An 89,482-nucleotide genomic window follows, 5' to 3' on the forward strand; every position below is an offset into this window, starting at 1 on the left:
AAATGCTGCAGTTCCTGAAAAAGGAACGCGCGGACCTGGGCGACGGCTTCCAGTCGACCTACATCGACAACCTTCAGGTTCAACTGGACGGCGTGGACGATCGTGCCGACAAGACCATCGCCACCCTGACCTTCTCGGGCGTGTCCAAGACATCGCGTTTCGACCAGGGCGAAGTGTTCAGCGAAAGCTGGAACATGGAACGTCCGCAAGGCGATAACCAGCCTTGGCTGGTAGCAGGAATTCGCCAGAACGGTTGAACCAGATTCCTTTCTCGCGTTCAGAACCCCGGACATGTCCGGGGTTTTTTGTTTATCCGTTCGGATAGTTATTTTGAGAAAGGCTTTACGCTACTGTATAACCCGCGCCATCAAGTGAGAGGATCTGTGTCGTGGAAGAAGTCATCGAACAACTGCGTGAAGCGAACGAACCGGTCCCGGTTCCGCTTGAGCTGCCAGACGAAGACCAACTGGTCGAAATCGAAGAACAACTGTTCATCAATATTCCATTCGTCTTCAAAGAGTTTCTCCTGACAGTCAGCGATGTGGTGTACGGCAGCCTTGAGCCCGTCACCGTCACCGATCCGCAGTCGCACACCTATTTGCCGGACGTGGCTGCCACGGCCTGGGATCTGGGCGTGCCACGCGAGCTGATTCCGATCTGCCAGGACGGCGACGATTACTACTGCGTCGAAGAAGACGGCACGGTAGTGCTGTGGTCCGCCGAAGAAGAACTGGTCACTGAAGAAAGCTGGGAGTCGGTCTGGCACTGGGCCAGGGATGTCTGGCTGGAAAGCTGAGACGCCCTTGTGCCGCAGGCCGTGAGGATCTCCGGGCTCAGTGCCCGGATGATTCCTGATTGTTACCCAGCGTCTCCAGCAGCGCGATCTGCATCCGCGTATGTACACGGATCAACCAGCGCCAGAGCAATGCCGCAACCAGCGCGGCAATCAGGGCAATGACCAGCAGCAGTTCGTTGGCCGGTAGAATGCTTGCAGACAACGCCGCCAGCATCACGAAGATCACCACCAATGACAACAGCGGAATCACCTCCGCCACCACCTTGCGGACACGTACGGTATGGCGACCCGCCATCTCGGGTTTCACGCCCATCTCCGCCAGTAACATCGACAACGCCTTGAGCTTGCGATACGCAGCAATCAAAAACGGCAGTGACAGCAGCAGCGCCGCACCGCAGATCCAGGCCTTCTGATGGCTGACATCCACCACCCACTCGTCCATGTACCCGCCAAGATGCTCGGCGAAGTAGGCCCCGCTGAAGAAAATGGCCATCACCAGCGCCAGATTGACGCCGACCTGCAAAAGAATCCGCCGGATCATTCCGGCAAGCACCGCGCTCTGTCCTTGCGGCTGGATGCTGCGCAGCCACTCGCCGTACATGCCGAACACCCGCGCAATTCGCCGGGGCATTATCGACGCCAGCTTGAGTGACAACGGATCGGCACCGCGAATAAGGTACGGTGTCAGCAAAGTCGTAATGGCTGATACCGCTACAGCCACTGGATAGAGAAAATCGCTGGTCACCTGCAGGGTCATGCCCAGTGCCGCGATGATGAAGGAAAACTCGCCAATCTGTGACAGCCCCATCCCCACGCGCAGTGAAGTACGACCATCATTGCCCGCGATAAAAGCCCCCAGGCCACAGGACAACATCTTGCCCAGCACAACGGCCACAGTGATCACAGCAATCGGCCAGGCATATTCGAGCAGGATTTTCGGGTCGATCATCAAGCCGATGGCGACGAAAAAGATAGCGCTGAACATGTCGCGAACCGGCTCGATCAATCGTTCGATCTTCAGCAGTTCACGCGACTCGGCCATGATTGCGCCGATCAGGAAGGCCCCCAGCACCATGCTGTATTCCAGCTTGACCACCAGCAAACAGAAACCGAAACACAGGCCCAGCACGGTAATCAGCAACATTTCATTGCTTTCGAACCTGGCGACGTAGGACAGCAATCGAGGTACCAGCAGAATACCGACCACCAACGCAACGATCATGAACAGCGACAGTTTGCCGACCGTGGAAAACACTTCCCCCGAACTGACCGAGCCGCTGACTGCGATGCCCGACAACAACGCAATAATGCCGATACCGAGAATGTCTTCCACGATCAGCACACCGAAAATAAGCTGTGCGAAGTGCTGGTTCTTCATCTTCAGGTCGTTGAGCGCCTTGACGATGATGGTGGTGGAAGAAATCGCCAGAATAGCGCCGAGGAACAGCGAATCCATGGTTTTCCAGCCGAAGAACTGCCCGATCTCATAGCCAATCCAGATCATCAGGGCAATTTCCAGAAAGGCCGCGATGAACGCCGTTGCGCCGACCTTGAACAATTTGCGCAGGCTGAACTCCAGCCCGAGGCAGAACATCAGGAAGATGACCCCCAGTTCGGCCAGGATCTTGATGGTTTCCTCGTCGTGAATCAGGCTGACCGGTGGCGTATGCGGACCGATGATGAAACCGGCCACGATATAACCCAGCACTACCGGCTGCCTGAGACGATGAAAGAGAATGGTCACCACGCCAGCCACCAGCATGATCACTGCCAGGTCCTGAATGAAATTGATGGCATGCATGGGGGTACGGCTCCTTGTGGGTGATGACTCCTCGAACTGCTGGCGCTGTTCATGAAACGGCGTCGGCTGGCAGTCGCGCCATCAAATTCTGATGAAAGCGTGGGAAAATTCCCGATCCACGGGTTTTTGCAGGTTAACACCGCCCCCTTCGACATAAAGCCGGTGCAATATATGGAAACAGATAGTTATGACGCGTGACGGCCGCTTGCAGGCCAGCGTCCCGATAACTGTCGCAAGCCCCTTGAACGCCAGCATAGGCGTCCCTTGAACACCTTGACCGTGTGAGTACGCTATGGAACCCGGAAACGCCCAGCTGTCGATGACTGTATTGATGACCCCGGACATGGCCAACTTCTCTGGCAATGTCCACGGCGGTACGTTGCTCAAGTATCTGGACGAAGTGGCCTACGCGTGTGCCAGCCGCTACGCCGGGCGCTATGTGGTGACGCTGTCGGTGGACCAGGTGATTTTTCGCGAGCCGGTGCATGTCGGCGAACTGGTGACCTTCCTTGCGTCGGTCAATTACACCGGCAATACCTCCATGGAGGTGGGCATAAAGGTGGTCACCGAAAACATCCGCGAACGCTCGGTACGCCATTCCAACAGCTGCTTCTTCACCATGGTCGCCGTGGACGATAACCGCAAACCCGCCAGCGTTCCGCCTCTTGAACCGGAAACCCCGGAAGGCAAACGTCGTTTTATCCAGGCGCAACAACGTCGCCAGATTCGTCAGGAACTGGAAAAACGTTATCAGGACATCAAGGAAGAGGCGCTGTAATGAGCGGGCTCAGGCACCAATGCCTGAGCCCGTTCAGGTTAAAGACGCACAGCGTCGAACTTCACCCGCGGGTGCGCGATACGATCCTGGGCGCGCACCAGTTCCAGCTCATAGCTGCCGCAGGCCTGGGTCTCCAGCAGCACTTCGTGGACGGCTGCCGCGGCGAACTCGAATGCTGCGACCAGGTCGTCGCCCAATAGCACCCGTGACAGAAACAACCCGGACGTCAGATCACCCACACCGACTGGCTGACGCGGAAAAGCCAGTAACGGGCGACGCAGGTGCCAGCTTGCCTGCGCCGTCACCAGCAGCATTTCAAACACGTCGGCAGCCTTGCCGGGGTAATCGAGGTGTTTGACGACCACCGCTTTGGGCCCACGTGCCAGCAAGGCCCGCGCCATCGCCACGCAGTCGGAGAGTGATTCGGGCTTGCGGCCCGAGAAGCTGTCCAGCTCCAGCTGGTTGGGGCACATGAAGTCCGCCATGGCCGCGGCCTCTTCCAGCAGGAAGTCGCTGACTTCTGGCGCAACGATGCAGCCTTTTTCAGGGTGGCCCATCACCGGATCGCACAGGTACAGCGCCTTCGGGTTGGCCGTCTTGATGCGCGCCACACCGGTCAGGATCGCCCTGCCCTGCGCCGCACTGCCCAGATACCCGGAAAGCACGGCGTCGCAGTTGCCCAGCTCGCCGATGGCGGCAATCCCGTCGATCAGTGCCGGAATCTGCTGCGGGGCCAGCACTTCGCCTGTCCACTGCTTGTATTGCGTGTGGTTGGAGAACTGCACGGTATTGAGCGGCCAGACATTGACCCCGATACGCTGCATCGGGAACACCGCTGCGCTGTTGCCGGCGTGGCCGAACACCACATGGGACTGGATAGCGAGCAAGTGAGGCGTACGTTTCATGGGGGGCGGAATCCTGAACACGATGCAAATGCAATAATGAGAAATATAAGTTGCACAGTATGGCTGTAAATCACTCAGGACAGTTAAGCTGGTGACTCCTACGCTGGAGCACTCTGTCATGCTGACCCTGGGAAACATTTTCGTGCTGATGCTGTTCGCGAGCGCTGCGGCCTGGTGGTGGCATGCCCATGGTCTGCGAGAAAAAGCGCTGGCCAGGGTCAAGCAGCATTGCGCACGCCTTGAACTGCAACTGCTGGACGACGCGGTTGCCCTGCGCCGTCTGACCTTTGCTCTGGACGCTCAGGGCCGCAAGCGTCTGGCACGCGTCTATGGTTTCGAGTTCACGGTAACCGGCGAGCAACGTCATCCCGGCACAATCACCATGTTTGGCGCACACACTGCGCAAATCGAACTGGCACCCTACCCGTTTGAAATCAAAACGCCACCACCTAGCGCCGAGATTATTCAAATGAGCGAGTGGCGGCAATCTCATCAGAAGTGGAAGCAGTAAGCGCGCACGATGCTCGTTGCCGCGATTCAGCGCTGATGTCCACGCGTAAACCCGACTGACTATCGTGCCAATGCTCCGCGTTGGCATGCCGTTCCGCACGCTCCGCGTCCTGCCCTCAGCAAGCCACTAACACCCGTCACACCAGACACTCCGCCATCTGCGCCTGTAACTCATCCACATCCTGCGCCACGGAAAAGATCAATTCCAGACGTGAATCCTGACGCCACTCGCTGCTCTGCCACGCCAGCGGAGCACCCTCCACGACGTTGCCGGAATACCAACCGCCCTCGCTGTGGATGACCATCTTGGCTCGTCGCCACTCAAGGCCTTCCAGCCAGTGCAACACGCGCTGCAGGTCGAAGCGCTGCGAAGGATGCCAACGCCAACCGATGCTCCAGCCGTCGTTGCTGACCTGACTCAGACAGATCGGCACCTTTGGATCAGCCCATAGCGCCGGCAATTGGCCGACGCCGCCAGGCAGCGTCAGTTTATCCACAGCCTGGTTATCCACAGCCGACACACTGCCGAAGCCAGGCAGGCGGTCCAGCGGCAATTCTCCATGGCGGGTCCAGATCAAGGCATGCGGCGTCATTTGCTCAGTCAATGTCTGGCGAGAGATTTCATCCAGTTGCTCGGACTTGTTCATGACCAGCAGGCCTGCACCGGCCAGCGCTTCCTGCTGAGTGATCGGCAGTGGCTGCCCGGCAAGCATTGCCTTTGCGTCCAGCACCATCACGCCGGGCTGAACCTCCAGTACGCCGCGCCAGGGTGCCTCGCGCAGTTGTTTCATCAGTTGCGCAGGATGGCCGAGCCCCGAGGGTTCGATCAGCAGGCGATCAGGCCGGGCTTTGCGCAACAAACGTCCCAGGCCGATCTGGAAAGGCACGCCGTTGACGCAACACAGGCAGCCGCCAGCCACTTCGCCAAGTGCGATACCATCGGCATCCGTGGTCAGCAACGCAGCATCCAGGCCAATCTGGCCGAACTCATTGATCAACACGGCCCAGCGTTCATGAGCGGGTTTCTGCGCCAGCAGGCGCTTGATCAGGCTGGTCTTGCCGGCGCCCAGAGGGCCACCGATGACATGCGTCGGTATGTTTTGCAGCATGGGATCACTTTTGACGAATGCGTGGGTCATTGAAGAGCAAGGAAGGGTAACGATGCAAGTGATGTGGCAGTCTGCCCGCCTGGCACTGATGCTGCTGGCAGTGTGTTCAGGTACGGCGTGGGCCGAGGCCTGTCTGGTTCACAGCCAGGCCGAAAGGCTTGATGTAAAAGTCTGCCAGGAAAATATCAATATTCCGGCAAACCTGTTCCACGACAGTTTCTGCAAGCCACAGCTGGCCGGGCAGAAGACCGAAACAACCTACTCGCAACAGTGCCCGGCAGGCGCTTTCGGCGTCTGCCGCAATGCGCAGGTCGCCAATCTGCCGTATCGCGAGCACATTCACTACTACGGCGTCGCTGGCGACGCGCTGTACCTCAAGCCTTTCTGTGAAGGCCAGAGCAAGGGGCAATGGATAACACCTGAATAAATTCAGGCAAGCCAGTCCAAAGTCAGAATCAACCTGCGCTCGTTACGCAGCAGTTGCGGCGAGCGGTGGATCAAACCGAAGCCTTCATTGCCATGCCAGCGTTCGCCCTTGAGCAGTGCCACTTCTCCGCTGTTGATTTGCCGGATGTCGGCAGCGCTGGTGGGCTCGGCGTCCAGTTGACCGAGGTGTTTGCGGTCCATCACTCCTTCGTGCAGCCATTGGCTGCCAACGCCGCCATATGTGGTGATAAGGCGCACCGGCACATGATCGACATGAAAGCGCGGGCACATGGCCTTGTCGAGTACCCGCAGGCGCAGGCCAACGCACTCTGCGCCCAACAGACAGGCGTAGGCACTGACCAGCCAGGAAACATCGGCAATGAAGCCCTGATAACCCTGCAGATCGGAATATCCTCGCGCCAGCGCACTCAGGTCAGGCTCGACTTCGCCCCCTTTCACTTCCAGAGTCATGGACTCGGCAAGAGGCTCGCCCATCGACAGCAGCAAGGCACCGAAATCTTCTATGTGCGCTGGTAGTTGACGCTGCCAGACCGCGAGGTTGACGCCATCCTGCAGAATCTCGCTCAATACTTCAGGCGCGCTGCCCTGCGCCTGACGAACGGCTGCTCTCGGCTCCAAACGATAGGCCAGCATCAGGCAGCCACCTCTTCTTCGTACCAGTCGCCGAAAGGATCGGCCAGCGTGCGCCAGCGCTCGACACCCTCCGCCAGCTCGGCATCCGTGAGCAGACACTGGTCAAGCTCGGCCGTCAGCAAGGCAAAGTCGATGTTCTGGCCGATGAACACCAGTTCCTGGCGACAGTCGCCGGTTTCAGTTGACCAGTTCTCCAGGATGGACCTGACACTTTCCCTGTCCTCGGGCCAGCCGTCGCGCGTCACGAAACGCCACCAGCGTCCGGCAAAGCCGTGGCGCATCAAGCCGCCCGCCTGTGACCAGCTGCCCGCATCCTTGTACTTGTTGGCCAGCCAGAAGAAGCCCTTGGAGCGCAGCAACTTGCCATTGGTCCACGGACGATTGATGAAATTGAAAAAGCGCTCCGGGTGGAACGGGCGACGAGCGCGATAGGCCGTTGATGCGATGCCGTACTCTTCGGTTTCCGGAACATGTTCGCCGCGCATTTCCTTGAGCCAGCCGGGTGCCCGGGAAGCGCGTTCAAAGTCGAAGCGTCCGGTGTTGAGAATCCTCGCCAGTGGAACCTGGCCCATCACCATCGGCACGATTTCAGCTTCGGGGTTCAGGCGTTTCAAAATGGCCATCAGCTCCTCGCGCTCGCTGGAACTGATCAGGTCAATCTTACTGAGCAGAATGACGTCGGCAAATTCGATCTGCTCGATCAGCAGGTCGGTGATCGAACGGTCATCGTCGTCACCCAGGCTTTCCCCACGCGTGGATAAACCGTCTGCCGCCTCGTAATCAAGCATGAAGTTCACGCCATCCACGACGGTGACCATCGTGTCCAGGCGGGCCAGATCCATCAGGCTTTTGCCAGCCTCATCACGGAAGGTGAAGGTCTCGGCCACTGGCAACGGTTCGGAGATCCCAGTGGACTCAATCAACAGGTAGTCAAAACGGCCATCCTGCGCGAGGCGGCTGACCTCTTCGAGCAAGTCTTCACGCAAGGTGCAGCAGATGCAGCCATTGCTCATCTCGATCAGCTTTTCTTCGGCGCGATTCAGGCTGACATCGCGCTGAACTTCACTGCCATCGATATTGATCTCACTCATGTCGTTGACGATCACGGCAACCCGCAGGTTTTCACGATTGCGCAGCACGTAATTGAGTAAAGTGCTTTTACCGGCGCCAAGAAAACCGGACAGGACGGTAACGGGTAGAAGATTGGCCATCAGGATTCTCCAGGCAGCTGCAAGGCTTTGGCCTTGTTCATGTCGACTGCAACGAATCCCTCAGGCAGCCGACGCTAATCACATCGAGATGTTATAGTATAACAAGTCAAAATAGCTACGGCTTTGGTGAAGGGATCTTCATGAAACGGGTTTCAACAGGCTTGATCGCGCTGCTCATCAGCACGCATTTGATGGCGTCACCACCCAGACCTTCTGCCGATCTCGCCACCTGTACCCGCAGCGCAACGGTGCTTGCCTGCAAAGATGCATCAGGCAACAGCTACAGCGTGGCCACTGCAGGATCAACGACCTGGCTAAAGGGTTACGAGAAGCTCGATAAGCGTCGCTGGGCGCAAACCAACAGTCGCTACGGTCAACTGACGTTTTTTACCGGGCTGGCGTCCAATGGCGAAACCTGGATAGGCACCGTCCAGCGCGTAGGCTGGACGACCATTACGCGGGTATCCAGCTCAAGCGGCACACGCAGCAAGATCATCTGCAGCCGACTGAACGGCTGCCGCTGATTTGGTCAGACTTGCTGCTCTTGTTTCTGCGCCTGTAACCAGGCCATGTGCGAGTCCACCGGCGGGTTACGCTGGAAGTAGCGCTGCAAGCCATCGAACAAACCATCTGCAACCGCCTGCTGGTGGCGCGCGGTGACCAGACGCTGACTGTCGCGACTGTTGGAGATAAATCCGGTTTCGACCAGAATCGACGGCACATCCGGAGATTTGAGAACGGCGAACCCGGCCTGCTCCACGCGCTTCTGATGCAGCGTGGTGATCCCTTCCAGACTGCCTAGCACGGTGTGGCCCAGTTGCAGACTGGCGGCAATGGTGGCGTTCATCGACATGTCGAGAATCACCCCGGCGAGCATCGGATCCTTGTCCTTCAGGTTGAGCAGCGACGTCGCACCCAACAAGTCTGCACCGTTTTCCCGTTGAGCCATGAAGCGTGCCGTTGCCGAGGTTGCTCCGCCTTCTGAAAGGGCAAATACCGAAGCACCAGACGCCGTCAGACGAGGCGCAGCATCAGCGTGAACAGAGATGAACATGTCGGCGTTGGACTTGTGCGCGAACTCGACGCGCTTGCGCAGCGGTACGAAGAAGTCATCGTTGCGCACCAGTCGTACGTCGAAGCCCTTCTCGCGCTTCAAGCGCCTGGCCAGCAACTGGGCGATGGAAAGCACCACATCTTTCTCGCGCTCGCCCCGTGAACCCACGGCACCCGGGTCCTTGCCGCCGTGACCGGCATCGACCACCACCATGATGTCGCGTCCGGTGTGGGCCTTGCTCTGGATAGGTACAGGCACCGGCGGCGGTAGCTCAGCCATCTGCACCGGGGCACGAGCCGTAGAACTCATGTCCAGTACCAGCCGATGCCCCTGCCCGCCTTCCGGCCCGAGCAGGAAACTGTTGAGTTGTACCGGCGCGGTAAGGTCCAGCACGATACGTGTATCGTCACCCTGGCCGTAGTGCCCGGAGCGAATTGATTTGATAACCGTACGGTCCAGTGCCAGCTGGCTGAAGTCACCGGTCAGACGTGATCCGCTGACATCAATGATCAGACGGTCAGGTGCAGTAAGCGTGAAGGTTTTGTATTGAACCGGGCCGCTCAGATCAAGGACCAGCCGAAGTTTGTCGTTGGTACGCCACAGCCGGGCGTTACGAATCTGTGTGGCGTACGCACCCAACGGCAACGTCAGAGCCGCGCTGGCCAGCAGCATGTTGAGCAACACTTGGCGTCGGTGCATGGAACGTCTCAAAGAGCAAATTGAGCATCCCGGCTCACGAAGGGTTCATCCACATCATTAGTAACAATATAACATGCAGTTACGGACGAAAGATGAAGCCCTTCATGAAGATTCCGTCATCTGGCACCGCTGCAGCAGCGACAAAAAGTCATCACCTCAAGACAGCGTGTTCCACGTGGAACATAAGTCTCTGAATTTGATCAGGTACGCGGAGCCACATTGCCACACTGCGGGCCCAGCCACACGGCACGAGTATCCATGCTTCCGTTCTGTTGCTGACCAGTGGCGTTGAAAGTACCCACCACGTTCGTGGTGAATTCACGATCACTCAGGAATTTCGCCTGCCCGGTACCTTGAGCTTTCGGGCAACTGAACTGGAAGTTCCAGGTCTTGCCGTTTCTTGCAGTAATCTTTTGCGTGCATCCGGAAGCCGGATCAGTGAGCGGGATATCGTCCGACTGTACTTGGGCCTGTGTCAGGCAGGCTCTCACGCCTTTGCCGCCGAGCGTGACGCCTTGCTTCTTCATCATCTGTTCCATCATGGCGCGCTGCTCAGGCGGCAGGTTCTGCAATTGCCCCAGCATCAACTGCATGTCCGGCAGTTGTTGTCCGTCCACCTTCATATTGCTCGACGTCAGCTCCCACAACCCCGGCTGCAGCATTTGAGCTTGAGCCAGAGGGGTAGCCAGGCAAAACATCCAGGCCAACATACGTTTGTTCATTTCAAGATTCCTGATGGACGATTGCAGATGTAAACGCGGCCAGAGTGATCCAGCCGAAAGATAAGCCTTAGACGGCACAGGGACCGCCCAGTTGCACCGGGAATAAAATAGCGACATTCGGGTCCAGCTGTGGTCTGTTAGGCAGCAAAGGCGAGGAGCATTGTTCCACATGGATTATCACGACCCGTACTTTTTCGGTTATGTCCTCGGTTTCATTCATTTGCTCGGCACAGGTGCAGCCATTCACGCATTGCTGACCGTGCGCACCTCTCAAGGGGCGATTGCCTGGGCGATGCCGCTGCTGTTCATCCCCTACTTCACCCTGCTGCCTTATCTGGTGTTCGGCAGAAGCTCGTTCGACGCCTATATCAAGGCACGTCGCCAAGCCAACCAGGAAATGCGAATTGCGATTGGCAGCCTGAACTGGCGGCCCTGGATCGAGGAGGCTGTAGCAGCACGCCGCTCGGATGCCTATGCGGCACTGCGTGCAATGCCCAAACTGGGGAACATGCCTGCACTGGCCAACAATAAGGTCAGGCTGTTGATTAACGGCGAAGAAACTTTCGGGGCAATTTTTAAAGCCATCGGCGAGGCTAAAAAAACCATTCTGATTCAGTTCTTCATCATTCATGACGACAAGCTGGGTCGTCAGTTGCAAACCCTGCTGCTGGAAAAAGCTGCCGAGGGCGTAGCGATTTTCGTGCTTTACGACCGGATCGGCAGTCACGCCTTGCCAGGCAGCTATATCGACACCTTACGCGACGGTGGCGTGCAGATAAAAGCCTTTGCCACGCGTGGCGGCTGGCTCAATCGCTTTCAGATCAACTTCCGCAACCACCGCAAGATCGTCGTTGTCGATGGCCTGAAGGGCTATATGGGCGGGCATAACGTCGGTGATGAATACATGGGGCTGAAGCCACCGCTGGCACCGTGGCGCGATACCCATGTAGAAGTCATCGGCCCGGTAGTCGCCTGTCTGCAGGAGTCGTTCGCCGAAGACTGGTTCTGGGCCACTCGCGAACTGCCACCGCTGAGTCTGCCTGACGAATTTCCCGAAGACGGTGTGCTCTGTCAGTTGCTGACCAGTGGTCCGGCCGATGCACAGGAAACCTGCTCGCTGTTCTTCGTCGAAGCCATCCATGCTGCCGAAGAGCGAGTGTGGATCACCAGTCCTTATTTCATCCCGGACGAAGCTGTGAGCGCCGCTCTGACCCTGGCTGTGTTACGCGGGGTGGATGTGCGCCTGCTGCTGCCCTCGCGCCCCGATCATTACGTGGTGTACGCAGCCTCCAGCCTGTACGCCTTCGATGCGGTGCGTGCCGGCGTGCGGGTATTCCGATACGAACCGGGCTTTCTGCACCAGAAGGTCGTGCTGGTCGATAACGAAATCACCGCAATAGGCAGCGCAAACCTCGACAACCGCTCGTTCCGCCTCAACTTCGAACTGATGCTGCTAACCGTCGACAGCGACTTTTCCCGTCAGGTCGAAGCCATGCTCACTGCCGATTTTGCCCTCGCGCGAGAAATATCCATCCAGGAAAGCCACGAGACACGGCGCCTTCATCAGTTAGGCATGCGCGTTGCGAGGCTGATCTCGCCGATTTTGTGAGGACAGCCCATTGCGATAGTCAGTGCGCTGTGAACATTGGATAAACAGCTAATATTCTCTAAAATCTTGATCAACACCGGCATGGACATTGGCATTGATAGACTTACTGGACTCAGCATGAAGACGTCACTGCAGCAGGTATTACAGGCTGAGCAAATCGACGATCTGAAGAGGCTCGGTACATTCATCGACGTGAAAAAATGCATCGAGGCTCAGTTGATGTTGAAACTTGGCGTTAACGGCTGGATGGCATTGTGCTCAAAGCTTGAAGCCCTCCGCGCAGCGCTACGCGCGAATAACGCCTCTGTGCAATTGGCTGCCCGTGAGAAAACCTTCAAAGACGCCAGACGCAGACTCTCAGAAAGCCTTGGTTTTAAGATAACGGCAAAAAATCAGACAGAGCTCGACCGGGTCATTCAAACGTGCTCGATGTATAGGTTTAATCACGCCACTGATCCGCACAAACGCTTTGAACAAAATAAACGCAGAAATTTTATAAACAGTTCGAAACTGGAAGGCATTCATCTACACTTCACTGACGAAGAAACGTCGTTGGAGATGATACTGGCTAAACACAGAAGATGATCAATGGACCGATACGATGCCTCTCATGACCACTATTGCTATCCCGACTCGTCGGTATTAAAAAACAGGTTGAACATTCAAGGCATGGATGACCTTGAGGCGGCAGAAAGGGAAATTACCGCAATCACCGTTAATCGCATCAAATACGTGGCACCTCCTTACAGTCTCGACACCCTAAAACGTCTGCATCACCAACTGTTTTCTGACCTCTATGCGTGGGCAGGAAAAGTCAGGAGCGTAGACATATCAAAAGGTGGAACCCGCTTTTGTACATCCGCGCGAATTGAAGCCGAGGCGTTGAAAATCTTTGCCGGCCTCAAAAAGATCAATTGGTTAAAAGAATTGGAAAAAGACGCCTTCTGTGGACACTTGGCAGAGTATTACTGTGAGCTCAATATGATCCACCCCTTCCGCGAAGGCAACGGCAGGGTTCAGCGCATCCTCTTTGAACACCTTGCGTTGTCTGCCGATTATGAACTCGATTGGGAAAGCATCAGCCAGGACGAATGGGTTAAAGCCAATATCGATGGTGTCGACGTAAATTACGGCCCCATGAAAGACATCTTTAACCGCATCGTAACGCCCTGATGAGCCTGCCTTGCACGAAGACCGTCTTGCGTGAAGCCAGGCTCTGCAAACTCCCAGAGCCTCGGCATTGGTCACCACCGTTCACCGGTAAATATCCTCCCGCGTCAGCGGCAGCCCGGTCTTGCCGTCGGCAAAGGGTTTGACCGCAAGTATCTGGTGCAGATTGATCCAGCCCTTGGCAAATCCATAGGCACAGCCTGCCAGATACAGGCGCCATATCCGCAGGGTATGTTCGGGCACGATGCGGGCCGCTTCATCGAGCCGGGCTTCAAGCCGTGCGCTCCAGTGTTCGAGGGTTCTGGCGTAGTGCGGACGCAGGCTCTCCACGTCGACCACTTCCAGCCCGGCTTCGCTGATATGGGCGCTGATCATTGCCAGATGCGGCAGCTCGCCATTGGGAAATACATAGCGGTCGATGAACTCACCGGCACCGCGCCCGACAGGACGACCGTCTGTATGCCGCGCGGTAATACCGTGGTTCATCACCAGCCCGCCCTCCTTTACTGCCCCGAACAGACACTGTGCGTACAACGGCAGGTTGGCGTGCCCTACATGCTCGAACATACCGACACTGACCACCTTGTCGAAGCGTGCATCCTGCGGCAGGTCGCGGTAGTCGAGCAATTGCAGATCGACCTTGTCTTCCAGGCCTTCGGCTTTCACCCGCTCACGGGCCAGCGCCAATTGTTGCTGGCTCAGTGTGATGCCGAAGACCTTGACGCCGTATTCGCTAGCGGCAAACCGTGCCAGGCCGCCCCATCCACACCCTACGTCCAACAGGTATTCACCCGGTTTGAGCCGCAGCTTGCGACACAGGTGATGGAATTTATCCTGCTGCGCCTGTTCCAGCGATTCGTCACCGGTCCTGAAATATGCGCATGAGTAGACCATCTCTCTGTCGAGCCAGAGCTGGTAGAACTCGTTGGATACATCGTAGTGGTAGGCAATCGACGCCGCGTCGGTGTCCTTGTCATGCTGAACGCGGGCCGGGTTTTCGGCACTGTCATCATCGTCCAGCAGCGCATGAGTCAGTTCATCGCACACCCGGACAACTTCGCTGATCGAACCTTCCAGCTCCAGCCGCCCCTCAACGAACGCACTGCCGAGCAAGCCCAGGCTGGGATGGTTGAAGTCGGAGACCAGTTGCGGATCCTTGACGACTATCGTGACGCTGGGCGCAGGCCCAAGGTCCATCTGATGTCCGTCCCAGAGCTTGAGCCGTAGCGGCAGGTGCAGGTTCTGCAGGGTCGTTGGAAGTTGTGTAAGCATTCAAAATCACCCCCTTATCCAGAAACTCAAAAAGAGAAATCCAGCAAGGACCCCGCAACAGGGCCCGCAAAGGCTATTGGCGACGGCAAAACTGCAATGAATCAACTTCGGGGAACAGCCCTGTGCCCACTGATTCGAGCCGAAAGACAGCCTGAATTTGGATCACACACTGAAACACAGCGCTTAATCTGTAACAGAATTCGTCAAAGCTCAAGCCGTTTTAAAGCGCTGATTATCGCTGCCGGCTCGAGCCCTGATACGGTGTATGGAACGTCTGGAGCTTGAGCAATGGCTCCTGAAAGCGCAGCAAACGTCCGGCATTGCCCAGTACCAACAAGGTGCTCAGATTGTGCAGGATAGCCGCGACCATCGCACCGGCAGCGCCGAGCAGACCGAAGGCGGCCAGGGCCACAATGGCCAGCGTCCAGCCCAGACCGATGATCACGTTGACCTGCAACGTCTGACGACACTGACGGCTGAGCCTCACGCATGTACCCAGGCGGCGCAGATCGCTGCCGATCAGCACGATATCGGCGGAAGCCAGCGCGATGTCCGCGCCACCCGCACCCATGGCAACGCCGACCACTCCCGCCTTCAGAGCAAGCGAATCGTTGACGCCGTCGCCCACCACCATTGGCCGGAAACCATTGGCGATCTCGCCCATGACCCGGCTCAGCTTGTCCTCAGGCAAGGCCTGCGCCTGAACGTCTGTAATACCAATATCGTGCGCCAGGGTATCGGCCACACTTTGCCGGTCACCGGTCAACAACAACTGCCGCCCCATGCCCAGTTCACGCAATTCAAACAGCGCTGCCTGCGCTTCCGGCTTGACGCTGTCGGCCAGCAGCAGCCAGGCCAGAAAAACACCATCCAGCGACAGCCCGGCCAGCGGACCGTCGTGTACAGGAACGGCAGGCGTGACAATGCCCAACTGTTCGAACAGCTCCGGGCGACCCAACGCAGCCTCACCCTGCCCGGTCGACGCCACCACACCCAGCCCCTGACGCTCACGGGTGTCCAGCAACGGCAGCAAGCAGGCGTTATCCACAAGACCGGCCAAGGCCCGACTGACCGGGTGGCTGCTGGCCGACCCCAGACTGGCGGCCAGCTCCAGCAATTGCGGGTGCTGCGGCCCGTCAGCCTGCACCGACTGCAAGCGCAAGCGTCCGTAGGTCAGCGTGCCGGTTTTATCCACAACCAGTGAGTTGAGGTCCGCCAGCTCTTCAAGAAACGCCGAGCTGCGAATCAGAATCCCGTGCCGCGCCGCAACCGCGATACCTGCGATGGCGGTGGCCGGGGCCGAGAGCACCAGCGCGCAGGGGCAGGCAGCCACCAGCACTGCCAGCATCGCCTGGGCATCCTGAGTGATAAACCAGGTCAGCGCCGCAATCAGCAGCACCAAGACCATATAGCTGCCTGCGTAGCGTTCCAGCAGGCGGGTAATCGGCGGCTTGGAACGTTCGGCGCTCTGCATCAGCGCGATGACCTTGCCCAGCGTGGACTGGTCGCCGATGCGGGTCACTTCAATACGCAGCAGTCCGTCCAGGTTGATCGCCCCGCCAAACACTTCGATCCCGACCGTGGCTTCCTGCGGCACCGACTCACCGGTGATCGACGAGGTGTCCAGACTGGCCTGGCCGGAAAGCACCCGACCATCCGCCGGGACACGGTCACCCGCACGCACTTCGACCCGATCGCCGGCTTTGAGCGTCGCGTTGTCGACCTCGCGAATACTGCCATCGGTCCCCAGCAAACGAGCCTGGCTGCGGGTCAGGCGACCCAGCGCTTCAATAGCCTCCTGCGAACCGATCACGCTGCGCTCTTCCAGCACATGACCAAAGATCATGATGATCGGCAGCAAGGCCGCGGTCATCAAATCACCAGTGGCCCAGGCACCGAGCATCGCCAGCGCGATCAACTGGTCAGTGATGCCGTGCAGGCTCGGATGCCTCAGGCTGTGCCAGCCGGCGCTGATCACCGGTATTGCCACCAACAGTGACGCAGCGCCCAACAACAACTGACTGACACCTTCCTGCTGCGGGGCGAAAAATCGCCAGACCAGCCCCAGTAGCAACACGCCGAGCGCCAGCATCGCAAGGGTCAGTTGCCGGGCTGCACTGCGCTGTTCTGCATTGCTCAGCAGGCTGCCAACCGCGTCGGGTGTGGCGGCGTCATGGGTGTGAACGGCTTCGCCACTCATTGTGGTGCTCCCTGGATGATCAGGCGGGAATCGTCTTTAGGGTCGACGGTGGTCACCGAACCGGCCTGATGCAGGATGGCCGGCACGCGTTCACGGTAGAGACGCTGCATCAGGCCGGGATCGCTGTGGTTGTCAGCAGACTGCGTCAGGCTGGTGACCGTTGCGGTGGCCGCTTGTGCCTTGGCCAGTCGCTCGGACGCCTGTGCGTGCGCCACTTGCAGGGTTCGGTCAGCCTGTTGATTGGCTGTCTGGGTCAGCTTTTCGGCATCGGTGCGCGCATTGGCCACCGCCTGATCGGCCTGCTGACTGGCCGTCAGCACGGCGTTGAATGCGTTGACTGCCGACGTCGGCAGACTCGACTGCACATCCACCCGAGCCACTTCGACACCGATGCCCATCCCGGTGGCGTCGAGCTCCGCCAGACGCTGATTGATGCCGCGCACCAGATCGCCGCGCAGCCGTTCACGGCGCTCTGCGGCCTGGCTGTCAGGGCCGATCAGCTCGGGACGGGCAACCAGAATGGTGTCCAGGTCCCGCGCTGCGGTGAGCGCCACGGCACTGCGATTGACCAGGCGGTCAAGCGCGGGTAACACATGATCGCCCTGTAACACGAAGGCGTCGGGATCAGTCACTTTGTAGAACACGGTCACGTCCAGTTGCACAACCCCGGCATCGCCGGTCAGCAGAAAGCCGGAACCTGCCAGGGCGTCGCTCATGGGGGCCGACAGGGTCGCAATTTCGTCCGCTTTCAGTGCAGCGGGCGAACGCAGCAAGGTTTCCACACGTCGCTCGATTACCCGATCAGCCGAGGGCAACAGCACCACCTGCTCGAACGGCTGCGGCCAGGCGGTCAGCAGTCCTGCGTTCTGAACCCGCTCGATGGCGCCGAAACGCATGACCACTGCACGGTTCTGCGGATCAATCTGGCGAACGTTGGAGGTGGCCCAGGCGAGCGCTGCCAGCAGAGTGACGCCATACAACCCAAGGAACGCCAGACGGCTCGCCTGCAACCAGGGACTGTTGGCAGGCGGCCGTTGCGTCACAGGCTCGTCGACCGGCTGGCTCATGGTTGCGTTCCGCTTTTGCCGTCCAGCGTCGGCGGGCCATCTACCAGCACACGGAAGGGTGCGGCATCGGTGCGCAGTATCAGACGAGTGCCTGGCGTCACGATGGTGCCCAGAGTGTCCAGCGAGCGCAGCAGGTTATACAACTGCGGCGACCCGGCGTAGGCGCGGCCATAGATCTGCGCGGCTTCAACGCGGGACTGCGCTTTGATATCGGCAGCCTTGACCGTGGCATCGGCCTCGACGATGCGCGCATCGCGCTCGGCGGCCGAACGAATCTGCGCGGCTTCGCGTTTGCCCACTGCGGTGCGTTCGGTGGCGATGGTCTCGCGTTCGGCTCGCATGCGGTCCACGGTGGCGTTGAGGGTTACCGACGGCAGAGTCAGTCGTTCGACACCGACCTGCAGAACGCGAACGCCATAGGTTGCCAGCAATTGCTGATCGATCTGCTGGCGCAATTGATTTTCGAACGCGGTGATATTCACCTTGCTGGCGTCGGTATTCACCAGGCTGGACAGGTCGAAACTGCTCGCTGTGGTCTCCAGCGCAGAGCCGACAAAGGTCCGAATCTGCCGGGCCGCCTCGTCAGGCTGGTTCTGTACCGCGCGCATGAAGCGCTGCACGTTGTCGGCATCGCCCTGCACCTGCCACGCCACATAGGCCTGAACGATGATACGCAAGCCGTCGCGGGTGCCGACATCCTGCAAACCGCTGGAGGTGGTACGCAGGCGCAGATCCACCGGAATGGTCGCCTCGAACGGTGCGGGCCAGCGCCAGTTGAGGCCAGGCTCCAGCAAAACGCGGGAGGGATTGCCGAAGCGGGTGACGACTGTCGCTTCCCCGGAACGCACCTGCACCAGACTCGCCGCGGCAATCGCAAAGGCGATCAGCACGGCAGCCAGGCTTGCACGACGCCAGGGGAAAGCGGCAGGACCGGACGCGCCGTGATGGTGGTGATGATGGCCGTGACCTCCATGCCCGTGACTGTCATGGTTATGGTCGGCGTGATCGTGATGATGATGGAACAGACTCAAGGGACGACTCCTTACTGAACGGCTTTACGCGGCGCCGTTGGGTCTGCCGGTGGGATGAAGGTACGCAGGTCGATGGTCGGCGGGTTGTCGCCGCCCAGACGGTGGTCGAGAATCAGCAACTTCGCATTGCCCAGGCCCTCGGTCAGTTGGGCCAGGTATTGCTCCAGCAAAAACGCCTGCCCCGCCTTGGCGTAGGCTTGGCGCTCCGCACTGAAGCGCAGGTCCGCGCCTTGCGCCGTGGCCAATACCTCGCGCGCAGCGGCGCTGGCCTGATCGCGAGCAACGCTGGCATTGAGCCAGGCCTGATTGGCCTTGTCACTGGCCGCGCCGCGCTCGCGGGAGATCAATGCCTGCGCGCCGATCTGCGCCGCCTGCACGGCATGATAGGCATTGGCGGCACCAGCGGGCGGGTGGATGGCTTCGACCACCGTGGCGAGCAGTTCGACGCCGCTGTCCAGGCGCTGCAAGTCAGCCTGTACGGCCTTGCCGATGTCATTGGCCAGCCCGCTGCGCTGTTCGCCGAGCAGTTCATCCAGCGTACGCGAGGCGAAGTCATGCACCAGCACGCGGCTGGCCGTGCTGCGAATCAGGGCCGGAACATCGGCGCTGTTATAGGTCGACGCCATCGCTGCGGCATCTGTCAGGCCGATGCGGTAGACGAACCGCACATCCATATTGACGATCTGAAAGCTCTGCTTGTCGCCTGCACTGCTGGCAATAACCTGGGATTTCTCGTTGATATGGCTGGCATCCCACAGTCGGTTGGCGCTGCCCGGCGGTGGTCCTTCAGCCGGGTCAAGCGTCTGCTCGGCAGCATCGGCTGCAGAAACACTGGTCGCCAGCTCATGAACCACACCGTTTTCAACCGCCAGAACACGGCCAAACGGCCAAGGCAAGCCTGCATGCAGACCAGGCCCGAACACCTCGACGGGCTTGCCGAACCGCTCATAAATGCCTCGCCCCTGCATCGGAATTTCATGCACGCCGCTCAGCGCCCAGCCCAGCGCTGCCACCGCCGCCAGCACCGGCAAAAAGGCACGGCGCATGTAGGTAAAAGCCCAGATCTGGCGCAGATCAATGCCGAAGCGGTTGTGCAGTTCATGCTGTAAGGCGAGCAGAGGGCGTGGTGGCCAACGCAACAGGTCAGCCATGAAACTGGCAGCCAGCAGACGTGGCTCGATGCGCGGCGTGCGCGGGCTGAAGACCGATAACGCAGCCCTCGACAGAAATTCGAGCGCCACGCCCAGCGGCAGCAGGCCGATCAACACGGCCAGTCGTGCAGGCCAGGCGCGATCTGCACTGGAGAAGAACAGGCACAGCGCGCCGATCAGCATAACGATGAGCGTCATGCGCACCAGTTGCGCCAGCGCTCCGGCTTCCGGCGACTGGCCGTCGGGCTCACTGCTCAGTTGCCGTTCGATGACCAGAAGCCCGAACGCCAACAGCAACAGGATGCTGCCGGCCAGATTGCCTGCCGTCGAAAGGTCGGAGCCAGACAACGTCAGATTCCAGAAGGCTCGAACAATGATCAACGCCAGTAACGCCCACCCGGCAAGCCACAGGGTGGAGCTGCCGATGTGCCTGACCAGCGACTCGCCTGAATGACTCAGCCGGGAGAGAAAACGCTCGTACCAGCCGGTCTCATCGAGCATGTCTGCCGTTTCAGGAAACGCTTCTGCGACAGGTACTGCCAACGCGCGGGCGCGCCACATCGCCACGTGCCTGGCCGACTGCAAGCCTGCGGTGAGCAGCACCAGCGCCGCCGCGGCATTGCCCAGCACGGCCATCCACAATGAGCCGGGGGAAAACAGATCGATGGACAACGCCAGCAGCAGCCCTAACGCCGCTGCTCCACCGGTCACATACATCAATCGTCCGAGACGCCGAACCTGTTGCGCCGCCATTTGAAAACGCGGCAGGCCTTCGAGGCCTTCGTGCTCACCCAAATCAACCCGCATCGCTACCCCGGTACCCGCTGATCATTGCTGTAGAGAGCCCCGTATCGGCATCCATTAATGCAGTTGCATCATAGCGTTACGATATAACACGCAGAGTGAAACTTTCGTCAGGACTGTTAGCTGAACGAATGCGAGATAGCGGCGCTGCCTGACGGGCAAATCGACCTGAAGTCGGGCAGAGGGCGGGACCGCCCGCCAGCAAAATGATTGCTGAATATTGCCTGGCAAAAAATTTTTTTGTGTCGGTCGAAGGCCCCGGGTTGTTCAGCGCGTCTTGCCTCCATCGGCTGGAAGCCTTGCGCCAAGCGGCGATGCGCTTAATCGATTAGTCTGCAGCGGCGCAAAAATCAGCGTCACAGCGGTCAACACGCCGGGTTCATTACCCATGATCGGCGTTTTTTTTTGGCCGATTTCCGAACGGGATCTCGTCTTTGTTATCTGTTGTGGGTAGTTTGCGTTCGGCAAGGAGTCGTTGGCGCGCCATTTTTTGTGCAGGACGCACAGAATTACTCAGAGGCTTCACCTTTATGAATCGCAGAAATCTCCTGAAAGCGTCCATGGCGTTGGCCGCCTACGGCAGCGTATCGGCCTCGGGGCTTTTTGCTGCGCGGGCACTGGCCGCCGCAGCCGATGGCGAGATCGAACACTTCGATTTTGCAGAGTTGCAGGCGCATGCCAAGAAGCTTGCGAGCAAAGGTTATGTGAGCAACAAGCAGGTGCTGCCACCGGTACTTGCGAACATGACGCCGCAGCAATTCAATGCCATCCGCTACGATCCGAATCATTCGCTGTGGAAAGACGTCCACGGCCAGCTCGACGTGCATTTCTTCCACGTCGGCATGGGCTTCAAGACCCCCGTGCGCATGTACAGCGTCGACCCGCAGAGCAAGCAGGCGCGGGAAGTGCATTTCCGCCATGACCTGTTCAACTACGAGAACAGCGGGATCGACAAGAACCTGGTCAAGGGCGATCTGGGCTTTGCCGGTTTCAAACTGTTCAAGGCGCCTGAAATCGCCATCAACGACGTCGTTTCGTTCCTCGGTGCCAGCTACTTCCGGGCCGTGGACAGCAACAAGCAATATGGTTTGTCCGCCCGTGGCCTGGCCATCGACAGCTATGCCAAACGTCAGGAAGAATTCCCCGACTTCACCAAGTTCTGGTTTGAAACGCCGGACAAGAACGCAACGCGCTTTGTGGTGTACGCGCTGCTCGACTCGCCAAGTGCAACCGGCGCCTACCGCTTCGACATCGACTGTCAGGCCGGTCAGGTGGTCATGGAAATCGACGCGCACATCAATGCCCGTACCGATATCCAGCAACTGGGCATTTCACCGATGACCAGCATGTTCAGTTGCGGTACTCACGAACGGCGCATGTGCGACACCATCCATCCGCAAATTCACGACTCGGATCGCCTGTCCATGTGGCGCGGCAATGGTGAGTGGATCTGCCGTCCGCTGAACAACCCGGCCAAACCACAGTTCAGCGCCTTCGCCGACACCGATCCGAAAGGTTTCGGGCTGGTGCAGAGCGATCACGAGTTCTCCAGCTATCAGGACACTGTGGTCTGGTACAGCCGCCGCCCGAGCCTGTGGGTCGAGCCGATCACGGCGTGGGGCGAAGGCGAGGTCAGCCTGCTGGAGCTGCCCACCACTGGCGAGACAATGGACAACATCGTGGTGTTCTGGACACCGAAGACGCCGGTCAAGGCCGGAGACTCGATGAACTATGGCTACAAGCTGTTCTGGAGCCCGTTGCCACCGGTGAGCACGCCACTGGCGCAAGTCCACGCCACACGTTCAGGCATGGGCGGTTTTCTTGAAGGCTGGGCGCCGGGCGAGCACTACCCGAAAACCTGGGCACGCCGCTTTGCGGTGGACTTCAACGGCGGCGGCCTGGATCGCTTGCCGGAAGGTACCGGGATCGAACCCATCGTCACCGTCACTCATGGCAAGGTGCAGGACTTCAACATCCTCGTGCTGCCGGACATCAAGGGCTACCGTGTCACCTTCGACTGGGTGCCGGACAGCGACTCGGTCGAGCCGGTTGAAATGCGCATGTTCATCCGCACCGGCGACCGTACGCTGAGCGAAACGTGGATGTACCAGTACTTCCCGCCAGCACCGGACAAGCGCAAGTACCCTTGATACGCAGCTGTGTGACGCAGGGCATTTCCACGCGGAGTGAGGAACGATAGGTATCTGCAGGAACGCCAGCGCGAGGAGCGCAAGGTCTCTGCAGGACCACTATCGTGCCCATACTCCAGCGTGGGCATGTCGTTCCGGACGCTCCGCGTCCGGCTCTGACAAGCCGCGTTCCAGCTCCGCGTTGAAGCAGTGCAACCGATCTGAAGCTTAGACCGGTAAGCAGCCCGAATCGTATGCCTTCATTGAAGGCACATCTTCCTACGCATCGATATGAAGACATGAAGCCTCCCTCCACATAGCACCAGCTTGATGCTTTCCGAGGGAAATTTTCGGGGATTCCGGCGTACACCCCCTTATTCAGACATAATTGTTTACGATAGCGTCTCTAGCATTCAGGTAGCTTTCAAGGTAAGAAAGCGGCACGCTGTTGAAAGCCGACTCCCTCCCGGATGGATCCCGATAGACGGTGTGCAGGTTTTGCGTCCCTGCCACTTGATCGAACATGACCGGCTTGTTTTCTCGAATTACCGATTGTGCGTAAAAAGCGCCGCTGGAGCTTGAATACGACTTCGCTCTTATTTCAGCATCCACCCTGTCGTTGGAAACGGGCTTGAGGGCAAATGCAGCTTTAAGCTTGGCAGACCGTATAGGACCGCCTTCAGAAGCGGTCTCGGTGACAACAGGCGTCGTGGTAACGCTTCTCTCACCATATGTATGAACTTTTTTCAGCCCCTGCCAAGGATCCACTACTACCGCATGGTCGCCAGTGTTGCGGTCTCGCCAGTCGCCGACAATCACAAGGCTGTGCTGATATGACTCCAGCACTTTAAGCACAGGCACGTTCCTCTGATTGCGCTGGAGCTCGGCAAATACCGTTTTCGCGTACTCACCGCAATTGCCGCCACCGGTCTCCATTATGCCTTTGATCTGCTGGTCCTGGCTCGCTCGTTCGTCAACACGACTGCGGCACATTTCCTTGCGCATCCAGCTTCGTCCGCCACTCATCCACACGTTGGCTTCTTGATTCCCCGGGCCGTCCGGAAAAGTTTCATGGGCGGTCTTCAGCAAGATATTATGCGCCAGAGACATTGTGTCGAAGGTCGCCGCAGACACCTGGATTATCTGACCATTGCGCCTTCCCGCAGACAATGACTCAAGGCGCGAGTCATGAGCGTCTGATAAGGAAACATAGTGATTGGTCGAGTGGGTCGGGCTGCTACCGCTTGGTCCAGCAAAGCAACGAAACATTACAGCGCCTCACAATTTAATCGATGGATGCAGCCCGTGTGATGCAGGCGCTCTCGCAAATGATACAGACCGATTGCCGAGCGGAGATTTCAGCCACTCCCCCAGTGCCTGAGCATGTTCGATGACACTATCGACCAGCCTGAATATTCCGGCAGAGTCCAGTTCCGACAAGGGTTGCCGCGTAGAAAGTAGTACTTCTCTGGTTTCCGGAGCGACGCCCACGCTCAGCACTGGATGCTCAAGGCCGAAAAGATTTTCCGACAGTAAAGCCATATAAGCGTCATCACCAACCTCTTCTGAAAGTCTTCCCGCTTTACAGGCAATACTCAGATAACCTCGTAGATTGCCCATAAGATAAATGTCCAGGTTTTCAATGGACACAATAAAAACGTCCCGACCCTGAGTATCTGCTGGGGAAACATTGATTTGATATTTTTTCAGCAGATCAGCGATGACGCTCTGAAATACAGGATCTATCACAGTGGCTGAGTCTCGGCTAACCATTGCACACCCTCCCAAAAACCTCCGCACTTTCGGTTGCACCGAAAGGATCAGCACTCTATTTATGAAAAAAAGCTCACACTAAGTGGCGCTGACAAAAAATGAGTTCCGTGAAAGACCAAGTAATTGGCATCAATCCGCACCAGTACTGGCTTCCCGCCCATGACGGAAATTTCGGCGGTTCCGGCTTACAACCCCTATCAGCAGGAAACACTGAGCCAGGCCAACATGCTGCGCCGGGTGTATGAGGCGCTAAGCATGGAAAGGCGTGGCAAAGCGCAAACACTGTATTTTGCGCAGATGAGCAAAGCGTTCTTGCCTCGGGATCCGTTCAGCTGCGTGCTGTGCGGAGCGCGGATGGTGTACACCGCAGCCATCGCCGGCCTGACAGTGCAGGGCCTGGTCAACAATGCCCAAAGCATCGCGAAATTGAGGTATGTACGGGACTGATGCGGGGAAGGTGCGCCTGACATTCACGAAACACGGCAAAACGCGTTTCCCCAGAATCGACGCCACGTCGGCATCACGCCGAGAGAACCTTTTTCGGCGAATTACCTTGTATAGGAATTATTGAAATTCCTATACAAGAACTGTAGCGCGTCGCAGATTTGTGACGCAGAGCGTCACGCAAGGCATTCCCACGCGGAGCGTGAGGAACGATAGGTGTCTGGGCTGGAGCGTGTGGAGCGCAAGGTGTCCAGGCCGAAGCGTGAGGAACGACAGGTGTGTTTATGGGCATGTCGTTCCGGGCAGGATGTGCAGCACATAACCCTTAATCCCGATTAATTAATTGACAGTTGCCCAAACTGCGACTGATATACGTGTTGTCATGCCGTTGCGAGCATTCGCTCCAGACCCTTTATCTCCCAAAGCCTTCCTGTATCGACGCGAGCCTCGTGATCGTCGTGCGGTAGCTTTGTCCGCGCAATTCCCTCGACGCATATCAGAAGGCAGCCAGCATGGCGTTGACTACTGCGAACAGCGCCGACGCCAGGTCGTCGCTGATGTCCTTTGACAAGTCCACAGTGATGGTATGGGTCGCGATCAGCCTGATACTGGTCGAAACCTTTTCCGGAGCCTTGCGTTTCTACTTCGATCAGGCAGGCATCAGCCCCCTGCTCTACCTGCCCAAAGCCGCCTGCATCCTGCTGTTTACGCTTGAACTGCGCACGTTCAGAGCCGGAAGGTTGTTCTGGACGTTCATGATCCTCTGGCTGATTTCAGGGCTGCTGGCCATGTTGCATCGCGCCAGTGTCTACAACCTCGCGTTCAGTCTGTTTGCACTGAGCCCGTTGGTGTTTGGCCTGGTCTGTGGCAAGCACCTGCTGTATCGCCGCAAACTGTTGTACCGGGCCATCGGCTTTTGCCTGCTGGCCTCACTGCTGGGCATCGCTCTGGACAAGTTCACCTCGGTGCCCTGGAAGGGCTACAGCTACAGCGTGGGTGAAACCGAATTGAGCGCCAACACCACATGGAGCGCGGACGAGGTGGACCGCATTGCCGGCTTCGCCAGAGTGTCCAATGTGCTGTCGATCATGATCGCCTTCTACACGCTGTACCTGCTCATGTTCCTGCGCTCGCGCCTGATGATGCTGTTGCTGAGCGCCACGGCGCTTTACGCCATCGTGCTGACCACCAGCAAAGCACCGGCGGCCGCGTTTGCCTTAACCATCGTTCTGCTGTCGATGCGGCGGATGAACTGGACTTGCCGGGCGCTCTGTACCGTAGTGGTGGGCATCGGGTTGCTGCTGCCGACTCTGGGGCTGATTGCCAGTCCTGATGCCTACGTGGTCAGCAGCGGCGGCCCTCTGGCGTCGCTGTATGACCGGCTGATCAATACCTGGCCCGGCCTGATCAGTGCCATGAGCCGCGAAGGCTGGATGATCAGTGGCGCGGGCTTCGGCATGGTCGGTAGCACGATGGGGTTGTTTCCGGTGGCCGGTGGCGGAGTCTTTCTCGGCATGGACAGCTCGGCCCTGTATCTGTGGGCAATGCTGGGCGTGCTCGGGCTGTTGCTGTATGCGCTGCAGATACCGCTGCTGTTCAGGCTGATCGACGACCAGACCCGTGTCGGTCACATGCTGTTGGCCATCAGCTTCTGCTGGTGCCTGATCAGCTGGACCACTGACATGTTCGAGGTGGCTGTTGCCAACCTGTTTATAGGCCTGGCAATTGGTCATGTGATTGGCGCACGACATTCCGCTACGGGCCAGGCATTCGGCCTGACGTCGACTGCCCGCTAAATACCGACAATCCTGTTGGCAACGGTCGTTTTCGGCTGATCCGTAGCCCCTTTCGCACGATCATCCACTGGATGGCTTTCTCAAATGGACTTTAGAAAAGACATTAACGGACTGCGCGCCATCGCGGTGATCGCAGTGCTGCTCTTTCACTTCCAGCCTGCCTGGCTGCCTGGCGGTTTTGCCGGTGTGGACGTGTTTTTCGTGATTTCGGGGTATCTGATTACCGGGATCATTCTGCGGGGCCTGAGGAGCGGCAAATTCAGGCTGGCGGCGTTCTATGCGTCGCGGGCCAGACGCATTGTCCCGGCCCTTGCCACGCTGTGTCTTGCCTTGCTGGTGCTGGGCTGGGTTTCTCTGTTGCCGCTGGACTACAGCGCATTGGGCACGCAGGTGGCCAGCAGCCTGGGGTTCGTCTCCAATTTTGTCTATTGGCGCGAGGCCGGTTACTTCACCGCCGGTGCTCATGAAAAATGGCTGCTGCACACCTGGTCGCTGTCGGTGGAATGGCAGTTTTACCTGCTGTACCCGATTGCGCTGTTGTTACTCGCTCGCTTCGTCGCGCTGCACAACCTGCGCTGGTGGGTGCTGGGTGCATGCCTGGGGGGCTTTGTGCTGTGTGTGCTTGCCTCGTCCCAATGGCCGGAGGCTGCTTTCTACCTGCTGCCGACCCGCGCCTGGGAGCTGCTGGCGGGTGGCGTGGCATGCCTGTTCCCGCTGCAACTCAAGGCCATGCAGCAACGCGTTCTGGAGCAGGTCGGAATGGGGCTGATCGTGGCCGGTTTCTGCCTGTTGTCAGTGCAGGACACATGGCCAGGGCACTTGGTATTGATGCCGGTGCTGGGGACTTTCGCGGTGATCGCGGCGGCACGCAATGACTCGCTGCTGACCTGCAACCCGCTGTTTCAGTGGACAGGCAAACTGTCGTACTCGTTGTACCTGTGGCACTGGCCAGTGGTGGTGTGGATGAACTACGCCGGTTTGCTGAACGAGACTCGCACGGTGCTGCCGGGCATTGGTATCGCGGTGATACTGGGGCTGATTTCATCGCGGCTGATCGAGCAGTCCGCCAGTGCCCATCAGCCTGACCCGCGCCGCAGGTTTACCACGCTGGGTACGCTGGTCGTGTTGGTGTTCATGGGTGGCGCGCTGGTGAGTGCAACGCAAGGGGTGGTATCGCCACTTCGCCCGATCAGCGTTTCGGACAGGGCGCATTTCATTCAGGAATACGTTGATCGCCAGCACAACCTGTACGAGCCTTATTGGCTGAAATGTGATGCCTTTTCCGCCCTCACCCAGCGTGGCCAATCGGGCATCGACGAGGCCTGTACTCGCAAACAGGGGCCAGGGGGCGTGTTCTTGTGGGGTGACTCTCACGCACAGGCGCTGTCGCTCGGGCTACGAACCCTGCTGACTCGCAATACGCCCTTCTACCAGGTGGCATCGGCCAGCTGTCTGCCCGGCCTGAGCGACCATGCGGGCCGTACCTCGGCAACCAGCAAAGCCTGCGATTACTCCAACAGGACTGCCCTGCAAAGTATCGAAAGGCTACGTCCGGACATCGTGGTCATTGCGCAAAAAGATGGCCATGACAAAACCGACTGGCAGCGGATCGCGACCCGACTCAAAGGCTTTGGCGTGAAGCACATTGTGCTGATCGGCCCGGTACCGTCGTGGAATCCATCGCTGCCCAGCGTCATAGTCAACCGTCATTGGGGACTGAGCGAGTCGCATATCCGCGATCCGGCACTGGATCAGAGCGTCATGCTGGTGGACCAGGCAACCCGCAGGCTGGCCGCATCCGCAGGCATCCGGTTTGTGTCGCTGATCGACAAACTGTGCATCGCCGATGCCTGTCTGGTACGTGTGGAAGACAGCCGCTCATTGCTGCAGATCGACTCGGGGCATCTGAGCGTAGAAGGCTCGCTGTACGTCGTGCGCAACTACGTGCTGCCGCAGCTGGTGAATGAGTGAGCACGCCGTTTTGCGATGCAAGGCGGAACCCAGCGTATCCCCACAATCCGTACACGAGAGAACGCCACCGTACCTGAGCCCCCGCCGGTATTTGCGGACGTTCTGCGTCCGATCCTGACGCTTGATCAGTGAAGCTCTTTGAGCCGCTCGGCAAACTTGACGAGGTCGGCCAGAGAGTCGGCTTCCATCTTGCGCATGACCGAACCACGCCGGACCTTGACGGTGATTTCACTCACATTCAGGCGGGCTGCAATCTGCTTGTTGAGCAAGCCACTGACGACCAGTTCCATCACCTGCTGCTCGCCCGGATTGAGGCTGGCATGACGACGCTGTAACTCGGCTTCGATGGCGGCGTTGCGCCGACGGCCACGGTCGCGCTCAAGCCCAGCCTGAAGTGCGTCCAGCAGGTCCTGTTCACGAAAGGGCTTGGTCAGAAACTCTACCGCACCGGCCTTCATTGCCCGCACGGACATGGGAATGTCGCCATGCCCGGTGATGAAAATGACCGGCAGAAAAATCCCCGACCTGGCCATATGCTCCTGAAAGTCCAGGCCGCTCATGCCCGGCATGCGGATGTCCAGGATCAGGCAGCCCGGCGCGTCAGGACGAGGGGTGTCCATGAACTCGCGGGTCGAGCCGAACAGCATGCTGCGCAATCCGACCGATGCCAGCAGGTCTTCCAGAGACGAGCGCACCGAAAGGTCGTCATCAATGACAAAGATGATCGGCTCTTCGGCCTGCGGAGCGGTGGTGATTGTGTTCATCAGCTTTCCATCTTTCCAGTGGGCAGAGTGAAATGAAACATAGCCCCGGTTGACGGGTTGGGCGTCATCCAGATCCGGCCGCCATGAGCTTCGATGATAGACCGGCTGATCGCCAGGCCAATCCCCATACCCTCCTCCTTGGTGGTATAGAAAGCGTCGAAAAGCCGGTCGGCTTCTTCCGGCTGAACCCCTATGCCGCTGTCGCTGACAGTGAACTCGATTTCCATGCCCCCACGCCACTCGACCCGTACATTCAACTGCGCCTGTTCGGGTTCGACTTTCCTCATCGCGTCCATGCCATTGAGCATCAGGTTCAGCAACACCTGCTGGATCTGCACCCGGTCAGCCAGCAATGGTGGCATGCCCTCAGGTACGTCAACCGACAGTGTCACGCCCTGCCCGTCCAGCTCGCTGTGCGCCAGCGCGACGATCTCGGCCACCGTGTCTGCCACGCTGATCCACTCTTTGTGCGTCGACGAGCGCTTCGCCAGGGCGCGGACTCGCACGATGATATCCCCGGCGCGGTTGGCGTCACCGATCATGCGCTCGACGGCCTGGCGGGCCTTTTCCAGATTGGCAGGCTCGGTGGCCAGCCAGCGCTGGCAGGCGTTACCGCTGATGACAATCGCGGACAGCGGTTGATTCACCTCATGGGCAATGGACGCAGCAAGCTCGCCCAACTGGTTGACCCGGGCGATGTGCGCCAGCTGCGAACGCGCTTCATGGACCGTGCGGATGGCCCGCGCCATGCGCAACGCCAGCCAGGTAGTTATGGCGATGGCGGCCAGACTGATGACGCAGTTGATCAGCCCGGACGCCTCACTGCCTCTGGAGGTGGTCATCTCGTAACTGACCACCGTGAGCAACATGCACACCAATGCCACGACAATCACGCCCCTGGCCGGCAAAAACCAGACTGCCAGCAACACCACAGCGATCTGGAACACCCCCACGGCGATCTCCAGATCGGTAAGGGTATCGGCCACCGCGATCACCAGCGCCAGCGCCAGCAAAGCGACCCACCTGACTGCCATCGCAGCCCTGCTACAGGATTCTGGCTCGTGCATCGGCACCCTCTCGCTCTTCAAACGCCCGCAGAGTATGTCTTACACATCTCAGGACGGGTTATCCAGACTGAACTGATCGGCCAGTTCATCGTACGCGAACAGCTCGGCGTAGCGCCCCCATTGTGTGACGACATTCAGGGTCTGCATGGCATCGCTTTCGGACATGAAGTCTTCCAGTTGGTCGCGAAATCGCCGCGCCGGGGCTGTGTGCGTGGGGCGATCATCCAGCACCCGCCGAATGTGCGCCACCAGCGGCACGAAGCTCAACAGGTGTTGGGCAAACAGTTGCTTGCGTTCATCCACATCCGCCAGCGCATAGCGATTTGCGGCAGGCAGCAGGCGAATGTCACCGCCCTTCAGTTCAGCGAAGCGCAACAGTTGCAGAACCTCGGCAATCGGGAACAGCTCGTCCGCATTGTAGTGAAGTGCACTGGCCAGCTCCGGCAGGTCCGCTTTGAGGCTGTAGGGCGGCGCATGAATGGCTTCGATCAGCCCTGCCAGCGCATTGGTGGACACCTGTGGCAACACCATGCCCAGCCCGGTGCCAGGAAATACGCCCTGACGAATCTCGCCGGCATCGTTGTCCTGGGTCATCAGCACGTAGATTTCTTCCACCAGCGCGCGGAAAATCGGGTCCTGACGATTGCGCGGTTGGGGCAGATCGACCTTGATCTCACTGATCACCCGGCCCGGATTGGAGGAGAACAGCAGGATCCGATCGCACATCAGCACCGCCTCGGCAATGTTGTGCGTCACCATCAGGATCGACTTGATGGGCATGCGCCCTTCGCTCCACATGTCCAGCAGGTCGGTGCGCAGGGTTTCAGCCGTCAGCACATCGAGTGCGGAAAAGGGTTCGTCCATCAGCAGCACATCAGGGTCGATCACCAGCGCTCGCGCCATGCCCACGCGTTGGCGCATGCCGCCGGAAAGCTCCTTGGGATAGGCGCTTTCGAAACCGTCCAGGCCAATCAGGTCGATGGCCGCCAGCGCCCTCTTGCGGCGTACCGCTGCCGGCACGCGCTGCGCCTCGAGCCCGACTTCGACGTTTTCCAGCACCGTCAGCCACGGAAACAGGGCAAAGCTCTGAAACACCATGCCCACCGACATCGCTCGCCCCTGTGCACGACGAGGAAAGCTCACCTCGCCTTCGGTGGGCGCCACCAGGCCCGCGATGGAGCGCAACAACGTGGACTTGCCCGAGCCGGAGCGGCCCAGCAGGCCGACTATTTCGTTCTCGTTGAGCTTCAGTGTCACGTCATCCAGCACCAGGCGCTCTTTGCTGCCTTTGCCGTACACATGTCGGACTTTCTGAACATCTACCAGGCAACGCGTTTCGACAGCCATCATCATGGCGCCCTCCCTTACAAAAATTCACACAAGACTCAGGCGGCGCTCGGCAAACCCGTACAGCGGACGCCACAGCAACCGGTTGAACCCGATCACGAAGACCGACATGACGACAATGCCCAACGCGACGCGTGGAAAGTCTCCCGCCTGGGTCGCGTTGGCGATGTAAGCACCGAGCCCCGCCGCTTCCAGGTGCTGATCGCCCCAGGACACCGCTTCGGCGACAATGCTGGCGTTCCACGAACCACCCGATGCAGTCAGCGCTCCGGTGACGTAGTAAGGGAACACGCCCGGCAAGGCCACTCGCCGCCACCACTGCCAGCCGCGCATGTTGAACATGGTCGCCGCTTCGCGCAGATCGGTAGGCAAGGCGCTTGCCCCGGCGATCACGTTGAACAGGATGTACCACTGTGTGCCGAGCACCATCAACGGCGAGAGCCAGACGTCCGGGTTCAGGTGCAGACCGACAATCGCGATCACGGCAAAAGGGAACAGCACGTTGGCGGGAAAGGCTGCCATGAACTGCGCGATGGGCTGCAACCGCTCGGCCCAGACCGGACGCAAGCCGATCCATACACCGACAGGCACCCAGATCAGGCTTGCGATGACGATCAATACGATCACCCGTACCATCGTGGCCAGCCCCAGACCCAACGCAGTGGCCAGATCGCTCAGGCCCAGCGATGTCTCGATGAACCTGAACAGGTAGACACTCCCGGCCAGGCAGGCGGCCATGACCAGCCCCAGCCACAGACAGTCGAGCAACCGGACAACGCCAGGCGAGAGCTTTACGTTCCAGAGCCGGGATGCCACGCGCCAGTCGATCAGCATCAGGCATTTCCACGGCGCAGCCAGGATCGAACCGAGCATGGGCGCCACTCGGGAACGGCCCAGCAGGCTGTACATCCAGGAGCGCGGACGCTTGGACGAGGCGGTTTGCTCGAAGCGGAACTTGTCCGCCCACGCCACGATAGGCCTGAACAGCAGTTGGTCATAGGCCAGAATCACCAGCGCCATTGCGCCCACCGCCCAGGCAATCGCGCCAAGGTTTTTCTGCTCGATGGCCAGCGCCAGCCATGACCCGATGCCAGGCAGATTGACCGTGGTATCACCCACTGAAATAGCTTCGCAGGCGACCACGAAAAACCAGCCGCCGGACATCGACATCATCATGTTCCATACCAGCCCCGGTATGGCGAACGGCAACTCAAGGCGGGTAAAACGCAGCACTGGGGACAGCCCGAACTGGCGTGTGACTTCATTCAGGTCGCTTGGCACGGTGCGCATTGACTGATAGAAACTGAACGCGAGATTCCATGCCTGGCTGGTGAAGATGGCAAAAATAGCTGCGCATTCAACGCCCATCTGCCGACCGGGAAACAGCCCCATGAAGAACGTCACTGTGAACGTCAGAAACCCCAGTACCGGAACCGACTGAAGAATATCCAGCGCCGGGATAATCACGTGTTCGGCCTTGCGACTTTTTGCCGCCAGGGTGGCCACGACAAACGTGAAGATCAGGGAGGCCGCCAGTGCGATGAACATGCGCAGTGTGGTGCGCAATGCATACTCGGGCAGGCGCGCCGGGTCCAGGCTCATCGGGCTTGAGTTCAACGCGGCAAGTGGCTGCATCATCTGGCTTGTGCCATACAGCACCAGTGCAATAAACACGGCAATAATGACCAGGCAGAGGCCATCGGCCCAGTACGGAGTGCGCGCGCCGGGTTTTACAAAACGGGGCGTGCGCAGGCTTTTACCGAATTCAAATATAGAATGCATTGCTCACCTCGCATCGGCTGTGCAGGCGCAGACACGCCGGCTCTATGAGCAGACGGGCTGTCAGCGATTAGACATAAAAGGCATTAATGGCTGCCGGATAATGAGGTAAAGCTTATCGAGGTTTGAACAATAGATATAACCTGCAAAAGTAGGTCATGTTTATCTGTCAGTATGGGTTATATATACCAACGTATAGTGCGCTGACGCTCCTGCCCATCGTGTGATGAACGATCACCTCAACTGATTAAGTTATCGTGCGACTTTGAATGCGCGGCGCAGAGCGTCACGCAAGGCATTCCGACGCTGGCGCGTGCGCAACGATAATCTCAACTGCTTCAACTATCGTGCGGCGCTCCGCGTCGGCATGCAGCCCTCATTACACCCGAAAGTGGCTGACCATCATCTGCAACTGGCCTCCCAGACGTGCCAGCTCAACGCTGGAGGCTGCGGTTTCTTCGCTGGCTTCGGCGGTCTGTTCGGATACATCGCGAACGTTGACGATACTGCGGCTGATTTCGTCGGCCACCGAGCTTTGTTGCTCTGCAGCGGCGGCAATCTGCTGGTTCATCGCTTGAATGTTCGACACAGTCCGGGTGATGCTTTCCAGTGACGTCCCGGCCCTGCGCGTCAGCTCGACGCTGCTGTCAGTCAGCGTGCGACTGCCCAGCATGATGCCCGACACCTGACGAGTGCCGTTCTGCAATGCAGCGACCAGGCCCTCGATTTCTTCGGTGGACTGCTGGGTTCGTTGTGCCAGACCACGAACCTCGTCGGCCACCACGGCAAAACCGCGACCGGCTTCCCCGGCACGCGCAGCCTCAATGGCCGCGTTGAGTGCCAGCAGATTGGTCTGCTCGGCGACGGCCTTGATCACATCCATGACCTTGCCGATCTTGTCGCTTTCCTGCTCCAGCACGTTCATCGCGTCGGATGAGCGCACCACCTCGGCGGCCAGCCTCTCGATCTGCTGGATGGCTTTGCCTACGACCTTGTCGCCTTCACGGGCCTGGTTGTCGGCATCGGAAGCGGCAACCGAAGCCTGCTCGGCGTTGCGCGCTACCTCATGCACTGTGGCTGACATTTCATGCATGGCAGTCGCCACCTGATCAGTCTCGACCTTCTGACTGTTGACGCCCGCGCTGGTCTGCTCGGTGACCGCCGACAGTTCTTCGGCAGCGCTGGCAATCTGCGTAACGCCGTCGCGAATACCGGAAATCAGCTCGCGCAAGGTTGCGCCCATGCGCTGGATGCCCTGCTGCAATACGCCCAGTTCGTCACGCCGGGTGACTGCCTGCGTATGAGTCAGGTCGCCAGCGGCGATACGTTCCACAATGGCCAGCGTGTCGTGCAACGGTCGGGTGATCTGACGGGTAATGACGATGGCTGCAAGAATGCCCAGCAACATGACCAACAACACGCAACCGATCTGCAGATTACGCGCCTGAGCGGTATCTTCCTTGCCCATCTGCATCTGAATGCCGTACAGCTCTTCGCCCAGCTTGACGATGGCGGCGCCCTGGGAGGTCAGGTCCTTGCGCACGCTGGCAGCCGTCTGAGTGGTAGCCTTGAACGCGTCGACCGAACTGCGGTAATTGCGCAGAGCGGTTTCAAACTGGGTAATCTGATCGCGACTGGCAGCGCCAAACGTGGTTTTAAGTGCGTCCAGATGACTGATCGCTGCATCAAGCTGCTGGAAGGCGGCGGCCTCTGCCTTGTCATTCGGATTGCCGGTATAACCCCGTACCTCGTAGCGAACCAGAATAAGGTCTTGCCTGGCGGTAGCCGCCACTCGGGCTTGATCGAAACGCGCCGGGTCAGAAGGATCCATCTGCATGACAGCATCGTTCAATGAGTCGACAGCCCGCATGGCGAGCATGGCATTGGTGGTCATCTCGCTACGCACTCTGGCTCCGGCCTGGTACGCAGCACGCATGCTGTTCAAGGACATTTCATAGTTGCGAGTGACGTCGGCGAGCTCACGCAGAGGCTTCAGGTTGACCGGATTGTTGAAGCTGATGAGCAGTGATTGCTGCTGGGCTTTGAAGACATCCAGTTTGCTCTGCATATTTTGTGCGGCGGTTTCATCGCCGTCAGTCAGCATGTATTGCAGGCGCGCGATCCGCAGGTTGGTGAGATTGTCACTCAGCTCAGTGATATCGCCGATTCGGTCAGTGCGATTGATGAGTTTATCGAGGCTGGTCCAGCCGACGAGTGCGAGGATGGCAGTGAAGAAGAGAACGATCCCAAAGCCCAATGCCAACTTCATGTTGACGCTGATGTTCGCAAAACTGCTGTTCATAAAATCTCCTGAATATGCTTTTTGTGCGCAACGAAAGAGCTGAAGATTTGTTTTTATGGACAGCAAACCCGCGCGCCAGAGCTATCGGCCGCAGAAGAGCAAAACTTGATCAAAAAAAGGCAATCAGCGCCCGGGCGCTGACTGAAGAAGGGTGAACCGGGAGGCTGCAAGCCCCCCGATCCGGTCAGGCAACCAGCTTGAAACGCGCTACGACATTGCGCATGTCGGTAGCGACCCGTGCCAACTCTTCGGCAGTGACCGCGTTGTTGTCGATGCCCAGCATCAACGTCCCGGAGCTGTTGCGAATCTCCATGACATTACGGTTAATGTCCTCGGACACCGCATGCTGTTGCACCGCAGCGCTGGCAATCTGAGTATTCATCTCGACAATACGCTCGACGCCCTGGCTGATACTCGACAGGCTGCCGGAGGCGTCACTCGCGGCACTGATGCACGCTTGAGCCTTTTGCTGGCCAGCCTGCATTTGCTGCACGGCAGCATCGGTAGCACTTTGCAGTTGCTGAATGATGTTGCGGATTTCTTCGGTCGACGCTTGAGTGCGCGAAGCCAGCGTGCGCACTTCATCAGCGACCACGGCAAACCCGCGTCCCTGCTCGCCCGCCCGTGCCGCTTCGATCGCGGCGTTAAGAGCCAGCAGGTTGGTCTGATCGGCAATCGTACTGATGACCTGAATGACGCCACCAATCGACTGGCTGTGCAGGGCCAGCGCCTGGACTTTCTGGGCACTGACCTCCACTTCTTCCGCCAGGGCCTGAATGGTCGAGTGGGCCTGATGCATGATGCGCAGCCCGTTACGCGACGCCGTGTTCGCTTCATCGGCAGCCAGCGCGGCGCCCTCGGTGTTCTGCGCCACATCGGCCACGCTTGTGGTCATCTCGTTGATAGCGGTCGCCACTTGCTCGGTTTCAGCTTGCTGCGCGTTCATCGACTGCTTGGCCAGGCCGATGGATGTGCCCAGCCGGGCAGCCACATCAGAAAGCTCGTAGGAAGTGCGGTCCATGTGCGAGATGGAACTGGCAAATGCTTCCGCCATCAGGTTCAGGCCGTTGGCGATATCCGCCACTTCATCCTTGCTGCTGACCTGTACGCGGGCGCTCAGATCACCTTCTGCCAAGCGGCGAGTGACGCCCAGCAGGCCGTCGATGGTCAGGCGCAGAGCGCGGTAGATACTGAAGAACGCATAGAGCAGCAATAAACCCATGATTACGCACATGGCGATGACGACCTCGCGTTGCAGCAGAAGCGCGTCGTAACGCGCATCCAGTTCCTGCTGAAGCGCAGCCTGTATCTCGTCCTGAGCCTTGTAAAGACCCGCTACCACGACATTACCGCGAGCACTTAACGCCTGTCCCTGCTGTGCAGAGAACTCTGTACCCCTGACGTACGCATACATGTCGTTGCGAAAGCTGTCCATTGCCGAAGTTGCCGTAGCGATAGGGTCGCCAATGCGTGCAGCAAGCTCTGGAGCACGGCGCTTGAGCAGTCGAATGCTTTGCTCCAGCTCCGCGCGAAATTGCAGCTCGATCTTCAGCAGGCTTTCGAGCGAACCGCGCATGGGTACGCTAAGCCCCTGACCGGTACTCAAGCCCGCCGTGATACCGCGGATCTGGCCGGCCACGTTGATTTCTCTGGGCATGCGGATGGTGCTCAGGTCGATCAGAAACAGTGAGGCGTAATCCTCGTCCAGCACCATGCCCGAGGTAGCCGAGACGTAATAGATAAAGTTGAGTGTCTGGGCCAGCTGTTCATTCCACTGGGCAAACACCTCATCTTGCGAAAGGCCGGGCTTGACGCTTTCCATCAGAGAACGGGCGCCTTCACGAAGACGCTGCACACGATTCTCCGTTTCCAGCACACGTCCCTGGCGAGCATCCATGTCCGCGAGGTTATTGAGAGCAGTCTCAAGCTGAGTGCGATTGCTGGCCAGATCCTGAGCGGCAGACGCATCACCGGCGAGCAAACGGTTGGTTGTCGCACGTTGCAGCATGGAGAGTCGCAGAACCGGCGTCATGACATGCAGGTATTCACGACCGATACGTTCTTGCGCAACGGTGTCGATACTCGCATTCAGGCTGTTGAAGACGCGAAGGCCCAGAACGATCAGCGGGATGACAATAATGATGGCTAAAACGGCAAACTTGGCAGGGAACCGCAGGCGATTGGTAAGGTAAATACCAGGCGAAAGGATGTTCATAGTGTTCTCTTTTTAATTAGAGTGCCCGATCCGGCTGAAAAATCTCCTTTCTTTGCATCACGGCAGGTGCAAGGTCAGTTATGCGACGTTGAAGGACTTCATCCATCCAAGTGAAGGCATAGTGACATCATCTCAGAGCGATGCCCCATCGAGAAGTTCAATGGGGGCCATAGCCTGACACCGGACTATCGGCAAGGCCACGTGGAACGTGAGGTTGTGGGGTTGGCAAGTGACAGGCGGAAGCGACGCGGGGGGCTATGAAGCCAGTGGTGAGTAATGATCCAGATGAGGGGGTTTCAGACCAATTCGGGGGGAAAGACCTCTGTCCGGCCGATCTGCCGATCGCAGAATTTTCAGCGCATACACCGTCGCGCGTCATCGTGACGCACGACGGTGAGAGCCGTATTGAGGTGAACGAGGACTTTCAAGCCTGCGTCCACTCCACGTTCGACAACCCGAGCTTTTCAGCCTGAGGCTTGCTCAATTTGGGGACCGGGTCGGAGCGGTATTTGGGAATTGCACCGAATCCCGCATCCACCGACGCCCAATGCCAGGCTTCTTTATTGTCCATGACAACCGCTCTTATGTAGAACGTCTTGTAACTGCCATGCAGCAGGTAATCGATACGGTAGTGTTTTTCATCAGCCATTGTGTTGCTCCTGCTTTGTCGACTCGCAAAACAGATCGCAGCCATTTCAAAAAATTCAAAATATTAATGCCGTCATGTAAATGATATCATATAGCCATATCATGGCGCGCTTTTATACCTGAACCCCACGGTCTGCTTAATGATAGAGTTTGTTTATAACTGAACTTTTTCAGTGTTTTTCCGCTGTAATTACTGGCCAGCCTCTGGCCATTGATAATAGGCGCGCTAACTAATTTTAATCGATACACGGCGAGGTTAAGGGAATAATAAAATTCTATTGAACCGGACGTTTAACGCCGCCCGTCCCCTTTAAAAAAGTTAGTCGTAACGATGCACTGCCTCAGTCTCTCATACCCTGTGACTGCGTTGAATGAAGCCCATCCAAATGGGTTGACGCTTACCAAGAGACCACGCCTGAGGACACGACATGTTTATTCATAACAAGCGACTTCAATATACCGTCCGGGTAGCGCGACCCAACCCTGGACTGACCAACCTTCTACTCGAACAGTTCGGCGGAGCCCAAGGCGAGTTGGCCGCAGCAGGACGTTATTTCACTCAAGGGTTGAGCGAAGAAGATCCAGGTCGCAAGGACCTGCTGATGGATATCGCCACCGAAGAGCTGAGCCACCTCGAAATAGTCGGCTCGATCATCGTCATGCTCAATAAAGGTGCCAAAGGCCAGCTCGCTGAAGGCATTGAAAAGGAAGGCGAGCTCTACCGCGCCATCAACGGCAATGGCAACGACTCACATATCACCAGCCTGCTGTACGGGGCCGGTGCCCCGTTGACCAACTCTGCCGGTGTACCGTTCACGGCGGCATATATCGATACCATTGGCGAGCCCACTGCTGACTTCCGCTCCAATATTGCGGCGGAATCCAGAGCCAAGATCGTTTATGAGCGCTTGATGAACGTCACGGATGATCCAGGCGTGAAAGAAGCGCTGGGCTTTCTGATGACACGGGAGATCGCTCACCAATTGTCGTTCGAAAAAGCCCTGCACGCCATCCAGCCCAACTTCCCCCAGGGCAAATTGCCCGGCATGCCGGAATTCACCAACACGTACTTCAACATGTCCGGCGAACCCAATGTACGCGGTCCGTGGAACCAGGGCGGTGACTGGAAGTATGTGGAATCACCACAACCGGCAGTCGACGGTGGTGATGGCAGTGCATCCGTCACGCTGGATGCCAAAGATGCCGAGGTGCTGGAAATGATGAAGGAGCGGACCCAGTCCGATCCAAGCGCAAACCCGATTACCGGGGCGGATATGGGCTCAGGCTTCGTACAGGGCAAAGACGCCTGACACGGGTTCAAGACTGTCTCGTCAAGGAGAATGGAATCATGAAAAAACTTCGCTCCCGAAAACCTCGATCGTCTTCGGTCGAGTTCGATACGGCGTTGACAGACACCGTATTCGTAAACGGGCTTCGCTCTTTCGAAGCCCAGGCGCTGCTTGCACGTCGTGGCTTTCAAGTGGTGATGGCCGCCAGAGTCTTCGGGGTTGGAACATTGCTGGACAACAACTTGCCGACACGCTGATGGCTTGATCATCACTGCAGCGATGCAATCCCTATGATCCGCAGGCGGGCCTGAGACAAGCCTGTCAGCGGATTTTTTGATTGAAAGACCGAAACGGCCTATTCACGAACGTTTGGCTCCTCTGTTATCAACAGAACATCCAGAATCCGCGCCAGGCACTGTTCAATCGAGAGGTGCCGTGTGTCGAGCTGCAACGCGGGATTGACGGGCGGCTCATAAGGCGCACTGATGCCGGTGAAGTCTTTCAACTCCCCCGCCACCGCCCGGCGATAAAGCCCTTTGGGATCACGCTGAATGCAGGTTTCCAGGGGGGTGCTGACAAACACCTCAATGAAACGTTCGTGACCGATGATAGCGCGGGCGGCTTCCCGGTCCGCCTCATAGGGCGAAATGAATGATGAGATAACGACCAACCCTGCGTCATTCATCAACCGGGCGACTTCAGCGATACGTCTGATGTTCTCCGAACGATCGGCGGCAGAGAAACCCAGGTCCCGGCATAAACCCTGACGCAGGTTGTCGCCATCCAGGGTATACGCAAGTTTGCCAAGGTCCATCAGCGCGCGCTCCAGTGCAAACGCAATGGTGGACTTTCCAGAACCGCTGAATCCGGTCAGCCAGATTGTTTTCGGCGCTTGCTTCAAATACTTCTCACGGTCTGTCGAAGACACTTGGCTGGTTTGCCAGACAAGATTCTTTACCTGATGTGAGTTGTCCATGATCGCCTGTTCCTGATGTGCGTACCGAACGAGGATACATTTTTTCCACCCGGCATCAGCGCTCATGGAATAACCATAATCGCCACCTATCGGTCCTCGGAAAAATACGCTGAATTTCCCCGTACCGCGACACTCACTTATCTACGTTGCATAGAAAAACAGAAAGTCTCGAATGACCGCGTCAATCGTGATGTTCAACTGCCGAGGTACGATTTTCATGACGTCTCTTCAAGTGATGACCGGCACTGCCGTCGTCAAAACCGTGGTTGAAGAAGCCTGTTCAAAAACCGTCTATCAATCATGGATGAGTGAACGTGCTCCAGAACATCAACACGATGCGGCCATGTTTCTGAATCACTGCCTGGCTCAGGCCGAGCGGGAAAACTGCGACCTTCCGGCTCAGCCTGAAACGCTTGAACACTGGATGGAACAGAATGTAGGGGTCGTGGCCGATCAGTATGCGCTCTACCTTGAACAACGTCGTAACGGGCAACCGAGACGGTTTTTCAGGACCAAGGCGCAGGCCATGTATTTCATTCAGCAGGTCGCGCCAACCAAGCTGGTCGACGGTGCGTGGTTGTATGGCTTGCTGCCGCACTGGGCGGACTACCGTTTTCACGGCCTGATTCGTACTTACCTTGAGGAACTGGGCGACGGCGAACAGGCACAGAATCATGTCTCTCTGTACCGCAAGTTGCTGGCGGATCTGGACTGCGATACCAGCGCCCCGCTCACTGATGACGCTTACCTACAAGGTGCCATTCAGTTGTCGCTGGGGCAACTGAGCGAGCACTACCTTCCCGAGGTCATTGGTTACAACCTGGGGTACGAGCAGTTGCCGCTGCATTTGCTCATCACCTCGTTCGAGCTGAATGAGCTGGGTATCGACCCTTATTACTTCACACTGCATGTCACGATCGACAACGCCAGTACCGGCCATGCGCGCAAGGCTGCGCAGAGCGTTCTGGAGCTGCTGCCTGTAGGTCAGGAACGCGACGAGTTCTATCGCCGTGTCGCCAATGGCTACAGGCTGAACGAGCTGGGCATGGGCTCTACCCAGGTGATCCAGTCGTTCGATCTTGAGCAGGAAGTGATCGCCATGCTCGAGCGCAAACGCACCTTCGGCCAGCACATGCATTCCGACTACTGCCGTCTCGATGGCAAGACGGTCAACGAGTGGCTGGCCGAACCCGACCAGATCCCGGAATTTCTTGCCGTGCTGCAAAACCGGGGCTGGATCAAACGTCATGAAGATCCCCTGCACAGCCGTTTCTGGAAGCTGTTCGAAGGCGTCGGCGCTCCCATGTTCGGCGTGTTCAATGGCTACGAAAAGCAGCTCATGCATGACTGGATCGCCGGCGACTGGCTGTCCGATGGCAGCGCTCAGCCAACTGTCGGCAAGCGGCTTCCGGAAGCATTCCGCTCCCGCTTTCGCAACCTGCAAGGCAGCGCTCAGCCTTCGCCGGCTTTGGCCACGGCCGCATCGGCCGACGCTGATCCGGATGTACGCGAACTGCACATGAAACTCGAATCGGCGGCGGCGTCCGAGAAGATGTCCACGCTGATCGAAAGCATGTCGCCAGCAAGGCATGCCACCGCCGCCGGACTGCACGCGACTCGCCTGTTTGTCAGCAGCATGGCCGAGCGAGTGACGGGAGCTTGCGTATGAATAACTCACTGCCGGACAGCGCCGCGCTGATCGCGCTGGCACAGCGCCTCAAGACCAGTGGGTATCGGTTTGTCACACCCACTCCGTTGACTCATAAGCATGTCAATCAACGTCCGGAAAACCGTGTCGCTGCGTCGCTAAGAGACGTATTCGGCTGGAGCCGTTCGATACCGGAATCCATGCTGCCGGTGGCCGAGGCGCAAGGCTTGCTGGAAGCCGGTATTCTTCAACGCAGCGAAGACGGCTTGAAGAGCCGGGTCAGATTTTCCAGCCTGGATGACTTGCTGCTGGTGCACTCCGCGTTTCCAACTGCCGATGAAGACTCGGTATTTTTCGGCCCGGACACCTACCGCTTTGCGCACTCCATCCATCGCCATTTGCAAAGTACTTCGCAGCCGATCAACCGCGCGGTCGATATCGGCTGCGGTACCGGCGCTGGTGCCATGCTGGTTGCAGTTGCACGTCCGCAGGCGCAGGTTCACGCGGTCGACATCAACCCCAAGGCCCTGCATTTCGCTCAGACCAACGCCATGATAGCCGGGCTGGAAAACATGGAGTGCTGCCACAGCGATATCCTCTCGGGCCTGGCCGGTAACTTCGACCTTATTGTCGCCAACCCGCCCTACATGAAGGACGCCAAACGCCGGGCTTACCGCCATGGCGGCGATGCATTGGGCGCAGACCTGTCAGTACGCATCGTGCGTGAGGCACTGGATCGCCTTGCCCAGGGCGGCTCGCTGGTGCTCTACACCGGCGTGGCTATGGTGGGTGAGCATGACCCGTTTTTCGAAGCTGTGCGTGACGATATCGATCATGTAGCGCTGGCATGGACCTACCGCGAGCTGGACCCGGATGTGTTCGGCGAAGAGCTGCTTGAAGAGGGCTACGAGGATGTGGACCGTATTGCCGCAGTAGAGCTGGTAGTGACACGACGGGCCTGAAACCCCTGCACGAGCGGCTGTCATCCCTTCGATAGTTCAGGCTTATAGCGCACATAAGAACCAAGCATTGGTCAGTCTGCCAGCCCCCCGGTAACACTTGCCCCAAGCCCTTGATCAACAGAACGCTGTTGATCGAGAAGACTTGGCGCGAAACGCAAGGGATGACGACAGATGCTACGACTGAACAAGATTATCGAAACGGCGCTCTATGTGGATAACCTTGCGAAGGCCAGGGATTTCTATTCAGACACCCTTGAACTGGAGGTCATGTTTGAAAGCCCGACATTGGTGGCCTTCAATGTGGCCGGGGTGAGCACGTTGCTGTTGTTCAAGCGCGGCGCTTCACTGCAGACGCAGTACCTGAGCGGGGGAGAAATACCGCCGCATGATGCACAAGGGCAAATTCATGTGTGCTTTGCCATCAACGCCGACCAGATGCAACCGTGGGCCGACCGCCTTGCTGAGGCCAGAGTGGCCATCGAAGGCAGAACCGAGTGGCCGAAGGGCGGATCAAGCATTTATTTCCGCGACCCCGATGAAAATCTTGTTGAGCTGCTGACCCCAGGGTGCTGGGCCATTTATTGACTGGTCAAAGGATACGGGGGCAGACAGAGGCACATTTTGAAGATTGACGAAGGCGTATGTCGACTGACAAATGTTATGTTATAACAATTACGAGTTATCAAACGCAGTCCTTCAAAGCGACCCTTGTCCCCATGATCAGCCCTTTTTTCCAGCCTCGCCCTGTGGTTACAACGCTCTGCCTGCTGTTCAGCGGCGCAAATTACGTGAGCGCTTCCGAGCAGGTCGAGCTTGCTTCGTCCACCATAAAAGCCACAGCCCAGCCTCAAGATGGAGAGCATCTCGACTCCGTTGGCAATGCCGGTTCTCGCCTGCCGATGACGGCCTTGCAGACCCCGGCCAGCACCAGCGCTCTCGATGGAAACGAAGTGCGCCGGCGCGGTGACGCAAACGTGCAGCAGGCCGTTGCCCGCAGCCCCGGCATCACGGCCATAGGGACGCCCGGTGATGGCGGCACCGCCTTGTCCGCGCGTGGTTTCACAGGTCAGGGATCAGTGATGCAGTTGTATGACGGCAGCCGCATGTACAGCGCAATGGGCACTGTCACCCTGCCGGTCGACACCTGGGCAATCGACCGTATTGAAGTCCTGCGCGGTCCGGCCTCGGTACTCTATGGCGAAGGTGCCACTGGAGCGGTGGTCAATGTGATCCCCAAAAAGCCTTTCGAAGGGGACATCGAAAACCACCTGCGCCTTGGCTACGGCTCTTACGACAGCCAGCAGACAGCGCTCGACAGTGGCGGCTCGTTGACCGACCGGTTGAGTTACCGCTTGAACCTCAACCAACTGCGCAGTAATGGCTGGATCGATGACGGCGAATCGCGCAGCACGTTTTTCAGTGGTGGCCTGCGCTGGCAGGCCAGTGACAGCCTGTCTTTCACCCTCGCCCACGACGGCGGCAATCAGCGCCCGATGAACGACTTCGGCGTGCCGATGATCAACGGCCGCTACCACGAGGGGCTGCGAGACAAGAACTACAACATCGAGAACGACAAGCAACATTACGACGATCAATGGACACGGCTGACCACAGACTGGCAGATAGCCGATCAGGTGACTTCATCCAACGAGCTCTACTACCTGACCTCGCAGCGACGCTGGCAGAACGCCGAAAACTACAACTGGGACGCTGCCACGCAGCAGCTGTCGCGCAGCGGCTATTTAAGCATCAAGCACAATCAGGAACAGGCAGGGGATCGCCAGACGTTTACCTTCAAACACAGCCTGGGCGGGCTGGACAGCCAGAGCGTGCTGGGAATGGACGTCAACCGCATCCGTTTCAAGCTGACCAACAACTCGCCCTACAACGATGTAAATCCGACGGGAGACCCCATAGACATCGAACACCCCGAACCGGGCCGGTTTCAGAGTGCATCACCGTATTCGGAGCTGTTCAAAAGCACCACTCGTCAACTGTCGGTCTTCGGCGAAAACCGTACCCGGCTGAACGATAAACTCTCGGTGATCACAGGCGTACGGCGTGACTACGTAGATATCGAACGCAATGCCCTGCGCGATGACAGCCGCACCGAAAAAGACCTGATCGGCAACAACTGGAAGGTCGGACTGGTTTACGCACTGACGCCGGACAGCTCCGCCTACGCGCAATACTCAACCAGCACCGACGGCGTTGGCAGTCTTGTCTCGCTCAACCCCAACCAGCAACAATTCGACCTTGCCACCGCCAGGCAGTCAGAAGTGGGTTTCAAGCAGGCCCTGTGGAACCAGCGCCTGGAATGGACGCTGGCGGCTTACCACATCGTCAAGAAGAAGCTGCTGACCACTGACGCCGGCAATCCTGACCTCACCCAACAGGTGGGGCAGCAGTCTTCCGACGGGCTTGAGGCCAGCATGAAGCTGCAACTGCCGCAGGACTGGGCCCTGACAGCCAATGCGGCCATCGTGCGTGCCCGTTATGATCAATTTGATCAGAGCGTATCGGGCATAGCCGTCTCGCGTGACGGCAATACGCCCGTCGATGTGCCAAGGCGCACAGCCAACCTGTGGCTCGATAAACAGCTTGGCAGTTCTGTGCAGATCGGCGGCGGGCTGCGCTATGTCGACCGCCGATACGCCGATATCGCCAACACTCACCAGCTGCCCGCCTACACCGTGGCCGACGCCAGCCTGTCATGGAAAGCGCTGCGCAATACCACGCTTGGCTTGCAGGCACGCAATCTGTTTGATCGCCAGTACGCAGCGAGTCAGTACAACGAGGGTCAGCAATGGATTCTGGGAGAGCCCCGCTCGCTGTACGTGACTGCGGACCTGAGTTTCTGATGCTTGCGCTGGAGCGTCTCGCGTGGGCCCCGGAACAGACGTCAGTCTGCGCCCACGAACATTTCGCCCTCAAGGATATCGACCTGCGGATCGCTGACGGCGAGTTCGTCGGCCTGATCGGTCCCAACGGCAGCGGCAAGACCAGCCTGCTGCGTTGCGCGTTCCGTTACAGCCGTCCGCACAGCGGCAAGGTCGTAATCAGCGCTCACGACATCTGGTCTCGCAGCCCGCGCTGGTGCGCCCGGCATGTTGCGGTGGTTGCGCAGGAATTTCCCGATGCGTTCGGCCTGACGCTACTGGACGTGACGAACATGGGCCGCGCCCCTCATCAGGGATTCTTTGCGGCGGACAGCGCCCACGACCGTGCCATTGTGCACAACGCTCTGAACGCTGTCGGGCTGACAGGCTATGAACAGCATCGTTTCGACACGCTCTCCGGCGGCGAGAAACAGCGTTGCCTGCTGGCGCGCGCTCTGGTGCAAGAGCCTCGGTTGATGGTGCTGGACGAGCCGACCAATCACCTGGACCCGCGCCATCAGCTGGAACTGCTGGCGCTGGTCAAACAACTTGGCGTGGCGACGCTGGCGAGTATCCATGACCTCAACCTTGCCGCGGCATTCTGTGACCGCCTGTGCGTCATCCATCATGGCCGGCTGATCGCTCAAGGCACGCCACAAGAGGTACTGACCCCGGAAATGCTGCTCAACGTGTTCGGCGCCAAAGCGCTGGTCGATAGCCATCCTCTGCGCGACTACCCGCGCGTTACCTGGATACCGTGAAATGAACTGCCTGTACGCCCGTCTGACTTTGGTCACGTTGTTATGCAGCCCGATGGCGCACGCCGCCTACCCCGTCACCGTGCAAAGCTGCGACCGGTCGGTAACCTTCACTGCTGCGCCCCAGCGTGCCGTCAGCAACGATGTGAGCCTCACCAAAATGATGGTTGCCCTGGGTTTGCAGTCGCACATGGTCGGCTACAGCGGCATCACTGGCTGGAATAAACCTGATCAGGGTTTGTTGCACGACCTGGGCAATCTGCCCGAGCTGGCCAGCAAGTACCCGTCGCTGGAAACACTGCTCAATACCAACGCCGACTTCTATTTTGCCGGGTGGAACTATGGCATGCGGGTAGGTGGCGACGTCACGCCGCAGAGTCTGGCACCGTTGGGTATCCAGGCTTATGAACTGACCGAATCCTGCGCGCAGATAATGCCTCGCGCCGAAGCAACGCTGGAGGATGTCTATAACGACCTGCTGAATCTGGGCCGGATATTCAACGTGCAGACCCGGGCTGAAATGCTGGTTGCGCAGATGCGCCGCAGCGTGAGCGAGGTTCAGGAAAATGTGGCAGGCAAAGCGCCGCCCAGGGTTTTTCTGTACGACAGCGGTGAAGACCGACCCATGACCGCCGGGCGTCTGGCCATACCTCAGGCACTGATCAGCGCCGCTGGTGGCCTTAACGTCATGGGTGATGTCGCCGCCAGCTGGACGCACGTCAACTGGGAGTCGGTCGTGCAAAGCAACCCGGAGGTTATCGTGATCGTCGACTACGGCGAAATCAGCGCTGCGCAGAAAGAGCACTTTCTTGAAAGCCATCCGGCGCTGCAATCCATCGACGCAATCCGCAACCGACGCTATGTCGTGCTGCCTTACGTAGCGGTTACGCCGGGGCTCGATAACGTCACGGCCATCGAGACGCTTGCAGCGGCATTTCATGACATGAAGCGATGACCCTCGCCCAGTGGCTGACCGAGCGGCCTGGCCGTTACACGGCTTTGCTGATCACGCTGACACTCGTGCTGCTGATGTCATGTCTTATGTGCATCACCTTCGGCGCGGCACCGGTGCCATTGAGCCAGGTGATGGATATCCTGATGTCCAAGCTGTTCGGTGCCAGCGATGCCCCGCACCTCTGGACAGCAGGACAGGAAACCATCGTCTGGCTGATACGCACGCCACGGGTATTGCTGGGCGTGCTGGCCGGTGCGGGTCTGGCGCTGATTGGCAGCGTCCTGCAGGCAGCGACCCGTAATCCTCTGGCCGACCCACACCTGTTGGGGGCAACCTCGGGTGCGACGCTGGGCGCGGTTATCGTGGTCATGCACGTAGGAGAAGTCGCTGGCATGCTGACGTTGCCGCTGGCCGCCTTTGCCGGCTCGCTGGTCAGTCTGTGCCTGGTGCTGTGGCTGGCGAGCGACAAAGACCGCCTGGACAGCCAGCGCCTGCTGCTCGGCGGAGTCGCGGTGTCCTTTGTGATGATGGCGATCGCCAACCTGTCGTTGTTTCTGGGCGACCACCGCGCCAGTTCCTCAGTGCTGTTCTGGATGCTCGGCGGGCTTGGGCTTGCCCGCTGGGACTTGCTTGTAGTGCCCTTGATTACGGTTTCGTCGGGCTGGATTCTGCTCCAGGGGCTGGGCCGCTCGTTGAACGCCTTGATGGGCGGCGATCAGACCGCCACCAGCCTTGGCCTGCAAGTACGCAATGTGCGTCTGCTGGTTTTTCTGATTGCCTCACTGATGACCGGCGTGCTGGTCGCCTTGTGCGGCTCCATAGGGTTTGTCGGCCTGATGGTGCCGCACATCGCCAGACGTCTGGTGGGCTCGGAGCATCGACGCCTGCTGCCCGTCGCTACGTTGCTGGGTGCCTTGTTGATGATCTGGGTGGATGTCATCTCCCGTACGCTGATTGCGCCAGAGGATCTGCCGATAGGGATTGCGACGGCGTTACTGGGCGGGGTGTTTTTTATTTTCATGATGAAGCGGGGTCGGCGTTTTTAGCGAGGTGTTTCAGAAACACCACCAGAGGATTCAAGCGCAGCGGCTAAGATGCTTGAGCGAAGCCTTGGCCACAGGCCTGCTTCCGTCCCAATGAGACCTCAAGGAGATGAGTGCAATGTCGCGTAAAGTTTTTGTGGCCGGCGCATCCGGCGTAATCGGCAAAGCCCTGCTCAAGCTCCTGGTGGCTGCGGACTACAGCGTGTATGGCGCTACCCGTCGCGTCGAAAAAGTGAAGGACATTGAGGCCACAGGTGCCAAGGCAGTGGTGGTAGATGTCTATGACGCCGAGCGTTTAAACGAAGAGTTGGTCCGCATACAGCCATGGGCTGTTATTCATCAGCTGACAGATCTGCCTCGTGGCCTGAGTCCCGAATTGATGGCAAAAGCGATCGAGAGCAACGCACGTATCCGTACAGAAGGAACGCGTAATCTAATAGCCGCCGCTCGGGCCGCTGGCGCTACACGCCTGATAGCTCAAAGCATCGCCTGGGCCTATCGCCCAGGTGACACCCCTTATCTGGAAACCTGTCTGCTGGACGTGGAGGCACAAGGCAGCCGTGGCATCAGCGTGGGGGGTGTCGCAGCCTTGGAACAGCAAGTGCTGAGCGCGCCAGCATTGAACGGCACCGTCTTGCGGTATGGCCAGTTATACGGACCCGACACTGGCACTGACGAGCCGACCGGCACCAGCCCAGTGCACGTACAAGCCGCTGCGCGCGCAGCATTGCTGGCGTTGCAAAAGGAGCAAAGTGGTATTTTCAATATCACTCAGGACAGCCAGACCGTCAGCAACGAGAAAGCCAAGCGCATATTGGGGTGGTCTTCTACCGTGGAGGCTTGACGCCACAATGCAGCTACTCCGTAAGAAGGCAGGCTTTCTATTTCCAGTCGCTTGCCTGCCAAGGTCAATAGATGGCAACTTTCAGGAAGGATAGTGTGATGAAACCACTGGACGATGTTTTTCATGAGTTACACAAGAATGGTCTTTTGATACTGGCCAATGTCAGCGATGCAGGCGGCGCAAAAGTCGTGGAGTCGTTGGGTGCCACCGCAATCGCCACCAGCAGTGCGGGCATGGCGTGGACGCACGGTTACGCCGATGGCAACCAGCTTCCCCTTACGCGGCTGGCAGCCAGCGTTGAATCTATAACCCGAATACTGCGCGTCCCCCTGACCGTAGACATTGAGGCCGGTTACTCCGACGATCTCCAACATGTCGCCAGTGTTGTCGAAGCGGTCGTCGCCGCAGGTGCCGTGGGTATCAACATCGAAGACGGTACCGCACCACCTGAGGTACTTGTGCGCAAAATCGAAGTTGCCCGAGAAGTCGCAAACAAGCATGGCATTAATCTTTTCATCAATGCGCGCAGTGATGTCTATCTGAAAAGCCTGGTGCCCACCGTCCAGCGTCTGGATGAAATCATCCGGCGTGCAGCGCTTTATGCACAAGCAGGAGCCAACGGCCTGTTCGCCGCCGGTATGGTCACGCCTGCCGAGATTTCCATATTGTGCAACACCTCCACGCTACCGGTGAATCTACTTGCCCGCGACGGGCTGTCGGCACCCGACGAGCTGGAGCGCTTAGGGGTGAGACGCCTGAGTGCCGGTTCCAGTATTGCGGAGTTCCTGTACGGAGCGATGGAAGGGCTGGCCCGCTCTTTCATTGAGCGCGGGCAGTTGGATACGCAAGCGCTTGCGGGTTTTACGTATGGGAAATTGAATGGGTTAATGGGAGAGCGTGGATAAGCGAAAGGCCTATAGGCAAAGTTCGCGGTCCGTGATGTTTTCGGCGGCCTCCCTACGTAGGTGACACGGGCAGCTCGGTATTATGGGCATAGCCCAGGTGTGCTCGGGAAGTACCTGCTGGCTTGGCAAGGTCCCGAAGCACACTACCGGTTCATGACCGAACGCTTCAACGGCGCTAGCCCGGATCTAAAAAGCAGCGCCGACTGCATGTCGCACTAGCCGAAGTAGCACTCAGCAGCCTTGCTGATCGACTGTTTGCGGCTGGAACCAAAAAGAACCGCATAAGCTATGGGGCGAATTTTTATGGAAATCTGCGACAGTTTTAATTCACATGCCAACATTTTAATTCCCAAAGATCACCTATAGCCCGCCCCTGTGGATAACTCACTCCACCGTCACCGACTTCGCCAGATTCCTTGGCTGATCAACATCGGTCCCTTTCAACACCGCCACATAATACGAAAGCAGCTGCAACGGAATGGTATAGAGGATTGGTGCAAGGGCATCGATGATGTGCGGCATGGCGATGACATGGGTGCCTTCACCGTTCTTGAGGCCGGCCAGCTCATCCGCGAAGACGATCAGCTCGCCACCGCGTGCGCGTACTTCCTGCAGGTTTGATTTGAGTTTTTCCAGCAGTTCGTTGTTCGGTGCGACGGTGACTACCGGCATGTCGGCATCCACCAGCGCCAGCGGGCCATGTTTGAGTTCGCCTGCCGGGTAGGCTTCGGCGTGGATGTAGGAGATCTCTTTGAGCTTCAGTGCGCCTTCCATTGCTACCGGGAATTGCGCGCCGCGGCCCAGAAACAGGGTGTGGTGCTTCTCTGCGAACAGCTCGGCGACTTTTTCGATGGTGCCGTCCATTGCCAGGGCTTCGCCCAAACGGGTAGGCAGGCGACGCAGTTCTTCGACCAATTGCGCTTCGACACCCTCCTCCAATGAGCCTTTGACCTGGCCGAGCGATAGGGTCAGCAGCAGCAAGGCAACCAGTTGAGTGGTGAAGGCTTTTGTCGATGCCACGCCGATTTCCGGACCGGCCTGAGTCAGCAGGGTCAGATCGGATTCGCGTACCAGTGAGCTGATGCCGACGTTGCAGATCGCCAGGCTGGCAAGAAAGCCCAGTTCTTTGGCGTTGCGCAGTGCTGCCAGGGTGTCGGCGGTTTCACCGGATTGCGAGATCGACACGAACAGGGTGTCTGGCTGAACCACGACCTTGCGATAGCGGAACTCGCTGGCCACTTCCACCTGACAAGGAATGCCGGCCAGACCTTCAAGCCAATAACGCGCGACCATGCCTGCGTGGTAACTGGTGCCGCAGGCAACGATCTGCACGTTGCGTACTTTGCCGAACAGTTCGGCAGCCTGTGGACCAAATGCGTGGACCAGCACTTGCTGCTGTCCTAAACGACCTTCGAGCGTGCGCTGCACAACCTTGGGTTGCTCGTGGATTTCCTTGAGCATGAAGTGACGATATTCGCCTTTGTCAGCGGCTTCGGCACCTTCGTGGTATTGCACCACTTCACGCTCGACCGCCACGCCGTCGACATTCCAGATCTGCACGCTGTCGCGACGGATCTCGGCAATATCGCCTTCTTCCAGGTACATGAAACGGTCGGTGACCTGGCGCAGTGCCAGTTGATCCGAAGCCAGGAAGTTTTCACCCAGACCCATGCCGATCACCAGCGGGCTGCCGCTACGGGCGGCCAACAGGCGGTCCGGTTGCGCGGCATTGATCACAGCAAGACCATAGGCACCGTGGAGCTCTTTCACCGCAGCCTTCAGGGCAATTGCCAGATCAGGCGTGTCCTTGAGCTTGTGGTGCAGCAGGTGAACAATGACCTCAGTGTCGGTCTCGGATGCGAACACATAACCCAGGCCTTTGAGCTGTTCACGCAGCGCTTCATGGTTCTCGATGATGCCGTTGTGGACAACTGCCAGCGTGTTAGCCGAGAAGTGTGGATGAGCGTTGCGTTCACACGGCGCACCGTGGGTGGCCCAACGGGTGTGGGCAATACCCAGACGACCCGTCAGCGGCTCGCCTGTCAGTGCCTGTTCCAGTTCACTGACCTTGCCGGAGCGACGACGGCGCTCAAGAATGCCTTCGTTGGTGAAAACGGCCACGCCTGCGCTGTCATAGCCGCGGTATTCAAGGCGTTTGAGACCTTCGAGCAAAATGGCCGTGATATTACGTTCAGCAACGGCGCCGACGATTCCACACATGGTTCTCTCCTAGCTGACAGCGGCACAAATCAGATTGATGCCGCGGGCTTGTATCTGATCGCGGGCCTCGCTGGACAGGCGATCATCAGTAATAAGGGTATGGATACTGCTCCAAGGCAGCTCCAGATTGGGTATCTTGCGGCCTACCTTGTCGGCTTCGACCATGACGACGACTTCCCGGGCGACTTCCGCCATGACCCGGCTCAAGCCCAGCAGCTCGTTGAAGGTGGTGGTACCACGAATCAGATCGATGCCGTCGGCACCGATAAACAGCTGATCAAAGTCGTAGGAGCGCAGTACTTGCTCCGCGACCTGTCCCTGAAAAGACTCCGAGTGCGGATCCCACGTTCCGCCGGTCATCAACAAGACCGGTTCGTGCTCCAGTTCGGTGAGGGCTCGCGCTACATGCAGGGAGTTGGTCATGACGACCAGACCGGGCTGCTGGCCCAGCTCCGGGATCAACGCAGCCGTGGTGCTGCCGCTGTCGACAATGATTCTGGCGTGCTCGCGAATTCTGCGAACTGCCGCGCGGGCGATGGCCTGTTTGTAGCGGGAAACAGGCTGACTGCTATCACTTATAAGCTCGTGAGGGAGCGGCACTGCGCCCCCGTAACGGCGTAGCAGCAAGCCATTGGCTTCAAGGGCAGCCAGATCCTTTCGAATCGTAACTTCGGAGGTTTCAAAGCGTTTGGCCAAATCATCGACACTGACTTCACCCTGCTCATTGAGCAACGCAAGAATGTTGTGGCGGCGTTGAGGCGTATTGCGCTTCGACATGACGGCCCTAAGTTTCGTTTCGAAAGATAACGAAGGCAATCAAAACCTATTTTTTGGGTTTGGTCAATGCCCGAGGGTTTGGCAGGACGCTTTTATGGGCTCAGTGCCGCTACTTTGTGTGCGCAGCAATTGTGAAGCAGAGCGTCATGCAAGGCACTCCCTTGGAGCATGAGGAACGAGAATCTTGTAACTCTCGTTTCAGTGCTCCGTTCTCAGAGGTATGCATAGGCCAGTTGGACCAGACAGGAATGCATTTCGTGGGAGCGGACTTGTCCGCGAAAGCTATTCACAAAGATTCCAGGACGGAGGATGGCTTTCGCGGACGAGTCCGCTCCCACAGGACATCATTTTTTCCGGGCTGTGGATAACTCAGTCTTTCCTGATTTTCACCGGCCGCTTCCAGCCTTCGATGTTACGTTGGCGGGCGCGGGCCACGCCGAGTTGTTCAGCGGGCACGTTCTGCGTGATGGTCGAACCCGCTGCTGTCGTCGCACCGTCCAAGATATCCACAGGCGCAACCAGAGAGTTGTTCGAGCCAATGAAGACGTCTGCACCCAACGTGGTCTTGTGCTTGTTGGCACCATCGTAATTACAGGTGATGGTACCGGCGCCGATATTGGTGCGTGCGCCAACCTCGGCGTCGCCCAGGTAAGTCAGATGGCCAACCTTGGCACCCTCTCCCAGCTTCGCATTCTTGAGTTCCACAAAGTTACCCACATGCGCCTTGGCCCCCAGCACGCTGCCTGGTCGCAAACGTGCGAACGGACCGGCATCGCTGCCCTCACCCAGTATTGCGCCTTCGATGTGGCTGTTGGCTTTGACAACGACACCCTTGCGCAACGTGCTGTCCTTGATCACGCAGTTAGGACCGATCACCACATCGTCTTCGATCACTACCTTGCCTTCGAGGATGACGTTGATGTCGATCAGCACATCCCGCCCGACGCTGACGTCGCCGCGTACATCGAATCGCGCAGGGTCGCGCAGGGTCACACCACCTGCCATCAGGCGACGAGCTTCGCGCAACTGGTAATGACGCTCCAGCTCGGAGAGCTGTCTGCGATCATTGGCACCCTGTACTTCCATAGCGTCGTGGGGCTGCTCTGTCGCGACGACCAGTCCGTCATTGACAGCCATGGCGATGACGTCAGTCAGGTAATACTCGCCCTGGGCATTGTTGTTGGAGAGCCGCCCCAGCCAGTCAGCAAGATGTCTGGCGGGCACCGCAAGAATTCCGGTATTGCCTTCGGTGATAGCTTTCTGCACATCGCTGGCGTCCTTGTGCTCGACAATGGCGCAGACACGATTCTGCTCATCGCGAACGATACGGCCGTAGCCTGTAGGGTCATCCAGCGTAACGGTCAACAGACCCAGCTGCTGCGGGGTGACGAGTTTGAGCAGGCGCGCAAGCGTATCCACTTCGATCAGCGGTACATCGCCATAAAGAATCAACACGGTTTCGGCCGTCAGCGCCGGCAGCGCCTGAGCAACGGCATGACCTGTGCCGAGTTGCTTGTCCTGCATCACGAAATTCAGATCATCTGCCGCCAGCTGTTCACGTACAGCATCCGCGCCGTGGCCGATCACCACATGTATTCCACTTGGGGATAACTGACGTGCGCTGTGGATAACATGACCGAGCATGGAATTGCCCGCCACCGGGTGCAGGACCTTGGGCAGGGCCGAGCGCATCCGGGTACCTTGGCCAGCAGCGAGAATAACGATATCGAGAGACATGATAGGACTACCAACTGAGCGGCAACCGGGCCGAAGACGGGCTGACCTGAAAGAGGAAATCTGAAAAAAAGAAAAAGGGTAGCCGAGGCTACGCTTTTTCTCAATCGCATCGAATCCAGCGGGGTTAGCCGCCGAACTTCTTGCGAATTTGCTGAACGGTGCGCAGCTGAGCTGCAGCCTCGGCCAGACGAGCAGTTGCAGATCCGTAGTCGAAATCTGCGCCCTTCTCGTTCAGGGCCTTCTCGGCAGCCAGTACGGCTGCCTGAGCAGAAGCTTCATCCAGGTCGGCAGCACGTTGCACAGTATCGGCAAGCACCTTGACCATGTTCGGCTGAACCTCAAGGAAACCACCGGAGATGTAGAACACCTCGGCTTCCCCACCCTGCTTGATCAAGCGGATCGGGCCCGGCTTCAGATCAGTGATCAGCGGCGCGTGGCCTGGAGCGATACCGATATCACCCAGGTTGCCGTGCGCAATCACCATCTCGACCAGACCGGAGAAGATTTCCCCTTCCGCGCTGACGATGTCGCAATGGACTGTCATAGCCATTTGCTTGCCTCAACCTAATAGCGCCCGTTGCCAGGCGCCGGGATTACAGTTTCTTGGCTTTCTCGATCGCTTCTTCGATGCCGCCGACCATGTAGAACGCTTGTTCTGGCAGGTGGTCGTAGTCACCGTTGAGGATGCCTTTGAAGCCAGCAATGGTGTCTTTCAGGGAAACGTATTTACCCGAAGCACCGGTGAAGACTTCTGCCACGAAGAAAGGCTGGGACAGGAAGCGCTGGATCTTACGAGCACGGTTAACCAACTGCTTGTCGGTCTCCGACAGCTCGTCCATACCCAGAATCGCGATGATGTCTTTCAGCTCTTTGTAGCGCTGCAACACGTACTGAACGCCGCGAGCGGTGTCGTAGTGTTCCTGGCCAATGACGTTCGGGTCCAGCTGGCGCGATGTCGAGTCCAGTGGATCTACCGCCGGGTAGATACCCAGGGATGCGATGTCACGGGACAGTACGACGGTGGCGTCCAGGTGGGCAAACGTGGTCGCTGGCGACGGGTCAGTCAAGTCGTCCGCGGGTACGTATACGGCCTGGATCGAGGTGATCGAACCATTCTTGGTGGAAGTGATGCGCTCTTGCAGAGTGCCCATCTCTTCAGCCAGGGTCGGCTGGTAACCTACTGCGGAAGGCATACGGCCCAGCAGTGCGGATACTTCAGTACCGGCCAGGGTGTAACGATAGATGTTGTCGACGAACAGCAGAACGTCGTTACCTTCGTCACGGAACTTCTCGGCCATGGTCAGGCCGGTCAGTGCTACGCGCAGACGGTTACCCGGCGGCTCGTTCATCTGACCGTAAACCAGTGCCACTTTGTCCAGAACGTTGGAGTCCTTCATCTCGTGGTAGAAGTCGTTACCCTCACGAGTACGCTCACCCACACCGGCGAACACGGAATAACCGCTGTGCTCGATGGCGATGTTACGGATCAGTTCCATCATGTTTACGGTCTTGCCGACACCGGCACCACCGAACAGACCGACTTTACCACCCTTGGCAAACGGGCAGACCAGGTCGATAACCTTGATGCCGGTTTCCAGAAGGTCGTTGCCGCCTGCCTGCTCAGCGAAGGACGGTGCAGGACGGTGAATGCCCCAGCGCTCTTCGGTGGCAATCGGACCCGCTTCGTCGATCGGGTTGCCCAGCACGTCCATGATCCGGCCCAGAGTCGCTTTACCGACCGGTACGGAAATGGCTGCGCCAGAGTCTGTTACTTCCAGACCACGCTTCAGACCCTCGGTGGAGCCCATCGCAATGGTACGAACCACGCCGTCGCCCAGCTGCTGCTGAACTTCCAGAGTGGTTCCTGCCGCGCTTTGAACTTCCAGCGCGTTGTAGATGCTCGGTACGCTATCGCGTGGGAATTCCACGTCGATCACGGCGCCGATGATTTGAACGATACGTCCGCTACTCATTAGCTGGTTCCTCTAATATTTGAACCGTTAAACCGCGGCAGCGCCGCCGACGATTTCCGAGATCTCTTGGGTGATCGCTGCCTGACGCGCCTTGTTGTAGATCAGCTGCAAATCGCTGATCAAATCACCGGCGTTGTCTGTGGCGTTCTTCATCGCGATCATCCGCGCTGCTTGTTCAGCTGCGTTGTTCTCGACCACCGCCTGGTACACCTGCGATTCCACGTAGCGAACCATAAGGCCGTCTAGCAGCTCTTTGGCATCGGGTTCGTAGAGATAGTCCCAGTGGTGCTTGAGCCCTTGATCCGGGGTTGCCACCAGTGGAATCAATTGCTCCACAGTGGGTTGCTGGGTCATGGTATTGATGAACTTGTTGGATACCACGGACAGGCGATCAATACGGCCATCCAGGTAAGCATCCAGCATCACCTTGACGCTGCCGATCAAGTCGTTGATCGACGGCTCTTCGCCCAGGTGGCTGATCGCAGCGACGACGTTACCGCCGAAGTTGCGGAAAAATGCCGCACCTTTGCTGCCGACCACGCACAGATCGATCTCTACACCGTTTTCACGGTTCACCGCCATGTCCTTGACCAGAGTCTTGAACAGGTTGGTATTCAAGCCACCACACAGACCACGGTCACCGCTCACTACGACATAACCGACGCGCTTAACAGGGCGTTCGATCATGAACGGGTGGCGGTACTCCGGGTTGGCGTTTGCCAGATGACCAATCACCTGACGAATGCGCTCCGCGTAAGGACGGCTAGCAGCCATGCGCATTTGAGCCTTGCGCATTTTGCTGACCGCCACTTTTTCCATGGCGCTGGTGATCTTTTGCGTGCTTTTGATGCTCGCAATCTTGCTGCGAATCTCTTTTGCGCCTGCCATGTAACACCTATCAGGTTAGCAAGCGGGAGCCTTGCGGCCCCCGCTGCGGCTTACCAGGTTTGGGTGGCCTTGAACTTCTCGATGCCGGCTTTCATGCCAGAATCGATTTCGTCATTGAAGTCACCCTTCACGTTGATCTTCGCCATCAAATCGGCGTGATCGCGGTTGAAGTAAGCAATCAGCGCTTGTTCAAAGCTGCCAATCTTGGCGATTTCGACGTCAGTCAGGAACCCACGCTCAGCGGCATACAGCGACAGCGCCATGTCAGCGATCGACATTGGTGCGTATTGCTTCTGCTTCATCAGCTCGGTAACGCGCTGACCATGCTCAAGTTGCTTGCGGGTCGCCTCGTCCAGGTCAGAAGCGAACTGAGCAAATGCTGCCAGTTCACGGTACTGAGCCAGAGCGGTACGGATACCACCGGACAGCTTCTTGATGATCTTGGTCTGAGCGGCACCACCCACACGGGATACCGAAACACCGGCGTTCACAGCCGGACGGATGCCGGAGTTGAACATGGCCGATTCCAGGAAGATCTGACCGTCGGTGATGGAAATCACGTTGGTCGGAACGAACGCGGAAACGTCGCCAGCCTGGGTTTCGATGATCGGCAATGCGGTCAGGGAACCGGTTTTGCCGGTCACTGCGCCGTTGGTGAACTTCTCTACGTACTCTTCGGAAACACGCGATGCGCGCTCCAGCAGACGGGAGTGGAGATAGAACACATCGCCTGGGTAAGCTTCACGGCCTGGTGGACGGCGCAGCAGCAGGGAGATCTGGCGGTAGGCCACTGCTTGCTTGGACAGATCGTCATATACGATCAGCGCATCTTCACCGCGGTCGCGGAAGAATTCACCCATGGTGCAACCCGAGTACGGTGCAAGGAATTGCAGCGCAGCGGATTCGGAAGCACTTGCAGCCACGACGATGGTGTTAGCCAGTGCGCCGTTTTCTTCGAGCTTGCGAACGACGTTGGCAATGGTCGATTGCTTCTGACCGATCGCTACGTATACGCAGAAGATGCCGCTGTTCTTCTGGTTGATGATTGCGTCGATGGCCAGAGCGGTTTTACCGATCTGACGGTCACCGATGATCAGCTCACGCTGGCCACGGCCGACAGGAATCATGGCATCGACAGCCTTGTAGCCAGTCTGTACAGGCTGGTCTACCGACTTACGCCAGATCACGCCTGGAGCAACTTTCTCGACCGCATCGGTCTCGGTGTTGTTCAGCGGACCTTTGCCGTCAACTGGGTTACCCAGTGCATCGACAACGCGACCCAGCAGTTCCTTACCTACCGGAACCTCGAGGATGCGGCCAGTGCACTTGGCGCTCATGCCTTCAGCCAGAGTCGTATAGGCACCCAGTACAACGGCACCCACAGAGTCTTGCTCAAGGTTCAGCGCCATACCGTAGACGCCGCCCGGAAACTCGATCATCTCGCCGTACATTACGTCGGCCAGACCGTGAATCCGCACGATACCGTCAGACACGCTGACGACTGTGCCTTCGTTACGGGCTTGGGAGGTTACATCGAGCTTGTCGATGCGACCCTTGATGATTTCACTTATTTCGGAAGGATTGAGTTGCTGCATTGCTCTGCTGCCCCTTCAAACTCAAGATTTCAATGCTTCGGCTAGTTTCGCGATCTTGCCACGAACTGAGCCATCGATAACCAGGTCGCCGGCGCGGATTACGACACCCCCTATCAGAGAGGCATCCTCCGCAGCATGCAGGCGCACTTCCCGGCCGAGCCGTGCACTGAGAACCTTGGCGAGTTTGTCTTGCTGTTCTTGGTTCAATGCGAAAGCACTGGTGACATCCACATCGACCGATTTTTCCTGCTCGGCCTTGTACAGGTCGAACAGTTCGGCGATCTCCGGCAGAAGCGGGAGGCGGTCGTTTTCAGCAACGACGTGGATGAAATTCTGTGCCTTGGCATCGAACTTTTCGCCACACACTTCAATAAAAGTGGTGGCCTTTTGTGCGCTCGTCAGTCGCGGGGCCTTGAGCATGCGCTGCATGGTGTCGTCTTGCGACACCGCAGCAGCCAGGCCGAGCATGGCTGACCAATTGGCCAGCTGCTGGTGGGCCTGCGCGTGCTCGAAGGCCGCCTTTGCGTAAGGTCGGGCCAACGTGGTCAGTTCTGCCATGATCGCCCTCGCTTAAATTTCAGCAGCCAGTTTGTTAACCAGCTCCGCGTGCGCGTTTTGATCGATTGTGGCACCCAGGATCTTCTCTGCACCATTGACTGCCAGGCTACCCAACTGGGCGCGCAAGGCGTCTTTGACACCGTTCAGTTCCTGCTCGATCTCGGCCTGAGCCTGAGCCTTCACACGGTCAGCTTCAACGCGGGCCGTTTCACGGGCTTCGTCGACAATCTGAGTACCGCGTTTCTTGGCTTGCTCAATGATCTCGGCTGCTTGAGCTTTAGCTTCGCGCAGTTGTTGACCCGCTTTTTCTTGGGCCAGCTCCAGGTCGCGAGCTGCTCGGGAAGCAGCGTCCAGTCCATCCGCGATCTTCTTCTGACGTTCGTGCAAAGCCGCGATGACCGGAGGCCACACGAACTTCATGCAGAACAGCACAAAAATGAAGAACGCAACGGACTGGCCAATCAGGGTTGCATTAATGTTCACGCCAACACCTCGCTCGTTCGTTGTCCATCACACCAATCAACTCGAAAATTCGAGTGATCAGCCAGCGAGTTGACCAACGAAGGGGTTCGCAAAGGTGAAGAACAGAGCGATACCAACACCGATCATGGTCACGGCGTCGAGCAGGCCCGCAACGATGAACATTTTAACTTGCAGCATTGGAACCATTTCCGGCTGACGCGCAGCGCCTTCCAGGAATTTGCCGCCCAACAGGCCGAAACCGATTGCAGTACCCAGTGCGCCCAGGCCGATCAACAGTGCAACAGCGATAGCGGTTAGACCAACTACAGTTTCCATCTTTCCTCCCGACTTTTACGTCGTATTGGTTAGGTTTTTTTAATTGAAGCGGTAAAACAAAATCGTTTCTACATCAGCCCTTGCGGGCACCGCCTCGCCAGTGGCGAAGCGGTCATCAGACGCGTCCTGAGACGAATCTCAATGGTTATCTTCGTGAGCCATCGACAGGTAGACGATGGTCAGCATCATGAAGATGAACGCTTGCAGGGTGATGATCAGGATGTGGAACACAGCCCACGCCCACTGCAGCACTACACCCAGACCGCTGAGCCACAACAGACCGCTGCCGAACATCACGGCGATCAGAATGAAGACCAGCTCGCCAGCATACATGTTGCCGAACAGACGCAGAGCCAGGGAAATAGGCTTGGCGATCAGCGTCACGAATTCCAGCAGGAAGTTGACCGGGATCAACAGCGCCTGCACGAACAGGTTCTTGCTGCCGAACGGGTGAAGGGTCAGTTCGCCGATGAAACCGCCGATGCCCTTGACCTTGATGCTGTAGAAAATGATCAGTGCGAACACGGACAGGGCCATGCCCAATGTGGCATTCGGGTCAGTGGTCGGAACGGCACGGAACGGAATGTGCTCGTCGCCCGAAATCAGCATGGCCAGCTGTGGAATCCAGTCCACCGGCACCAGGTCGACCGCGTTCATCAGGAAAACCCAGACGAAGATGGTCAGCGCCAGTGGTGCGATAACCGCACTGCGCCCGTGGAAGCTGTCTTTCACACTGCCGTCGACGAAGTCGACCAGAACTTCAACGAAGTTCTGCAGCGCGCCGGGCTGACCGGAAGTTGCCTTCTTGGCCGCCATGCGGAAGATCAGAACGAAAATCAGACCCAACGCAACCGACCAGCCGAGGGTATCGACGTGGAAAGCCCAGAAACCCATTTCCTTGGCTTCTGCTGCGGTGTGGGCAAAGCCCCATTCGCCATTGGGCAGGTGCCCGAATGTAAGGTTCTGCAAGTGGTGCTGGATATAGCCCGAAGCTGTTTGCTCTGCCATGGTTGCCTCAAACGCCCTAAGGTCTCGAAAGTCTTGTTCTCGTAAGCAGGGGAGCGAACCAGTTGACCACCTGGATCAACATGAACACGCCGAATACAGCCAGCGGCGCCAATGGCTTCACACCTGCAAACGTCAATGCAAAAAGCACTGCCGTGAAAATCAGTTTGCCTGCCTCGCCGGCGTAGAACGACCGCACGATGGCTTGCGCTGCTCTGGCCCCGGAAAACCGGAATGCCTTGTGAGCAAAGTATAAATTGGGTAGCCAGGCTATCAGGCCTCCACAGAGTCCCGAATATCCTGCAACGACTCCTTGCCACTGCCACAGCACCAGTGCGGCCATGAGCAGCACGATCAATTGAGCCAGCAATAGCGGAAAAACCGCCAGGCGATAGAACGGCAAGCGGTCTGGCATGCGGGATTCCATCGCAACTGCTCCTTTGATGTCGGTCGCCATAATCAATAACTTGGCATAATTTGTGCCGACAAAATGCGCGCAGAGTATAGGGGCGGTTCAGCCCCTATTCAACAGTCGGGTAGTGATTTCCGACTATACGCTACAGAGCAATTGTTTCAGCGGATGTGGGCAAGCACTCCCTGAAGCTCGTCAAGGGAGTTGTAACGGATGACCAATTGCCCTTTGCCCTTCTGCCCGTGACGAATCTGCACCGCAGAGCCTAAACGCTCGGCCAGACGCTGCTCGAGGCGACTGATATCGGGGTCGGTCCTGACCGGTTCGGCAGCCTCCGGCTTGCCGCTCAGCCATTGCCTGACCAGTGCCTCAGTCTGGCGCACGGTAAGCCCGCGTGCGACAACATGTCGCGCACCTTCGACCTGCCGGTCCTCACTGAGACCGAGCAACGCGCGCGCGTGACCCATTTCCAGGTCGCCATGCGACAGCATGGTCTTGATGGCCTCAGGCAAGGCAATCAGGCGCAACAGGTTGGCCACACTGACCCGAGACTTGCCGACGGCATCCGCCACCTGCTGCTGGGTCAGTTGAAACTCCTGCTGCAAGCGCTGCAGCGCCATGGCTTCTTCGATGGGATTGAGGTCTTCGCGCTGGATGTTTTCGATTAGCGCCATCGCAATCGCGGTTTCGTCCGGCACATCACGAACCATCGCCGGGATCGTCTCGACACCGGCCTGCTGGCTCGCGCGCCAGCGACGCTCGCCAGCGATGATTTCAAACCGGTTGTCACCGATCGGACGCACCACGATCGGCTGCATCACGCCTTGCGATTTGATCGACTGGGCCAGTTCTTCCAGCGCCTGCGGGTCCATGTCACGGCGCGGCTGATACTTGCCGCGCTGGATCAGGTCCAGCGGCACATGCTGCAACTCACTTGGCGGGGCCTTCACGGCCTGCTCTTCCAGCGAACTGACGGTTGGACTGCTCAGAAGTGCGTCCAACCCACGTCCGAGACCTCGTTTCTTGACGGCCATGGGAATTCCTTAGGTTGGCTGAGCGGTTTTTGCGCCGCGACGTTGACGACGGACCAGTTCACTTGCCAGGGCCAGGTAGGCCAGTGCACCGCGAGATGACTTGTCATACGCCAGCACAGGCATGCCGAAACTCGGTGCTTCGGCCAGGCGAATGTTTCTCGGGATCACGGTGTCGTACAGCTGCTCGCCAAAGTGTTCCTTGAGCTGCGCGGAAACATCATTGATCAGGCTCAGCCGCGGATCATACATCGTGCGCAGCAGACCTTCGATCTTCAACTGCGGATTGAGCAATTCACCGATGCGCTTGATGTTATCCACAAGGTCGCTAAGACCTTCGAGCGCAAAGTATTCACACTGCATGGGGATAATTACACCGTCCGCCGCAACCAGTGCGTTCAGGGTCAGCATCGACAAAGAGGGCGGGCAGTCGATCAGAATGTAATCGTAATTCTCGCGGATAGGTGCCAGCGCATTGCGCAGACGACTCTCTTTCATCTGCATTTCCAACAGAACCACCTCGCCCGCCGTCAAATCACGGTTGGCCGGAAGCAGTTGGTAACCACCGTGCTCGGAAAACTGCATGGCCTGACCCAGATCGCATTCACCGATCAACAGGTCGTAGACCGAGTTTTCCAGATTGTGTTTATCGACACCGCTGCCCATGGTCGCATTGCCCTGGGGATCAAGGTCGATCAACAGCACACGGCGCTTGGTTGCGACCAGTGACGCGGCGAGGTTGATACATGTGGTGGTCTTGCCTACCCCACCTTTTTGGTTCGCTATCGCGAATACCTTAGCCATTCTTGCTTGTGTTCCCCGTCATGCCGTGCGGCGCAGTATCAGCAGATGGCGTTGGCCTTGGCAACCCGGAACGGTCAAGGCGTGTGCGCTATCGAGGTGAAAATCCGAGGGCAATGCTACCAGCTCATCGTCAGGATGCAGCCCTTTCATTGCCAGCCAGCGTGTATTCACGTCGCCCATGTGGCGGGTCCAGCCCGTGAAGTCTTCCAGGCTGCTGAATGCACGGGAGATGATCCCGTCGAACGGCACATCGGGCTGATAACTTTCTGCACGGCTGTGGATAACTTCAAGATTATCCAGTTTCAGCTCCAGTTTGACCTGGGTCTGAAAGCGGGTCTTCTTGCCGTTGCTGTCCAGCAGCGCCACTTTGCGCTGCGGAAACAGGATGGCCATGGGAATGCCGGGCATCCCACCGCCGCTGCCGACGTCGATCCAGCGTGTCCCGTCGATGAACGGCACTACGCTGAGACTGTCGAGCAGGTGCCTCGATACCATTTCGTCCGGATTGCGCACCGCGGTCAGGTTGTAGGCCTTGTTCCACTTGATCAACAGCGCCAGATACGCCAGCAGTTGCTCGTGCTGGAGCGGGGTGAGGTCAATCCCCAACTCCCGGGCACCGGTGGATAACTCTTGGGCGTGTTGCGGGGTGACCATAGAACTCAAGCGCTTTGCTCCAACTGACGGCCCGCGCCGCGTTTTTTCAAATGAATCATCAACAGGGAAATCGCTGCGGGTGTGACGCCGGGTATGCGCGAAGCCTGCCCGAGTGTTTCCGGACGAGTTATCCCCAGCTTGCTCTGGATTTCCTTGGACAGACCGGAAATGCCGGCGTAATCGATATCTTCTGGCAAACGCGTGTCTTCGCTGGCCCGAAGCCGGGCAATTTCATCTTGCTGACGGTCGATGTAACCGGCGTATTTTGTCTTGATCTCGACCTGCTCGGCCACCTGTGGATCGGTGCAGCCCTGACCGGTAACGGCAATCAGGCTCGCATAGTCGATTTCCGGGCGGGTCAGCAGATTGAGCAGGTTGTATTCATGGGTCAGTGGCGTGCCGAAGTGTGCGGCAATTGCATCGCCCTGTTCGGTACCGGGACGCACCCAGGTACTTTTCAAGCGCTGTTCTTCCAGCGCGATGCTTTCGCGTTTGGTACAGAACGCAGCCCAGCGGGCGTCATCGACCAAGCCCAGTTCACGGCCTTTTTCGGTAAGTCGCAGGTCCGCGTTGTCTTCACGCAGGATCAAACGGTATTCGGCCCTGGACGTGAACATCCGGTAAGGCTCTTGCGTACCGAGCGTGATCAGGTCATCGACCAGAACGCCGATGTACGCTTCATCGCGACGCGGGCACCAGCTGTCTCGACCTTGTGCACGCAGTGCGGCGTTGGTCCCGGCCAGCAAACCCTGGGCACCGGCCTCTTCGTAGCCGGTTGTACCGTTGATCTGACCAGCAAAGAACAGACCGCCGATGACTTTGGTTTCCAGGCTGTATTTCAAATCACGCGGATCGAAATAGTCGTATTCGATGGCGTAACCAGGGCGAACGATGTGTGCGTTTTCCATACCGCGAATCGACCGGACGATCTGCAGTTGCACATCGAATGGCAACGAGGTGGAAATCCCGTTCGGGTACAGCTCGTGGGTAGTCAGTCCTTCAGGCTCGATGAAGACCTGGTGGCTTTCCTTGTCGGCAAACCGGTGGATCTTGTCTTCGATCGATGGGCAATAGCGCGGACCAATGCCCTCGATCACGCCTGAATACATCGGCGACCGATCAAGGTTGGAGGCAATGATTTCGTGAGTACGGGCGTTGGTGTGGGTAATCCAGCAGCTCACCTGCGGCGGATGTTGTTCCTTGGAGCCCAGGAACGACATGACCGGAATCGGCGTGTCGCCCGGTTGCTCGGTCATCACCGAGAAATCGACAGAACGCCCGTCAATGCGCGGCGGGGTACCGGTTTTCAGTCGGCCTACGCGCAGTGGCAGTTCGCGTAACCGGTGAGCAAGTGCGATCGAGGGAGGATCACCTGCGCGGCCACCTGAATAGTTCTGCATACCAATGTGGATAAGTCCGCCAAGGAACGTACCTGTGGTCAACACCACGGAATCGGCAAATATGCGCATACCCATCTGGGTCACCACGCCGCGGACCTGATCCTGTTCGACGATCAGGTCATCGCAGGCCTGTTGAAATATCCACAGGTTGGGCTGATTTTCGAGAGTCTCGCGGATAGCTGCCTTGTACAGCACGCGATCGGCTTGCGCACGGGTTGCACGTACGGCCGGCCCCTTGCGGCTGTTCAGCACGCGAAACTGGATGCCGCCCCTGTCGGTAGCCATGGCCATGGCACCGCCCAAGGCGTCGATTTCCTTGACCAGGTGGCTTTTACCGATACCACCGATGGCAGGGTTGCAACTCATCTGGCCGAGTGTTTCCACGTTGTGGGTCAGCAACAGGGTTTTGACACCCATGCGTGCCGACGCCAGTGCGGCCTCGGTACCGGCATGACCGCCACCGATGACGATCACTTCAAAACGGGAAGGGAAATCCACCACGCACCTCGTGCCTGTTGTCGATGAGAAATTGGGATAGCTGACAAGTATAGGGACTTACCCCACCTGAATGAAACCCGTTGGACAAAATTTAACCAGCTGTGGAAAACTCACGAATAAAGAAAATAAAAAGGAAAGAAAGTTTATAAAGCCTTGTTTTTATGTTTATTCTTACTGAGCCACCATTCTGTGGATAGATCGCCACAGGCCTTTATTTTCAGTGTGTACAGAGATTCAAAAGTCTGTGTTCATGTGGGTATGAGGGGGTTGGATAACCGTCCTGAGCCTGTTGATAAGATAACCACTTGTCCACAGGGCGATTTATCTTCAGGTTTGCACCCTGCTTACCCACCGAGCTAAGGGGCGGTTATTCACAGGGCTTAATCCACAAAAAAAGGCTCTTCAGCAAAAATCGGGCGCGGAAAATCCCTCTCTCGGGCATTTCTACTCGTCAGATTCAGGTGTTGAGGCAAAGTAAAGGAGGACAATGGCGGAGCATGTGGATAACGCTGCAGCAGAAAGGGGCGTCTTGTGCTGCTTGAAGGCATGACCCAGGATGGGCCATGCCGGGAGGTTTATTTGCCGATGCAGAAGCTGGAGAAGATTCTGCCAAGCAGATCATCGGAGCTGAATGCACCGGTAATTTCGCCAAGCGCTTGCTGTGCCTGACGCAGGTCTTCGGCCAGCAGCTCTCCAGCGCCCGCCAGGGTGAGTTGAGCCCTGCCGTGCTCCAGCGAGTCACTGGCATGGCGCAGCGCCTCAAGGTGGCGTCGACGTGCGCTGAAGCTGCTTTCCGATGTTTGCTCATAGCCCATGCAGGCTTTGAGATGCTCGCGCAGCAGTTCAAGCCCTTCGCCACCCGACCTGGCGCTCAGGCTGATGGTGACGTGGCCATCAACGCTGGTTTGCAGATCGACAGGGTCTCCACTCAGATCTGCCTTGTTGCGTATCAGCGTGACTTTCGACGGGTCCGGGCGCTGCTCGAGGAATTCGGGCCACAATGCAAACGGGTCTGCTGCCTCCGGCGCGGTCGCATCCACCACCAGCAGAATCCGGTCTGCTTCACCGATGGCCTTGAGTGCGCGCTGCACGCCGATCATTTCCACCTGATCTTGAGTATCCCGCAGCCCAGCGGTATCGACGACATGCAAGGGCATTCCGTCTATGTGGATATGTTCACGCAATACATCACGGGTGGTGCCGGCAATCTCGGTGACGATTGCCGCCTCTCTACCTGCCAGAGCGTTCAACAAGCTTGATTTACCGGCATTCGGACGTCCGGCGATCACGACGGTCATCCCATCGCGCAATAAAGCCCCCTGACCTGCCTCACGCAGAACTGTGGATAACTCCATACGCACGTCATCGAGCATGCTCAGGACATGGCCATCGGCAAGGAAGTCGATTTCCTCTTCGGGAAAGTCGATTGCAGCCTCTACATAGATGCGCAGGCTGATCAATTTCTCGGTCAAGTTATCCACACGCCGGGAGAAAGCGCCCTGCAATGAGCGCAGTGCATTGCGCGCCGCCTGTGCAGAACTTGCCTCGATCAAATCCGCAATGGCTTCAGCCTGAGCAAGATCGAGCTTGTCATTGAGAAACGCACGCTCGCTGAATTCTCCCGGACGAGCGAGACGGCTGCCCAGTTGCAGGCAGCGCTGCAGCAGCATATCCAGAACGATTGGGCCGCCGTGGCCCTGAAGTTCCAGCACGTCCTCGCCGGTGAACGAGTTGGGTCCGGGAAAATACAGCGCGATCCCCTCATCGAGTACATGTCCGGCTTCGTCGACAAAAGGCCCGTAATGGGCGAATCGTGGCTTCGGCGTGCGGCCGATGATGGCTTCAGCCGTCTTGCCGGCCAGAGGACCTGATACACGGACGATACCGACACCGCCTCGCCCTTGGGCTGTAGCGATGGCGACGATGGTTTCACGAGGAACGTTCATGGTCCGGCTCCAGGACAAATGACGGATAGCAAAACGCCCCACTAGGGGGCGTCTTGTACAACCTGTTCACAGGTTAGATCAGGCAGCTGCTTTCTTGGTAGCCGCTTCGATCTTGCGAGTGATGTAAGCCTGCTGTGCAATCGACAGGGTGTTGTTCACAACCCAGTACAGAACCAGACCGGCAGGGAACCACAGGAAGAAGAACGTGAAAATGATCGGCATCATTTTCATGACCTTGGCCTGCATCGGGTCCGGCGGAGTCGGGTTCAGACGCTGCTGGATGAACATGGTTGCGCCCATGATGATCGGCAGGATAAAGAACGGGTCCTTGATCGACAGGTCAGTTATCCACAGGATCCACGGTGCCTGACGCATTTCCACGCTTTCCAGGAGTACCCAGTACAGTGAAAGGAAAACCGGCATTTGTACAAGAATCGGCAAGCATCCACCCAGTGGGTTGATCTTCTCTTTCTTGTACAGCTCCATCATGGCCTGGGACATCTTCTGACGGTCGTCGCCATGCTGCTCCTTCAGCAATGCAAGCTTCGGAGCCACGGCGCGCATGCGTGCCATCGACTTGTAGCTGGCTGCGGACAGCGGGAAGAACAGACCTTTGATCAGCATGGTCAGGACGATGATCGACCAGCCCCAGTTACCGAGAATGGCGTGGATATGCTGCAGCAACCAGAAGATAGGCTGGGCAATGAACCACAGGAAACCGTAGTCGACTGTCAGTTCCAGACCTGGGGATAACTCTTTGAGTACTGCCTGGCTTTTCGGACCTGCGTACAGCGTGGCGCTGGTTTCGCCCTGTGCACCAGGTGCAACCGACAGCGTCGGGCTGGTGAAACCGATGATGTAATTGCCTTGGCTGTCTTTGCGGGTCTGAACGGCGTTGGTGGCGTTGTGATCAGGAATCCACGCGGTCACGAAGTAGTGTTGCAGCCATGCAACCCAGCCGCCCTGAACGGTTTCCTTGACCTGACCCTTGTCGATATCTTTCATCGACACTTTTTTGTACGGCTCGGCCGCAGTCCACAGTGCTGCACCCAGATAGGTGGCTGTACCGGTGGCAGTGGTCGACGAAGGATCGGAGCTGGCGTCACGCTTCAGTTGCGCGAACAGATTACCGGACCAGGGTTGCGCGCTCTGGTTATCCACAACATAGGTCATGACCAGATCGTACAGGCCGCGCTTGAAAGTGAAGCGCTTGATGTAATTGACGCCGTTTTCCGAGAATTTCAGCTCCACGACCATCGTGTCCTGGCCGTCAGCCAGTTGATAAGTCTTTTGCGTGGAGGAATAAACCGGACGACCGGCGGCGCGTGCATCAGGACCGTTCGTTCCAGTCAGGCCGCTTTGCGCCAGAAAAGTACGTTCGCCGCCATTGTCGAACAGCTGAAACGGAACATCAGGACGATCCTGACGACGCGGATACAGAGGCAGGCGAAGCTGAACAACGTCGCCACCCACCGGATCGATCGCCAGATCGAGCACATCGGTCTTGACGTGGATAAGGTCTTTGCTGGCTACGGCCGGAGTTTCAAGAGGTGCTGCGGCAGTGTTGGCAGTAGCGCTTGGAACGTCGGCACTTGCAGAACCATTAGTACCAGCGGCCGTATCCGGAATACCCGGTGCGGTGGTGCTGGCTGCAACATTCTGGGTCGGCATGGCAGCCTGGCCATAGTCTTGGTTCCATTTCAGAACCCCGACGTAGGTCACGATTGCCAGGGCGACGATCAGGATCGTGCGTTTAATATCCATGATTACTCGGCCATCGAAGAAGAACGGGAGGTGGGGACAGCTGGAACCGGGTCATAACCACCGGGATTCCACGGGTGACAGCGACCCAGGCGACGAATTGACAGCCAGCCACCGCGCAAAAGGCCATGATTCTCGATGGCTTCATACGCGTAGCAGGAGCAACTGGGGTAGAAACGACAGTGACTGGCCATCAGCGGGCTAATGGCATAGCGATAAAACTGGATCGGAACGAGTGCCAGTTTACGCATCTGGACTGTCTACCCCTGCAGTTTCGGATTTTTCTTCCGGAATGGGTCGGCTACGCGCCAGACGTTTCCAGAGCTTGCCGAAATGCTGAATCAGTTCAGGGTTTTCTACGTCACCCAAACCTTTACGCGCGACGATAACGATATCCCAACCGACCAAATTGTCTTGGTGTTGGCGAAATGATTCGCGCATCAGGCGTTTCAAACGATTGCGCTCGACGGAGAGCTTCACGCTCTTTTTACCTATCACCAGCCCCAGCCGGGGATGATCAAGGTCGTTGTTGCGCGCAAGGAGCAGGAGATTTTTCCCCGGAACCTTGCCGGTAGGGGAGTCAAAGACTGCCTTGAAATGCCGGGGGGTCAGCAAACGCTTCTCCCGACTGAAGTCTCGACTCACCTCCTGTGCCGATTTATCAAACTGCCAGACGCTTACGGCCTTTGGCACGACGACGCGAAAGGACTGCGCGGCCGTTCTTGGTGGCCATGCGTGCACGGAAACCGTGGGTGCGGGCGCGCTTGATAGTGCTGGGTTGGAAAGTACGTTTCATGGCGTGTTACCTGGTTCGTCCACTACGGGCCGGAATGGCCCCCGTTTTAAGAGACCGGGGATTCTAGAGAAAGCAGGCCCGCAGGTCAATTTCCAACCAGCTTTTCTTCATATACACCTTTTATAGACATTCTTCTGTCGGGTAGCCGTTTCAATGCACCCGGCCTCCTGTCAGTTATAGAAATAAAAAGAAGAGAGTATTTAAAGCTTCTTTATAAAGCTTATAACTCTTACGCAGCCATTTTCTGTGGATAACATCCTGAAGGCCTTTAAAATCAACATGTACAGCGTTTCAAAAGGTTGTCCAGAAGCCGTGCCTTGCCTGTGCCGCACTGTCGGAAAAGCTGTGCATGGAATGCCGTTTTATCCACAGGCGAGTTATACACAGAGTTCACGCCCGAGTTATGCAATGGGCTGAAGAGTGGTTATCCACAGATCTCAGGATTTGACCGCTTGTCGCGTGAGCACTTCATAAATCGTTGATTTATAGCTATCTGTGAGCAACCTACATGTGGATAAGTCCTCTGCGGATCGTTACAATGGCGGCTGTTTTTGCCTCACCGGCTTTCAACTCAGGGGATATCCGTGTCAGTGGAACTTTGGCAGCAGTGCGTGGAGCTTTTGCGCGATGAGCTGCCTGCCCAGCAATTCAACACTTGGATCCGTCCGCTACAGGTCGAAGCCGAAGGCGACGAGTTGCGCGTGTATGCACCCAATCGTTTTGTTCTCGATTGGGTCAACGAAAAATACCTTGGTCGTTTGCTTGAGCTTCTGGGCGAGCATGGCCACGGCATGGCCCCTGCTCTTTCCTTATTAATAGGAAGCAAGCGCAGCTCTGCACCACGTGCCGCCCCCAACGCGCCACTGGCAGCTGCAGCGTCCCAGGCGTTGTCTGCCAATTCGGTCAGCAGCGTTTCTGCTCCTGCTCCAGCGACATCTGCAGCGCCACCCGCTGCGGTTGCCGTGTCTGCACCGGTTCAGAGCGTTGCAGCACATGACGAGCCTTCACGTGACAGCTTCGACCCGATGGCCGGTGCCAGCTCTCAGCAGGCCCCCGCGCGTGCGGAGCAACGTACCGTACAGGTCGAAGGCGCGCTCAAGCACACCAGTTACCTGAACCGCACGTTCACGTTCGAGAACTTTGTCGAGGGTAAATCCAACCAGCTGGCACGTGCTGCCGCCTGGCAAGTCGCCGACAACCCCAAGCATGGCTACAACCCGCTGTTTCTTTACGGCGGCGTAGGTCTTGGTAAAACGCACTTGATGCATGCTGTGGGTAACCATCTGCTCAAGAAGAATCCGAACGCAAAGGTTGTCTATCTGCATTCGGAGCGTTTCGTCGCAGACATGGTCAAGGCCTTGCAGCTCAACGCAATCAATGAGTTCAAGCGCTTCTACCGTTCAGTCGACGCGTTGTTGATCGATGACATCCAGTTTTTTGCTCGCAAGGAACGTTCACAGGAAGAGTTTTTCCACACGTTCAATGCGCTTCTGGAAGGTGGGCAGCAGGTCATTCTGACCAGCGATCGATATCCGAAGGAAATCGAAGGCCTGGAGGAACGACTCAAATCGCGTTTCGGCTGGGGGCTGACAGTGGCTGTCGAGCCACCCGAGCTGGAAACCCGGGTAGCGATCCTCATGAAGAAAGCGGATCAGGCCAAGGTCGATCTGCCTCATGATGCGGCGTTCTTCATTGCCCAGCGAATTCGCTCCAACGTGCGTGAGCTGGAGGGTGCGCTCAAGCGCGTCATCGCTCACTCGCACTTCATGGGCCGCGACATCACCATCGAGCTCATTCGCGAATCACTGAAAGACCTGCTCGCGTTGCAGGACAAGCTGGTCAGTGTGGATAACATTCAGCGCACCGTCGCCGAGTATTACAAGATCAAGATCTCTGATCTGTTGTCCAAGCGTCGTTCCCGTTCTGTTGCCCGACCGCGTCAAGTGGCCATGGCGCTTTCCAAGGAACTCACCAACCACAGTCTCCCGGAAATTGGCGACGTGTTCGGTGGCCGGGACCATACGACAGTCTTGCACGCCTGCAGAAAGATCAACGAGCTCAAGGAATCCGATGCGGATATCCGCGAGGACTACAAGAACCTGCTGCGCACTCTGACTACGTGATAACGCCAGTGCAGCTTATTAAGGCAAGGGACTAGACCATGCATTTCACCATTCAACGCGAAGCCCTGTTGAAACCCCTGCAATTGGTCGCCGGCGTGGTAGAACGCCGCCAGACCTTGCCGGTTCTGTCCAATGTGCTTCTGGTCGTGGAAGGTCAGCAGCTATCGCTGACCGGTACTGATCTTGAAGTCGAACTGGTTGGCCGCGTCCAGCTGGAAGAGCCTGCCGAACCCGGAGAAATCACGGTTCCCGCGCGCAAGCTCATGGATATCTGCAAGAGCCTGTCCAATGACGCGCTGATCGATATCAAACTCGATGACTCGAAACTGATCGTCAAGGCCGGTCGTAGCCGTTTTACCCTGTCGACATTGCCAGCCAATGACTTCCCTACGGTTGAAGAAGGTCCAGGTTCGCTGACGTTCAATCTGGTACAGAGCAAACTGCGCCGTCTGATCGAGCGCACCAGCTTTGCGATGGCTCAGCAGGACGTTCGCTACTACCTCAACGGCATGCTGCTGGAAGTGAGTGCCGGTATCTTGCGTGCGGTGGCCACTGATGGTCACCGTCTGGCGATGTGCTCGATGTCTGCCGATATCGAACACGCTGATCGCCATCAGGTGATCGTTCCGCGCAAAGGTATTCTCGAAATGGCGCGTCTGCTGACCGAGCAAGACGGTACGGTCAGCATCGTTCTGGGTCAGCATCATATCCGTGCTACTACCGGCGAATTCACCTTCACCTCAAAACTGGTCGATGGCAAATTCCCGGACTATGAACGCGTTCTGCCTAAAGGCGGTGACAAGCTGGTGCTGGGCGATCGCCAGGCATTGCGCGAGGCATTCAGTCGTACCGCGATTCTGTCCAATGAGAAGTACCGTGGCATCCGTCTGCAGTTGGCCAATGGTCAGTTGAAAATTCAGGCCAACAACCCCGAGCAGGAAGAAGCAGAAGAGGAAATCAGCGTTGAGTACAACGGTGATTCTCTGGAGATTGGTTTCAACGTGAGCTATCTGCTCGACGTACTGGGCGTCATGACGACCGAACAGGTTCGCCTGATCCTGTCCGATTCCAATAGCAGCGCCCTGGTGCAAGAGTCGGATAACGACGATTCCGCCTACGTTGTCATGCCGATGCGTCTGTAATTCAATGTCCAGCGCAACCTAGATGTCTCTTAGTCGCGTCTCGGTCACCGGGGTGCGCAATCTGCACCCGGTGACCCTCTCCCCCTCCCCGCGTATCAATATTCTCTACGGCGCAAACGGCAGTGGCAAAACCAGTGTTCTGGAGGCCATTCATCTGCTGGGCATCGCTCGCTCTTTTCGCAGCAGTCGCCTGCTTCCCGTTATCCAGTATGAACAGCCATCCTGCACTGTCTTCGGGCAGGTCGATCTTGCGCAGGGTGGCCATAGCAATCTCGGTGTTTCACGCGACCGCCAAGGCGAGTTTCAGATTCGTATCGATGGGCAGAATGCGCGAAGCGCTGCCCAGCTGGCAGAGATTTTGCCGCTGCAGCTCATCAATCCTGACAGCTTCAGGTTGCTTGAAGGCGCGCCGAAGATACGCAGGCAGTTTCTGGATTGGGGAGTGTTCCACGTGGAACCTCGGTTTATGGCCACTTGGCAGCGCCTGCAGAAGGCCCTCAAGCAGCGAAACTCGTGGCTTCGGCATGGTACACTTGACGCCGCTTCACAGGCGGCATGGGACCGTGAGTTGTGCTCGGCGAGTGAAGAGATCGATGAGTTTCGTCGCGCCTACATCAAGGCATTGAAGCCAGTCTTCGAACAGACTTTGAGCGAACTTGTCGAGCTTGAAGGTTTGACCCTGAGCTACTACCGAGGCTGGGACAAGGAAAAAGAGCTGAGTACAGTGCTCTCCTCCTCCCTGCATCGTGATCAGCAGATGGGACACACCCAGGCAGGACCACAAAGAGCTGACCTGCGCCTTAGATTAGGCGCTCATAATGCGGCAGATATATTGTCCCGCGGTCAGCAAAAGCTGGTGGTCTGCGCACTGCGTATTGCTCAGGGACACCTGGTCAGTCAGGTCCGTCGCGGCCAGTGTATCTATCTGGTGGATGATTTGCCCTCCGAACTGGATGACAACCATCGACGCGCACTTTGCCGCTTGCTGGAAGAATTACGCTGCCAGGTGTTTATCACCTGCGTAGATCAAGAATTTTTGAGGGAAGGCTGGCAGACGGAAACGCCAGTCGCTTTGTTCCACGTGGAACAAGGCCGTATCACCCAGACCCACGACCATCGGGAGTGATTGCATGAGCGAAAACCAAATGTACGACTCGTCCAGCATCAAGGTGCTGAAAGGACTCGATGCCGTACGCAAGCGTCCCGGAATGTACATCGGTGATACAGACGATGGCAGCGGTCTGCACCACATGGTGTTCGAGGTGGTTGATAACTCGATCGACGAAGCATTGGCAGGCCATTGCGACGACATCAGCATCATCATCCATCCAGACGAATCTATTACCGTGCGCGACAACGGCCGCGGTATTCCGGTAGATGTGCATAAAGAAGAAGGCGTATCGGCAGCCGAGGTCATCATGACCGTGCTTCACGCTGGCGGTAAGTTCGATGACAACTCCTACAAAGTATCCGGCGGTTTGCATGGTGTAGGTGTCTCTGTTGTTAACGCCCTTTCAGAAATTCTATTGCTGACGGTTCGTCGCAGCGGCAAGATCTGGGAGCAGACCTATGTGCACGGTGTTCCACAGGAACCGATGAAAATCGTCGGTGAAAGTGACACCACGGGCACCCAGATCCACTTCAAGCCTTCCGCTGAAACCTTCAAGAATATCCACTTCAGCTGGGACATCCTGGCCAAGCGGATTCGTGAGCTGTCCTTCCTGAACTCCGGTGTCGGCATCGTCCTCAAGGATGAACGTAGCGGTAAGGAAGAGCTGTTCAAATATGAAGGCGGTCTGCGCGCATTCGTTGAATACCTGAACACCAACAAAACCCCGGTCAATCAGGTGTTCCACTTCAATATTCAGCGTGACGACGGTATTGGTGTCGAGATTGCGCTGCAGTGGAACGACAGCTTCAACGAGAACCTGCTGTGCTTCACCAACAACATTCCGCAGCGTGATGGCGGCACTCACCTGGTGGGTTTCCGCTCTGCGTTGACGCGTAACCTGAACAACTACATCGAGCAGGAAGGTCTGGCCAAGAAGCATAAGGTCGCGACCACCGGTGACGATGCGCGTGAAGGCCTGACTGCGATCATTTCGGTCAAGGTGCCTGATCCGAAGTTCAGCTCGCAGACCAAGGACAAGCTGGTTTCGTCCGAAGTCAAAACAGCAGTGGAACAGGAGATGGGTAAGTACTTCTCCGACTTCCTGCTGGAAAATCCGAACGAAGCCAAAGCCGTCGTAGGCAAGATGATCGACGCAGCCCGTGCCCGTGAAGCTGCGCGCAAGGCTCGTGAAATGACTCGCCGTAAGGGCGCTCTTGATATCGCTGGTTTGCCGGGCAAACTGGCTGATTGCCAGGAGAAAGACCCTGCCCTCTCCGAACTGTACCTGGTGGAAGGGGACTCTGCTGGCGGATCAGCCAAGCAGGGGCGTAACCGTAGAACCCAGGCCATCCTGCCTCTAAAGGGCAAGATCCTGAACGTTGAAAAAGCACGCTTCGACAAGATGATCTCTTCTCAGGAAGTGGGCACCTTGATCACTGCGCTGGGCTGTGGCATCGGCCGCGAAGAGTACAACATCGACAAGCTGCGCTATCACAACATCATCATCATGACCGATGCTGACGTCGACGGTTCGCACATCCGCACCCTGCTGCTGACATTCTTCTTCCGCCAGTTGCCTGAGCTGATCGAGCGTGGCTATATCTACATCGCTCAGCCGCCGCTGTACAAGGTCAAGAAAGGTAAGCAAGAGCAGTACATCAAGGACGACGAGGCCATGGAAGAATACATGACCCAATCGGCCCTTGAAGACGCCAGCTTGCACCTCAGCGAATCGGCGCCGGGCATTTCCGGTACTGCACTGGAAAAACTGGTCAACGACTTCCGCATGGTCATGAAGACGCTCAAGCGTCTATCGCGTCTGTACCCACAGGAACTGACCGAGCACTTCGTCTACCTGCCGCCGATCACGCTGGAGCAGCTGTCCGACCATGAGGGCATGCAAGCCTGGCTGGCACTGTTCGATGCGCGTTTGCGCACCGGTGAGAAGTCGGGTCTGGTGTACAAGGCCAGCCTGCGTGAAGACCGTGAGCGTAACGTCTGGCTGCCAGAGGTCGAACTGATCTCCCACGGCCTGTCGAACTATGTGACCTTCAACCGCGACTTCTTCGGCAGCAACGACTACAAGACCGTTACGGCTCTGGGCGCGCAGATCAGCACGCTTCTGGAAGACGGTGCCTACGTACAACGTGGCGAGCGCAAAAAGCCTGTCACCGAGTTCAAGGAAGCCCTTGCCTGGTTGATGGCCGAAAGCACCAAGCGCCACACCATCCAGCGCTACAAGGGTCTTGGTGAGATGAACCCGGATCAGCTGTGGGAAACCACAATGGACCCGAGCGTGCGTCGCATGCTGAAAGTCACCATCGAAGACGCCATCGGCGCTGACCAGATCTTTAACACCCTCATGGGTGATGCGGTCGAGCCACGTCGTGACTTCATCGAGAGCAATGCGCTGGCAGTGTCCAACCTGGACTTCTGATGAGCACATGAAAACACCAACCCCGGCGAAAGCCGGGGTTTTTGTTTGTGCTTTAAAACAGTTTTGCCAGGCGCAGGTTCAAGCGTAACTTTTCCTTGAAGCCCTCTTCCACTTCCAGATCCCTGCCGAGCACTGCCTGTACCTGAATCGACGGCGCAAGCATGTGCGTTGCACTCAAGCGTATGTACGTGGTGTTCAATTGATCGTTTTGATTGAGGCCCGCTACGCGGTTTTCTCCGCCATCGATGTGGCCGCCACCTACAGCAAAATGGGTTTTCGGCGAAAGGTTGTAGCGCAGATAGGCCTGATATTCGTAGCGAGCTTTTTGCTTGAGCGTACTGCTGGCGGCGCCGTAATCATCGTTATGGCTGAACCATGAGACATCTGCGGCGGTGTCCACTGCCCAGTTGGCATTGAAGTGGTGGATATAAGCCGCTTGTAACAAGAGACGCCAGCGGTTTTCACCGAGGTTGAGTGCGTCGTCATTTTCGTAACTCCCGGTCGGCATATACACGTACGGTGCCAAGGAAAAGACATCCTTGTTAGCGGTGTCCAGGGTCCACTTTACCGGTGTGCCAATAATCAGGTCGCCGGTGCCGGTGGTCTGGCCGAGCGAGCTTGCATCACCACCGCCCTTCAGATGCCCGTAGGGCAGAATGAACTGCGGCTCTATCACTGTGTTGTTGCCTGGCGTAAACGAATGGATATAGCGCAACAGGCCGACATCGGTCTTGAGCCTGAAGTCATCCGAGACTTTATGACCTTGGCTGTAGAAGTCCGAGCTTTCGGCATGTTGTGCATATACAAGTAACGCACTCATGCCCACCGGTAGCGGCTCGTAATCACCTGCGGTGATCTCCAGCGCACAGGTGACTGTCGAACAACATAGCCAGGTAGACCCTGCCAGCGCTGAGCGGGCACTCAAAGGGAGTCGTTGCATGTTCTGTTTCCTCAAGGACAAGTGCGTATCAGCGGCTGAGCAAACCACTTCCGGGACGGCAGTTGAGGTACTCGAAATACTGGGCTTCACTCGGAATGACTGCGATCTCATGGTAGAGGCGCAACTGGACCTGAAAGTTGAGGGTCTGCACGTACTGCATGAAGCCGCCGAAGATCGCCACATGGGTCGGGTGGGTCTTCGCCCAGCGCTCCAGGTTGGCCAGATCATCGAACCAGGCCAGTCCGAAACTCTTTTCCAGAGGCTCGCCGGTCTTGTTGTCCAGCGCCTGCATGAAGCGACAGCTCAGGCAGCCAACGGCGGCGCCCTGGTCACGCAGAAACGTCATTCCGGTGTTGAGTACGGGTTGTATATCGTTTACGTACAGGTCGCGTTCCTGCGCGGTGGTACTGCTCCAGTCCTGGCCAGAGCGAATCAGGCACAGGTTGTCGCGACCGAAAAGGCGCACACGACCGGGACGCACAACGTTCGCAGTGAAAGAACGTCTGCTGCCGATCAATGCGTCGGTCTGCCCCAGAGGAATGCGGTCGCGGGAACTGCCCCAGTAAGCATGCTCCAGAATCGGCTCACTCATGTGAGTGGCAAGGTGCGTAACGCCTTCGGGCATGTCAGGGGCAGAAAAAAGTGTTTCGAAACGCTCGACGGTTGGACAGACAACCTCTTGAAACCAGCCAAGTGGTCCGGTTTCACGAGCCGGGTCTTGCCACCATTGCATGAAACCCGAGCTATTGCGCCACTGATGAAACGTGTCCACGTCGCGCCAATAAGCGATGGCAATGCAGGTATGGAAGCCATCCATATCCACGCAGCGTGCACTGTCCCAATACTGCGGACCTGAACTGGCGGCGAAATAATTGGTTATAGGGGCCAGTTCCGCCAAGCCTGCCAGGTGCAGGGCCTGAACGCCGAAGCAGGCCATTACTACCTGCCCTGCCAAGGGATCGAAACGCGCAGACCATGCGGGGAACGGCGGTTGATAGCCCTCGGGCACATTGCTGTTCAGCTCGCGTGGCTTGCGCAGATGCTCAGGAATCGCTGATTGCATGGTCACACCTCCAGCGCGACGGCTGGCTGAAACAGCTCGACAACTTCGCCGCTGACCGGCAAGCCCGGCAGATCCACGACGCAAGGGTTGGCATTGGGGTTGAACATCAGGCGTGTGACGTCGGGACGTGAGTAATGCCCAGCCGGGTCCGCTGCGACCTTGGCGAAGGTCAAGGCGGCAGGATCAAGTGTTGCGTAAAGCAAGCCTTCTTCATGTTCGCCCAGCGCGGGCACCAGATCGCTTCCGTCCGGGCCAAAGATCCGCGCATGTCCGCCACCGGCCTGCAGCAGGCCAAGCTTGGCGTCATTGTCGCAAAGCATCTCGATCATCTCGGGCGAGACGATTGCACAAGGGGCAATGACGAAGCACTGCCCTTCTGCGGCATAAATCCGTGAAGCGGCGGTGTTGACTTCGGGCCCGAGAGCGCTTGTGGCATTCCGGTACAGGCTGAAGCTGGGCCAGGCTGCCACGTGAATCTGTTCGTTCTGCGCATACATGGCGTACTTGGAAAGCGGCTGCAGGTGCTCCCAGCAGCACAGGGCACCCAGTACGCCTATGGGGGTTTCAAAGGTCCGCAGCGACGCGCCGTCGCCCTCGCCGAACAAGGTACGCTCCACGTGAGTTGCCTTGAGCTTACGGCGCACCCCAACGGTCTCTCCCTGGTCATTAATGATCCACTGACCGATGTACAGTGACGCCTTGCTGCGCTCGCTATAACCCAGCACTACATAGATACCGTACTGGCGAGCCGCGTCGCTGATACGCCGGGCCTGAGCGCTGTCCAGGACCAGAGACTGCTGGTGGTAGCGATGTACCAACGGCATGTTCCAGGCGGGTGCATCGAGCCACAAAAACCACGGGTAGCCTGGAATCCATGTTTCCGGGAAGGCGATCAGACCGGCTCCAGCCGCCGCTGCCTGCTCGATCAGCATTATTGTCTTGTCTACTGTAGCGTCCAGATCGAGAAACACGGGCGCAGCCTGTACACAGGCAACTTTCAGTGGCGCTTTCATCGTCATAACCTTTAATGGTGGTTGGCTGAACACAGGCTATTGGCTTTACTGGCGATCGGATTAGGACGAAAAGGAAGGGCTTTTTGACTGGTCGCGATGGACCCGCAGGAATGGTTTCAGACTTGCATGAAGATCGGCTCGAAGCATTCAAAGTGCAGGTTGAACGCGATGAGCATCTATTTCGATACCCACAGTATTGCCCCACGGGAGCGCGCAGATTTCTGGCAAGAAGTGGTGTGCAATACGTTCGTCCCGCTGGACTGCGCGTTCTCGGATCGGCAGAGCTTTCATGGGCGCTTGCGCTCGCATAGCGTGGCAACGCTGGCCTTGGTGGACATACAGTCCTGTGAGCAAACGGTTGTTCGAGATGCCACAAGGATCGCGCGCAGTGACGATGAGTTCGTGTTGGTGAGTCTGGCGCTCGAGGGGCAAGCTCAGGTATCTCAGGAGGGGCGCGACGCCGTATTGAAAGTCGGTGATTTTGCTATTTACGACACTCGTCGCCCCTATCGGCTGCACTTCGACAGTGCATTCAGGCAGACCGTAGTGCAAATTCCGCGCAACAGCCTGCAACAGCGCTTGTGCAATCTGGAATATCTGACCGCGCTATCAATGTCTCGTGACAACCCTCTCAACGGGCTGGTCTTCGACCTTTTTACTGGTCTGGCTGCTCTGGAAAATCGAGTCGACGCAACGCAGCAAATGCGGATTACAGAGCAAGGTCTGGATCTGTTAGCCATGGCGTTGTCCGAGCGTGTCAAAGGACAGGTACAGGGTTCAAGGCGCAGTGGTTTACTGCTGCGCATCAAGGACCACATTCAGGCCAATCTTTCAGATACAGCCCTCTCCCTGGATAGCGTCAGCGCCCGATTCGGGGTGAGTACGCGCTACATCAGCAGTCTTTTTCAGGATGAACAGACTTCGTTTGGCCGGTATCTGCTGGCATCCAGGCTTCAGCGTTGCGCCACTGACCTGCGCGAACCGTTGCTCGTCAACCGGCAAATCGGCGAGATCGCCTGGCGTTGGGGGTTCAGTGATGTGGCGCATTTCAGCAGGGTATTCCGCCAGCAGTACGGCATGCCTGCTCGAGCCTATCGGGCTGTCGTTTCGCCAATCCATCAAGCATAAAAAAACCGACCTGCGCAGGTCGGTTTCAACTACATCACTAAAACTTATGCACGTTTTTCAGTTTTTTATAGCCTGAAAAAATATGTATATAAATTAGAGGGTTAATCTGGTTTTTTGACTGCTTTCAGAAAAACCGTACACAGGTTATCCACAAAATCACGCCGGTACTTTCTCGGGGTTTACTGCGGGTGCAACAGGCGAGCCCATCGCTCGCTGCGCGTCCTCATTCCAGGCTTGAACGCGGTCATTCAGCGCGGCAATGGCACGCGGACCTGTGCCCTCTGCATACATCGGTTCGCCTATTACCACCTGGATAGTGCCGGGCTTCTTTGCCCAGCCATCTCGAGGCCAGTATTTGCCAGCGTTATGTGCGATGGGCAGAACCGGTAGATCAGCGTTTACCGCCAAGGCAGTGCCGCCGCGAGAGAATTTACCGACCTGGCCGTAAGGCACGCGCGTGCCCTCCGGGAATATCAGCACCCAGACTCCATCCTTGAGCAGTTCGTCGCCTTTCTTGGCAATTTCCCTTAGCGCGGCTTTCGGGTTATCGCGGTCAATGGCGATCGGCCGCAGCATTGCCATAGCCCAACCGAAGAACGGCACATAGAGCAACTCACGCTTGAGAACCTGGCTCATGGGCTCGAAATACGCCGATAGAAAGAAGGTCTCCCAGGTGCTCTGGTGGTTGGAGATGATCACGCAGGGTGTTTTCGGTACGTTTTCTGCGCCCTTCACTTCAACGTGAATGTTCAGGAACACTTTGGTCAGCCAGATGGCGCAGCGACACCAGTAGACGTTGATGAAGCGATAGCGGGCTTTGAACGGCAGGAAAGGTGCAATGAAAAAGCTCAATGTGCACCACAGCAACGAGCTGGTGCCCAGCAACAGGTAAAAGAAGAAGGTCCTGATTGCCTGCATGATCGACATAGTTACGTTTACCGTACGGGCAGGTGCCCGCTCCTTGAGCGTCCTGAACCTGACGAGCTACCTGTTCAGTGAAGCGCTGTTGTGGATAAGTTCTGCGGCAACCGCCGCCAGATCGTCAAAAATCAACGTGCCTGCCGGCACTCCGCTGTCCATCGTTTTACGGCCTTTGCCGGTCATCACCAGTACAGGCTGAGAATCGACGGCCACTGCGGCCTGCAGGTCACCTTTACTGTCGCCCACGAACCAGAGACCTTTGGGGTCTGCTGCGTAATGACGGGCGATGGCCTGCAGCATGCCGGGTCTGGGCTTGCGGCAGTGGCAGTCATCGTCTGGCCCATGCGGGCAATAGACGATCAAACCGACCTCGCCACCCTGCTCCGCCACTAGCTTGCGCAAGCGCGCATGCATGGCGTCCAGAGTGGCCAGATCATAATAACCTCGGGCAATGCCCGACTGGTTGGTGGCGACAGCCACCGTCCAGCCGGCCTTGCTCAGATCTGCGATAGCCTCGATCGAACCGGGAATGGGCACCCATTCATCCACCGACTTTATGTAAGCGTCGGAGTCATGGTTGATCACTCCGTCCCGATCAAGTATCAGCAGTTTCACCCTCGACTCCCCTGTCAGCCCAGCAGCGAAATATCGGCAACGCCGAGGAACAGGCCGCGTAGTCGCGACAGCAAGGCATAGCGGTTGGCGCGCACATTGGCGTCTTCCGCATTGACCATGACTGCTTCGAAGAACGCATCGACCGGTTCACGCAGCATCGCCAGACGCGCCAGCGATTCGCTGTACTGACGCTCGGCAGCCATTGGCTGGATGGCATGGTCGGCCTGCTGAATGGCCGAGTACAGGGAGAACTCGTTGGCGTTGTCGAAGTACTTGGGCTCGACAGTCTGGGCGATACTGCCCTCGGCCTTGCTCAACAGGTTCGATACGCGCTTGTTCACCGCAGCCAGTGCGGCAGCTTGCGGCAGTTTGCGGAAGGCCTGGACTGCCTGAACACGCTGATCGAAATCCAGCGCCGAGGCAGGTTGCAGGGCACGTACCGAGAGGTACACCGCTACATCCACGCCTTCGTCTTCATAACGCGCACGCAGGCGGTCGAAGATGAAGTCGAGTACCTGCTCGGCCAGACCGGCTGGTTTGATCTTCGCGCCGAACTGCGTAACGGCGAATTTCACCGTCTCGACCAGATTCAGGTCCAGCTTCTTCTCGATCAGGATACGCAGGATGCCCAGCGCAGCACGACGCAGTGCATAAGGGTCTTTGCTGCCGGTGGGCAGCATGCCGATACCGAAGATGCCGACCAGCGTATCAAGCTTGTCGGCAATGGCCACGGCAGCGCCGGTCAGTGTTGTCGGCAGCTCGGCACCCGCACCTCTTGGCATGTACTGCTCGTTGAGCGCCAGCGCGACATCTTCAGGCTCGCCGTCGGCCTTGGCATAGTAGTAACCGGCAATGCCCTGCATTTCCGGGAACTCGCCGACCATCTCGCTGGACAGGTCGCACTTGGACAGCAAGCCGGCCCGCGCCGCGCGCTGGGCGTCGCCGCCAATGCGCGGAGCGATGTAGGCGGCAAGTTTCGACACGCGCTCGGCCTTGTCGAACACGCTACCCAACTGAGCCTGGAACACGACGTTCTTCAAACGGTCGTTGAAGGTTTCCAGTTTCTGTTTCTTGTCCTGCTTGAAGAAAAATTCGGCGTCGGTCAGGCGAGGACGAACCACTTTCTCGTTACCGGCGATGATTTGCGCCGGGTCCTTGCTCTCGATGTTGGCCACGGTAATGAAACGCGGCAGCAACTTGCCTTCGGCATCCAGCAGGCAGAAATACTTCTGGTTGTCCTGCATGGTAGTGATCAGTGCTTCCTGAGGTACTTCCAGAAAGCGCTCTTCAAAAGAACACACCAGCGGAACCGGCCACTCGACCAGGCAGGACACTTCATCCAGCAGGGCCGGCGGCACGATGGCGGTGCCTTCCTGTTGGGTGGCCAGCTCGTCGACGCGTTTGCTGATGATCTGGCGACGCTCATTGAAATCGGCCAGTACATAAGCCGCGCGCAGATCGCTGAGGTAGCCGGCGGGTGAAGTAATACGCACGTCTTCCGGGTGATGGAAGCGATGACCGCGAGAATGACGACCCGCGCTCTGAGCGAGAATCGTGCAGTCGACCACCTGATCACCGAACAGCATCACCAGCCACTGGGTCGGCCGCACGAATTCTTCCTTGCGGGCACCCCAACGCATGCGCTTGGCAATTGGCAGGTCGTTCAGCGAGTCCTCGACGATGGTCGGCAACAGGGACGTGGTCGGCTTGCCGAGAATGGTCTGGCTGTAGCGCAGTTTCGGGCCGCTCTGATCGATTTCGCTCAGGTCGACACCGCACTTCTTGGCAAAGCCCAGGGCTGCCTGGGTCGGATTGCCATCGGCGTCGAATGCCGCCTGACGGGGCGGGCCGTCCAGATTGACGCTGCGATCCGGCTGTTGCGTAGCCAGTGCGGTGATCAACACTGCCAGACGACGTGGCGCGGCGTAGACCTGTTTGGCGCTGTAGGTCAGACCTGCGCCCGACAGACCTTTTTCAATACCGGCGAGGAAAGCGTCTGCCAGAGAACCGAGGGTCTTGGGTGGCAGTTCTTCTGTGCCCAGTTCGACCAGAAAATCTTGAGCACTCATTGCGCTGCCTCCAGCTTGGCCAACACTTCATCGCGTAGATCGGGCGGTGCCATCGGGAAGCCGAGACGGGCCCGTGCCTGCAGGTAAGCCTGAGCCACCGAGCGGGCCAGCGTGCGCACGCGCAGGATGTATTGCTGACGCGCGGTCACGGAAATGGCGCGACGGGCGTCCAGCAGGTTGAACGTGTGCGAGGCCTTGAGGACCATTTCATAGCCCGGCAACGGCAGCTCCAGCTCGATCAGACGCGCAGCTTCGCTTTCATAGAAATCGAACAGTTCGAACAGTTTGTCGACGTTGGCGTGTTCGAAGTTGTAGGTCGATTGCTCCACCTCGTTCTGGTGGAACACATCGCCGTAAGTCACTTTGCCGAACGGGCCGTCAGCCCAGACCAGATCGTAGACCGAGTCCACGCCCTGCTGGTACATCGCCAGACGCTCGAGACCGTAAGTGATTTCGCCGGTAACCGGGTAGCACTCAAGGCCACCGACTTGCTGGAAGTAGGTGAACTGCGAGACTTCCATACCGTTGAGCCAGATCTCCCAGCCCAGACCCCAGGCGCCCAGCGTCGGCGATTCCCAGTTGTCTTCGACGAAGCGCACGTCATGCACCAGCGGATCGAGACCGATGTGCTTGAGCGAGCCCAGATACAGTTCCTGGAAGTTATCCGGGTTCGGTTTGAGAATTACCTGAAACTGATAGTAATGCTGCAGGCGGTTCGGGTTTTCGCCGTAACGGCCGTCAGTCGGGCGACGGCTTGGCTGTACGTAAGCGGCGTTCCAGGTTTCCGGGCCTACGGCGCGCAGAAACGTGGCAGTGTGGAACGTGCCGGCGCCTACTTCCATATCGTAGGGCTGAAGTACCACGCAACCTTGTTCCGCCCAGTATTGCTGGAGGGCGAGGATCAAGTCTTGGAAGGTACGCACGGCTGGCGTAGGCTGGCTCACAAATTTCACCTGTGCTGGGCTGCGATTCAAAGAGCGGGAGTATACCCGATTCGGCCGCACGTCCACTCCTTGGGAGCCCTATGACACGCTGCTTTTGGTGCAACGAAGACCCCCTGTACATCGCTTATCACGATCAGGAGTGGGGAGTGCCGCTGCGCGATGCGCAGAAGCTCTTCGAGTTGCTTTTGCTCGAAGGGTTCCAGGCCGGGCTGTCGTGGATAACGATTCTCAAGCGCCGGGCGCGTTATCGCGAGGTGTTGTTCGGCTTCGATGTCGAGCGCCTGGCGCAATTGAGCGACGCCGAGATAGACGCGCTGATGCTTGATCCGACCATTATCCGCAACCGTCTCAAGCTCAAGGCTGTGCGCACCAATGCACGGGCCTGGCTGGCGCTGGAAGATCCGGTCGGATTGCTCTGGTCGTTTGTGGGCGATATACCGAAGATCAATCATTTCAAGGACCGCAGCGAAGTCCCGGCGATTACCGCCGAGGCCGAAGCGATGAGCAAGGCTCTGAAAAAGGCCGGATTTACCTTTGTCGGCCCGACCATCTGTTACGCCTACATGCAGGCCAGCGGCATGGTCATGGACCACACCGTCGACTGCGATCGGTATGCGATCCTGAGCCGCTGACGGTTACACTACCCGCCTCGAGAATCTGGGAGTCATCTGTGGATAAGTTCAAAGGCGCCGTAATGGTCGGGGCATTGCGATTGTTTGCACTGTTGCCGTGGCGCGCCGTGCAGTGGGTGGGTACCGCCATTGGCTGGCTGATGTGGAAGCTGCCCAACCGCTCGCGCGAAGTGGCGCGGATCAACCTGTCCAAGTGTTTCCCCGAGTTGAGCGAGCCCGAGCTGGAAAAGCTCGTTGGCCACAGCCTCATGGACATCGGCAAGACATTGACCGAAAGCGCCTGTGCGTGGATCTGGCCGGCACAGAAATCGATCAACCTGGTGCGCGAAGTCGAAGGGCTCGACGTGCTCAAGGACGCGCTGGCGTCGGGCAAGGGCGTGGTCGGCATCACCAGTCACCTGGGCAACTGGGAAGTGCTCAATCACTTCTATTGCAGCCAGTGCAAGCCGATCATCTTCTACCGTCCGCCCAAGTTGAAGGCCGTGGATGACCTGTTGCGCAAACAACGTGTGCAGTTGGGCAACCGGGTTGCGGCATCGACCAAGGAAGGCATTCTCAGTGTCATCAAGGAGGTCCGCAAAGGCGGGTCGGTAGGCATTCCGGCCGATCCGGAGCCGGCTGAATCAGCGGGCATCTTCGTACCTTTCTGCGGCACTCAGGCGTTGACCAGCAAGTTTGTGCCGAACATGCTGGCCGGAGGCAAGGCCATAGGTGTCTTCCTGCACGCCATGCGCCTGCCGGATGGTTCGGGCTACAAAGTGGTACTGGAAGCCGCCCCCGAAGCCATGTACAGCACCGACACTGAAACCTCGGCAGCGGCGATGAGCAAAGTGGTCGAGAAGTATGTTCGGGCCTACCCGAGCCAGTACATGTGGACCATGAAACGCTTCAAGAAACGCCCGCCAGGCGAAGCGCGCTGGTACTAGGAAAGAGCAGACGCGGAGCACTCAGCGTTACCTGCAAGTCCGCTTTTGATTCTGGCCAAAAGCCGTGGGAGCGGACTTGTCCACGAACTGCGCAAGTCCGCT

Annotated in this window: 80 protein-coding genes and 3 pseudogenes (1 of these 83 running past the window's edge); 31 read left to right on the top strand and 52 right to left on the bottom strand. The window is 57.9% G+C overall.

What is annotated here, in order from left to right; all coding sequences use genetic code 11:
* Positions 1-257: the end of a Tim44 domain-containing protein gene (locus ALO80_RS21300; protein ID WP_055010416.1), read on the top strand. Its footprint begins 583 nt before the window's first position; the window shows 257 of its 840 coding nt (coding positions 584-840); its start codon lies off the left edge, out of view; it ends in the stop codon at positions 255-257.
* Between the two features lie 131 nt (positions 258-388).
* Positions 389-796 carry an SMI1/KNR4 family protein gene (locus tag ALO80_RS21305; RefSeq protein WP_004659120.1) on the top strand — a complete coding sequence of 136 codons (408 nt, stop codon included), beginning with the start codon at positions 389-391 and terminating at the stop codon, positions 794-796.
* Between the two features lie 37 nt (positions 797-833).
* Here the strand turns inward: ALO80_RS21305 and ALO80_RS21310 are convergent, their stop codons facing one another.
* Positions 834-2,597, bottom strand: coding sequence for a cation:proton antiporter (locus tag ALO80_RS21310; protein ID WP_055010417.1), 1,764 nt, complete (start codon positions 2,595-2,597; stop codon positions 834-836).
* Between the two features lie 292 nt (positions 2,598-2,889).
* Between ALO80_RS21310 and ALO80_RS21315 the strand changes: the two genes are divergently transcribed.
* On the top strand, positions 2,890-3,375 hold the full coding sequence (locus ALO80_RS21315) for an acyl-CoA thioesterase (RefSeq protein ID WP_002555921.1): 486 nt from the start codon (positions 2,890-2,892) through the stop codon (positions 3,373-3,375).
* 38 nt (positions 3,376-3,413) lie between these two features.
* Here the strand turns inward: ALO80_RS21315 and pdxY are convergent, their stop codons facing one another.
* Entirely contained in the window at positions 3,414-4,280 is an 867-nt protein-coding gene (gene pdxY, locus ALO80_RS21320) for a pyridoxal kinase PdxY (RefSeq protein ID WP_054984310.1), read from the bottom strand.
* Between the two features lie 118 nt (positions 4,281-4,398).
* Here pdxY and ALO80_RS21325 point away from each other — a divergent pair, with 118 nt between their 5' ends.
* Positions 4,399-4,791: a DUF3301 domain-containing protein gene (locus tag ALO80_RS21325; protein WP_004659125.1), complete on the top strand. Its 393-nt coding sequence runs from the start codon at positions 4,399-4,401 to the stop codon at positions 4,789-4,791.
* A gap of 136 nt (positions 4,792-4,927) precedes the next feature.
* Here ALO80_RS21325 and ALO80_RS21330 read toward each other — a convergent pair whose 3' ends face one another.
* Positions 4,928-5,899, bottom strand: coding sequence for a CobW family GTP-binding protein (locus tag ALO80_RS21330; RefSeq protein WP_055010468.1), 972 nt, complete (start codon positions 5,897-5,899; stop codon positions 4,928-4,930).
* Positions 5,900-5,951: 52 nt separating this feature from the next.
* Between ALO80_RS21330 and ALO80_RS21335 the strand changes: the two genes are divergently transcribed.
* Positions 5,952-6,326 carry a hypothetical protein gene (locus tag ALO80_RS21335; protein WP_055010418.1) on the top strand — a complete coding sequence of 125 codons (375 nt, stop codon included), beginning with the start codon at positions 5,952-5,954 and terminating at the stop codon, positions 6,324-6,326.
* Positions 6,327-6,328: 2 nt separating this feature from the next.
* Here ALO80_RS21335 and ALO80_RS21340 read toward each other — a convergent pair whose 3' ends face one another.
* Together ALO80_RS21340 and zigA are read right to left on the bottom strand one after the other, a co-directional pair.
* The gene (locus ALO80_RS21340) at positions 6,329-6,979 is read right to left on the bottom strand and encodes a DUF1826 domain-containing protein (protein WP_055010419.1); all 651 of its coding nucleotides are present in this window, start codon (positions 6,977-6,979) and stop codon (positions 6,329-6,331) included.
* On the bottom strand, positions 6,979-8,190 hold the full coding sequence (gene zigA / locus ALO80_RS21345; RefSeq protein WP_055010420.1) for a zinc metallochaperone GTPase ZigA: 1,212 nt from the start codon (positions 8,188-8,190) through the stop codon (positions 6,979-6,981). Before zigA ends, ALO80_RS21340 begins: the two co-directional genes overlap by 1 nt.
* 140 nt (positions 8,191-8,330) lie before the next feature.
* Between zigA and ALO80_RS21350 the strand changes: the two genes are divergently transcribed.
* Positions 8,331-8,714 carry a hypothetical protein gene (locus ALO80_RS21350; RefSeq protein ID WP_055010421.1) on the top strand — a complete coding sequence of 128 codons (384 nt, stop codon included), beginning with the start codon at positions 8,331-8,333 and terminating at the stop codon, positions 8,712-8,714.
* 5 nt (positions 8,715-8,719) lie between these two features.
* On the opposite strand, the gene ALO80_RS21355 is transcribed toward ALO80_RS21350, so the two are convergent.
* Together ALO80_RS21355 and ALO80_RS21360 are read right to left on the bottom strand one after the other, a co-directional pair.
* Positions 8,720-9,943: an N-acetylmuramoyl-L-alanine amidase gene (locus ALO80_RS21355; RefSeq protein ID WP_054984305.1), complete on the bottom strand. Its 1,224-nt coding sequence runs from the start codon at positions 9,941-9,943 to the stop codon at positions 8,720-8,722.
* 200 nt (positions 9,944-10,143) lie between these two features.
* Positions 10,144-10,665: a DUF3617 domain-containing protein gene (locus ALO80_RS21360; protein ID WP_054984304.1), complete on the bottom strand. Its 522-nt coding sequence runs from the start codon at positions 10,663-10,665 to the stop codon at positions 10,144-10,146.
* Positions 10,666-10,834: 169 nt separating this feature from the next.
* On the opposite strand from ALO80_RS21360, the gene cls reads away from it, so the two are divergent.
* From cls to ALO80_RS21375, 3 genes are all read left to right on the top strand, one after another.
* A complete protein-coding gene (cls, locus tag ALO80_RS21365; RefSeq protein ID WP_055010422.1) occupies positions 10,835-12,274 on the top strand; it encodes a cardiolipin synthase in 1,440 nt (479 codons plus the stop codon).
* Positions 12,275-12,391: 117 nt separating this feature from the next.
* Positions 12,392-12,859 carry a YhfG family protein gene (locus ALO80_RS21370; RefSeq protein WP_055010469.1) on the top strand — a complete coding sequence of 156 codons (468 nt, stop codon included), beginning with the start codon at positions 12,392-12,394 and terminating at the stop codon, positions 12,857-12,859.
* Between the two features lie 3 nt (positions 12,860-12,862).
* A complete protein-coding gene (locus tag ALO80_RS21375; RefSeq protein ID WP_055010423.1) occupies positions 12,863-13,447 on the top strand; it encodes a putative adenosine monophosphate-protein transferase Fic in 585 nt (194 codons plus the stop codon).
* 81 nt (positions 13,448-13,528) lie between these two features.
* Here the strand turns inward: ALO80_RS21375 and cfaB are convergent, their stop codons facing one another.
* The 5 genes from cfaB to hflK (ALO80_RS21400) all read right to left on the bottom strand — a co-directional run bounded on the left by cfaB (position 13,529) and on the right by hflK (ALO80_RS21400) (position 20,972).
* Positions 13,529-14,716: a C17 cyclopropane fatty acid synthase CfaB gene (cfaB, locus tag ALO80_RS21380; protein ID WP_055010424.1), complete on the bottom strand. Its 1,188-nt coding sequence runs from the start codon at positions 14,714-14,716 to the stop codon at positions 13,529-13,531.
* Between the two features lie 232 nt (positions 14,717-14,948).
* The gene (locus ALO80_RS21385) at positions 14,949-16,916 is read right to left on the bottom strand and encodes a cation-translocating P-type ATPase (protein ID WP_055010425.1); all 1,968 of its coding nucleotides are present in this window, start codon (positions 16,914-16,916) and stop codon (positions 14,949-14,951) included.
* Positions 16,913-17,983: a protease modulator HflK gene (gene hflK / locus ALO80_RS21390; protein ID WP_055010426.1), complete on the bottom strand. Its 1,071-nt coding sequence runs from the start codon at positions 17,981-17,983 to the stop codon at positions 16,913-16,915. Before hflK (ALO80_RS21390) ends, ALO80_RS21385 begins: the two co-directional genes overlap by 4 nt.
* The gene (gene hflC / locus ALO80_RS21395) at positions 17,980-19,014 is read right to left on the bottom strand and encodes a protease modulator HflC (protein WP_055010427.1); all 1,035 of its coding nucleotides are present in this window, start codon (positions 19,012-19,014) and stop codon (positions 17,980-17,982) included. The genes hflK (ALO80_RS21390) and hflC overlap by 4 nt, the downstream gene beginning before the upstream one ends.
* Before the next feature lie 11 nt (positions 19,015-19,025).
* Positions 19,026-20,972: a protease modulator HflK gene (gene hflK / locus ALO80_RS21400; protein WP_055010428.1), complete on the bottom strand. Its 1,947-nt coding sequence runs from the start codon at positions 20,970-20,972 to the stop codon at positions 19,026-19,028.
* 527 nt (positions 20,973-21,499) lie between these two features.
* Here hflK (ALO80_RS21400) and ALO80_RS21405 point away from each other — a divergent pair.
* Positions 21,500-23,119 carry a glucan biosynthesis protein D gene (locus ALO80_RS21405; protein WP_055010429.1) on the top strand — a complete coding sequence of 540 codons (1,620 nt, stop codon included), beginning with the start codon at positions 21,500-21,502 and terminating at the stop codon, positions 23,117-23,119.
* 357 nt (positions 23,120-23,476) lie between these two features.
* Here ALO80_RS21405 and ALO80_RS21410 read toward each other — a convergent pair whose 3' ends face one another.
* Both ALO80_RS21410 and ALO80_RS21415 read right to left on the bottom strand, forming a co-directional pair.
* Positions 23,477-24,208, bottom strand: coding sequence for a hypothetical protein (locus ALO80_RS21410; RefSeq protein WP_055010430.1), 732 nt, complete (start codon positions 24,206-24,208; stop codon positions 23,477-23,479).
* Between the two features lie 168 nt (positions 24,209-24,376).
* Positions 24,377-24,871 carry a CesT family type III secretion system chaperone gene (locus ALO80_RS21415; protein WP_055010431.1) on the bottom strand — a complete coding sequence of 165 codons (495 nt, stop codon included), beginning with the start codon at positions 24,869-24,871 and terminating at the stop codon, positions 24,377-24,379.
* A gap of 195 nt (positions 24,872-25,066) precedes the next feature.
* On the opposite strand from ALO80_RS21415, the pseudogene ALO80_RS21420 reads away from it, so the two are divergent.
* The 3 genes and pseudogenes from ALO80_RS21420 to ALO80_RS21430 all read left to right on the top strand — a co-directional run.
* Positions 25,067-25,318 (top strand): annotated as a pseudogene (locus tag ALO80_RS21420) (IS91 family transposase); the annotation flags it as partial.
* A gap of 509 nt (positions 25,319-25,827) precedes the next feature.
* Complete coding sequence (locus ALO80_RS21425; RefSeq protein ID WP_055010432.1) at positions 25,828-27,111, top strand: hypothetical protein; 1,284 nt, start codon at positions 25,828-25,830, stop codon at positions 27,109-27,111.
* Positions 27,112-27,195: 84 nt separating this feature from the next.
* Complete coding sequence (locus ALO80_RS21430; protein ID WP_055010433.1) at positions 27,196-29,082, top strand: acyltransferase family protein; 1,887 nt, start codon at positions 27,196-27,198, stop codon at positions 29,080-29,082.
* Between the two features lie 125 nt (positions 29,083-29,207).
* On the opposite strand, the gene ALO80_RS21435 is transcribed toward ALO80_RS21430, so the two are convergent.
* The 9 genes and pseudogenes from ALO80_RS21435 to ALO80_RS21465 all read right to left on the bottom strand — a co-directional run bounded on the left by ALO80_RS21435 (position 29,208) and on the right by ALO80_RS21465 (position 39,205).
* Positions 29,208-29,846 carry a response regulator transcription factor gene (locus ALO80_RS21435; RefSeq protein WP_055010434.1) on the bottom strand — a complete coding sequence of 213 codons (639 nt, stop codon included), beginning with the start codon at positions 29,844-29,846 and terminating at the stop codon, positions 29,208-29,210.
* On the bottom strand, positions 29,846-30,913 hold the full coding sequence (locus tag ALO80_RS21440; protein WP_055010435.1) for a sensor histidine kinase: 1,068 nt from the start codon (positions 30,911-30,913) through the stop codon (positions 29,846-29,848). The genes ALO80_RS21435 and ALO80_RS21440 overlap by 1 nt, the downstream gene beginning before the upstream one ends.
* 48 nt (positions 30,914-30,961) lie before the next feature.
* Positions 30,962-32,266, bottom strand: coding sequence for an ABC transporter ATP-binding protein (locus ALO80_RS21445; protein WP_055010436.1), 1,305 nt, complete (start codon positions 32,264-32,266; stop codon positions 30,962-30,964).
* 21 nt (positions 32,267-32,287) lie between these two features.
* On the bottom strand, positions 32,288-34,042 hold the full coding sequence (locus ALO80_RS21450) for an ABC transporter permease (RefSeq protein ID WP_055010437.1): 1,755 nt from the start codon (positions 34,040-34,042) through the stop codon (positions 32,288-32,290).
* 376 nt (positions 34,043-34,418) lie between these two features.
* The gene (locus ALO80_RS32625; protein ID WP_408003288.1) at positions 34,419-35,282 is read right to left on the bottom strand and encodes a methyl-accepting chemotaxis protein; all 864 of its coding nucleotides are present in this window, start codon (positions 35,280-35,282) and stop codon (positions 34,419-34,421) included.
* 39 nt (positions 35,283-35,321) lie between these two features.
* A pseudogene (locus ALO80_RS32630) lies at positions 35,322-36,341 on the bottom strand (methyl-accepting chemotaxis protein); the annotation flags it as partial.
* Between the two features lie 184 nt (positions 36,342-36,525).
* On the bottom strand, positions 36,526-37,395 hold the full coding sequence (locus ALO80_RS32635) for a methyl-accepting chemotaxis protein (RefSeq protein ID WP_375233306.1): 870 nt from the start codon (positions 37,393-37,395) through the stop codon (positions 36,526-36,528).
* A pseudogene (locus ALO80_RS32640) lies at positions 37,396-38,556 on the bottom strand (HAMP domain-containing protein); the annotation flags it as partial.
* Between the two features lie 424 nt (positions 38,557-38,980).
* Complete coding sequence (locus tag ALO80_RS21465) at positions 38,981-39,205, bottom strand: DUF6555 family protein (protein WP_055010440.1); 225 nt, start codon at positions 39,203-39,205, stop codon at positions 38,981-38,983.
* 427 nt (positions 39,206-39,632) lie between these two features.
* Here ALO80_RS21465 and ALO80_RS21470 point away from each other — a divergent pair, with 427 nt between their 5' ends.
* Both ALO80_RS21470 and ALO80_RS21475 read left to right on the top strand, forming a co-directional pair.
* On the top strand, positions 39,633-40,514 hold the full coding sequence (locus ALO80_RS21470) for a manganese catalase family protein (RefSeq protein ID WP_055010441.1): 882 nt from the start codon (positions 39,633-39,635) through the stop codon (positions 40,512-40,514).
* Positions 40,515-40,552: 38 nt separating this feature from the next.
* A complete protein-coding gene (locus ALO80_RS21475) occupies positions 40,553-40,750 on the top strand; it encodes a hypothetical protein (protein ID WP_055010442.1) in 198 nt (65 codons plus the stop codon).
* A gap of 98 nt (positions 40,751-40,848) precedes the next feature.
* Here the strand turns inward: ALO80_RS21475 and cysC are convergent, their stop codons facing one another.
* Positions 40,849-41,469, bottom strand: coding sequence for an adenylyl-sulfate kinase (cysC, locus tag ALO80_RS21480; protein ID WP_055010443.1), 621 nt, complete (start codon positions 41,467-41,469; stop codon positions 40,849-40,851).
* Positions 41,470-41,686: 217 nt separating this feature from the next.
* Here cysC and ALO80_RS21485 point away from each other — a divergent pair, with 217 nt between their 5' ends.
* From ALO80_RS21485 to ALO80_RS21525, 9 genes are all read left to right on the top strand, one after another.
* Positions 41,687-43,138: an iron-containing redox enzyme family protein gene (locus ALO80_RS21485; protein ID WP_083493362.1), complete on the top strand. Its 1,452-nt coding sequence runs from the start codon at positions 41,687-41,689 to the stop codon at positions 43,136-43,138.
* On the top strand, positions 43,135-44,079 hold the full coding sequence (locus ALO80_RS21490) for a N5-glutamine methyltransferase family protein (RefSeq protein ID WP_055010445.1): 945 nt from the start codon (positions 43,135-43,137) through the stop codon (positions 44,077-44,079). Before ALO80_RS21485 ends, ALO80_RS21490 begins: the two co-directional genes overlap by 4 nt.
* A 171-nt stretch (positions 44,080-44,250) precedes the next feature.
* A complete protein-coding gene (locus tag ALO80_RS21495) occupies positions 44,251-44,664 on the top strand; it encodes a VOC family protein (protein ID WP_055010446.1) in 414 nt (137 codons plus the stop codon).
* A 131-nt stretch (positions 44,665-44,795) separates the two neighbouring features.
* Positions 44,796-46,940 carry a TonB-dependent receptor gene (locus ALO80_RS21500; protein WP_235812504.1) on the top strand — a complete coding sequence of 715 codons (2,145 nt, stop codon included), beginning with the start codon at positions 44,796-44,798 and terminating at the stop codon, positions 46,938-46,940.
* Positions 46,940-47,719 carry an ABC transporter ATP-binding protein gene (locus tag ALO80_RS21505; protein WP_055010447.1) on the top strand — a complete coding sequence of 260 codons (780 nt, stop codon included), beginning with the start codon at positions 46,940-46,942 and terminating at the stop codon, positions 47,717-47,719. The genes ALO80_RS21500 and ALO80_RS21505 overlap by 1 nt, the downstream gene beginning before the upstream one ends.
* Before the next feature lies 1 nt (position 47,720).
* Positions 47,721-48,671 carry an ABC transporter substrate-binding protein gene (locus ALO80_RS21510; RefSeq protein WP_055010448.1) on the top strand — a complete coding sequence of 317 codons (951 nt, stop codon included), beginning with the start codon at positions 47,721-47,723 and terminating at the stop codon, positions 48,669-48,671.
* Complete coding sequence (locus ALO80_RS21515) at positions 48,668-49,717, top strand: FecCD family ABC transporter permease (protein WP_055010449.1); 1,050 nt, start codon at positions 48,668-48,670, stop codon at positions 49,715-49,717. The genes ALO80_RS21510 and ALO80_RS21515 overlap by 4 nt, the downstream gene beginning before the upstream one ends.
* 115 nt (positions 49,718-49,832) lie before the next feature.
* The gene (locus ALO80_RS21520; protein WP_055010450.1) at positions 49,833-50,558 is read left to right on the top strand and encodes an NAD-dependent epimerase/dehydratase family protein; all 726 of its coding nucleotides are present in this window, start codon (positions 49,833-49,835) and stop codon (positions 50,556-50,558) included.
* A 98-nt stretch (positions 50,559-50,656) separates the two neighbouring features.
* A complete protein-coding gene (locus ALO80_RS21525) occupies positions 50,657-51,463 on the top strand; it encodes an isocitrate lyase/PEP mutase family protein (protein ID WP_055010451.1) in 807 nt (268 codons plus the stop codon).
* Positions 51,464-51,847: 384 nt separating this feature from the next.
* On the opposite strand, the gene glmS is transcribed toward ALO80_RS21525, so the two are convergent.
* The 21 genes from glmS to rpmH all read right to left on the bottom strand — a co-directional run bounded on the left by glmS (position 51,848) and on the right by rpmH (position 72,316).
* Positions 51,848-53,683 (bottom strand): glutamine--fructose-6-phosphate transaminase (isomerizing), encoded by a 1,836-nt coding sequence (gene glmS / locus ALO80_RS21530; RefSeq protein ID WP_055010452.1) that lies wholly within the window; start codon positions 53,681-53,683, stop codon positions 51,848-51,850.
* A gap of 9 nt (positions 53,684-53,692) precedes the next feature.
* A complete protein-coding gene (locus ALO80_RS21535) occupies positions 53,693-54,460 on the bottom strand; it encodes a DeoR/GlpR family DNA-binding transcription regulator (RefSeq protein ID WP_055010453.1) in 768 nt (255 codons plus the stop codon).
* A gap of 369 nt (positions 54,461-54,829) precedes the next feature.
* Positions 54,830-56,197, bottom strand: a complete 1,368-nt coding sequence (gene glmU, locus ALO80_RS21540; RefSeq protein ID WP_054985599.1) for a bifunctional UDP-N-acetylglucosamine diphosphorylase/glucosamine-1-phosphate N-acetyltransferase GlmU — start codon at positions 56,195-56,197, stop codon at positions 54,830-54,832.
* Between the two features lie 124 nt (positions 56,198-56,321).
* Positions 56,322-56,747, bottom strand: coding sequence for a F0F1 ATP synthase subunit epsilon (locus ALO80_RS21545; protein WP_003413751.1), 426 nt, complete (start codon positions 56,745-56,747; stop codon positions 56,322-56,324).
* Positions 56,748-56,790: 43 nt separating this feature from the next.
* The gene (atpD, locus tag ALO80_RS21550; RefSeq protein ID WP_002555982.1) at positions 56,791-58,170 is read right to left on the bottom strand and encodes a F0F1 ATP synthase subunit beta; all 1,380 of its coding nucleotides are present in this window, start codon (positions 58,168-58,170) and stop codon (positions 56,791-56,793) included.
* Positions 58,171-58,197: 27 nt separating this feature from the next.
* Complete coding sequence (gene atpG, locus ALO80_RS21555) at positions 58,198-59,058, bottom strand: F0F1 ATP synthase subunit gamma (RefSeq protein WP_055010454.1); 861 nt, start codon at positions 59,056-59,058, stop codon at positions 58,198-58,200.
* Between the two features lie 50 nt (positions 59,059-59,108).
* Positions 59,109-60,653, bottom strand: coding sequence for a F0F1 ATP synthase subunit alpha (gene atpA, locus ALO80_RS21560; protein WP_002555984.1), 1,545 nt, complete (start codon positions 60,651-60,653; stop codon positions 59,109-59,111).
* A gap of 21 nt (positions 60,654-60,674) precedes the next feature.
* Positions 60,675-61,211: a F0F1 ATP synthase subunit delta gene (locus tag ALO80_RS21565; RefSeq protein WP_003315956.1), complete on the bottom strand. Its 537-nt coding sequence runs from the start codon at positions 61,209-61,211 to the stop codon at positions 60,675-60,677.
* Positions 61,212-61,223: 12 nt separating this feature from the next.
* On the bottom strand, positions 61,224-61,694 hold the full coding sequence (locus ALO80_RS21570; RefSeq protein WP_003401414.1) for a F0F1 ATP synthase subunit B: 471 nt from the start codon (positions 61,692-61,694) through the stop codon (positions 61,224-61,226).
* Between the two features lie 57 nt (positions 61,695-61,751).
* Positions 61,752-62,009 (bottom strand): F0F1 ATP synthase subunit C, encoded by a 258-nt coding sequence (gene atpE / locus ALO80_RS21575; protein WP_002555987.1) that lies wholly within the window; start codon positions 62,007-62,009, stop codon positions 61,752-61,754.
* A 138-nt stretch (positions 62,010-62,147) separates the two neighbouring features.
* A complete protein-coding gene (atpB, locus tag ALO80_RS21580) occupies positions 62,148-63,017 on the bottom strand; it encodes a F0F1 ATP synthase subunit A (protein WP_002555988.1) in 870 nt (289 codons plus the stop codon).
* A gap of 16 nt (positions 63,018-63,033) precedes the next feature.
* Positions 63,034-63,441 (bottom strand): F0F1 ATP synthase subunit I, encoded by a 408-nt coding sequence (locus tag ALO80_RS21585; protein ID WP_002555989.1) that lies wholly within the window; start codon positions 63,439-63,441, stop codon positions 63,034-63,036.
* A gap of 146 nt (positions 63,442-63,587) precedes the next feature.
* A complete protein-coding gene (locus tag ALO80_RS21590; RefSeq protein ID WP_054985598.1) occupies positions 63,588-64,460 on the bottom strand; it encodes a ParB/RepB/Spo0J family partition protein in 873 nt (290 codons plus the stop codon).
* Positions 64,461-64,469: 9 nt separating this feature from the next.
* Entirely contained in the window at positions 64,470-65,261 is a 792-nt protein-coding gene (locus ALO80_RS21595; RefSeq protein WP_054985597.1) for a ParA family protein, read from the bottom strand.
* 18 nt (positions 65,262-65,279) lie between these two features.
* The gene (rsmG, locus tag ALO80_RS21600) at positions 65,280-65,924 is read right to left on the bottom strand and encodes a 16S rRNA (guanine(527)-N(7))-methyltransferase RsmG (protein WP_055010455.1); all 645 of its coding nucleotides are present in this window, start codon (positions 65,922-65,924) and stop codon (positions 65,280-65,282) included.
* A complete protein-coding gene (mnmG, locus tag ALO80_RS21605; protein WP_055010472.1) occupies positions 65,921-67,813 on the bottom strand; it encodes a tRNA uridine-5-carboxymethylaminomethyl(34) synthesis enzyme MnmG in 1,893 nt (630 codons plus the stop codon). The genes rsmG and mnmG overlap by 4 nt, the downstream gene beginning before the upstream one ends.
* Before the next feature lie 575 nt (positions 67,814-68,388).
* Complete coding sequence (gene mnmE / locus ALO80_RS21610; RefSeq protein ID WP_055010456.1) at positions 68,389-69,759, bottom strand: tRNA uridine-5-carboxymethylaminomethyl(34) synthesis GTPase MnmE; 1,371 nt, start codon at positions 69,757-69,759, stop codon at positions 68,389-68,391.
* 78 nt (positions 69,760-69,837) lie between these two features.
* A complete protein-coding gene (gene yidC / locus ALO80_RS21615; RefSeq protein WP_054985594.1) occupies positions 69,838-71,523 on the bottom strand; it encodes a membrane protein insertase YidC in 1,686 nt (561 codons plus the stop codon).
* A gap of 2 nt (positions 71,524-71,525) precedes the next feature.
* Positions 71,526-71,771, bottom strand: a complete 246-nt coding sequence (gene yidD / locus ALO80_RS21620; protein ID WP_002551313.1) for a membrane protein insertion efficiency factor YidD — start codon at positions 71,769-71,771, stop codon at positions 71,526-71,528.
* Positions 71,764-72,165: a ribonuclease P protein component gene (rnpA, locus tag ALO80_RS21625; RefSeq protein WP_055010457.1), complete on the bottom strand. Its 402-nt coding sequence runs from the start codon at positions 72,163-72,165 to the stop codon at positions 71,764-71,766. The genes yidD and rnpA overlap by 8 nt, the downstream gene beginning before the upstream one ends.
* A 16-nt stretch (positions 72,166-72,181) precedes the next feature.
* Positions 72,182-72,316 (bottom strand): 50S ribosomal protein L34, encoded by a 135-nt coding sequence (gene rpmH, locus ALO80_RS21630; protein WP_002551315.1) that lies wholly within the window; start codon positions 72,314-72,316, stop codon positions 72,182-72,184.
* A gap of 584 nt (positions 72,317-72,900) precedes the next feature.
* Here rpmH and dnaA point away from each other — a divergent pair.
* From dnaA to gyrB, 4 genes are read left to right on the top strand one after another with little or no spacing between them, the layout of a single operon-like run.
* On the top strand, positions 72,901-74,439 hold the full coding sequence (gene dnaA, locus ALO80_RS21635) for a chromosomal replication initiator protein DnaA (protein ID WP_055010458.1): 1,539 nt from the start codon (positions 72,901-72,903) through the stop codon (positions 74,437-74,439).
* A 38-nt stretch (positions 74,440-74,477) separates the two neighbouring features.
* Positions 74,478-75,581, top strand: a complete 1,104-nt coding sequence (gene dnaN / locus ALO80_RS21640) for a DNA polymerase III subunit beta (RefSeq protein ID WP_054985591.1) — start codon at positions 74,478-74,480, stop codon at positions 75,579-75,581.
* A 22-nt stretch (positions 75,582-75,603) separates the two neighbouring features.
* Complete coding sequence (recF, locus tag ALO80_RS21645; protein WP_055010459.1) at positions 75,604-76,707, top strand: DNA replication/repair protein RecF; 1,104 nt, start codon at positions 75,604-75,606, stop codon at positions 76,705-76,707.
* Positions 76,708-76,711: 4 nt separating this feature from the next.
* Positions 76,712-79,129, top strand: coding sequence for a DNA topoisomerase (ATP-hydrolyzing) subunit B (gyrB, locus tag ALO80_RS21650; protein WP_055010460.1), 2,418 nt, complete (start codon positions 76,712-76,714; stop codon positions 79,127-79,129).
* 52 nt (positions 79,130-79,181) lie between these two features.
* Here gyrB and ALO80_RS21655 read toward each other — a convergent pair whose 3' ends face one another.
* The 3 genes from ALO80_RS21655 to ALO80_RS21665 are packed head-to-tail and all read right to left on the bottom strand — an operon-like array spanning position 79,182 to position 82,145.
* Positions 79,182-80,069: a transporter gene (locus ALO80_RS21655; RefSeq protein ID WP_055010461.1), complete on the bottom strand. Its 888-nt coding sequence runs from the start codon at positions 80,067-80,069 to the stop codon at positions 79,182-79,184.
* A 28-nt stretch (positions 80,070-80,097) separates the two neighbouring features.
* Positions 80,098-81,132 (bottom strand): phenylacetaldoxime dehydratase family protein, encoded by a 1,035-nt coding sequence (locus tag ALO80_RS21660; RefSeq protein ID WP_055010462.1) that lies wholly within the window; start codon positions 81,130-81,132, stop codon positions 80,098-80,100.
* Between the two features lie 2 nt (positions 81,133-81,134).
* On the bottom strand, positions 81,135-82,145 hold the full coding sequence (locus ALO80_RS21665; protein WP_055010463.1) for a nitrilase: 1,011 nt from the start codon (positions 82,143-82,145) through the stop codon (positions 81,135-81,137).
* A 168-nt stretch (positions 82,146-82,313) separates the two neighbouring features.
* On the opposite strand from ALO80_RS21665, the gene ALO80_RS21670 reads away from it, so the two are divergent.
* Positions 82,314-83,273, top strand: a complete 960-nt coding sequence (locus tag ALO80_RS21670) for an AraC-like ligand-binding domain-containing protein (protein ID WP_055010473.1) — start codon at positions 82,314-82,316, stop codon at positions 83,271-83,273.
* 156 nt (positions 83,274-83,429) lie between these two features.
* Here the strand turns inward: ALO80_RS21670 and ALO80_RS21675 are convergent, their stop codons facing one another.
* From ALO80_RS21675 to glyQ, 4 genes are read right to left on the bottom strand one after another with little or no spacing between them, the layout of a single operon-like run.
* The gene (locus tag ALO80_RS21675) at positions 83,430-84,200 is read right to left on the bottom strand and encodes a lysophospholipid acyltransferase family protein (protein ID WP_054985585.1); all 771 of its coding nucleotides are present in this window, start codon (positions 84,198-84,200) and stop codon (positions 83,430-83,432) included.
* 57 nt (positions 84,201-84,257) lie between these two features.
* Complete coding sequence (gene gmhB, locus ALO80_RS21680) at positions 84,258-84,809, bottom strand: D-glycero-beta-D-manno-heptose 1,7-bisphosphate 7-phosphatase (protein WP_055010464.1); 552 nt, start codon at positions 84,807-84,809, stop codon at positions 84,258-84,260.
* A gap of 14 nt (positions 84,810-84,823) precedes the next feature.
* Positions 84,824-86,878 carry a glycine--tRNA ligase subunit beta gene (gene glyS / locus ALO80_RS21685; RefSeq protein ID WP_055010465.1) on the bottom strand — a complete coding sequence of 685 codons (2,055 nt, stop codon included), beginning with the start codon at positions 86,876-86,878 and terminating at the stop codon, positions 84,824-84,826.
* Positions 86,875-87,822: a glycine--tRNA ligase subunit alpha gene (gene glyQ / locus ALO80_RS21690; protein WP_002551326.1), complete on the bottom strand. Its 948-nt coding sequence runs from the start codon at positions 87,820-87,822 to the stop codon at positions 86,875-86,877. Before glyQ ends, glyS begins: the two co-directional genes overlap by 4 nt.
* An 80-nt stretch (positions 87,823-87,902) precedes the next feature.
* Between glyQ and ALO80_RS21695 the strand changes: the two genes are divergently transcribed.
* Positions 87,903-88,454, top strand: coding sequence for a DNA-3-methyladenine glycosylase I (locus ALO80_RS21695; RefSeq protein WP_055006599.1), 552 nt, complete (start codon positions 87,903-87,905; stop codon positions 88,452-88,454).
* A gap of 38 nt (positions 88,455-88,492) precedes the next feature.
* Positions 88,493-89,380 carry a lysophospholipid acyltransferase gene (locus ALO80_RS21700; RefSeq protein ID WP_055010466.1) on the top strand — a complete coding sequence of 296 codons (888 nt, stop codon included), beginning with the start codon at positions 88,493-88,495 and terminating at the stop codon, positions 89,378-89,380.
* Positions 89,381-89,482 lie beyond the last annotated feature (102 nt).

It is taken from the genome of Pseudomonas caricapapayae (assembly GCF_001400735.1).
Taxonomy (GTDB): Bacteria; Pseudomonadota; Gammaproteobacteria; order Pseudomonadales; family Pseudomonadaceae; genus Aquipseudomonas; species Aquipseudomonas caricapapayae.

What these genes read in the sequence shown, in the direction of transcription:
- ALO80_RS21450 (WP_055010437.1), bottom strand. Translation starts at nt 34,042, where the DNA reads ATGCATTCTATATTTGAATTCGGTAAAAGCCTGCGCACGCCCCGTTTT.
- atpA (WP_002555984.1), bottom strand. Translation starts at nt 60,653, where the DNA reads ATGCAGCAACTCAATCCTTCCGAAATAAGTGAAATCATCAAGGGTCGC.
- ALO80_RS21590 (WP_054985598.1), bottom strand. Translation starts at nt 64,460, where the DNA reads ATGGCCGTCAAGAAACGAGGTCTCGGACGTGGGTTGGACGCACTTCTG.
- atpG (WP_055010454.1), bottom strand. Translation starts at nt 59,058, where the DNA reads ATGGCAGGCGCAAAAGAGATTCGCAGCAAGATTGCGAGCATCAAAAGC.
- ALO80_RS21330 (WP_055010468.1), bottom strand. Translation starts at nt 5,899, where the DNA reads ATGCTGCAAAACATACCGACGCATGTCATCGGTGGCCCTCTGGGCGCC.
- mnmE (WP_055010456.1), bottom strand. Translation starts at nt 69,759, where the DNA reads ATGAACGTTCCTCGTGAAACCATCGTCGCCATCGCTACAGCCCAAGGG.
- glmS (WP_055010452.1), bottom strand. Translation starts at nt 53,683, where the DNA reads ATGTGTGGAATCGTCGGCGCCGTTGCTGAACGTAATATCACGGCCATT.
- ALO80_RS21545 (WP_003413751.1), bottom strand. Translation starts at nt 56,747, where the DNA reads ATGGCTATGACAGTCCATTGCGACATCGTCAGCGCGGAAGGGGAAATC.
- atpB (WP_002555988.1), bottom strand. Translation starts at nt 63,017, where the DNA reads ATGGCAGAGCAAACAGCTTCGGGCTATATCCAGCACCACTTGCAGAAC.
- ALO80_RS21310 (WP_055010417.1), bottom strand. Translation starts at nt 2,597, where the DNA reads ATGCATGCCATCAATTTCATTCAGGACCTGGCAGTGATCATGCTGGTG.
- ALO80_RS21510 (WP_055010448.1), top strand. Translation starts at nt 47,721, where the DNA reads ATGAACTGCCTGTACGCCCGTCTGACTTTGGTCACGTTGTTATGCAGC.
- ALO80_RS21315 (WP_002555921.1), top strand. Translation starts at nt 2,890, where the DNA reads ATGGAACCCGGAAACGCCCAGCTGTCGATGACTGTATTGATGACCCCG.
- ALO80_RS21535 (WP_055010453.1), bottom strand. Translation starts at nt 54,460, where the DNA reads ATGTCGAAGCGCAATACGCCTCAACGCCGCCACAACATTCTTGCGTTG.
- ALO80_RS21325 (WP_004659125.1), top strand. Translation starts at nt 4,399, where the DNA reads ATGCTGACCCTGGGAAACATTTTCGTGCTGATGCTGTTCGCGAGCGCT.
- ALO80_RS21660 (WP_055010462.1), bottom strand. Translation starts at nt 81,132, where the DNA reads ATGCAATCAGCGATTCCTGAGCATCTGCGCAAGCCACGCGAGCTGAAC.
- ALO80_RS21595 (WP_054985597.1), bottom strand. Translation starts at nt 65,261, where the DNA reads ATGGCTAAGGTATTCGCGATAGCGAACCAAAAAGGTGGGGTAGGCAAG.
- ALO80_RS21435 (WP_055010434.1), bottom strand. Translation starts at nt 29,846, where the DNA reads ATGAACACAATCACCACCGCTCCGCAGGCCGAAGAGCCGATCATCTTT.
- ALO80_RS21520 (WP_055010450.1), top strand. Translation starts at nt 49,833, where the DNA reads ATGTCGCGTAAAGTTTTTGTGGCCGGCGCATCCGGCGTAATCGGCAAA.
- ALO80_RS21465 (WP_055010440.1), bottom strand. Translation starts at nt 39,205, where the DNA reads ATGGCTGATGAAAAACACTACCGTATCGATTACCTGCTGCATGGCAGT.
- ALO80_RS21405 (WP_055010429.1), top strand. Translation starts at nt 21,500, where the DNA reads ATGAATCGCAGAAATCTCCTGAAAGCGTCCATGGCGTTGGCCGCCTAC.
- ALO80_RS21655 (WP_055010461.1), bottom strand. Translation starts at nt 80,069, where the DNA reads ATGCAACGACTCCCTTTGAGTGCCCGCTCAGCGCTGGCAGGGTCTACC.
- ALO80_RS32635 (WP_375233306.1), bottom strand. Translation starts at nt 37,395, where the DNA reads ATGGCGGAAGCATTTGCCAGTTCCATCTCGCACATGGACCGCACTTCC.
- zigA (WP_055010420.1), bottom strand. Translation starts at nt 8,190, where the DNA reads ATGGCCAATCTTCTACCCGTTACCGTCCTGTCCGGTTTTCTTGGCGCC.
- ALO80_RS21475 (WP_055010442.1), top strand. Translation starts at nt 40,553, where the DNA reads ATGAAAAAACTTCGCTCCCGAAAACCTCGATCGTCTTCGGTCGAGTTC.
- ALO80_RS21470 (WP_055010441.1), top strand. Translation starts at nt 39,633, where the DNA reads ATGTTTATTCATAACAAGCGACTTCAATATACCGTCCGGGTAGCGCGA.
- ALO80_RS21495 (WP_055010446.1), top strand. Translation starts at nt 44,251, where the DNA reads ATGCTACGACTGAACAAGATTATCGAAACGGCGCTCTATGTGGATAAC.
- ALO80_RS21385 (WP_055010425.1), bottom strand. Translation starts at nt 16,916, where the DNA reads ATGAGTGGCGAAGCCGTTCACACCCATGACGCCGCCACACCCGACGCG.
- cysC (WP_055010443.1), bottom strand. Translation starts at nt 41,469, where the DNA reads ATGGACAACTCACATCAGGTAAAGAATCTTGTCTGGCAAACCAGCCAA.
- ALO80_RS21515 (WP_055010449.1), top strand. Translation starts at nt 48,668, where the DNA reads ATGACCCTCGCCCAGTGGCTGACCGAGCGGCCTGGCCGTTACACGGCT.
- cfaB (WP_055010424.1), bottom strand. Translation starts at nt 14,716, where the DNA reads ATGCTTACACAACTTCCAACGACCCTGCAGAACCTGCACCTGCCGCTA.
- yidC (WP_054985594.1), bottom strand. Translation starts at nt 71,523, where the DNA reads ATGGATATTAAACGCACGATCCTGATCGTCGCCCTGGCAATCGTGACC.
- ALO80_RS21375 (WP_055010423.1), top strand. Translation starts at nt 12,863, where the DNA reads ATGGACCGATACGATGCCTCTCATGACCACTATTGCTATCCCGACTCG.
- ALO80_RS21425 (WP_055010432.1), top strand. Translation starts at nt 25,828, where the DNA reads ATGGCGTTGACTACTGCGAACAGCGCCGACGCCAGGTCGTCGCTGATG.
- ALO80_RS21670 (WP_055010473.1), top strand. Translation starts at nt 82,314, where the DNA reads ATGAGCATCTATTTCGATACCCACAGTATTGCCCCACGGGAGCGCGCA.
- ALO80_RS21440 (WP_055010435.1), bottom strand. Translation starts at nt 30,913, where the DNA reads ATGCACGAGCCAGAATCCTGTAGCAGGGCTGCGATGGCAGTCAGGTGG.
- ALO80_RS21335 (WP_055010418.1), top strand. Translation starts at nt 5,952, where the DNA reads ATGCAAGTGATGTGGCAGTCTGCCCGCCTGGCACTGATGCTGCTGGCA.
- ALO80_RS21665 (WP_055010463.1), bottom strand. Translation starts at nt 82,145, where the DNA reads ATGAAAGCGCCACTGAAAGTTGCCTGTGTACAGGCTGCGCCCGTGTTT.
- ALO80_RS21585 (WP_002555989.1), bottom strand. Translation starts at nt 63,441, where the DNA reads ATGGAATCCCGCATGCCAGACCGCTTGCCGTTCTATCGCCTGGCGGTT.
- ALO80_RS21565 (WP_003315956.1), bottom strand. Translation starts at nt 61,211, where the DNA reads ATGGCAGAACTGACCACGTTGGCCCGACCTTACGCAAAGGCGGCCTTC.
- atpE (WP_002555987.1), bottom strand. Translation starts at nt 62,009, where the DNA reads ATGGAAACTGTAGTTGGTCTAACCGCTATCGCTGTTGCACTGTTGATC.
- ALO80_RS32625 (WP_408003288.1), bottom strand. Translation starts at nt 35,282, where the DNA reads ATGGGCGCAACCTTGCGCGAGCTGATTTCCGGTATTCGCGACGGCGTT.
- ALO80_RS21500 (WP_235812504.1), top strand. Translation starts at nt 44,796, where the DNA reads ATGATCAGCCCTTTTTTCCAGCCTCGCCCTGTGGTTACAACGCTCTGC.
- glmU (WP_054985599.1), bottom strand. Translation starts at nt 56,197, where the DNA reads ATGTCTCTCGATATCGTTATTCTCGCTGCTGGCCAAGGTACCCGGATG.
- cls (WP_055010422.1), top strand. Translation starts at nt 10,835, where the DNA reads ATGGATTATCACGACCCGTACTTTTTCGGTTATGTCCTCGGTTTCATT.
- ALO80_RS21695 (WP_055006599.1), top strand. Translation starts at nt 87,903, where the DNA reads ATGACACGCTGCTTTTGGTGCAACGAAGACCCCCTGTACATCGCTTAT.
- ALO80_RS21410 (WP_055010430.1), bottom strand. Translation starts at nt 24,208, where the DNA reads ATGTCTCTGGCGCATAATATCTTGCTGAAGACCGCCCATGAAACTTTT.
- ALO80_RS21350 (WP_055010421.1), top strand. Translation starts at nt 8,331, where the DNA reads ATGAAACGGGTTTCAACAGGCTTGATCGCGCTGCTCATCAGCACGCAT.
- ALO80_RS21360 (WP_054984304.1), bottom strand. Translation starts at nt 10,665, where the DNA reads ATGAACAAACGTATGTTGGCCTGGATGTTTTGCCTGGCTACCCCTCTG.
- dnaN (WP_054985591.1), top strand. Translation starts at nt 74,478, where the DNA reads ATGCATTTCACCATTCAACGCGAAGCCCTGTTGAAACCCCTGCAATTG.
- recF (WP_055010459.1), top strand. Translation starts at nt 75,604, where the DNA reads ATGTCTCTTAGTCGCGTCTCGGTCACCGGGGTGCGCAATCTGCACCCG.
- ALO80_RS21505 (WP_055010447.1), top strand. Translation starts at nt 46,940, where the DNA reads ATGCTTGCGCTGGAGCGTCTCGCGTGGGCCCCGGAACAGACGTCAGTC.
- ALO80_RS21490 (WP_055010445.1), top strand. Translation starts at nt 43,135, where the DNA reads ATGAATAACTCACTGCCGGACAGCGCCGCGCTGATCGCGCTGGCACAG.
- rpmH (WP_002551315.1), bottom strand. Translation starts at nt 72,316, where the DNA reads ATGAAACGTACTTTCCAACCCAGCACTATCAAGCGCGCCCGCACCCAC.
- glyS (WP_055010465.1), bottom strand. Translation starts at nt 86,878, where the DNA reads ATGAGTGCTCAAGATTTTCTGGTCGAACTGGGCACAGAAGAACTGCCA.
- ALO80_RS21485 (WP_083493362.1), top strand. Translation starts at nt 41,687, where the DNA reads ATGACGTCTCTTCAAGTGATGACCGGCACTGCCGTCGTCAAAACCGTG.
- gyrB (WP_055010460.1), top strand. Translation starts at nt 76,712, where the DNA reads ATGAGCGAAAACCAAATGTACGACTCGTCCAGCATCAAGGTGCTGAAA.
- ALO80_RS21415 (WP_055010431.1), bottom strand. Translation starts at nt 24,871, where the DNA reads ATGGTTAGCCGAGACTCAGCCACTGTGATAGATCCTGTATTTCAGAGC.
- ALO80_RS21370 (WP_055010469.1), top strand. Translation starts at nt 12,392, where the DNA reads ATGAAGACGTCACTGCAGCAGGTATTACAGGCTGAGCAAATCGACGAT.
- ALO80_RS21355 (WP_054984305.1), bottom strand. Translation starts at nt 9,943, where the DNA reads ATGCACCGACGCCAAGTGTTGCTCAACATGCTGCTGGCCAGCGCGGCT.
- yidD (WP_002551313.1), bottom strand. Translation starts at nt 71,771, where the DNA reads ATGCGTAAACTGGCACTCGTTCCGATCCAGTTTTATCGCTATGCCATT.
- hflK (WP_055010428.1), bottom strand. Translation starts at nt 20,972, where the DNA reads ATGCGGGTTGATTTGGGTGAGCACGAAGGCCTCGAAGGCCTGCCGCGT.
- ALO80_RS21675 (WP_054985585.1), bottom strand. Translation starts at nt 84,200, where the DNA reads ATGTCGATCATGCAGGCAATCAGGACCTTCTTCTTTTACCTGTTGCTG.
- ALO80_RS21445 (WP_055010436.1), bottom strand. Translation starts at nt 32,266, where the DNA reads ATGATGATGGCTGTCGAAACGCGTTGCCTGGTAGATGTTCAGAAAGTC.
- ALO80_RS21525 (WP_055010451.1), top strand. Translation starts at nt 50,657, where the DNA reads ATGAAACCACTGGACGATGTTTTTCATGAGTTACACAAGAATGGTCTT.
- pdxY (WP_054984310.1), bottom strand. Translation starts at nt 4,280, where the DNA reads ATGAAACGTACGCCTCACTTGCTCGCTATCCAGTCCCATGTGGTGTTC.
- ALO80_RS21340 (WP_055010419.1), bottom strand. Translation starts at nt 6,979, where the DNA reads ATGCTGGCCTATCGTTTGGAGCCGAGAGCAGCCGTTCGTCAGGCGCAG.
- atpD (WP_002555982.1), bottom strand. Translation starts at nt 58,170, where the DNA reads ATGAGTAGCGGACGTATCGTTCAAATCATCGGCGCCGTGATCGACGTG.
- hflK (WP_055010426.1), bottom strand. Translation starts at nt 17,983, where the DNA reads ATGAGCCAGCCGGTCGACGAGCCTGTGACGCAACGGCCGCCTGCCAAC.
- ALO80_RS21430 (WP_055010433.1), top strand. Translation starts at nt 27,196, where the DNA reads ATGGACTTTAGAAAAGACATTAACGGACTGCGCGCCATCGCGGTGATC.